The organism is Arthrobacter sp. UM1 (genome assembly GCF_020483305.1).
Classification (GTDB): domain Bacteria; phylum Actinomycetota; class Actinomycetes; order Actinomycetales; family Micrococcaceae; genus Falsarthrobacter.
Genome location: NZ_JACWAB010000001.1, coordinates 453,585 through 567,607 on the forward strand (window position 1 = coordinate 453,585; position 114,023 = coordinate 567,607).

A 114,023-nucleotide genomic window follows, 5' to 3' on the forward strand; every position below is an offset into this window, starting at 1 on the left:
GAGGTGACGTAGGGGCTCACTCGGAGACTCGACCGAGGTAGTCGCCGCTGCGGGTGTCCACCTTGACCTTGGTGTTCTGCTCCACGAAGAGCGGAACCTGGATGGTGTGGCCGGTCTCGAGGGTGGCCGGCTTGGTGCCCGCGGAGGAGCGGTCTCCCTGGAGGCCCGGCTCGGTGTAGGTGATCTCGAGGACCACCGACGGCGGGAGCTCGAGGTAGAGCGCCGAGCCCTCGTACATGGCGATCGTGGCCATCTGGCCCTCGAGCATGTAGTTCGCGGCGTCGCCGACCACAGCGCCCGGGATGGTGAGCTGGTCGTAGTCGCTCGTGTCCATGAACACGTAGTCCTCGCCGTCCTGGTACAGGTACTGGTAGTCCCGGCGGTCCACCGTGGCGGTCTCGACCTTGGCGCCTGCGTTGAACGTCTTGTCCACGACCTTGCCCGAGAGCACGTTGCGCAGCTTCGTGCGGACGAAGGCGCCGCCCTTGCCCGGCTTGACGTGCTGGAACTCGAGAACGCTCCAGAGGTTGCCCTCGAGCTTGAGAACGGTGCCGTTCTTGATGTCGTTGGTAGTCGCCACGAATCTCTCTCTTCAGTCTCGGTTGCGCGCCGCCCGCAGGCGGCGAAGTCTGGCCACGGCCTCTCGCGTCAGCGGGGCCTCCGCGTCCATTCTACGGCGTGCGGCCCGCTTCTCTGCGCTGCGGCGCTACTCCGCGATCTCCTGGTACGCCGCGAAGAGCACCGAGGCGTCCGGGACGTCGAGGACCGTCGGGGATCCGATGCCCGTGAGGACCACGAACCGCAGCATGCTCCCGCGGGACTTCTTGTCCCTCTTCATCCCCTCGAGCAGCGCCTGCCAGCGGTCCCCGCGGTACGTCGTCGGGAGCCCCACGAGCCGGAGGATCCTCAAGTGGCGCTCCGCGTCCTCCTCGGAGAGGCGGCCCATCGAGCGGGCGAGCTCCGAGGCGAAGGCCATGCCGACGGCGACGGCGGCGCCGTGGCGCCACTGGTACCGCTCCGCGAGCTCGATCGCGTGCGCCAGGGTGTGCCCGTAGTTGAGGAACTCGCGCTGCCCGGACTCCTTGAAGTCCCGGGAGACGATCTCCGCCTTGACGGCGATGGCACGCTGGACGAGCTCCTCGAGCACCGGGCTGGTCGGGTCGAGGGCCGCCTCCGGCTCGGCCTCGATGAGGTCGAGGATCTCCGGGTCCCGGATGAATCCGCACTTGATGACCTCGGCCATGCCGTTGACCAGCTCGTTCTTCGGCAGGGTGCCGAGCGCGTCGAGGTCGGCGAGGACCGCCGCCGGCGCGTAGAACGTGCCCACGAGGTTCTTGCCCTCGGCCGTGTTGATGGCGGTCTTGCCGCCCACCGCCGCGTCCACCATGCCGAGGAGGCTCGTGGGGAGGTGGACGACCCGGACGCCGCGCAGCCAGGTCGAGGCCACGAACCCGGCCACATCGGTCACCGCACCGCCTCCCACGGAGACGATCGCGTCGGTCCGGGTGAAGTCGTTCTGGCCCAGCACCTGCCAGCAGAAGCCGGCCACCTGGAGGTGCTTGGCCTCTTCGGCGTCGGGGATCTCGGCCGTGAAGGACTCGTACCCGTGGGCGGCGAGGTCCTCGCGGACGGCGTCGCCCGTGGAGCGCAGCGCCCGGGGGTGGATGACGAGAACCTTGGCCGCCCGCTCGCCGAGGTGCTCGGGGAGACTCCCGAGAAGGCCGCGGCCGACGACGACCGGGTACTCGTCAGTGCCGGCGCCGACCCGGATGCTCCACGGACCGCCCTTCGCCTGCTCGGCTCCCTGCACGTGGTGCTCGGACTGCTCTGCCATGCCTGTCTGCTCCGTCATCCCTGCCTGGTCTCCCTGCTCTGCTCGTCGGCCTTCGCTGCTGCGCTCCCCTGTGCGGGGCTCCCCTGTGCGGCGCTCCCCGGTTCGAGGCCGCTGTTCCCGAACAGGGCCCGGATCCGCTCGACGACCGCCTCGGGCCGCCGACTCGAGGCCCGCGTGACGTCCACGGTCACGGTGGCCAGGCGCTCGTAGGTCGACCGGCGACGATCGTACACTCTCTCCCACGCCTCGACCGGGTTCTCCGCGAGCAGCGGACGCCGGCGGTCCCGCGTGATGAAGGGGCGGACGGTCTCGGCGTCCGTCTCGAGGTAGACGACGAACTCGTCGGCGAGCAGCTGCTGCGTGCCTGCGTCCAGGACCGCTCCCCCGCCGAGGGAGACGACGACGCCGTCTCGGGAGAGCGCCTTCGCCACGATCCGGGCCTCGGCCTCGCGGAAGTAGTTCTCCCCGAGGGAGGCGAAGACCGCGGAGATCGGCCCGTTCTTGCGCTCGAACTCCTGATCCGTGTCCACCTCGGTGAGGCCGAGCGCGCTCGCAAGCCGCGACCCGATGGTGGACTTGCCGGCGGCCATGGGGCCGATGAGGACGATCCTCCGCGGGGCCGCGCCGGACTCGGGCTCCGGCTTCCCCCTCATCGGGTCTCGCGCGGAGCCGAGCGGAGCATCTCCGGAATCGACTCGAGGTAGGACTCGAGGTTGCGGCGCGTCTCCTCCACGCTGTCCCCGCCGAACTTCTCCAGGACCGCCTCGGCGAGCACCAGGGCCGTCATGGCCTCCGCCACGACGCCCGCGGCGGGCACCGCGCACACGTCGGAGCGCTGGTGGTGCGCGGTGGCGTCTTCGCCGGTGGACGTGTCCACGGTGCGCAGGGCCTTGGGGACCGTGGCGATGGGCTTCATCGCGGCCCGCACGCGCAGGACGTCGCCCGTGGACATGCCGCCCTCGACGCCGCCGGCCCTGTTGGCCGCGCGCGTGACGGGCTGGCCGGGCGCCGGGCGGACGATCTCGTCATGCGCCTCCGAGCCGGGACGGGCCGCTGTCTCGAAGCCGTCCCCCAGCTCGACGCCCTTGATCGCCTGGATGCCCATGAGGGCGCCGGCGAGCCGGGAGTCCAGGCGGCGGTCCCAGTGGACGTGCGAGCCGAGTCCCGGCGGAAGGCCGTAGGCCAGCACCTCGACGACGCCGCCGAGCGTCTCGCCGCTGCGGTGCGCCTCGTCCACGGCCTCGACCATGGCGCGGCTCGTCTCCTCGTCGAAGCAGCGCAGCGGGTCCGCGTCCAGGGCCTCGACGTCCGCGGCGCGCGGAAGGGGCGCCGAGTCGGGCACGGCGACGTCGCGGATCTGCACCGTATGGCTGACCAGGGTCACGCCGAGCTGCCGCAGCAGACCGGCCGCAACCGTCCCGAGGGCCACGCGCGTGGCCGTCTCCCGCGCGGAGGCGCGCTCGAGGATCGGCCGCGCCTCGTCGAAGCCGTACTTCTGCATGCCCGTGAAGTCCGCATGACCCGGCCGGGGACGCGTCAGCGGCGCGTTGCGGGCCTTGCCCTCGAGGACCTCCGCGTCCACGGGGTCCGCGCTCATGACCTGCTCCCACTTGGGCCACTCGGTGTTGGCCACCTCGACGGCGACCGGGCCGCCGAGCGTCCTGCCGTGCCGGACGCCGCCGATGAGGCGCACCTCGTCCTGCTCGAACTTCATCCGGGCGCCGCGGCCGTACCCGAGGCGGCGCCGGGCCAGCGCCGCCTGGACGTCCGCCCGCGTCACCTCGATTCCGGCGGGGAAGCCCTCGAGAATGCCCACGAGCGCCTCACCGTGCGACTCTCCTGCAGTCAGCCAACGAACCATGTGCCTACCCTCTCACGCGTGCGGCGGGGCCGGCGCCCCGCTCGAGTCCGACGACGGCCGCCATTGCATCGACGGTCTCCGGCCCGGGGCGCAGCCCCGTGAACAGCTCGACCTGCCGCACCGCCTGGTGCAGGAGCATCGAGAGCCCGTGGGCCACCGCCCCCTGCCACTGGGCCGCGAGGGCCGATGGCCAGGGATCGTAGGCCGCGTCGAGCAGCACCGGCCGGGCAGCCGCGGACGCCGCCCCCCACGACTCGGCCCAGGGATCGGCCGCCTGCGGGGGCAGGGCGCTCACCACGGCGCTCGGGGATCGGCCCGCGGTCCCGTCGAGGACCTCCGCCGCCTCGTCGAGCGGCACGGCGCGGAAGTCCAGGCCGAGCGCGGACGCCACGGCGCTCAGGGGATTCTCTCCCCGGTGCGCCTTCTCCGGGGTCCTCAGTGCGGCCACCGCTTCACGGGCGCCGAGCTCCGCGAAGGCCATGAGCGCCGCAGCCGCGGTGCCTCCGCCTCCGAGCACGAGTCCGGGCCCCGCAAGGCTCCGGCCGTCCGCCGTCTCGCGGAGAGAGCGGACGATGCCGTCCACGTCCGTGTTCTCCGCCTCGATCCCGTGCTCGGTGAAGACGAGCGTGTTCGCGGCGCCGAGGAGGCGGACCCGATCGCTCGGAGCGTGGGCGGCAGCGGCGGCATCCTGCTTGTGAGGCATCGTGACCGAGAGCCCGTTCAGCCCGGCGAAGCACCCGGAGGCGAGGGCCTCGGGAAGGGCCCCGGCCGGAAGGCGGACGCGATCGTATTCAGAGTCGCGGAGCCCGAGCTCCCGGTACGCACAGAGGTGGAGCTCCGGCGAGCGGGAGTGGGCGATCGGATCGCCGACCACAGCGGCGCGGACCGCCCCCGTCACTGGCAGACGTCCGGGTGCTCTTCGCAGTACTGCTGGTACTTCTTCTCGTTGACCTGGTGCTCCTCGTACGTCCGCGCGTAGAGGGTCTCGCCGGTTTTGATGTTGACGGTCACCCAGTAGTAGTAGTCGTTCTTGTCCGGGTGGACGGTCGCCGTGATCGCGGCCTTCTCCGGCGAGCCGATCGGCCCCACCGGGAGTCCCTTGTTCGCGTACGTGTTGTACGGGTTCTTCTTGTCCTTCTTCTGCTCCTCAGAGAGGTGCAGGGTGCGGGACTTGAGGCCGTACGTCACGGTGGCGTCCGAGTTGATGAAGCCGCCCGTGTCCTTGTTCGGACGGTCCACGCGGTTGTTGAGGGCGCCGGCGATGACCGAGTAGTTCTTCGGGTTGCCCTCCGCCTCGACGATCGAGGCCTTGGTCAGGATGAGGTACTGCTGGTCCGGGTCCGTGACGCCCTGCTGGGACAGCGTGGACTTCTGGCGGTCCACCATCTGCCGGATCATGTCCTCGGGCTTCGTGTTGACGTCGAACCGGTACTCGCCCGGGGCAAGGTAGCCCTCGAGCGTCTTGGCCTTGGAGCTCACGCCGTACTTGGACGGGTCCTTGACCGCGTCCTGGAACTGGGACAGGGAGATGCGGGTGCTCTCGGACAGGGTCTTGAGAACGTCGTCGATGCGAGAGTTGCCGGCCACCGGGACGTAGAAGACCTTGCTCAGGTCCTTCGCCACGAGGACGCGCACGGCCTCCTCGTTGCTCATCTTGGTCTTGAGCTCGTAGCGGCCGGGCTGGATCTGCGCGCCGTCGCTCAGCTGGGCGAAGGAGCGGGCGAAGCCTGTCTCGCTCGAGATGACGTCCTTGTCCTTGAGCTGGGCGAAGACCGCCGACTGCCCCGTTCCCGGCTTGACCTCGATGGACACGGGCGTCTCACCGGGACCCGGATAGGAGTCCGGCTCGTTCATGCCGAGGAGCTGCCTCAGCCCCACGGTGATGAGCGTGATGACGAGCGCGAACACGAGCAGGGCGCCCAGCAGGACGCTCAGCTGCTTGCGGGCACGGCGCTGGCGGGCCCTGCGGGCCGCGAGCTTGCGCTCTCTCAGCGTCAGTCCCCGCTCCTCGGCGCGTTCGGCAGCCGGCGTGGCGGCTGTGCTTCCGGAAGAGGAGGGCTCCTCCCGCTTTCGGGCGCGCCGTGGACCGGACGGCGGTGCGACCGGGTGGCTCATGCGCGCTCCTCCTCTCGGCTGGGCCCAGGCGTGTTCTGTCTCGCGGCGACCGGCTCTCCCGCTTCGCCTCGCTGGCGCAGGCCCGTGAGGGCGTGCTCGAGGATCGCGACGGCGGCCGCCTGGTCAATCATCTTACGTTGGTCCCGCGCGGAAATCCCGGCCTCCCGCAGCGCGTTCTGCGCTGTGACGGTGGTCAGGCGCTCGTCGATGAGGAGAACGTCACACTCTTGGCCGACCTCGGCCAGGCGAGCCGCCAGGTCCTCGGCGTACTCGACGGCGTCGTCCGTCGAGGGCGTGTGCTCCCCCTTGAGGTTGAGCGGGAGCCCCACGAAGACCCGACGCGCGCCCCGCTCCTCGGCGATGTTCGCGATGATCCGCTGGTCCCGCCGCTTCTTGGCGTCCCTCGAGAGGGTCATGACCGGATTCGCCATCAGTCCATCCGGGTCGCTCGCCGCGAGGCCGACGCGGGCCCTGCCCACGTCGACCCCGAGGCTCACACCGATCCGCTCCGCCACAGGCTCGCTCCGTGCGCGGGGCCTAGCGGCCCAGCTCCGAGACCACTGCCGCCAGCGCCTCGTCCGCCTTCGAGGCGTCCTGGCCGCCGCCCTGGGCCACGTCGTCCTTGCCTCCGCCGCCGCCGCCGAGCACCTTCGTGGCGGCCTTGACGAGCATGCCCGCCTTGGCGCCCAGGCCGCGCGCGGCCTCGTTGGACATCGCCACCACGACGGGACGGCCGTTCGCGACGCCGATGAGGACGACGACGCTCGCGTCTGCTCCGAGCTTGTCCCGCACGGCCGTGGCGAGCTGCTTCAGGTCGTCCGCGCTGTCCACGGCGCCCACGGAGGCCGCGACGACGCGCTTGCCGGCGACGTCCCTCGCCTCGGCCACGAGCTGCGGAACCCGCTGCTGCAGGGCCTCGGCACGGTAGCGGGCCAGCTCCTTCTCCGCGTTCTTGAGCTTCTCCAGCGTGGCCGTGATGCGGTCCTGGAGCTGGTTGGCGGGAGCCTTGAACTGCTCGGAGAGGGACTGGACGAGCGCGCGCTCCGCGGCCTGGTGCTTGAACGAGTCATAGCCGACGAAGGCCTCGACACGGCGGTTGCCCGAGCCGACGGACTGCTCGCCGAGCAGGGTGAGCGAGCCGATCTGCGAGGAGTTGGCCACGTGGGTTCCTCCGCAGAGCTCGCGGGACCAGGATCCGTCGATCTCCACCACGCGGACCATGTCCCCGTAGTTCTCTCCGAAGAGCGCCATGGCGCCGAGCGCCTTGGCCTCCTCGATCGGCATCTCCCGGGTCACGACCTCGTGGTGGCCGAGGATCGCCTGGTTGGCCACGTCCTCGATCTCGGACTTCGTCGCGGCGGAGAGCTGCTGGGACCACGCGAAGTCGAACCGGAGGTAGCCGGCCTTGTTGAAGGACCCTCGCTGCGTGGCCTCGTCCCCGAGCAGCTGGCGCAGCGCCGCGTGGACGATGTGGGTGGCGGAGTGGGCCTGCTCGCCCGCGCGGCGGCGGGCGACGTCGACCTGGGCGTTCGCGAGAGCACCGCGGGAGACCTCGCCCTCGCGGACGATCGCCTTGTGCACCGAGAGGCCCTTGACGGGGCGCTGGACGTCGACGACCTCGACGACGAACCCGTCGCCCGTGATGACGCCCGTGTCCGCCGCCTGGCCGCCGGCCTCCGCATAGAACGGGGTCTCCTCGAGGACGAGCTCGATCTCAGAGCCGGCCCCTGCAGAAGAGGCGTCCTGTCCGCCGGCGAGGATGCCCCGGACCGTCGACTCGGTGGCGAGCTCCGTGTAGCCGGTGAAGAAGGTCTCCCCCGCCTCGCGGAGGGCGTTGTAGGCCGAGACGTCCACGCCGCCGAGGCGCTTGGCCTGCGAGTCGGCCTTGGCGCGCTCGCGCTGCTCCTGCATGAGGGAGCGGAAGCCCGCCTCGTCGACCTCGACGCCGGCCTCCCCGGCCATCTCGAGCGTGAGGTCGATCGGGAAGCCGTAGGTGTCGTGGAGCGCGAACGCGTCCGCACCCGAGATCTTGCCGCCCGAGGACTTCGAGGCAGAGACGGCCTCGTCGAGGCGGGCGGTGCCGGAGGCGATCGTGCGGAGGAACGCCTTCTCCTCGGCGACGGCGACCCGTCGGATGCGCTCGTAGTCGCCGACGATCTGCGGGTAGGTGCCGCCCATCGCGTCACGGGAGACGTCGAACAGCTCGCCGACCACGGGGCGGTCCACGCCGAGCAGGCGCATCGCCCGGATCGCGCGGCGGAGCAGGCGGCGCAGCACGTAGCCGCGGCCCTCGTTGGACGGCGTCACGCCGTCGCCGATGAGCATGAGCGAGGAGCGGATGTGGTCGGAGACGACGCGCATGCGGACGTCGTCGGCATTGCGGGGGTCCGAGGGGTCCTCCGTGCCGGCGTACTCCTTGCCCGCGAGCTCGGCGGCTTTGTCGAGGACAGCGCGGACCTGGTCCGTCTCGTAGAAGTTCTCGACGCCCTGGAGGAGCATCGCGAGGCGCTCGACGCCGAGGCCGGTGTCGATGCTCTTGTTCGCGAGCTCGCCCCGGATCTCGAAGTCCTCCTTGCCGATGCCCTCGCCGCGCTCGTACTGCATGAAGACGAGGTTCCAGATCTCGATGTAGCGGTCGTCGTCCGCCGCGGGGCCGCCCTCCTTGCCGTAGGCGGGGCCGCGGTCGTAGAAGATCTCCGAGTCAGGGCCGGCCGGGCCGCCCGGCTGGCCCGCAGACCAGTAGTTGTCCTTCATGCCCATGCGCTGGATGCGCTCCGCCGGGAAGCCGACGGTCTTGGTCCAGATGTCGAAGGACTCGTCGTCCGTCTCGTAGATGGTCACCCAGAGGCGGTCGGGCTCCAGCCCGAAGCCGCCTTCGGCGACAGGAGTGGTGAGGAGCTCCCACGCGAACGGGATGGCCTGCTCCTTGAAGTAGTCCCCGAAGGAGAAGTTGCCGGCCATCTGGAAGAACGTGCCGTGGCGGGCGGTCTTGCCCACCTCGTCGATGTCCAGGGTGCGGATGCACTTCTGGATGCTCGTGGCGCGCTTGTAGGGAGCCTTCTGCTCGCCGAGGAAGTACGGGATGAAGGGCACCATGCCCGCGATCGTGAACATGATCGACGGGTCATTGGAGACCAGAGACGCGGACGGCACCACCGTGTGGCCCTTCTTCTCGAAGAAGTCCAGCCACCTCTGGGTGATTTCCTCTGTCTTCATGCGTCGGGGGTTCCCTTCCTCATCCACGGGCGCGCGCCTGCGCGCGGCCCTTGTACCGGGCACTCAATCTATCAATGAAGCCCTGTCCGAGGGCGTCAGAACGGCCGTGGCGGCCTGCCGTGCCCCGTGAGGAGCGCAGCAGACCGCCACGGTCGGTGAAGGCCGAGACTAGCGGGCGTAGTACTCGACGACGAGGTTCTCCTCGCACGTCACCGGAATCTCGCTGCGCTTCGGGCGGCGCGTGAGGCGGGCCTGAAGCTTCTCGAGGGTGACGTCCAGGTAGCCCGGGACGGCCGGGAGGACATCCCGGTGGGCGCCGGTGGCCGCGAGCTGGAACGGCTCGAACTTCTCGCTGCGCTCGTGGACGTGCACGAGCTGGCCCGGGGCCACGCGGAAGGACGGGCGGTCCACACGCTGGCCGTCCACCATGATGTGGCGGTGGACGACGAGCTGGCGGGCCTGGGCGATCGTCCGGGCGAAGCCGGCGCGGAGCACGAGGGCGTCGAGACGCATCTCGAGGAGCTCGATGAGGTTCTCACCGGTCAGGCCGGACGTGCGGCGGGCCTCCTCGAAGACGCGGGTCATCTGCGCCTCGCGGATGCCGTACTGGGCCCGGAGACGCTGCTTCTCGCGCAGACGGACCGCGTAGTCGCTGTCCTGCTTGCGACGCGAGCGGCCGTGCTGGCCGGGAGCGTACGGGCGGCGCTCCATGTAGCGCTCGGCCTTGGGGGTCAGGGCAATGCCCAGGGCGCGCGACTGGCGCACTTTGCGACGGGCACGGGTGTTGTTTGCCACGTTTTCCTCTTCTGGTTCACACGGTATGTCGGTTCGCTGGCCTCCGGGCAGCGCGCGCTGCAAGAGCGCCGCTGGGGAGAGCTTGGGCCTACCGCCGGCCCTGCACTGCAGTCCTGGCCTCGCACAGGGCATGCGGAAGCCACGACTTGCCAGTCGTCCTTCTAGTCTACGCCATCCGGGCGCTGGAGGCGGCGGATGCGCTCGAGCCGCGCGGCGACGTCCCGCTCCGCCCCCGTCTTGCCGGGGACGTAGTACTCCGCGGAGGCGATCGCGTCCGGAAGGTGCTGCTGCCGGGCCACCGAGGTCGGCTCGTCGTGCGGGTAGACGTACCCCTTCCCGTGGCCGAGCCCCTTGGCGCCCGGGTAGTGCGCGTCCCGCAGGTGGGGAGGCACGGGAGAGATGCGGCCGGAGCGGACGTCGGCCAGCGCCTTCTCCAGTCCCATGTAGGCCCGGTTGGACTTGGGCGCCGTCGCCAGGTGGACCACGGCCTGGGCCAGGGGGATGCGGCCCTCGGGCATGCCCAGCATCTGCACCGCCTGGGCCGCGCTCACCGCGACGCCGAGCGCCGTCGGGTCCGCCATGCCCACGTCCTCGCTCGCCGCGATGACCACCCGGCGGGCGATGAAGCGCGGGTCCTCCCCCGCCTCGATCATCCGGGCGAGGTAGTGCAGCGCCGCGTCCGGATCCGAGCCCCTCATCGACTTGATGAAGGCGCTGACCACGTCGTAGTGCTGGTCCCCGTCCTTGTCATAGCGGACCACGGACTTCTGGAGCGCCTGCTCGACGTCGTCGTCCGTGATCTCCTCGCGGTCATCCGCAGAGGCGACGTCGGCGGCGGCCTCAAGGGCTGTGAGGGCGCGCCGGGCGTCGTTCCCGCTGAGGCGCACGAGGTCCTCGAGGGCCTCCTCCCCCATGGCGAAGGCGCCGGCGAGGCCGCGCTCGTCGCGCAGCGCGCGCTGGACGAGGGCGCGGATGTCGTCCGGCGTGAGAGGAGAGAGCGTGAGGAGCAGGGACCGCGAGAGCAGCGGGGAGATGACGGAGAAGGACGGGTTCTCCGTCGTCGCGGCGACGAGCGTCACCCACCCGTTCTCCACGCCCGGCAGGAGGGCGTCCTGCTGCGCCTTGGTGAAGCGGTGGATCTCGTCGAGGAAGAGGACCGTGCGCTTTCCGCGCATGTCCCGCTCGGTGAGCGCCTCCTCCATGACCCGGCGCACGTCCTTGACGCCCGCCGTGATCGCGGAGAGCTCCACGAACCGGCGCCCCGGCGCCTTCGCGATGACGTGCGCCAGCGTGGTCTTGCCCGTCCCGGGCGGGCCGAAGAGGATGACGGAGGTCGAGCTCCGGGAGTCGCCTCCGTCCATGAGGCGGCGCAGGGCGGAGCCGGGCTTGAGCAGATCGGCCTGCCCCACCACCTCGTCCGCGGAGCGGGGCCGCATGCGCACGGCGAGAGGCGCCGGGGCTTTCGCCGCCGGCGCCTCGTCGCTGCCCGTGAAGAGGTCGCTCACGCGATGGTCTCCGCCGAGGCTCCTACGCCTCCGCCGTCGGCGTCGCCGCCGGCTTCGGGGCGTTCTCCCCGCTCTTGGACTGCTTGGCGTCCACGCCGGCCTCCTTGCGCTGCTGCGGCGTGATGGAGGCGGGGGCGCCCGTCAGCGGGTCGAACGCGCCCGCCTTGGGGAACGCGATGACGTCGCGGATGGACTCCGAGCCCACGAGGATGGACATGATGCGGTCCCAGCCGAAGGCGATGCCGCCGTGCGGCGGGGCGCCGTACTTGAAGCCCTCGAGGAGGAAGCCGAAGTTCCGCTGCGCGTCCTCCTCGCTGAGGCCCATGACCTCGAAGACCCGCTCCTGGACCTCGCGCTGGTGGATGCGGATCGAGCCGCCGCCGATCTCGCTGCCGTTGCAGACGATGTCGTAGGCCTGGGCCAGTGCGCTGCCCGGGTCCTCCTGGAAGGTGTCCAGGAGCTCGGGCTTCGGCGAGGTGAAGGCGTGGTGCAGCGCCGTCCAGGCGCCCGCGCCCACCGTGATGTCCCCTGCCGCCTCCGCGGCCGCGGAGGACTCGAACATCGGGAAGTCCACGACCCACACGAAGGCGAACTCGTCCGGCTTGATGAGGCCGGTGCGCCGGGCGATCTCGACGCGGGCGGCGCCGAGCAGCTCGCGGGCCTCGTCCGGGCGGCCCGCGGCGAAGAACACGCAGTCCCCCGGCTTGGCGCCCACGAACTCGGCCAGGCCCGACTTCTCCGCCTCGGAGAGGTTCTTGGCCACGGGTCCGGTCAGCTCGCCGTCCTCCTGGACCAGCACGTACGCGAGGCCCTTGGCGCCGCGCTGCTTGGCCCACTCCTGCCAGGCGTCCAGCGCCCGGCGGGCCTGGGACGCGCCGCCCGGCATGACGACGGCGCCCGTGTACTCGGCCTGGAAGACGCGGAACGTGGTGTCCTTGAAGTACTCGGTCATGGCGGTCAGCTCGAGTCCGAACCGCAGGTCCGGCTTGTCCGAGCCGTACTTCTCCATGGCCTCCGCGTACGTCATCCGCGGGAACGGCGTCTGGACCTCGACGCCGATGGTCCGCCACACGTTGGCGAGGATGCGCTCGGCGAGCGCCATGACGTCGTCCTGCTCCACGAAGCTCGCCTCGATGTCGAGCTGCGTGAACTCCGGCTGGCGGTCGGCGCGGAAGTCCTCGTCCCGGTAGCAGCGGGCGATCTGGTAGTACTTCTCGAACCCGCCCACCTGGAGCAGCTGCTTGAAGAGCTGAGGGCTCTGCGGCAGTCCGTACCAGTTGCCCGGGGACAGGCGGGAGGGCACGAGGAAGTCGCGCGCGCCGCCCGGCGTCGAGAGCGTGAGCGTGGGCGTCTCGATCTCGACATAGTCCTCGGCCTCGAGCACCTCGCGGGCCGCCCTGTTGACCTTGCTCCGGAGGCGGATGTTCCGGTTCATGCTGGGCCGGCGGAGGTCGAGGTAGCGGTGGCGCAGGCGCGCCTCCTCGCCGACCTCGACGTGCTCGTCCACCTGGAACGGCAGCGCCTCCGCGCGGTTGAGCACGACGACGGCGTCCGCGACGACCTCGATCTCTCCGGAGGGCAGCCCGGGGTTCTCGTTGCCCTCGGGGCGCTTCTCCACCGTGCCCGTCACCTGGAGCACGTACTCATTGCGCAGGTGGCCGAAATCGCTCTCGTCCCGGATCACCACCTGGGAGACGCCCGAGGCGTCGCGGAGGTCGATGAACGCGACCCCTCCGTGGTCGCGTCGGCGGGCAACCCATCCGGCGAGCGTGACCCGCTCGCCGATGTTCGCGGCAGTCAGAGTGCCGAGGTCGTGCGTGCGCAGCACAGGCGATTCCTTCCCCAGGACGGTAGCTATCTGTCAGACGAGTCTACGGGGTCGCGGACGCGCCTCCCCAGCCCGCGCCCCTCCGCCGGGGTGGAGCTGCGGCGCGCCCGACGAGTATCCTGCCAGGGAGAGCGAACCGCACCGCCCGCGCGCCGCCGGTGCGCGGTGCCCGGACACGGGGCGCTCCGTGAATCGACTTCATCCGAAGAGAGAGTTGTAGCGGTGGACCAGAAACCCGACGACACGACCCAGCCCACCTCGGACGCCGAGCAGGCGGCCGCATCCGAGCAGGGCGCCCCGGCCTCGGCCGAGGCTCCGGCTCCCGCCGAGGCCCCGACGCCCGCTGAGACGCCCACTCCTGCCGAGGCTCCCCAGGCTCCCGCCGCGGCGCCGAGCGAGAAGCCCGTGAAGATGGACGCCGTCGCCACCTCCCTGGAGGAGGCGCGGAGGTTCGGGCGCGTGGACGAGGAGGGTCACGTGTTCGTCCTCGTGGGCGAGAACGAGTACGCCGTCGGGCAGTATCCGGGCGGGGACGCGGACGAGGCGCTCCTCTACTTCGCCAAGAAGCACGACGACGTCGCCAACCAGGTCGCGCTGCTGGAGGCCCGCGTCGCAAGCGGCAACGTTCCCGGCAATCTGACGAAGACCCTGCAGCAGATCTCCCTCCAGGTGGCGGACCACCGGTTCGTCGGCGACCTCGAGGCCCTGGCCGCCCGGATCGAGTCGCTGCGGGAGAAGGCGGCCACGGCCCAGGAGGCCGCCAAGGCCCGCACTGCCGAGCAGTCGGCCGAGTCGCTCAAGGCCCGCGAGGCCGTCGTCGCCGAGGCGGAGCAGATCGCCGCCAAGGACCCGGCCAAGGTCCAGTGGAAGCAGTCCTCGGCCCGGATGGCCGAGCTCTTCGACGAGTGGCAGCGCCTGCAGAAGGCCGGCCCGCGCCAGTCCAAGTCCGTCGAGGACGGCCTCTGGAAGCGTTTCCGCGGCGCCCGCACCGCCTTCGAGAAGCACCGCCGCGCGCACTTCAGCCGCCTCGACGCCGACCACGCCGAGGCGAAGGCCGTCAAGGAGAAGCTCATCAAGCGCGCCGAGGAGCTCTCCACCTCCACGGACTGGGGCGTCACGGCCGGCAAGTACCGGGACCTCATGACCGAGTGGAAGGCCGCCAAGCGCGCTTCCCGCAAGGACGACGACGCCCTCTGGGCCCGCTTCCGCGCCGCGCAGGACGTCTTCTTCAACGCCCGCAAGGCGGTCAACGAGGAGATCGACGCGGAGTACCGCCAGAACCTCGCCGTCAAGGAGGAGATCCTCAAGCGCGCGCAGTCCATCCTGCCCGTCAAGGACGTCTCCGCCGCGAAGAAGCAGTTCGCGTCCATCCGCGACGAGTGGGAGGCCGCAGGCAAGGTCCCCCGCAAGGACATCGGCCGCATGGACGCCGGAATCCGCAAGATCGAGGACGCCATCCGCCAGGCCGAGCGCGAGGAGTGGGACCGCACCAACCCCGAGACGCAGGCGCGCAAGGACTCGGCGCTCAGCCAGCTCGACGACTCGCTGGCCAAGCTCGAGCGGGCCCTGGAGCGCGCCGAGGCCTCGGGAGACGCCAAGGCCATCGCCGCCGCCAAGGAGGAGCTGGAGACCAAGCGCAGCCTCGCGGAGATGTTCCGCAACGCCCAGCGCTGACCTCGGCCAAGGGCGGGGCGGCCTCGCTCCACAGGAGGACCACGGCGCCGGTCCTCAGAACGTTGTCCACGTTCTGGGGACCGGCGCCGTTCTGCTCCCCCGGATGGGGCTATAACTGCATCATGCGTTATGTGACTCTTCCCGACGGCCGGACTCTCACCACGGAGTTCACCGCGGCCGAGCGCTCGGCCATGGAGCGGGACGGCCTCATCCGCTCCGTGCTCCCGGACGTCTGGGTGGCCTGCGGAACCGAGGAGACCCCGGCTCTGCGGGCGCGGCTCGCCTCCTTCTGCATCCCGCCGCGACTGCGCCGGCGCGTGGTGGTGGGGTGGGCCTCCGCCGCATGGGTGTACGGGTGGGCGGCTCCCCCGGCGCGGCTCGAGGTTCTCATCGACCAGTCCAGCCGGACCACGAGCGCCCACCGCGCCGCTCCGCGGCTCCTCATCCACGAGGTGCGGGATCCGCTGGACCGGAGCGTGAACTTCGGGCCGGTCTTCGTGTCCGACGACGTCCGGACCATCCTCGACGTCGCGAGCCGGTGCGCACCGGACGAGGCCGAGGCGATCCTGAGAACCGCGTTCCGCTCGGTGCAGACCCGGAGACGGCTCGAAGCCTACCTGCGGCTCGAGCGCTCCGAGCGGGTCCAGCGCGGGGCGGCGCGAGTGCGCAAGCTCCTCCGGGAGGGCTGAGCGAGGCCGTCTGAGCGAGGCCGTCTGGGCGGGGCTGCGCCGGCTCAGTCCTGGCGTCGGTTGCCGGAGACGCGGTAGACGTCGTAGACGCCGTCGATCTTTCTCACGGCCGAGAGCACATGGTCCAGGTAGCGCGGGTCCGTCATCTCGAAGGAGAAGCGAGAGCGCGCCACACGGTCATGCGTGGTCTGGACGGAGGCAGCGAGGATGTTGACGCGGTGCTCGCTGAGGACCCGTGTGACGTCGGAGAGCAGGTTCTTCCGGTCCAGCGCCTCCACCTGGATGTCCACGAGGTAGACGCCCTTCTCCGCACCCGTCCAGGAGACGGGCACGATCCGATCCGACTGCCCCAGCAGGGCCTCCGCGTTGGTGCAGTCCCGCCGGTGCACGGAGACGCCGTGGCCTCGGGTGACGAACCCCAGGATCTCGTCCGGCGGAACGGGAGTGCAGCATTTGGCCAGCTTCACCCACAGGTCGGAGTCCCCCTGGACCTTGACCACGCCGTCCGAGGTGCGCCCGGCCTTCGGCGCGGAGATCGTGATGGGCTCCCGGACCTCCGCGACGGTCTCGCCGTAGTTGGCCTCGAGGTGCTGGATGACGGACTGGGTCGAGGTGGTCCCCTCCCCGATCGCCGCGTACAGGGACGCGATGTCCGCCAGTCCCTGCGACTCGGCGAAGGCCCGGAGGCGGTCCTGGGACAGGAGCTTCTGGACCGGCAGGTTCCGCTTGCGCATGGCCCGGGTGAGCGCGTCGCGGCCGGACTCGATGGCCTCCTCGCGCCGCTCCCGGCTGAACCAGTGGCGGATCTTGGACTTGGCCCGGCCCGAGGTGACGAACTCCAGCCAGTCCCGGCTCGGCCCGGCGCCCTCGGCCTTCGAGGTGATGATCTCCACCCAGTCGCCGTTCTGCAGCTGGCTCGAGAGGGGCACGAGCCGCCCGTTGACGCGGGCGCCGATGGTCCGGTGCCCCACGTCCGTGTGGACCGAGTAGGCGAAGTCCACGGGCGTGGAGCCCGCCGGCAGCGCCTGGATGTCCCCCTTCGGCGTGAAGACGTAGACCTCCGCCGCGTTCATCTCATACCGCAGGGACTCGAGGAACTCCCCCGCGTCCCGGGTCTCCTGCTGCCAGTCCATGATGGACCGCAGCCAGCGCATGTCCGTGGGCGTGTTCTCCGGCTGGGCGTGGGGCTGCTGCTTGTACTTCCAGTGGGCGGCGATGCCGTACTCGGCCCGCCGGTGCATCTCGTGCGTGCGGATCTGGAACTCCACGGGCCGGCCGCCGGGGCCGATCACCGTGGTGTGGAGCGACTGGTACAGGTTGAACTTGGGACTCGCGATGTAGTCCTTGAAGCGGCCGGGCATGGGCGACCAGTGGCTGTGGATGATGCCGAGGGTGGCGTAGCAGTCCCGGACGGAGTCGACGAGGATCCGGATGCCGGTGAGATCGTGGATCTCGTCGAACTCCTTCCCGCGGACGATCATCTTCTGGTACACGGAGTAGTAGTGCTTCGGGCGGCCCGTGATGGTGAACTTGATCCGCGCCGCCTGCAGATCCGCGCTGACCGCCTCACGGACGTGGGCGAGGTACTTCTCCCGCTCGGGAGTGCGCTGGCCGATGAGGCGGACGATCTCCTCATACCGCTTGGGGTAGAGCACCGCGAAGGAGAGGTCCTCGAGCTCCCACTTCACCGTGTTCATGCCGAGCCTGTGGGCGAGCGGCGCGAAGATCTCGAGGGTCTCCCGCGCCTTGCGCTGGGCTGACTCGGGCGAGACGTACCGCCAGGTCCGGGCGTTGTGGAGCCGGTCCGCGAGCTTGATGATGAGGACCCGGATGTCGCTGGACATCGCGATGACCATCTTTCGGACGGTCTCCGCCTGGGTGGCGTCCCCGTACTTGACCTTGTCCAGCTTGGTGACGCCGTCCACGAGCATGGCGACCTCGTCCGAGAAGTCCTTGCGGACCTGGTCGAGCGAGTAGTCCGTGTCCTCCACCGTGTCGTGGAGCAGCGCCGCCTGGAGCGTGGTCCCCGTGAACCCCATCTGGGCGAGGATCGAGGCGACGGCCACGGGATGGGTGATGTAGGGGTCCCCCGAGCGGCGCTTCTGGCCCTCGTGCTGTCGCTCGGCAACCCGATAGGCCTTCCGGACGGGCTCCAGGTCCGCGCGGGGGCTCGAGGCGCGGATCTGCCGGAGAAGCGGATCGAGGATCGGGGTGGCGCTCTGGGGAGCGCGCCCCGCCAGGCGGGCGAGCGGCGAGAGGACGGAAGCGCGGCGCTCCCGATGTGCCGAGTCGTCTCCGATGCTCATGCTGCCTCCTCCGCTCCGGCCCCGGCCTTCGGCTGCCGCAGCCGCCCGAGATGCACTCTGACCCGCCCCCGTCGGAACGGGAGCGGGTCAGAACAGTGTAACCGGGTCAGGCCGCGAGGCCGGCCTCAGCCGAGTCTCGCCGCCCTGTGCCAGCGGCCCGGGTCCGGGCCGGGTCAGCGGGCCGGTGCCGCCGCTGCCGCGTCGTCGTCGGCCATCGAGAGCGGATGCGCCCCGACGGAGTCCTCGGGCACGCCGTCGTCGATCCCCTTCTCCTTCTCGCGGAGCGCCGCGTAGAGCGGCGCCTGAACGAAGATCGTGGCGAGCGTTGCCACGATGATGCCCACGAAGAGCGAGAGCGAGAGGTCCTTGAGCGTGCCCGCGCCGAGCAGGAAGGCGCCGATGAAGAGGATGGCGCCCACGGGGAGCACGGCGACGACGGAGGTGTTGATCGAGCGGACCAGCGTCTGGTTGATGGCGAGGTTGACCGAGTCGGCGAATCTGCGCCGCCCCTTCCCGGCCTTGGTGTTCTCGCGGATCTTGTCGAAGACCACGACCGTGTCGTAGAGCGAGTAGCTGAGGATCGTGAGGAAGCCGATGACGGCGCTCGGCGTCACCTCGAAGCCCGTGGCCGCGTACACGCCGCCCGTGACGATGAGCACCACGAAGAGCCCGGCGATCGCCGCCAGCGACATCTTCCACGTGCGGAAGTAGACCGCCATGAGCAGCGCCACGAGCACCACGAAGAGGATGAAGCCCATGAGCGCCCGCTTGGAGACGTCCTGGCCCCACGTGGGTCCCACGAAGTTGCTCGTCACCTTGTCGTCCGAGACGCCGTAGGCCTTCATGAGGCCCTTCTTGACGTCGAGCGTCTGCGTGTCGGAGAGCTTCTCCGTCTGCACGCGGACGGTGCCCGGAGCCACCTTGGCCACCTCGGGCTGGGAGCCCGGGACGACGGCGCCGACGGCCTCCTCGCCCGGCTTCACGTCCGTGTGGGAGGCCTGCGAGACGGTGAACTCGGATCCGCCGCGGAAGTCGATGCCCATGTTGAACCCGCCCCGGAAGACGGGGATGAGCACGGAGAGGAGCACGATCACGGCGGTGATGCCGAACCACAGGCGCTTCCGGCCGACGAAGTCGTACGACTTCTCCCCGGAGTAGAGGGCGTTGCCCCAGTCAGCGAGCTTTTTCACGCGTCTCCCTCCTGGTCAGGGCGGTTGCTGCGGCTGCGCTCGGCGGCCCGGCGCTCCGCGATGGTCATCGGCCCCTCGTCCCGGGACTCGGTGCGCCGGGACCTGCGCGAACGGCGGTCCGGGCCCTCTCCGGGCTCCCGGAGGCGGCCGGCGCCCCGGTAGAGGGGAACGGCGCCGAGGGTCCGCGGGTCCAGCCCTGAGAGCGGGTGGCCCTCGCGGAAGAACCGCGTGCGGGAGAGGAGCTCCAGCATCGGATGCGTGAAGAGGAACACCACGATGAGGTCGGCGATGGCGGTCAGACCGAGCGTGAAGGCGAATCCGCGGACGTTGCCGACGGCCGCGATGAAGAGCACCACCGCGGCGAGCAGGTTGACCGCCTTCGAGGCGAGAATGGTCCGCTTGGCGCGAGACCAGCCGATCTCCACGGCCGAGCCCAGGGTTCTGCCGTCCCGCAGCTCGTCTCGGATGCGCTCGAAGTAGACGATGAACGAGTCCGCCGTGAGGCCGATGGCCACGATGATGCCCGCGACGCCGGCCAGGGAGAGGCGGTAGTTGGCGGTGACGCCGAGCAGGGCGATCGCCACATACGTCACGACTCCCGCCACGAGAAGCGAGCCGATGGTGACCAGGGCCAGCAGGCGGTACTGGAAGAACGAGTAGACCGCCACGAGCGCGAGTCCGATGAGGCCTGCGATGAGGCCCATCTTCAGCTGCTCCTGGCCGAGGGTCGCCGAGATCTGCTGCTCCGACTCGATGTTGAAGCTGATCGGCAGCGCGCCGTAGCGCAGCTGCTCGGCGAGGGCCTTGGCGCTCTCCTCGTTGAAGCTTCCCGTGATCTGGGGCTTGCCGTCCGAGATGACCGCCTGGGACATCGGCGCGGAGATGACCTTGCCGTCCAGCATGATGGCGAACTGGCCGCGCGGGCTCGGGTTGAGCTTCGTCAGGCGCTCCGTGACCTTCTTGAAGGTCTCCGTGCCCTTGGAGTTGAACTCGAGGTTCACGGCCCACTGTCCCGTGCTCACGCCGCCCTGGCCCTGGACCTGCGCGGCGTTCGCCGTGGCGATGTCCGTTCCGGGCACCTCGACCGGGCCGAGGATGTACTTGGCCGGCCGGCCGCCCGAGTACTCGCAGGCGACGGTCGGCTTCGAGGGATCAGACTGCTCCTGCTTCTCCCCCGGCGCCGGCGGCTTGGTGCAGTCCTTGGCCTCGTACGCCTTGCGGACGTCCTTCGTGATCCAGTTCGGGTCCGAGGCGTTCGCGGGCTTGCCCTTCGGCTCCTTGATCTTCGCGTCCGGGGTCGGCTTGGAGGCCTTGGCCGGCGCGCCGGTCTCGAGCACGGGGCGGAACTCCATGTCCGCGGACGCCTGGATGAGCTGGCGGGTCTTGGCGCTCGGCGTGTCGGGAAGGCTCACGACGACGTTGCGGCCGTTCTGCGTGGTGATCTCCGCCTCGGACACGCCCGCGCCGTCGACGCGCTGGCGGATGATGTCCACGGCCTGGTTGAGCTGGTCCTCGTTGACCGGCTTGTTGCCGGCCGTCTTCGGGGCCAGGATCATCTGGGTGCCGCCCTCGAGGTCGAGCGCGAGCTTCGGGGAGAACGCAGGGGTCCCCTTGCTGGAGATCAGGGCCATCGCGCCGAGCGAGGCCAGCAGCAGCACGATGAGCGTGGTCAGAGCGGCCCAGGGGCGACCGCCGCGATGACGGCGCGGCGCTCCCCGACGAGCCGCCGGACGCGACGAGGCCCGCTTCTCCCCGCGGAGGGAGCGGCCGGTGGGTGCGGTGCGGTGCTGGCTCAACGCCGACCCTCGAGCCCGTCCTCGCGACCCTCGGACGACGCCGTCCCGAACGTGTCGTCCTGGACTCCGCGGCCGTCGCGGCCGAGACGGTCCTCGTGAGCAGAGCGGCCCGGTTCTGCCGTCTGGGCTCCGTCGAGGAGGTTCTCCTTCCCGGCGGGGCGGCTGTCAGCTGCGGCGACCCCGGCGTCGGGTGCCTGGGGCGCCGGGTTGAGGGCGCCGAGGTGCATGGTGACGCGCGTTCCGGGGGCGATCTCCACGAGAGCGGTCTGGGCTGCCTCGTCCTTGGAGACGACCGTTCCGAAGAGCCCTGACGAGGACATCACACGGTCCCCCGCGCTCATCCGGCTGCGCCGCTCCGCCGCCTGCTGCTGGGCCTTCCTTCCCCGGAAGACGAGGAACAGCATGAAGACGAGCATGAGCGCCGGCAGAAGGAACGTCGTGGGGTTCACTCCGGCCTCGGCGGCCACGGGCAGATGGGTCACAGTGGTCACGGTGGTCCGTTTCTCTCGAGGGCACGGGACAGCGCACACGCAGAGTGCGGGCGCCGCGCGGGCATTCAGCCTTGGACTATACCGATTGAACCCGAACGTGTCATGAATGCGGCAGAGCGTCCGCAGGATCGTCCGCCCCGACTGCAGCTCCTCATGCTCTGCAGGGCCTCAGCCGGCGTCCTCGCCGGGCGAAGTCCGCCCGAGGTGCGCGTAGGCGGCGGGCGTGGCGACGCGGCCGCGCGGGGTGCGGCCGAGGAGGCCTTCGCGGACGAGGTAGGGCTCCGCGACGGTCTCCACGGTCTCGATCTCCTCGCCCACAGCGATGGCCAGCGTGGAGAGGCCCACGGGACCGCCGCCGAACTTGTCGATGAGGGACAGCAGCACGTTGCGGTCCAGACGGTCCAGTCCGCGCTCGTCCACCTCGTACATGGTCAGGGCCGTCGAGGCGTGCTCCTCCTCGATCGTGACCACGCCGTGCACCAGGGCCCAGTCCCGCACGCGGCGCAGGAGGCGGTTGGCGATGCGGGGAGTGCCGCGGGAGCGGCGGGCGATCTCCGCGAAGCCGGCGCTCGTCACCTGCAGGTCGATGAGCATGGCGGAGCGGCGCAGCACGAGCTCGAGCTCGTGGTCGGCGTAGAACTCGAGGTGTCCCGTGAATCCGAAGCGGTCTCGCAGCGGACCGGGCAGCAGCCCGGCGCGGGTCGTGGCGCCGACGAGGGTGAACTGGGGCAGCTCCAGCGGGATGGACGTGGCGCCGGCGCCCTTGCCGACGATGACGTCCACGCGGAAGTCCTCCATCGCCATGTACAGCATCTCCTCGGCCGGACGGGACATCCGGTGGATCTCGTCCAGGAAGAGCACCTCCCCGGGAACGAGCGAGGACAGGATGGCGGCGAGGTCTCCCGCATGCTGGATGGCCGGCCCGCTCGTGATGCGCAGCGGGGCCCCCATCTCCTGGGCCACGATCATGGCGAGCGTGGTCTTGCCGAGCCCGGGCGGCCCCGAGAGGAGCACGTGGTCCGCGGTGCGCTCCCGAAGCTGCGCCGCCTTGAGGACGAGGCCCAGCTGCTCGCGCACCCGCTCCTGACCGACGAAGTCGTCCAGGCTCTTGGGACGCAGCGCTCCCTCGAGCGCGCGCTCCTCCGGGTCCGCGGACGGCTGCATGAGATCGCGCTCGGTCATCGCGACCTCTGGATGCTGGCGAGCACTGCCTTGAGCACCTCGGACACGTTGGCCGAGGCCACCGCGTCCGGATCATCCGCCGCGAGGCGGTCCCACGCCTTGCCCGCGTCCTTCTCGCTCCAGCCGAGAGACTCGAGCGCCGCGAGCACCTGAGGACGGACCCCCGCCTCGGGCGCTCCCGATCCCCCGGGCAGCGGAGCCGTGCCGGGCACCGCGGGCATCTTGTCCTTGAGCTCGAGGAGCATGCGGGCCGCGGACTTCGGGCCGATACCCGGGACCGATTGCAGGGCCGCCTTGTCCTCGTTGGCCACCGCGGTGCGCAGGGCGTCCGCGTCATGCACGGAGAGGACGGCCAGGCCGAGCTTGGGTCCGACCCCCGTGACCGAGGTGATGATCTCGAAGGCCTCCTTGGAGTCCTTGTCCGCGAAGCCGTAGAGCGTCATCGAGTCCTCCCGCACCACCATGGAGGTGTGGAGGACGGTCTCAGAGCCGACGCGCAGGCCCGCGAGGGCCGGCGCGGGCGCATAGACCTCGAATCCGATCCCGCCGACGAGGACCACGGCGGTCTGCAGGGTCACGGAGGCGACCTCGCCCCGGAGAATGGCAATCACGGAAGGAATCACGCTCACTGGCTCGACGGCGGCGCGGGGTTCAGCGCCCGAATCCGATTAGAACATACTTTCGAAGAAACCGCGTCAGCTGCGGCGACCGAAGCTCCGCGCTCCCCCGCGGCGGCCCCGGCTCTCCGCCTCCGCCCACGCCCGCTGGGCCGGGGTCATCCCGGACTGAGAGGCCGGCGCCACGGTGGCGCGCGCGGCTCCGACCGTCTGCGCGCCCTCGGCCGCCGCGACCGAGCTGCGCCAGCCGGCGGCGATGGCGAGGGCGAGGGCGTCCGCGGCGTCGGCGGGCTTCGGGGCCGCCTCGAGGCCCAGGATCCGGACGACCATCGCCGCCACTGCGTCCTTGCCCGCCTGGCCGCTGCCGGTGACGGCGGCCTTGACCTCCGTCGGGGTGTAGAGGGCCACGGGAATGCGACGGCGAGCCGCGGCGACGATGACCGCCCCGGACGCCTGCGCCGTCCCCATCACGGTGCTCACGTTGTTGTGGCTGAACACGCGCTCGAGGGCGAAGACGTCCGGCCGGTGCCGGTCCATCCACTCCTCGACCGCATCGGCGATCTCCAAGAGCCGCGCGTCGAGCGGGACGGAGGCGTCCGTGCCCACCACGCCGACGTCCACCAGCTTCGCCCGGCGGTTCGCGGAGACGTCCACGACCCCGATGCCGCAGCGGGTCAGACCGGGGTCCACACCGAGAATGCGAACGGGCCGCGTCCCGGGAGACCCCTGGGCGCGGCCCGCGCTCTGCGCAGTCATCGAGACGGACGTCAGTCGTTCTCGAGCTCCGCCATGACCTCGGCGGAGATGTCGGCGTTCGAGTAGACGTTCTGGACGTCGTCGAGCTCTTCGATGGCGTCCGCAAGGCGCAGGAACTTTCGCGCGGCGTCCGCATCCAGCTCGACCTGCATCGAGGGGACGAACTCGACCTCGTCCGTCTCGTACTCGATGCCCGCCTCCTCGAGGCCGGCGACGACGGCGCGGAGGTCGCTCGGATCCGAGAGGACCTCGAAGCTGTCACCGGACTCCTTGACCTCCTCGGCGCCCGCGTCGAGGACCGCCATGAGGACGTCGTCCTCCGTCAGCTCCTTCTTGGGGAGGCTGACGAGGCCCTTGCGGGAGAACATGTAGGCCACGGAACCCGGGTCCGCGACGGTGCCGCCGTTGCGGGTGATGGCCACGCGGACCTCGGAGGCGGCGCGGTTCTTGTTGTCCGTGAGGCACTCGACGAGGAGGGCGGAGCCCTGCGGGCCGCGCGCCTCGTAGATGATCTCGGAGTAGTCCACGACCTCGCCGGTGAGGCCCGCGCCGCGCTTGATGGCGCGGTCGATGTTGTCGTTCGGAACCGAGGTCTTCTTGGCCTTCTGGACAGCGAGCTCGAGCGCCGGGTTGCCGGAGAGGTCGGCGCCGCCCGCGCGGGCCGCGACCTCGATGTTCTTGATGAGCTTCGCGAAGGCCTTGGCACGCTTGGCGTCGATGGCCGCCTTCTTGTGCTTGGTGGTGGCCCATTTGGAGTGTCCGGACATGCTCTGCTTATCTCCTCGCGACGATGGTCATGAACAGTTCGTGGATCCGCCGCTCGTCCGTCACCTCGGGATGGAAGCTCGTGGCCAGCAGATTCTCCGAACGCACTGCGACGATTCTACCGTCGGAGGCCAAATCCAGCGCCTCGGCGTCCGCATGGCGCTCCAGCTGGGGCGCGGGGACGCGCGCCAGGACCTCGACGCCCGGCCCCGCCTCGAGGACGAGCGGCGCGCGGATGAAGACCGCGTGCACCGGGTCCGGCTCGAGCCCCCGGAACGCGAGATCCGCCTCGAAGCTCTCGCGCTGGCGCCCGAACGCATTCCTCTTGACCGTCATGTCGAGGCCGCCGAAGGACTCCTGAGGCCGCCCGCGCGCGTCCAGGGCCGGGTCCTCGATCCGGTCCGCGAGCATGATGAGCCCGGCGCAGGACCCGTAGACGGGGAGCCCGTCCGCGATGAGCTCCCGGATGGGCTCGAGCAGGCCGAAGACGCGGGCGAGCTTCGCGATCGTCGTCGACTCCCCTCCCGGGAGGATGAGGCCGGATATCCCCTCGAGGTCCTGGGGTCGGCGGACGGGCCGCGGGTCGGCGCCCGCGGCCCGCGCGGAGGCGATGTGCTCGCGGAAGTCGCCCTGCACGGCGAGCACGCCGACGCGCGGGGTCTGGGACACGGTCACGGGGCCTCCTCAGGCGGATGAACTAAGATCCAAAGATATGATCCCCGTCAGCATCCTGGTCGGAAAAGCCGTACGTGTCGCCGCTCGACTTCGGGGCTCCGGATCGGCTTTCCCGGGTCTCGTCGTGGAGCGGATGGACCCCGGATTCATGGCCGCGATGCTCGCCCGGCTGCCGCGCGGGGTCATCGTGGTCTCCGGCACCAACGGGAAGACCACCACCACCAAGATGGTGGTCGAGCTGCTCCGCTCTCAGGGGCTGCGGGTCTTCACCAACCGCTCCGGGTCCAACTTCACGCGAGGCGTCGTCGCCTCCCTCGTGACGGAGGCGCGCCTGACGGGCCGCCTCGACGCGGACATCGCGGTGCTCGAGCTGGACGAGGCCCATGCGGTGCACTTCGTCCGCCAGGTTCAGCCGACCTACTCCCTTCTGCTCAACGTCCTCCGCGACCAGCTGGACCGCTTCGGGGAGATCGACACGACCGCGGGCTTCCTCGACACGATCGCCTCCCGCACCTCCGAGGCCGTGGTCCTCAACCGCGAGGACCCGCGCGTGGCCCGGATCGCGGAGCGCGGTGCGCTGAAGTCCGGGGCGGAGACCGTGTACTTCGGCCTCGCGCCCGAGCTGCGCCGCCTGTTCCCCTCGGACGACGAGATGCGGGCCTCCGGAGACGCCGTCGTCGAGGCGGAGGGACGCGCCGAGCACCCTGCCGACGCGCTCGCGGCGGACGTCCTGCTCACACGCGTCGAGGGGCACGAGGCAGACTTCGTGATGGACGGCCGCACCGTTCACGCCAGCCTGGCCCTCAAGGGGGTCTACAACGTCTTCAACGCGGCCGCCGCGATCGCGCTCGTGCGCCGGGTCGTGGGCGCGGAGCTCGACGAGCCGGCCCTCGTCTCGGCTCTCGAGGCGGTCACGCCCGCCTTCGGCCGCGGCGAGTCGCTCGTGGTCCGGGAACAGCCGCTGGAACTCGTGCTCGTCAAGAACCCCTCCGGCTTCCGCCTGGGCCTGCAGTCCTTCGAGCGCGGGGACTTCGCCACGATGATCGCGATCAACGACAACTACGCGGACGGCCGGGACATGTCCTGGCTCTGGGACGTGGACTTCGACATCCTCCGCGACGGCGGCGTGGACCGCGTCTCCGGCGTGCGGGCGGCGGACATGGCCCTGCGGCTCAAGTACGACGACGTCGCCGTGGGCGCCGTCGAGGAGGATCTCGAGAACTCGCTCGAGCGCTTCCTCGCGGAGCACCCGGACCGCCCCAAGCGCATCTTCTGCACGTACACGGCCATGCTCGCCCTGCGCAAGGCCCTCTCCCGCTACACGACCGTGGAGGACTACTCGTGACCCAGCCCGAGTTCGCCGTCGCCCAGCCCGAGCACGGAGAGCTGCGCATTCTCCAGCTGTACCCCACGGCGATGAACATCTACGGGGACTGGGGCAACACGCTCACCCTGGCCCGCCGCGCCGCCTGGCGCGGGTACCGGCCCGTCATCCTCGAGTACAACGGGGGCGGGGAGCTTCCGGAGGCGGACATCGTCGTCGGCGGCGGAGGGCAGGACTCCGGGCAGGAGGCCATCATCGAGGACTTCGCCCGGATCGGACCGGAGCTGGTCCGGAGGGCGGAGGACGGCGTGCCGATGCTCGTCATCTGCGGCATGTACCAGCTCTTCGGCCACGACTTCACCATCGTCTCGGGCCGGGTCCTCACCGGGCTCGGCATCCTCGACGTGCGCACCCGGGGCACGGAGACACGCCTCATCGGCAACATCGTCACGGACTCGGAGGAGTTCGGGACGATCCTCGGCTATGAGAACCACTCGGGCCAGACTGAGCTCGGTCCGGGGGCCCGGCCCCTCGGCACCGTGCGGGTGGGCGCCGGGAACAACGGCGAGGACGGGACGGAGGGCGCCCGCGCGCACAACGTCGTCGGCACTTACCTGCACGGCTCGCTGCTGCCCAAGAACCCGGCTGTCGCGGACTTCCTCCTCCGCACGGCCGCCGAACGGCGCTACGGAGAGTTCGCCGGGGCAGACCTCGACGACTCGGCCGAGGAGCGGGCACGCCGCAGCGCGGAGTCTCGGCCCCGCTGAGGCCCGAGCGCCGCAGCTCCTCAGCGGCCTCCCTGCTGCCCTGCCCCGGAGGGCACGGTCCACTCGACGGCGCCCTGCCTGTCCGCGCCCATGCTGTTGACGGTGCGGGCCGTCCGCTGCCTCGACTCCGAGGCCTGAGCGGCCGTGGCGCACCCCGGAACGGCGGACCCCGCGCCGACTGGACACCACCGGTAGGGGCCCTCCACGATTCGGCTCGGCGCCCAGCGCAGCGTCCGCACCGTCCACCGTCCGCCTTCGCGGGCGAACACGGCGTTGACCATGAGCCCCTCGTTGTTGACGGGATACCACGGCGAAAGCTCCGTCACGCTGTTTCCGAGGCCGTAGACGATCCAGCGCCCGTTGTGCTTCTCGATCGGCAGGACGGAGTGCGTGTGCTCCCCGTAGACCAGATCGAACTGGCCCGAGTCCGCCAGGGCGCGGCCGGTCTTCACCTGCTGGGCGTTGGGCTGCGAGGCGTACTCCTCCCCCGCGTGCATGTTGGCGATGACGATGTCGGCTCCGGCCTTCCGCGCAGCCTTCGCCTTGGCGATCATGGCCGCGGCATCGAGCATGTCGACCTGCCAGGGCTTCTCGGGAGTGAGTCCGTTGAGGCCGTACGTTCCGGTGACGACGGCCACGCGGGCCCCGTTGGCCGCCGTCATGATCGCGGGGACGGAGGCCTCCCTGGCCGAGAGGTTCGTGCCGGTGTGCCGGAGGCCGGCCCTGTCCAGGGCGCGGTAGGTTCGCTCGAGCCCTGCCGTGCCCTGGTCGATCGAGTGGTTGCTCGCCGCCGTGCAGGCGTCGTATCCGGCTTCCTTGGCCGCGCCGAGGATCTGCGGCGGGACGCTGAAGGCCGGGTACGCCGAGTAGGGTCCCTTCGGCTCGGCGACCGGCGTCTCCATCTGGCAGAGAGACAGGTCGGCCTGCTGGAGAAACGGCCTCTGCGCGGCGATGAGCGGGCCGAAGTCCATGCCGTCCTCCCCGCGGCCCGTCGCCGCGGCGTCCGCCCGGGCCTGCCTCCAGAGTCCCTCGTGGAGCAGGAAGTCGCCCGACATCGAGACGGACACGCACGGAGCGCCCCCGCAGGCCTTCTCCCCCGCGGCGGAGGCGCCGATCCGCTCCGGAGCGTCCTGCCCGCCGCCCTTCTCTCCGCCGGCTGACGGAGATGACGACGACGGCCGGGACGAGGGCGCGGCGCCGGACGGGGACGGACTCCCGCCGGGACCCGCGCAGCCGGACGCGAGCAGGGCGAGCAGCCCGGCCCCGCAGAGCATGAGGCGTTTCGGCCCCCGAGCGGGCCTGGACCGGTGAGCGGACATGGGAACCTCCGAGACTGGTTGTTCATCAGGCTAGACAACAATGTCCGGAAAACCGAGAGGGCGCTAGAGTCTGACCTATGAAAGAAGACCTTCTGAAACCCTCGTCTTTGCCCGGCGGACTGTCCGATCTGAGCGGACTGACCGTCTCCTCGATCGACGTCCTCCTGGGTCGGGCCACCGAGCTCGAGCGGAGAGCCTGGGCCGCGATCTCGGCGGACGACGCTGCGCCGACGTTCGAGAACGTCGTCGTCCCCCTCGAAGAGGCCCGGGCCGCCGCGGAGCGCGCGTACGCCGTGCTGGGGACGTTCGAGGGGTCGATGAGCACACCGGAGATCCAGGCGCTCGCAGAGGAGTGGGCGCCGAAGCTGGCGGAGCACCGCTCCGCCGCCGCCCGGAACCGCGGCCTCACCGCGCGGCTCGCCGCCGTCCCCGAGGACGGGCTCGACGCCGAGCAGCGGCACGTCCTCTCCGAGTGGAGGAAGGACGTCGAGGCGGCCGGCGCCTACGTCCCGGAGGAGCACCGCGAGGAGCTCGGCAGGATCGAGCAGGAGCTGGCCCGCTGCGAGGCCGAGTACGCGGGCACCGTCCTCAAGGCCGCCGAGGACGCCGCCTTCGTCACGCGGCGGGTTGAGGATCTCGCCGGGCTCTCGGCGACGGCCGTGGAGCGGGCCCGTGCCAACGCGGAGTCGGCCGGGCTGGAGGGCGCCTGGAGGCTGCCGCAGGACCTGTTCTGTGCGCCCGCGGCGATCTCGTCCATGACGGATCCGGACGCGCGAGCCGCGTACTACCTCAACTCGGTCAACCGGGGCCGCGGGCCGGTGCGGGACGCCGGCGCAGCGGACACGCCGGAGAACCTCGCGCTCGCGGCCCGCATGGCGGCGCTGCGGAGCCGGCGCGCCGCGCTCTTCGGCGCCTCGAGCCACGCCGAGCTGACGCTGCGGCAGTCCGTGGCCGGTTCGGTCGAGACGGCTCTCGGCATGCTGGAGCGCCTCGTGCCGAAGGCGCTCGCCAGCTTCGAGCGGGAGCTCGACGTCATGGCCGAGACGGCCGGCGTGGACCGGGAGGGCATCCGCCCCTCGGACGTGCCGTTCCTGCTCGCCCTCGTGGCGAGGGAGCGGTACAGCGTGGACGAGGAGGCGCTGCGACCGTACTTCGAGCTGGACCGGGTCCTCGAGGAGGGCGTCTTCCGGGCGGCTCGCGGGCTCTACGGGATCACCTTCACGGAGGAGAAGGGGCTTCCCGTCTACGAGGAGTCCGTCCGCGTCTGGTCCGTCCGGGACGAGGACGGCTCGCCGCTCGGCATGTTCCTCGGCGACTTCTTCGCCCGCCCCACGAAGCAGGGCGGGGCCTGGATGCACGACCTCGTCGGCGCCAACGGCATGACCGGCGAGCGCCCGGTGGTGCTCAACACGCTGAACCTGCAGCCGGCGGCCGCGGGCGAGCCCGTGCTCCTGTCCCTCGACAACGTGCGGACGCTCTTCCACGAGTTCGGCCACGCCCTGCACTCTCTGCTCACCCGGACGGCGTACCCGTCCGCGGCCGGGACCGCCGTGCCGCGCGACTTCGTGGAGTACCCCTCGCAGGTCAACGAGATGTGGATGTTCGAGCCGGGCGTCGTCGAGCACTACGCCGTCCACGTGGAGACGGGAGAGCCGCTCGCCCCGGACGCCGTCGAGGCGGTGCGGGCCTCGGCGCAGTGGGGCGAGGGCTTCCGCACGAGCGAGTACCTGGGCGCCGCCCTGCTGGACATGGCCTGGCACACCCGGACGGCGGCGGATCCGCAGATCGAGGGCGCCGAGGCCGCGCTGCGCTTCGAGGAGGAGGTCCTGGCCCGCTACGGCTTCGACCGCCTGCCCGTCAGCCCCCGCTACCGCACCGGCAACTTCAAGCACATCTTCGCCGGCGGCTATGCGGCGGGCTACTACTCCTACATCTACTCGGAGATGATGGACGCCGAGACGGTGGCCTGGTTCGAGGAACACGGCGGCCTTTCCCGGGAGAACGGCGAGCGCTTCCGCCGCCTGCTCCTGGAGACCGGCAACCGACAGGATCCCGCCCAGTCCTTCCGCGACTTCCTGGGCAGGGACCCGAGGATCGAGCCGCTTCTGCGCCGCCGCGGGCTCGAGGGCTGAGGCCCGGGGCGGGGACCTCTCCCCCGCCCCCGCGGGGAGACGACGACGGCGGCCGTCCCGGGCCTTCCCCGGTGACGGCCGCCGTGCCGTGGGCGCAGCCTCTCCCGCTGAGCGGGCTGGTGCGCCGCCTCTCCTACCAGCCGCGCTCGGCGAGGCGGTGGGGCTGTGGGATCTCGTCCACGTTGATGCCCACCATGGCCTCCCCGAGGCCGCGGGACGCCTCGGCGATGGCCGCAGGGTCGTCGAACATCGTGGTGGCCTTGACCACGGCCTTGGCGCGCTGCTCGGGGTTGCCGGACTTGAAGATGCCCGAGCCCACGAAGACGCCGTCCGCGCCGAGCTGCATCATCATCGCGGCGTCCGCCGGAGTGGCGATGCCGCCGGCCGTGAAGAGCACGACGGGCAGCTTGCCCGTCTGCGCCACCTCGCGGACGAGGTCGTACGGCGCCTGGAGCTCCTTGGCGGCGACGTAGAGCTCGTCCTCGGCCATCGAGGAGAGGCGGTTGATCTCAGCGCGGATCTTGCGCATGTGGGTGGTGGCGTTGGAGACGTCGCCCGTGCCGGCCTCGCCCTTGGAGCGGATCATCGCCGCGCCCTCGTTGATGCGGCGCAGAGCCTCTCCGAGGTTCGTGGCGCCGCAGACGAACGGCACCTCGAACGCCTGCTTGTCGATGTGGTTCGCGTAGTCCGCCGGCGAGAGCACCTCGGACTCGTCGATGTAGTCCACGCCGAGGGACTGGAGGACCTGGGCCTCGACGAAGTGGCCGATCCGCGCCTTGGCCATGACGGGGATGGAGACGGCCTCGATGATCGAGTCGATCATGTCCGGATCGCTCATCCGCGAGACGCCGCCCTGGGCGCGGATGTCCGCGGGAACCCGTTCAAGGGCCATGACGGCCACCGCGCCGGCGTCCTCGGCGATCTTGGCCTGCTCCACGGTGACGACGTCCATGATGACGCCGCCCTTCAGCATCTCGGCCATGCCGCGCTTGACGCGGTCCGTGCCGAGCTGGGGCGAAGACGGGGAGTTCTTGCGCTGGTCAGTGCTCATGTGCTCGTTCTCTTCTCTTGACGTGGGGTGGCTTGTTCAGTGTGCCGGTCGGGATGCGCTCGGCGAGCAGGCTCCCGAGGCGGGCGGGAAGACGGGTCAGAGCTCGGCCGGCTCTCCCCAGACCTCGGCGACCTTCTCCCGCACGTCTCCGAGGAGCTGCGGGAGGGCCTTGGTCTGCGCGATGATCGGGAGGAAGTTCGAGTCCCCTCCCCAGCGCGGGACGATGTGCTGGTGCAGGTGGGCCGCGACGCCGGCGCCCCCGACCTCGCCCTGGTTCATGCCGATGTTGAACCCGTGGCATCCGGAGGCGTTCTTCAGCGCGGCCATGCCCTGGCGGGTGAGCTCCGAGAACTCCGCGAGCTCCTCCTCCGTCAGATCCGTGTACATCGGGATGTGCCGGTAAGGGCACACGAGCAGGTGTCCCGGGTTGTACGGGAACAGGTTGAGGATGACGAAGCAGGTCTTCCCCCGGGCCACGATGAGGCTGTCCTCGTCCTCCTTCCCCGGGGCCTCGCAGAACGGGCACCCCTTGGACTCGAACTGCTTCTGGCCGCCCTTGACGTAGGCCATGCGATGAGGCGTCCAGAGCCGCTGGAAGGCGTCCGGCACGCCCGCGAGGGTGTTGTCCTCATCGAGCTGGTCTCGCGGCACCTCCGGGAAGGACGCCTCCGGGGTCTCCGCGCGCTGCCGGTGCTCCTGCGAGGCGGGCTCGTCCGCCGCCGCACGCTCGGTGCTCATGCGTTGTTCTCCCTTCGCTCGATGACGCCGACGATCCGCTCCACGGCCTCGTCAACCGGGATCCCGTTGTCCGTGCTCCCGTCACGGAAGCGGAAGGAGACCGCGCCGGCCTCCGCGTCCTCGCCGCCGGCGATGAGCGTGAACGGGACCTTGTCCTTGCTGGCATTGCGGATCTTCTTGGGGAAGCGGTCCGTGGACTCGTCCACGCTCACGCGGACTCCCCGGGCCCGGAGGCGGTCCGCGACGTCCCGCACGTACTCGTTGAACGCCTCGGCGACCGGGACGAGCCGCACCTGCTCCGGCGCGAGCCAGGCCGGGAAGGCACCCGCGTAATGCTCCGTGAGGACGCCGAGGAAGCGCTCGATCGAGCCGAACTTGGCGGCGTGGATCATGACCGGCTCCTGTCGGCTTCCGTCCGCCGCCTGGTACTCGAGCCCGAAGCGGGCCGGCTGGTTGAAGTCGTACTGGACGGTGGACATCTGCCAGGTGCGGCCGATCGCGTCCCGCGCCTGGACGGAGATCTTCGGACCGTAGTAGGCCGCTCCGCCCGGATCCGGCACGAGCTCGAGGTCCGTCTCCTGGGCGCACTGCTCGAGCACCGCGGTGGCCTCCTCCCACTGCTCGTCCGTGCCGATGAACTTGTCCGACTCGGGATCCCGCGTGGAGAGCTCCAGGAAGAAGTCGTCCATGCCGAAGTCCTTGAGCAGCCCCAGGATGAAGTCCAGGAGGTGCTTGACCTCGGCCGGCGCCTGCTCCTTGGTCACGTACGAGTGGGAGTCGTCCTGGGCGAAGCCGCGAACGCGGGTCAGGCCGTGCACCACGCCGGACTTCTCGTACCGGTAGACATGGCCGAACTCGAAGAGGCGCATCGGAAGCTCTCGGTAGGAGCGCCCGCGCCCCCTGAAGATGAGGTTGTGCATGGGGCAGTTCATCGCCTTGAGGCGGTACTCCTGCCCCGGCTTGGTGACGTTGCCCTCCTCGTCATACTCCTCGTCCACCTTGAGCGGCGGGAACATGGTGTCCGCGTAGTACGGCAGGTGTCCGGAGGTGTGGAACAGTCCGTCCTTCGAGATGTGCGGGGTCCCGACGTACTGGAAGCCCTCCTGGATGTGGCGCTCGCGGACGTAGTCCTCCATGACGCGCTTGATGATGCCGCCCTTGGGGTGGAAGACGGGCAGGCCCGAGCCCAGCTCGTCCGGGAAGGAGAACAGGTCGAGCTCGGCGCCGAGCTTGCGGTGGTCGCGGCGCTCGGCCTCGGCGAGGCGCTCCTGGTACGCCTTGAGGTCCTCCTTGGTGGGCCACGCCGTTCCGTAGATGCGCTGGAGCTGCTTGTTCGCCTCGTTGCCCCTCCAGTAGGCCGCCGCCGTGCGGGTCAGAGCGAAGGCGTTGGAGATGAGCTTGGTGTTGGGCAGGTGCGGTCCGCGGCAGAGGTCCCGCCACACGACCTCGCCGCTCTTGCGGTCCACGTTGTTGTAGAGCGTCATCTCCCCTGCGCCGACCTCGACGCTGGCGCCCTCGGCCGCGTCGGCGCCGGACCCCGGGCCTCCGGCGAGATCGATGAGCTCGAGCTTGTACGGCTCCTCCGCCATGGCCTCCCGGGCCTCGGAGGGCTCGACGACCTGGCGCTCGAACCGCTGGCTCTGGTTGACGATCTTGAGCATCATCTTCTCGAGGGCCTTGAGGTCCTCGGGGGTGAAGGGCTCCTCGACGTCGAAGTCGAAGTAGAAGCCGTCCTTGATGTACGGCCCGATGCCGAGCTTGGCGTCCGGGCGAAGCTGCTGCACCGCCTGCGCCATGACGTGGGCGGCGGAGTGGCGCAGGACGTTGAGGCCGTCCGGCGAGTCGACGGAGACGGGCTCGACCTCGTCCCCTGCGGAGAGCACGGCGGAGAGGTCCTTGAGCTCGCCGTTGACGCGCGCGACCACGACCTCCTTGCGGTCCGCGAACAGCTCCGCCGCCGTGGTCCCCTGGGTCACCGTGGCGCTCTGTCCCTCGACCAGTACCTCAATCTCTTCAGCTGCCACAGCTCTCTCCTTGCGCTCTCGTGGTGGACCTTCATCAGCACGGGGCATACGTCGACCCCGACCGGTCCGGTGGTCAGTCTATCGGGCTGGAGCCGCCCTGCGGCGAGACGCGGACGAGGGGCTCCGCGGGGCGAGAAGACGCTCCAGGCTTCCGTCCTGGGCCGCGAACGCCTTGGCCGCCTCGGCGAGGTCCCACGCCGCCGTGGCCTGGAGGCTGATCCCCCTCGGCCCGGTCCGCCGGGTCCGGCCCCGGATGAGGAGCTGGCGAGTGCCGAAGAGCAGGGGTCCTGCCTGCTCCTGTGCGTCCTCGAAGAAGGTCGTGTCGATGCAGCCTGTGCCGTCCTCCACCGAGATGAACACGACCCGCTTGCCGCTGTGCATCGGCGGCGTCTGCGTGGCAACGCGGATTCCTCCGACGATCACCTCGGCGCCGGAGCGCAGGCCGAGGAGATCCGAGGCCCGGGCCGCCCCGAGGTGCCGCATGAGGGCCTCATAGCTCGTCATGAGATGACCGCTCACGTCCACGCTGAGCAGGTCCAGCTCTGTGCGGATGCGCTCGGCAGGCGTCTGCTCCGCATGGACCCGCTCCAGCTGGTCCTGCTCGAGGTCCCCGAAGTCGAAGGCCTGCTGCCCCTCCAGAACCCGGCGCCGTGCCGCCTGCCCCGCGGCGGAGACCCCGGGCGCGTCCGCGATCGAGGAGAGATGCGCGACGACGTCCGCGCGGCTCCCGCTGCGGGACAGGGACTCGAAGGCCCCCACCGCCGCGAGGGTCACCATGCTGCGCCGGCTGAGACGGGCCCGGTCCCGCACCTCGCCCACGCTCCGGTAGGGAGCGTTCGCGACGATCCTGCGCAGCTCCGCCTGGGACACGCCCTTGATCTCCTTGAGCGCAAGCCGGATTCCGAGCCGGCCCGCCGCGGTGCGCTCCACGCGGTAGGAGGTATCCGAGGCGTTGACGTCCAGCGGGAGGATGGGCACTCCCATGCGCCTCGCCTCGGAGACGAGGAGGCGCTTGGGGTACATGCCCGGGTCGTGCTCCCAGATCCCCGCGAGAAAGGCCTCGGGGTGGTGCGCCTTGAGCCAGGCGCTCTGATACGTGGGCACGGCGAAGGCCGCCCCGTGGGCCTTGCAGAACCCGAAGCTCCCGAAGCCGTGGAGCGTCTCCCAGACGGAGTCCACGGCCTCAGGCGGGAAGCCGCGCTCCAGAGCCCTCTCGCGGAAGCGGCGCTCCACCTCCGGCTCCGCCTCCGGGTTTCCGAGCAGCCGCCTGTACACGTCCGCCTGGGCCAGGCCGCAGCCCGTCATCTCGTCGAAGATCCGGAGGACCTGCTCGTGGAAGACGGTCACGCCGTGGGTCTCCTTGAGCGCCTGGCGCAGCCTCGGGTGCGGATAGTTCTCCACGCTGAAGCCGTGGCGGTTCTCAAGGTAGGGCCTGACCATGTTGGTCTGCATGGGGCCGGGGCGGAAGAGGGAGATGTCGATGATGAGGTCGTTGAACTCCCGGGGCTCGAGCTTTCCGATGAGCTCCCGCTGCCCGGGCGACTCGATCTGGAAGCAGCCGAGGGTGTGCGTGGACTGGATCAGGCGGAACGTCTCCGGATCGTCCAGCGGGACCGCGTCGATGTCGATGCCGCCGTCCTCCGCGAGGTACCCGGCGTCCGGTGCATGCCGGCCGGCCTCGACGACGCTCTCCCGGTCCGGGTGCATCCGCCGGACTTCTGAGAGGGCATAGGCGATCGAGGACTGCATGCGCACGCCCAGGACGTCGAGCTTGATGAGGCCCATGTTGTCCATGTCGTGCTTGTCATACTGGCTCATCGGCAGTCCCAGCCCGCTTGCCTGCACGGGGGTGCGGTCCAGGAGCGAGAGGTCAGAGATGAGGACGCCGCAGGGGTGCATCGAGATGTGCCTCGGCAGACGGTCGATCCGGGCGCTCAGGTCCACAAGGAGGTCCAGCTGCTGGTTCTGCTCGATGCGGGCGGCCACCTCCCGGAGCTCCGGCTTGCTCGCGAGAGCGTCTCGCAGGCTGCTCGCCGAATACCTCCAGATGGATCCCGCGACCTCCCCCACGGTCTCCTCTTCCAGCCCCAGGGCCATGCCGGCGTCCCGCACCGCGCCCCTGGCCTGGTAGGCGTTCTGCATGCTCATGAGGCTGACCCGGTCCCTGCCGAAAGCGGCGAAGACGTCCTTGTAGATGCGGTGGCGCTCCGCGCTCTCCACGTCCAGGTCGATGTCCGGAAGGGTGGTCCGCTCCCTCGAGAGGAACCGCTCGAACACCAGGTCGTGCTGCAGGGGGTTCACACCGCTGATGCCGAGCACGTGGTTGACCATGCTCGAGGCGCCCGATCCGCGAGCGCTGACCCTCAGGCCCGACTCGCGGATCATCCGGGTCACTTCGGCGACGGTGAGGAAGTACCCCTCGAAGCCGAGGTCGCGGATGACGGAGAGCTCGTGGTCGAGCAGGTCCCGAACCCGTTCCTCGGTGATGGGGCGTCCCTCGAGGTCTCGGGGGCCTGCCGCCCGGTGGGCCTGCTCATGGCAGCGGCGGACGAGCTCGCGGGCCGGGTCTTCGGCCAGACCGAGCGCGGAGAGCTCCGGGATGCGGGGCTTCTTCCAGCCTGCGTCCGCCACCGGGTCGAAGCCGCTGGCCTCGGCGAGCTGGCGGGTCCGGCGCAGGAGGGCGGCCGCGCCCATGGCCCCTTCTCCTGCGGCGTGCATGATCTCGTGCGCCACCCGCTTCATCTCCGGACCGGATTTCAGCCACCCCTGCCCGTTGGGCTGGGGCGCGGGGACGTCGGCGAAGGCGGTGAGATGGCGGGCCGCGTCCACGATGTCCGCGGTCATGGCGCCGTCCGGCTCTGCGTACCGGACGGCATTGGTGAGGACGGTGGGCACGCCCTCCTCGCGGCAGAGGCGGTGCATGCGAACCGCCTGGGCGGTGCTGAGACGGCTGCCGGGCTGGGCGAACTGGGTGACGAGCTCGCCGACGACGGCGTCTCTCCCGAGGGCGGAGATCCAGGACCTCAGGGCTTTCCGGGCCTGTCCGAAGCGGTGCTGCTGGATGAGCCAGCCGACATTGGAGTCCGGGCCGAGCATGACGCTCACCTGGGGGCCGTGCGGAGTGAGGCCGAGGCCCGCCAGGTCTGGGACGGCGAGAACGGGCGGGCTCTTCACCCCCTGGGCGTGTGCTGCGGAGACGATGCGGCAGAGCGCGGCATAGGTGCCCGGCGGGGGCGCGGAGGCGGCGCGGCCCGTCCTGTTGCCGCCGGGAGGGCAGGCGTAGGGCCCGGGCTCGTCGAGGAACGCGGGCCGCCGGGAGCGTGTCATGACGGCGGCCCGGCCTCCCACGCTCACGGCGAGGTCCGCGCCGAGCACGGGGACGAGCCCCTCTCTGAGGCATGCCGCCATGTGCTTGACCGCCCCGTAGAGGCCGTCCCGGTCTGTGCAGCCGAGGTACTCGGAGCCCTGGCTCCGGGCCGCTGCGGCCAGCTCGTGGGGCCAGGAGACCCCGTAGTGGGCGCTGTAGGCGCTCGCCACCCTCAGGTGTTCGAACGGCACGGCCCTCACCTCCTTCACGGTCCTCTCCGCTGCGCGCTGCCGTCTGGCTGTCCCGGACCGGGCCGGCTAGACGTGCTGGCGCGCAGTGTGCGTGCTGATGCGCTGCCCTCCGGGGCGAAACGCCGCGGGGCGTGGAGAGCTCCGGTGCTCCGAGTGCACGCAGATCATCCGCCAGCGGCTTGTGCCGATCCGGTGGGAGACGTCGAACGTGGCGACCTCCGCACCGGGCGAGAGCCGGACCTGGAGCCGCCACAGCTCGTGGTCGATCACCCCGCCGCCGGGTCCTGCCTCTCCCGGCTCGGGGTGCTCCCACCAGCGCCGCCGCTCGAACCACCGCACGGGCTCGGCGACCACCTTGTAGACACGTCCCTGCCATGTGACGCGCAGCGGCATGCCGCTCGTGGTGACGTCCACCTGGATGCTCTGGGTCAAGAAGCCCATGGAACCCTCCTCGAAGAACTCTATTCGAACATATGTTCGATGACGAGTTCGACCCTAGGAAGAGGGGTGGACACTCTAAGGGCGCGCGCACCGGCTGGCGCACGCCTGCCTGCCCGGCCCCGATAAAATGGAGGCTCGCCGCCCCAGACCCCTACTCGGAGGCCACACGTCCATGCTCTCGAAAGGATCCGCGCTGGATCGCTACTTCCGCATCTCCGAGCGCGGCTCTTCGCCCGCAGCCGAGGTCCGCGGAGGACTCGCCACCTTCTTCGCCATGAGCTACATCGTGGTGCTCGCTCCGCTCATCCTCGGCACCGTGCCGGACGGCACGGGCCATGTGCTCGGCGTCCCTCAGGTCGCGGCGGTGACGGCGCTCGTGGCCGGCGTGATGACCGTCGTCATGGGCGTCTGGTCCAAGCACCCCTTCGCCCTCGCCTCGGGCCTGGGCGTCAACGCCTTCGTGGCTGTGACCATCGCCTCACACAAGAGCCTCTCCTGGCCGGACATCATGGGCATCGTGGTCCTGGCCGGACTCACGATGATGCTGCTCGTCCTCACGGGCTTCCGCACCGCCGTCTTCAACGCGGTTCCGGAGAGCCTCAAGACCGCCATCGTCGTCGGCATCGGCATGTTCATCGCGCTCATCGGCCTCGTGAACGCCGGGTTCGTGCGCCGCATCCCTGACAAGGCGGGGACCACCGTCCCCGTGGGGCTCGGGTTCGACGGGGTCCTCATCGGATGGCCCACCCTGACCTTCGTCTTCGGCCTGCTGCTGACCATCGCGCTCGTCGTGCGGCGGGTGAAGGGAGCCATCCTCATCGGCGTCGTCGCCACCACGGTCTTCGCCGTCGTCATCGAGGCGATCGCGCCCTCGGGCTCCTCGGTCAAGAACCCGGCGGGCTGGTCCCTCGTGGTTCCCGCGCTCCCCGAGCAGGTCTTCTCCGCCCCGGATCTCAGCCTCATCGGCAAGGTCAGCCTCTTCGGCTCCTTCCACGACATCGGCGTGGTCTCCGCGCTCCTGCTCAGCTTCTCGATCCTCCTCAGCATCTTCTTCGACGCGATGGGCACCATGGTGGGCGTCGCCTCCCAGGCGGGCCTCGTCAAGGAGGACGGCAGCATCGAGAACGTCAACCGCGTGCTGCTCGTGGACGCGGCAGCGGCCGTCGCGGGCGGCGGCGCCTCCGCCTCCTCGAACCAGATCTTCGTCGAGTCGGCGGCCGGCGTCGGCGAGGGGGCCCGGACCGGCCTCTCCTCCGTCGTCACGGGCGCCCTGTTCCTCGTGGCGATGTTCTTCACGCCGCTCGTCTCGATCGTCCCGTTCGAGGCGGTGGCGCCCGCCCTCGTCGTCGTCGGCTTCATGATGGTCTCCCAGGTCACTCGGATCGACTGGACGGACATGGGCCTCGCGATCCCCGCGTTCGTGACAATCACCCTCATGCCGTTCACGTACTCGATCGCGAACGGCCTCGGCACCGGATTCGTCACCTTCGTGTTCATCCGCGCCGTCCAGGGGCGCGGGCGCGAGGTGCACCCCATCATGTGGGCCGTGGCCACCGCGTTCGTCGTGTTCTTCGGCATCGGCCCGATCGAGCAGCTCATCGGCCTTCGCTGACGCCGCGCCGGGCGATGCCCGCCGCGCAGACTCCTCGCAGAGAAGCCTCAGGAGAGCCCCGCAGACCCGTTCTGCGGGGCTCTCCCGCGTCCCGGCCCCGCCCGGGCTCCTCAGCCGATCCACTAGGGTCGCCGTATGGACATGACCTTCACCCCCGTCCCCGAGTCCTACCGCCGCTTCGCCGAGACCGAGTGCCAGGACGCCCCCGTCTACGCCGCCTGGACCCGCGCCGTGGCCGGGAACGCCGAGCTCTGCGAGCGGATCGCCCGCCTCCCCGGCCCGAAGCGCCAGCCCAACCTCATCTTCGCCGCCGCGCGGATCCGCACCCCGGAGCGCCCGGACGGCTCCTTCGAGCTCGACTCCCTCTCCCCGGAGGCTCTCGTGCAGCGCCTGCTCGAGACCTGGGACGCGATCGAGCACACCCTCCTCACCCGCGCCAACCAGACCAACGAGCCCGCGCGCAGCTCCATCCACATGCCGCTCATGGCCGAGCTCGACCGTCCCATCGCGCTCATCGAGGTCGGCTGCTCCGCGGGTCTCACGACCATTCCCGACCGGTACAGCTACCGCTTCCGCACCGCCCGAGGGACGACGACGGCGGACCCCGCCGACGGCCCCTCCCCCGTGGTCCTCGACTGCGATGCCGACGACGACGCGCCGGAGCACCTCCCCGAGATCGTCTGGAGAGGCGGGATCGACCTCAACCCGCTCGACCTCGACCCCTCGACCCCGCGCGGGCGCGACGACCTCGCCTGGATGAAGGCGCTCGTCTGGCCCGGACACGAGCACCGGGCCCAGCGGCTCGAGAAGGCGGCCCGCCTCGCCACCGAGCAGAGGGCGCGGGGGCCCTGGACCACCGTGACCGGGGACCTTCTCGCCGAGCTGCCCCGGCTCGTGGAGCAGGCCGAGCGGGAGGCCCTGGGAGCCGCGATTGTGGTCATCCACACCGCGGTCATCGTCTACCTCCCGGATCCCGCGGAGTTCGAGGCGCTCATGGCCGGCCTCCGAGACCGGGTGGAGTGGCTGAGCTGCGAGGGCCCCTCCGTCCTGCCGGGCGTTGCCAGCCGGCTCGGCGAGCGGGCGCAGGCCGCTCTCGAGCCCGGCGCCTTCATCCTGGCCCGCAACGGGCACCCCGTGAAGCAGGCCCAGAGCTGGGGCTACTGGACGCGCCCCCTCCCCGGAGAGAGCTAGACGAGCGCAGGCTCCAGACGCGCGAAGGCCCCCGCCGGAATCGGCGGGGGCCTTCGTGTCAGCTCGGGCGGCGGCGAGTGCCGCAGCCTGAGGCCGGACTAGTTGCCCGTGAGCTTCTCGCGGAGAGCGGCAAGAGCCTCGTCCGAGGCGAGCGTGCCGGACTCAGAGGCCGGGGCCTCCGAGGAGTAGCTCGTGGTGCCCGGAACCTCGGCGCCAGCGGCGGCCTCAGCGTCCTCGGCGAGGTGCTGGGCGACCTGCTTCTTGTGAGCCTCCCAGCGGTTCTGGGCCTCAGCGTACTGAGCCTCCCAGTTGGCGCGCTGCTGCTCGTAGCCCTCAAGCCACTCGTTGGACTCCGGGTCGAAGCCCTCCGGGTACTTGTAGTTGCCCTCTTCGTCGTACTCCGCGGCCATGCCGTAGAGCGCCGGGTCGAACTCGGTGCCCTCCGGGTCCACGCCCTCGTTCGCCTGCTTGAGGGAGAGGGAGATGCGGCGGCGCTCGAGGTCGATGTCGATGACCTTGACGAAGAGCTCGTCACCGACGGAGACGACCTGCTCGGCCAGCTCGACGTGGCGGACAGCCAGCTCGGAGATGTGGACGAGGCCCTCGATGCCGTCCTCGACGCGGACGAACGCGCCGAACGGGACGAGCTTGGTGACCTTGCCCGGGACGACCTGGCCCAGAGCGTGCGTGCGGGCGAACGTCTGCCACGGGTCCTCCTGCGTCGCCTTCAGCGAGAGGGAGACGCGCTCGCGGTCCATGTCCACCTCGAGGACCTCGACCGTGACCTCCTGGCCGACCTCGACGACCTCGGACGGGTGGTCGATGTGCTTCCAGGAGAGCTCGGAGACGTGGACGAGGCCGTCGACGCCGCCGAGGTCCACGAACGCGCCGAAGTTGACGATCGAGGAGACGACGCCCGGACGGACCTGGCCCTTCTCGAGCTTGTTGAGGAAGCTGGAGCGGACCTCGGACTGGGTCTGCTCGAGCCAGGCGCGGCGGGACAGGACCACGTTGTTGCGGTTCTTGTCCAGCTCGATGATCTTGGCCTCGATGGTCTGGCCGATGTACGGAGCCAGATCGCGAACGCGGCGCATCTCGACGAGCGAGGCCGGGAGGAAGCCGCGGAGGCCGATGTCGAGGATGAGACCGCCCTTGACGACCTCGATGACGGTGCCCTCGACGACGCCGTCCTCTTCCTTGACCTTCTCGATGTCGCCCCAGGCGCGCTCGTACTGGGCGCGCTTCTTGGAGAGGATCAGACGGCCTTCCTTGTCCTCCTTGGTGAGGACGAGGGCCTCGACCTGGTCACCGACAGCGACGACCTCGCTGGGGTCCACGTCGTGCTTGATGGAGAGTTCGCGAGACGGAATAACGCCTTCCGTCTTGTAACCGATGTCGAGGAGAACCTCGTCACGGTCGACCTTGACGACGGTGCCTTCGACCAGGTCCCCATCGTTGAAGTATTTGATGGTGGCGTCAACGGCGGAGAGGAACTCCTCCTCGTTTCCGATGTCGTTGACTGCGACCTGCGGCGTCGTGCTAGAGGTGGTGGTCATGTAGTAGGGGCTCCGTTGTGGATAGTGTCTCGGTACCCGTCCCGGGCGAAATCAGCGCAGGCGCACGCCCGCGCCCCCGAGGGGGTATGTGGATGGATTGCGCACAAGAGTGCTTCTCCACGATAACGCCTCTCGCGCGGATATTCCAGCCTCCGGCCGCGGCGAGCCGCTCTCGCCGCGCCGGCCGTCCGGCCCGGGACACGGCCGCCTTCCGGACTGAGGCCCCGGCCTTCCTTCCGGCCCGAGGTCAGAGCCCGGCGGTCAGAACCCGATGAGGCACTGGACCGGCGAGGCGAACCGCAGCAGCCCGCAGAGGGCGCGGACCTCCTCCGCGCTGCCGCGGCAGAGCTCCACGTCCGCCATCTCCTGGACGCTCACGCGCCCGGCGAGCACCTGGGTGAGGGAGGCGACGTCGATGACGCACCCCTGCTCCCCCGCCGGATCCTCCACTCGGCTCAGCGAGCCCCGGCCGTCCCGGACGCGCAGCTCGTACGTCCCGGACACGAGGTCCAGCGGGTCCTCGACCGTGAGGCGGGCCTCGCCGTCGGACACGAAGGGGAGCTGGCCGAAGACGGCGGGGAGGTCGAGCAGGCGCCACCACACGAAGTCCGTGCGCCCTCGGACCTGGATGCTCCGGGGGTTCTCGAAGAAGGTGCGCGTGTAGACGCTGCGGTTGTCGTGGGTGATGCGGTCCACGAGGTCCATGGCCACGAAGTGCCGCCACATCTCCCGCTCCGCGAGCGGGGTGGCCCCGACGCACTCGAAGACCTCGAGGGTGTACGGGCGCGAGACGTTCTCCCAGCCGCCGTGGCGGTAGGTGGCGCAGCCGTCGATCTCCCCGTTCTCGTCGAGGTGCACCAGCGCGCGGCGCTTGCCCATCTCGCCCTCGAGGCCCTCGTGGTCCTCCCCCGTGAACCCGCCGATGACGTAGTCCTTCTGGAAGAGGGAGCCGTACGTGCGCTCGTGGAAGGCGCGGACGATCCGCGGGGCGACCTCCCGGACGCGGTCGATGGAGACGTAGCGGATCTCTCCCGTGCGCTCCCCGCGGATGCGGGCGCCCGCCGTCGTGATCTCGAACGACTCCCAGAAGCTGGTGGGCGCGAAGCCGAAGCGGCCGTAGATGGCCCCCTCGCTCACGGTGAGGCTCGAGACGGGGGCCGTCTCGGCCACGCGGCGCAGGTGCTCGCGCATGACGGTGCTGAGGATCCCCCGGCGGCGGTGGGTCGGGTTGACGGTGACGCCCGTGATCATGTCGCAGGGCACGGAGGCGCCGGGACGGGCCGCGAGGTTGAGCTCTCCGGTGAAGGACTCGAACGTGGCCACCGGGAAACGGGAGCCGAAGTCCGGGTCGTCGCCGAGCGAGTCGTCGTGGACCACGGTCCCCTCGGAGCCCTTGGCCACGAGCCTCCGCGCCAGGAAGGAGAGCTTGGCCTCCGTCGGCTCGGCCTCGTGGAAGCCCTGCCGCACCGCCCGGATCCAGTTGCGGGTCTCCGGGTCGGGGCGCTCGGCGCCCTCCTCCGAGACCATCGTGGGGCGCACGGTCTCCACCCTAAGCGGGCTGAGCCGGGCGTAGGGGGCCTCGGGCTGGTCGCTTGCGGTCACGGTTGCCTCCTCGGGGCAGAGAGCGGGGATCGGCGCGCCGGAGCGCGCGGGCGCGGTGCGGGGCCTCGGGGACTCCGCGCGGCGCTCTTGCGATCTTAGTGGGCGGCCTCGTTCCAGTCCCGGCCGAAGCCGACGTTGACGTCCAGCGGAACGGACAGGCTGGCCGCGGCGCCCATCTCCTCGCGCAGCAGGCTCTCCACGGCCTCGCGCTCGCCCGGGGCCACCTCGAGAACGAGCTCGTCATGCACCTGGAGCAGCATGCGGGAGGCGAGCCCCTCCGTCCGGAGCCGATCCTGGACCGAGAGCATGGCCTTCTTGATGATGTCCGCGGCCGTGCCCTGGATCGGCGAGTTGAGCGCGATGCGCTCGGCGTTCTCCCGCACCTGCCGCTGGTCCGAGCCCAGCTCTGGAAGGTAACGGCGCCGGCCGCTGATCGTGGACGTGAAGCCGTCCGCCTTGGCCTGGCGGACCACGCCCTGGAGGTAGTCCCGCACGCCGCCGAAGCGGTCGAAGTAGCTCTTCATGAGCCGGCGGGCCTCGTCCACCGAGATCTTCAGCTGCTTGGAGAGGCCGTAGGAGCTGAGGCCGTAGGCGAGGCCGTAGGACATCGCCTTGACCTTCGAGCGCATCTCCCCCGTCACCTCGTCCGGCTCGACGCCGAAGACCTGCGAGCCCACGAAGTTGTGCAGGTCCTCGCCCGAGTTGAAGGCGTCGATGAGCGCCTCGTCCTCGGAGAGGTGGGCCATGATGCGCATCTCGATCTGCGAGTAGTCCGCGGTCATGAGCCCCTCGAACTCGCCGTCCGCCACGAAGACGCTGCGCAGGAGCCTGCCCTCAGCCGTGCGGACGGGGATGTTCTGGAGGTTCGGGTTCGTCGAGGAGAGACGGCCGGTGGCCGCCGCGGTCTGCGCGTACGTGGTGTGCACGCGGGACTGTGCCGTCACGGACTCCTTGAGGAGCTTGACGAACTGTCCGAGCTTGGTGAACTCGCGGTACTGGAGCAGCCAGCCCATGAAGTCGAAGCCGCGCGTCCCCGGCTCGAGCTTGAGCATGAGATCGGCCAGCGCCTCGGCGTCCGTTGTGTACCCGGAGGCGATCTTGCGCGTCTTCGGCAGCCCCAGCGTCTCGAAGAGCACCGTCTGCAGCTGCTTCGGCGAGGAGAGGTTGACCGTCTCCCCCACGAGCTCGCCCGCCTTCTCCTTGGCCTCGGAGGCCTTGCCGCTGAACGTCCGCTCGAGCTCGTCGAGCCGCTGCAGGTCCACGGCGATGCCCGCGGTCTCCATGTCCAGCAGGACGCGGGAGAGCGGCACCTCGAGGCTCTCGAGGATCTCCGCCGCCCACGGGTGCTCGCCGAGGCGCTGGGAGACCTCGGCCGCCACGGGGTGCAGGAGCCACGCCATGAGGCTGAGCCGCTCGAGCGACTCCCCGATCCGGGCCTCGCGCTCCTCCGCGCTCTCCTTCTTGAGGGAGGCGGCCGTGGGCTTCTTCGGCTTGGACGGCAGCGTCTGGGACGTGAACTCCCCGGCGAGCTGCTCCGGCGCGTACCCCTTGGCCCCGGGCCGCAGGACGAACGCCTCGAGCGCCAGGTCGCGGGCGCCGTCCCCGAGCTCGAACCCGAGGTCCCGCAGCCGGTGGGTCATCCCCTTGACGTCTGAGGCCAGGACGTCCCCGGCGCGCTCGGAGAGGAACCGCGCGAGCGCCGTCGTCGTCGGCTCGTCGAGGTCCGAGAGGCGGGCCGAGCCGCGAGCCGCGTCCGAGGCGAGGAGGAGGACGTCTCCGGCGCGCACGTCCTCCTCGAGGACGACGGCGACGGCGGTGCCCTCGGAGCCGACGACGGCTGCGAGCGCATCGGGGCTCGTCACATCGGAGCGGTCCGGGGCCTCGAGCTCTTCCTCCGGCTCGGGCGCGGCCACGAGGTCCGCGCGGACCCGCTGGCGCAGCGTGCGGAACTCGAGCTCGTCGAAGAGCTCGTCCATGGCCTCGAGGTCCGGCTCGGCGCGCCGCATCTCGTCCACCGAGTACGGCAGGACGAGGTCTCGCTTCAGTCCGTTGAGGCGGTGGTTGCGGCGGACGTCGTCGAGGGCGGCGCGCAGGTTCTCGCCCACCTTGCCCTTGATCTCGTCCGCGTGCTCGATGACGCCCTGGACCGAGCCGTACTGGCCGATCCACTTGGCCGCCGTCTTCGGCCCCACCTTGGGCACTCCCGGGAGGTTGTCCGCGCTCTCCCCGACAAGCGCCGCGAGATCCCGGTAGCGGTCCGGCCCCACGCCGTACTTCTCCTCGATGTCCGCGGCCGTCATCGGCGGGATGTCCGAGATGCCCTTCTTCGGGTAGAGCACGTGCACCTTGTCCGTGATGAGCTGGAACGCGTCCCTGTCGCCGGAGACGACGACGACCTCCGCGCCCTCGGCCTCCCCCTGCGTGGCGACGGTCGCGATGATGTCGTCCGCCTCGAACCCCTCGACCGTGATCCACCGGATGTTGAGCGTCTCGAGCACCCGCTGGATGGCCTCCACCTGGCCCGCGAACTCCTCGGGCGTCTTCTCCCGCCCGCCCTTGTACTCGGCGTACTCCTCGCTGCGGAACGTCGGGCCGGAGAGGTCGAAGGCGACGGCGACGTGCGTCGGCTGGAGCTGCCGGACCATGGTGAGCAGCATGGACGTGAAGCCGTGCACGGCGTTCGTGTGCTGCCCCTCGGAGTTGACGAAGCTCTCCACCGGAAGCGCGTAGAAGGCCCGGAAGGCCATCGAGTGGCCGTCGATGACGAGGACCTTGGACGTGGGGGTCAGGGACTCGAATTGTTCAGCGGTGCTCACAAGTGCAAGCCTATGCCTATGACGAGCGAGCCTTCATCCTCACAGCGGTCCTCCTTCTTCCCGCCCGAGGCCGAGTACGCCGAGGAGCTCACCGACGAGCGCCGCGCCTTCCTCGAGTCCGCGGGCGTGCCGCCCGAACACCACGAGATGCTCAAGCACTGGGGCCTCGGCCCTCTCGGGGTCAAGATGGGGCTGCGGTTCGAGGAGATCTCACCGGAGCGCATGGTGGCCACGATGCCCGTGGACGGGAACCAGCAGGTGGCCGGCATCCTCCACGGCGGCGCGCACGTGGTCCTCGCGGAGACGCTCGGCTCCATGGCCGCTGCGCTCCACGCCTGGCCGCACGGCTACGCCGTCGGCGTGGACATCAACGCGACCCACCACCGCAGCGCGCGCTCCGGGCTCGTCCGCGGCACCGCCACGGCCGTGCAGCTCGGCCGGCGCCTGTGCTCCCACGAGGTGGTCATGACGGACGAGGACGGCCGCCGTCTCTCCACCGCCCGCATCACCAACATGGTCATTCCGTTCGAGCGGTGACGGGCTCGTGCCCGCGGGGCTGCGGCGCCCGCTAGTGGGACTTGCCGCCGAGCGCCGGGACGATGAGGTAGATGCCGAACAGCACGGCCGCTCCCACCACCGCGAAGCACGTCCACGCTGCCGCCCGCGGCAGGCCGGCTGACTCGCCGCGCTCCGAGCGCGCCGTCGCATCCGCGATGAACCGCACGCCGAGCCCGTAGAAGAGGACGAGGACGGAGGAGGCGAGGAACGTCGCCACCGCGACGTCGATGAACGCCTTGACCTTCTCGTTCATGCGCGATCAGCGTCCTTCCGGTTCGAGGCGTCCGCGGACGCCGGTGCGGCGGAGGACTGTCCCCCGCCCGCGAGGGCGGCCGAGCGCTCGGCCCGCCGCGCCTCCTTCTTCATGCGGCGCCGCTCCTTCTTCGAGGGGATGCGGACCGCCGCGCCGGCCTCCTCGACCTCCACCTGGGACTCGGCCCGGCTCTTGTCCTTGAGGGACCAGAGGAACATGCTCACGATGAGCGCGAGGCCCACCACCGCGTCCACGACGACGCCGAGGGTCCCGAGGTGCGCAAGCGCTGCGGCCAGGGCGCCGACGACGCCGGCCGCCGGCAGGGTGAACAGCCAGCCCACGATGATCTTTCCCACGAGCGACCACTTCACCGTGGCGCCCTTGCGGCCGAGGCCGGAGCCGATGACGGAGCCGGAGGCCACCTGCGTCGTCGAGAGCGCGAAGCCGAGGTGGGAAGAGGCGAGGATGGCGGACGCCGTCGCGCTCTCCGCGGCGAAGCCCTGCGCGGGCTTCACGGACGTGAGCCCCTCGCCGAGGGTGTGGATGATGCGCCAGCCGCCCGCGTAGGTGCCGAGGGCGATGGCCAGCGCACACGCCGCCACGACCCAGATGTGCGGCCCGGTGCCGCCCTGCTGGAGACCGCCCGAGACGAGGACGAGCGTGATGACGCCCATCGTCTTCTGCGCGTCGTTGGTGCCGTGGGCCAGCGCCACGAGGGAGGAGGAGAGGATCTGCCCGTACTTGAAGCCGCTGCGGCTCGGGGCCACCTTCTCCGTGTTCCGGGTGACCCAGTAGGCGAGCTTCGTCGAGGAGAAGGCGACGACGCCGGCGATGAGCGGCGCGAGCACAGCCGGCAGGACCACCTTGGCGAGGAACACGGGGCCGTTGACGGCGCCGAAGCCGGCTCCCACGACCGCGGCGCCGATGAGGCCGCCGAACAGGGCGTGCGAGGAGCTGGACGGCAGGCCCCGCAGCCACGTGAACATGTTCCACGCCACCGCGCCGATGAGGCCCGCGAAGATCATCTCCGGCGTGATGCTCACTCCCCCAGGCCCCTCCTTGATGAGGCCTCCCGAGATGGTCTTGGCCACCTCCGTGGAGAGGAACGCGCCCACCAGGTTGAGGACCGCCGCGAGGGTCACCGCCGCCTTCGGCTTGATGGCTCCCGTCGCGATCGGCGTGGCCATCGCGTTCGCCGTGTCATGGAAGCCGTTCGTGAAGTCGAAGAACAGCGCCAACGCGATGACGAGCACGACGATGAGTGAGATCTCCATTGAGAGTCCGTCCGTTGGTGGGCACAGTCAGCGGGCAAAATGTCCACGTCCATTCATACCACCGTGAACGGCGGGTGAACTCCTCGGAAACCCCGCGCGCTCCGCTCGCGCCCGAAGGCACGCCGGGTCTCGGGAGAGCCCGACGACGAGAGCGGCCCCGGACTCGCATGAGTCCGGGGCCGCTGCGGGAAGGGTGCCCAAGGTGGGACTCGAACCCACACACCTTTCGATACCGCATTTTGAGTGCGGCGCGTCTACCGATTCCGCCACTTGGGCGCGTCTGTCCAGTCTAGTCGATGGCCGGCCAGGACCGCATCGGGCGCGGCGTCCGGGACGGCAGGAGGCGGACGGGGTCCCCGATTCGACACGGGAGACGGCCGCGTCTTATAAACTGAACACTCTCCACGCGAACGGCCGCTCGCCACGCTTCGGCGTGTCCCGCGGGCCGCACGCCCGACCGCACCTGAGGAGCGCCATGGCAGAGCATGATCAGACCGACGCGTCGAACGAGTCCGCCCGCACGGTGCTTCCCGAGGGCGCCTCGGACATCCCGCCGGCTCCGGAACCCGAGCAGCGCAGGCGCGTCGTCGTCGCCGAGGATGAGACGCTCATCCGGCTCGACATCGTCGAGACGCTCGAGCACCAGGGCTTCGAGGTGGTGGCCGAGGCCACGAACGGCGAGGAAGCCGTTTCCCTCGCGCGCGAGCATCAGCCGGACCTCATGCTCATGGACGTGAAGATGCCTGTCATGGACGGGATCTCGGCGGCGGAGACCATCGTCAAGGAGAGGATCGCGCCCGTCGTGCTGCTCACCGCCTTCAGCCAGAAGGAGCTCGTAGAGCGGGCCCGTGAGGCCGGAGCCATGGCGTACGTGGTCAAGCCCTTCAGCGAGGCGGACCTCGTCCCGGCTATCGAGATCGCCCTCTCCCGCTATGACGAGCTCCGAGCGCTCGAATCCGAGGTCGCGGACCTCAAGGAGGCGTTCGAGACCCGCAAGCTCGTGGAGCGGGCCAAGTCCCTCCTCATGACCAAGGCCGGGGTGACCGAGCCTGAGGCGTTCCGCTGGATCCAGAAGACCTCCATGAACCGGCGCCTCTCCATGCGCGAGGTCGCGCAGACGATCATCGACCAGATGTGAGCCGCGGCGGCCGGATTGCCGCCTGACCGGCCGCTGTCTGGCCGAAGACGAGGAAGCGGGCCGAGTCCATCCGGACTCGGCCCGCGTCTCTGCGTCTCGGGGCAGAGGCTCGAGACAGGGTCTCGAGGCAGGGTCTCGGGGCGGGACCCCTCGCCTCAGCGGCTCGGCTCCTCCATGGGCCACGGGCCGAGCGGGTCCTTGATGACGTGGCCTTCGCCGTCGCGGAGCGGACCGTGGTCCGAGGCGTCCCCGACCTTGTGGACGCGCAGGGAGTTCGTGGATCCCGCCTTGCCCGGAGGCGAGCCCGCGGCGATGACCACGAAGTCCTCGCGGGAGGCGAGGCTGTCCCGCATGAGGTGCTCGTCCACCTGCTCCACCATGTCGTCCGTGTGGGTCACCATGTCCACGAGCACCGGGTTGATGCCCCAGAGCAGCGTCATGGTGTTGAGCGTGGACGTCACCGGCGTGTACGCGTAGACCGGCTGGCCGGGGCGCAGGCGGGAGATCCGGCGCGCCGAGTCGCCCGTCTGGGTGAACGCGCAGACGTACCGCACGTTGAGCTGGTCCGCGATCTCCACGGCCGCGCGGGTGATGGCGCCGCCGCGGGTTCGGGGCGTCGATCCGAGGGGACGGATGCGGTCCAGTCCGTGCTCCTCGGTCGAGGCGATGATGCGGGCCATCGTCTTGACCGTCTCGATCGGGTAGGCGCCCACGCTCGTCTCGCCCGAGAGCATGACGGCGTCCGCGCCGTCGAGCACCGCGTTGGCGCAGTCGGAGGCCTCGGCGCGCGTGGGACGCGGATTGTCGATCATCGACTCGAGCACCTGCGTGGCCACGATGACCGGCTTGGCCCAGCGGCGGGCCAGCTCGATGGCCCGCTTCTGCACGAGCGGCACGTCCTCGAGCGGCAGCTCCACGCCGAGATCGCCGCGAGCCACCATGATCGCGTCGAACGCGTCCACGATCTCCTCGAGGGCGTCCACGGCCTGGGGCTTCTCGATCTTGGCGATGGTGGGGATGCGGCGCCCCTCCTCGTCCATGATCTCGTGGACGCGGCGGATGTCCGCGGCGGAGCGGACGAAGGAGAGGGCCACCATGTCCACGCCCTGGCGGAGCGCCCAGCGGAGGTCCTCCTCGTCCTTCTCCGACAGCGCGGGGACGTTGACGGCGACGCCCGGCAGGTTGATGCCCTTGTTGTTGGAGACGCTGCCCGGCACCGTCACCTCGGTGACGACCTCCGTGTCGCTGACGCGGACGGCCCGGAGGGCCACCTTGCCGTCGTCGATGAGGAGCGTGTCCCCCACGTTGACGTCCTGCGGGAGCCCCTTGAACGTCGTCGAGCAGATCTCCCGCGTGCCGGGGACGTCCTCGGTGGTGATGGTGAAGACGTCGCCGGCCTCGAGGTGGTGCGGGCCGTCGATGAACCGGCCGAGCCGGATCTTGGGGCCCTGGAGGTCGGCGAAGATGCCCACCGGCCGGCGAAGCTCCTCCGAGGCGCGGCGGACGTTCTCATAGGTGTTCGCATGGACCGAGTAGTCGCCGTGGCTCATGTTCATGCGGGCCACGTTCACGCCCGCCTTGATCACGGCGAGCGTGTTCTCATAGCTGGAGATCGAGGGGCCGAACGTTGCGACGATCTTCGCGCGTCTCATGGATCACTTCGACTTTCTTGTCTCGTACGTGCGGCCCTCAGTAGGAGATGGCCGCGTCGGTCGGTGCGACTGGGGCTGGAAGCTGGGTGGGCTCGTCCATGAGCCACTGGTCGATCGCCGCGGCCGCAGAGCGTCCTTCGGCGATGGCCCACACGATGAGCGACTGTCCCCGTCCGGCGTCTCCGGCGGCGAAGACGCCCGGTGTGGACGTCATGTAGTACCCGTCACGAGCCACGTTGCTGCGCGAGTCAAAGTCCAGGCCGAGCTGCTCGTCCAGTCCGGACGGCTCGGGGCCTGTGAATCCGAGGGCGAGGAAGACCGCGTCAGCCGGGATGACCTTCTCGGTGCCCTCCTTGGGGCGACGGCCTCCGTCGGTGTACTCGGTCTCTGCGACCTTGAGCCCGGTGAGCCGTCCGTCCTCTCCCACGAACTCTACCGTAGAGGCCAGGTACGTCCGCTCGCCACCCTCTTCATGGGCGCTCGCCACCTCGAAGAGTGTGGGGTACATGGGCCAGGGCTGGTGAGCGGGGCGCTCGGCCGGCGGCTGCTTCCCGATGGCCAGCGTCGTCACGGAGGCGGCCTTCTGCCGGTGCGCCGTTCCGATGCAGTCCGCGCCCGTGTCGCCGCCGCCGAGGATGACCACGTGCTTGCCCTCCACGTCGATGGCCGGGGCCTCCGCGCGGCCGGCCACGTGGCGGTTGACGGGCACGAGGTAGTCCATGGCGAAGTGCACGCCCTCGAGCTCCCTCCCCGGGATGGGCAGGTCTCGCGGGCGGGTGGCGCCGGTGGCGACGAGGACCGCGTCGTTCGCCTGCCGCAGCTGGGTCCAGGAGATGTCCGTCCCCACCTCCACCGAGTGGCGGAACCGCGTCCCCTCCTCCCGCATCTGAGCGAGCCTCGCGTCCAGGATGTGCTTCTCGAGCTTGTAGTCCGGGATTCCGTAGCGCGCCAGACCGCCGAACTGGTCCTCCCGCTCGTAGACGACGACGGTGTGCCCCGCCCGCGTCAGCTGCTGGGCCGCGGCGAGCCCTGCCGGGCCGGAGCCGACGACGGCGACGCGCTTCATCGTGGAGCGCGCCGGGGGCTCCGGCACGAGCCCCACGCGGTCCGTGAGGTGGTCCGCCAGCTCGGCCTCGACCTGCTTGATGGTCACGGCCGGCTGGTTGATGCCGAGCACGCACGAGGTCTCGCACGGGGCCGGGCAGAGCCGTCCCGTCAGCTCCGGGAAGTTGTTCGTCGCGAGGAGGCGCTGGGCCCCCTCGTCCATGCGGTCCCGGTAGACGAGGTCGTTGAACTCGGGGATGAGGTTGCCGAGCGGACACCCCTGGTGGCAGAACGGCACGCCGCAGTCCATGCAGCGGCTCGCCTGCTCCCGGAGGACCGCCGGATCCTGCTTTTCGTACACGTCTTTGAAGTCCAGGATGCGCACGGGAACAGGCCGGCTGGGCCGGGGCCTGCGCTCGGTGTGCTTCATGAAACCGCGGGGATCAGCCATGGGCCACCTCCAGGATCTTGGACCACGTCTCGTGGCCGTCGGGGTCGATGCCCTGCGCCTCGGCCTCCTCGCGGAGCGAGCGGACGCGGGCGAAGTGGGCCGGGGTCACCTGGGTCAGGCGCTCCAGCGCCGCCGGCCAGTCGGCCAGCAGCTCGGCGGCTCTGGCGGAGCCGGTGACCCGACGGTGCTCTTCGACAAGAGCGCGGACGCGCTCGGGCTCCTGGACGGGGCCGAGCGTGAGCTCGCCGCCTGCGAGGGCCTGGGCGTTGAACGCCCGCTCGTCGGCATCGAGGAGGTACGCGACGCCCCCGGAGAAGCCCGCGCCGAAGTTCCGGCCCGTCGTGCCGAGGATGACAGCCTCTCCCCCGGTCATGTACTCGCAGGCGTGGTCCCCCACGCCCTCGACGACGGCGCTCGCACCCGAATTCCTCACGAGGAACCGCTCGCCGACCGTCCCGGACAGGAACATCTGCCCGCTCGTGGCCCCATATCCCACCACGTTGCCGGCGATGACGTTCTCCGCCGCTTCGAAGCCGGGTCCGGCATCGGGGCGGATGGCGATGCGGCCGCCCGAGAGGCCCTTGCCGGTGTAGTCGTTGGCGTCTCCGGTGAGGGAGATCTCCACCCCGGCCGGCAGGAACGCGCCGAGCGACTGGCCGGCCTGGCCGTTTAGCTCGAGACGGATGGTCCCCGCCTCCAGCTCGTCGACGCCGAAGGCCTTGGTCACCTCGTGGCCCAGCATCGTGCCGACGGCCCGGTCCGTGTTGACCACGGTCCGCTCGATGACCACGGGCTCTCTCCGCGAGAGGGCCGGCTCGGCCTCGCGGATGAGCTCGGCGTCGAGATGGCTCTCCAGGTCATGGTCCTGCGGCCGGCGGTTCCGCAGCGACTGGTCTGTGTCCACGTCCGGCACCGCGAGAATCCCCGAGAGGTCCAGCCCCTCCGTCTTGTAGTGGTCGATCGCCGGGCGGAGGTTGAGCGCCTCCGCATGGCCGATCGCCTCATCGAGCGAGCGGAAGCCGAGCGAGGCGAGGTGCTCCCGGACCTCCTCGGCGATGTACTCGAAGAACGTGACCACGTGCTCTGCCTTGCCCGAGTACCGGGCCCGCAGAACGGGGTTCTGGGTGGCCACGCCCACCGGGCACGTGTCCAGGTGGCAGACACGCATCATGACGCATCCGGAGACGACGAGCGGCGCCGTCGCGAACCCGAACTCCTCGGCGCCGAGGAGGGCCGCGATGATCACGTCTCGGCCCGTCTTCAGCTGGCCGTCCACCTGGACGACAACCCGGTCCCGGAGCCCGTTGAGCAACAGCGTCTGCTGCGTCTCGGCGAGGCCCAGCTCCCACGGGGCGCCAGCGTGCTTGAGGGAGTTCATGGGCGAGGCGCCTGTTCCGCCGTCGTGCCCCGAGACGAGCACGACGTCCGCCTTCGCCTTCGTCACGCCCGCCGCCACGGTGCCGATGCCGACCTCGGAGACGAGCTTGACGTGCACGCGCGCCGAGGGGTTGGCCCGCTTGCAGTCGTAGATGAGCTGGGCGAGGTCCTCGATCGAGTAGATGTCGTGGTGCGGCGGCGGCGAGATGAGTCCCACGCCCGGCGTCGAGTGACGGGTGCGGGCCACCCAGGGGTAGACCTTCTGCGCCATGAGCTGGCCGCCCTCGCCCGGCTTGGCGCCCTGGGCGAGCTTGATCTGGATGTCGTCCGCGTGGGTGAGGTACATGCTCGTCACGCCGAAGCGCCCCGAGGCCACCTGCTTGATGGCGCTGCGGCGCTCCGGGTCGAGCAGGCGCTCCACGTCCTCGCCGCCCTCGCCCGTGTTGGACTTGCCGCCGAGGCGGTTCATGGCGATCGCGAGCGTCTCGTGCGCCTCCTGGGAGATCGAGCCGTAGCTCATGGCACCCGTGCTGAAGCGCTTGACGATCGAGCTGACCGGCTCGACCTCCTCGAGCGGCACCGGCTCCCGGTCCGGGTCGAACCCGATGAGCCCGCGGAGCGTCTTCAGCTCCGCGGACTGCTCGTCCACGGCCCGCGTGTACGTCTGGAAGACGTCGTACTTCCTCTCCCGCGTGGAGTGCTGCAGGCGGAAGATGTTCTCCGGGCTGAAGAGGTGCGGCGGCCCCTCGCGGCGCCACTGGTACTCGCCGCCCACCTCGAGCGCGCGGTGCGGCTGCTCGATGCCGTCGAGCGGATACGCCCGGGCGTGCCGCTCCGCCGTCTCCCGGGCGATGACGTCCAGCCCGATGCCGGAGAGCTGCGAGACCGTGCCGTGGAAGAACTCGTCCACGAGCGGCTGGCCGAGGCCCAGCGCCTCGAACGTCTGGGCGCCCGTGTACGAGGCCACCGTGGAGATGCCCATCTTGGACATGATCTTGAGGACGCCCTTGCCCAGGGCGTAGATGAGGTTGCGGACGGCCTCCTCCGCGCTGACTCCCTGGACGTCTCTCGCCCGGACGAGCTCCTCGGCCGACTCCATCGCGAGGTACGGGTTGACCGCCGAGGCGCCGTAGCCGATGAGCAGGGCGCAGTGGTGCACCTCGCGGACGTCTCCGGCCTCCACGAGCAGGGACGTCTTGGTCCGGTTGGCGCTCTTGAGCAGGTGGTGGTGCACGGAGGAGCAGAGCAGCAGGCTCGGGATCGGGGCCCACTGTGCGTTCGAGTCGCGGTCCGAGAGGATGATGTGCTCCACCCCGCGGTTGATCGCCGCGCTGACCTTCTCGTTGATCTCGCGCAGACGCGCGCGCAGCTCGGCCTCCCCGCCCGCCGGACGGTAGAGCCCGCGGACGGTCAGGGCCCGCTTCGAGCCGTCCTCGTGCGTCTGCGCCGCGACCTTGGCCAGCTGGTCGTTGTCGATGATCGGGAAGTCCAGCCGGATGTGCCGGGCGCTCACGCGATCCCGGGAGAGCAGGTTGCCGTCCGGGCCCACGGAGGTGCCGAGGCTCGTCACGAGCTCCTCGCGGATCGAGTCCAGCGGCGGATTGGTCACCTGGGCGAAGGACTGGACGAAGTAGTCGAAGAGCAGCCGCGGCCGCTTCGCGAGCACGGCGATGGGAGTGTCCGTGCCCATGGCGCCGAGCGGCTCGGCGCCCTTGGCGGCCATCGGGCCCACGAGCAGCCGCAGCTCCTCCTGCGTGTATCCGAAGGTCTGCTGGCGCTTGAGCACGGACTCGCGCGTGGGCATGACGTGCTCGCGCTCCGGGAGGTCCGCCAGGGCCACGGTGTTCCGCGAGGCCCACTCGGCCCACGGCTGCGCGCTCGCGGCGGCGTCCTTGACCTCGGAGTCGGGAACGATGCGCCCCTCCTCCGTGTCCACGAGGAACATCATCCCGGGCTTGACGCGGCCCTTCTCCACCACGCGCTCGGGCTCCACGGCGACGACGCCGACCTCCGAGGCGAGCACGACGAGGCCGTCCTCGGTCACCCAGTAACGGGCCGGGCGCAGGCCGTTGCGGTCGAGGACCGCCCCCACGAGCCGCCCGTCCGTGAACGAGATGGCCGCGGGCCCGTCCCACGGCTCCATGAGCATGGAGTGGTACTCGTAGAACGCCTTGCGGTCCTCGGGCATCGTGGCGTGGTTCTCCCACGCCTCGGGGACCATCATCATGACGGCCTCGGTGATGGGCCGTCCGGCGAGGGTCAGCAGCTCAGCCACCTCGTCGAACGAGGCCGAGTCCGAGGCCCCCGGCGTGCAGATGGGATACAGCTCCTCCGGCACCTCCCCGAGGAGCGGAGAGGACATCATGGCCTGACGGGCCCGCATCCAGTTGCGGTTCCCCTTGATCGTGTTGATCTCCCCGTTGTGGGCGATCTGGCGGAACGGCTGCGCCAGCGGCCAGCTCGGGAAGGTGTTGGTGGAGAAGCGCGAGTGCACGACGGCGAGCCGCGTGGCGAACCGCTCGTCCGTCAGATCCGGATAGAAGTCCCCCAGCTGAGCAGTGGTGAGCATCCCCTTGTAGACGATCGTGTCCGGGGAGAAGGAGGGGAAGTACACACCGAGGCGGTTCTGCGCCCGCTTGCGCACCCGGAACGCCTTGGCCTTGAGCGACTGGCCCGGTGCGGCCTCGGGGCTCCCGCCCCCGGACGCGAGGGGACCCCCGGAACCGGCGGCAAGCGCTGGGTCTGCCACGAAGACCTGCGCCATGCGCGGCATCGCCGAACGGGCCATGGCGCCCACGATCTCCTCGCGACGGGGGACGTCACGCCAGCCGAGCACCGAGAGGCCCTCGGCCTCCGCCAGCTCCTCGAAGCCCTGCCTGGCCGCCGCCTCGTCCGCGTCAGACTGAGGGAGGAAGGCGATGCCCACGGCATACGACCCGCAGGGAGGCAGGGAGAAGTCCGTGACGGCCTCGAAGAACGAGTGCGGGATCTGGGTGAGGATGCCGGCACCGTCGCCCGTGCCCTCGTCCGCGCCGACCGCGCCGCGATGCTCGAGGGCACGGAGGGCGGAGAGGGCGTGGCGGACGATCTCGTGGCTCGCCTCCCGATTCAGGGTGGCGATGACCGCGAGTCCGCAGGCGTCCTTCTCCTGCGCCGGGTCGTAGAGGCCCTGGGCCTTCGGAAATGCTGAGAACGCCTCGAAGGGATTCTTCATCTCTGCATCCTTCCCCCGAAGGACGCGCTGCGGCCCCCGGAAACGGTAAGCACGAGGGCAACGCCGACCTCATTGCGCCGAGGACGCTCCTCGGCAGGCTCGCGGGTGTGGGCCCGCTCACCAGGGCACCAGGCTACCAACGGGTCACATCGCGACACCGCTGCGTCCGCGATGTGGGCATGCCGTGATGTGCACAGCCGCCGTGCGGAAATCGAGCCTGGCCTTCGGGAATCAGACCTTGTCAATCAGACCTTGTCGTCGAGCACGATCCCCCGTGAGCGCGCCCGCTCGAAACGGGAGAAGGGAGACCCGGCCTCGAGTGAGGTCCGCTCCTCCTCGAGCGCCTCCTCGCGCGCCTCCGGGGAGTGGGAGCCGTGCGAGGCAGCGGACGCGAGCCGTCCGGCATCCCGCCGCTCGCGGCGCGTCCTCCGGACGGTGACGAGGAAGCCGACCAGCCCGATGAGGAAGATGAGCACGGCGGCCCACGAGTTGATGCGATCGTCGATGCCGAGGACGGTCAGGTGCACGGCCGGGTCGATCCGGATGTGCTCCACGAGGTACCGGCCAAAGGAGTAGACCATGACGTACAGCCAGAACGCGCTGCCGTGCCGGAAGCGCAGCCTCCGGTCCAGGAGGACGATGAAGAGGGCGCCGGCGAGGTTCCACAGCATCTCGTAGAGGAACGTCGGGTGGAAGAGCGTGTCGGCGGGCAGGCCTGCCGGGAAGTTGGGGCTGGCCGGATCGATCCTGAGGCCCCACGGCAGGGTGGTCGGGCCGCCGAAGAGCTCCTGGTTGAACCAGTTCCCCCACCGGCCCATCGCCTGGGCGACGAGGAGGCCGGGGGCCGCGGCGTCCGCGAACGCGCTCATCTTCAGCCCCGACCGCCGGCAACCGATCCACGCCCCCACCGCGCCCAGGGTGATGGCGCCCATGATCGCCAGGCCGCCCTCCCAGATCTTGAAGACGTCGCTGAGGTCCTTGCCGGGGCCGAAGTAGTCGGGCCAGTGCGAGACGACGTGATAGGCCCGTCCCCCGATGATGCCGAACGGGACGCACCACATCCCGAGGTCGTACACCACCTCGGGGTTCACTCCGCGGGCCCGCAGGCGCCGGGCCGTGATCCAGAGCGCCAGGACGATCCCGACGATGATGCAGAGCGCGTAGAAGTGGATGCGCAGCGGGCCGACGTTGAAGCCGTTGACGCCGGGCGAGGGAATCGCGGCGAGGAGCATGTCGCGAGGTTCTCCTAAGAGTCGTTCCGAGTCTCGGAGGCGGGCGCGCGCCGCGTCCCCTCCGCGAGGTCTGCGGCGAGGGCGCCCACGGCCTCGGGTCCGCCGTCGCGCAGGGCGGCGACCAGCGCCGTGCCCACGATGACGCCGTCCGCGTAGGCGCCGATCTCGGCGACGTGGCCGGCGTTGGACACGCCGAGGCCCACGCAGACCCGCTCCGCACCGGCCTCTCGGGCGCGCTCCACGACGCGCTCCGCGGCGTCCGAGACGTCCTCCCGGGCGCCGGTGACGCCCATGATCGAGACCGCGTAGACGAAGCCGCGCGTGGCAGCCACCGTGGACTTCATCCGCTCCGGAGTCGAGGACGGCGCAACGAGGAACACGCGCTCGAGGCCGTGGCGGTCGCTCGCCTCCATCCACTCCTCTGCCTCGTCCGGGATGAGGTCCGGGGTGATGAGCCCGGCTCCGCCCGCCTCGGCCAGGGCCTTGGCGAACGCGTCCACGCCGAACTGGACCACGGGGTTCCAGTACGTCATGACGAGCACGGCGGCGTCGGTCTGCTCGCGGATCCCCCGGACCACGTCGAAGACGCTCTTGACGCGGAACCCGCCCTTGAGGGCCGCCGTCGTCGCCGCCTGGATGACCGGGCCGTCCATGACCGGGTCGGAGTACGGGATCCCGATCTCGATGATGTCGGCGCCGCCGCGGGCGAGTTCGACGCCCGCCCGGATCCCGGTCTCCACGTCGGGGAAACCGGCCGGGAGGTAGCCGACGAGGGCCGAGCGCCCGTCCGCCTTCGCCGCGTCGATCCGCGACGCGGCCGTCACCTGCTGTGGGCTCATGCCTCTTCCCCGTCCTTCATCTGGGCGATCTCGCCCTGCTCGTCCAAGATGCCGAAGTACTGCCCGGCGGTGTGCACGTCCTTGTCCCCGCGGCCCGAGAGGCTCACGACGACGATGCGCGACTCGGGATCCGGCTCCTCCGCGAGGCGGTGTCCGACCTTGATGGCGCCGGCCAGCGCGTGGGCGGACTCGATGGCCGGGATGATGCCCTCGGTCTTGCAGAGGAGGGAGAAGGCCTCCATCGCCTCCGCGTCGGTGATCGGCTCATAGACGACCCGGCCGATCGAGGCGAGGTAGGAGTGCTCCGGGCCGACGCCCGGGTAGTCCAGACCCGCGGAGATCGAGTGGGACTCGACGGTCTGGCCGTCCTCGTCCTGCATGAGGAAGGAGCGCGCCCCGTGGAGGACACCGGGACGGCCGAGGGTGATGGTGGCGGCGTGGCGTCCGGTCTCCACACCGTCGCCGCCGGCCTCCTGGCCGTAGAGCTTCACCGACTCGTCGTCGAGGAAGCCGTGGAAGATGCCGATCGCGTTGGAGCCTCCTCCGACGCACGCGCAGACCGCGTCCGGCAGGCGGCCTGTGAGGTCGAGGATCTGCTCGCGGGTCTCCTCCCCGATGACCTCGTGGAAGTAGCGGACCATCGCGGGGAACGGGTGCGCGCCCGCGGCCGTGCCGAGGACGTAGTGCGTAGTGTCCACGTTGGCCACCCAGTCCCGCAGCGCCTCGTTGATGGCGTCCTTGAGCGTGCGCGAGCCGATCTCGACGGGGACCACCTTGGCTCCGAGGAGCTGCATGCGCGCCACGTTGAGGGCCTGGCGCTCTGTGTCCTCGGCCCCCATGTAGACGACGCACTCGAGGCCCATGAGCGCTGCAGCGGTGGCCGTCGCCACGCCGTGCTGGCCCGCGCCCGTCTCAGCGATGACGCGGCTCTTGCCCATCCGCTTGGCGAGGAGGACCTGGCCGATGACGTTGTTGATCTTGTGCGATCCGGTGTGGTTGAGATCCTCGCGCTTGAGAAACACCCGCACGCCGCCCGCGTGCTGGGCGAACCGGGGCGCCTCGGTTAGCATCGAGGGGCGCCCCGAATACTCGCGGTTCAGCCGGTGGAGCTCCTCGACGAACTCAGAGTCCTCCTTGGCCTCCTCGAACGTCTGAGTCAGCTCCTCGAGCGCGGCGATGAGCGACTCCGGCATCCAGCGGCCGCCGAACTCGCCGAAATAGGGGCCGGGCGCCTGCCGCAGCGAGCCGCTGGGAACGGTCTGAGCTTCTTCCATGGTGCGCTCCTTGATGGGCGGTGTTCACGCTGCTCTCCGTTCTCCGGGAACGGGGCGGCGTCAGGGATGAGAGACGGAGACCCGGCGGAACTCCCGGACGGTCTCCTCGGGCTGGGCGTGCTTGACGAGCGCCTCTCCCACGAGCACGGCATTGGCGCCCTGGGCCCCGAAGGCCTCGACGTCATGCAGGCCCGACACGCCGGACTCGGCCACCTTGACGACCGATTCCGGGAGGCCGCTGGCCAGACGCTCGTAGACGGAGAGGTCCACCTCGAGGGTCTTGAGGTTGCGGACGTTGACGCCCACGATCTCGGCGCCGAGCTCCGCTGCCCGCTCGACCTCCGCCTCGGTGTGGGCCTCGACGAGAGCCCTCATGCCGAGGCTGCGAGCCAGCTGGTGGAAGTCCCTCAGCTGCACCTCGTCCAACGCGGCCACGATGAGCAGGACGAGGTCCGCCCCGTGTGCGCGCGCCTCGAGGAACTGGTACTCGTCCACCATGAAGTCCTTGCGCAGGACGGGGAGGTCCACCGCGGCCCGCACGGCGTCCAGGTCGTCGAGCGACCCGCCGAAGCGGCGCTCCTCCGTGAGGACCGAGACCACGTTGGCTCCGCCTCGCTCGTAGGCCGCGGCGAGCTCGGCCGGTGCCGGGATGTCCGCGAGAGCCCCCTTGGACGGGGACTTCCGCTTGACCTCGGCGATGACGTGCATGAGGTCCGGGCCGTCAGCGCGGAGGGCCGCGAGGGCGTCGCGCGCCGGCGGCTGGTCAGCGATCCGCTGCTCCAGCTGGGCGGCAGAGACCGACGAACGGCGCCGCGCGAGGTCCTCGCGGACGCCGTCGACGATCGAGTCGAGAACGCTCATGCCGGGGAGGCGGCTCAGTGGCCGCTGTGGGTGAGCTTGTGGCCGTTGACGCCGTAGCCCGCCTTCTTCATGACGATGCCGACGACGACGCCGAGGCCCATGACCGCGATGCCGATCCAGAAGAGCATCGCGTTCGCAAGGCAGAAGGCCACGGATGCGATGCCCGCGCCGATCATCATGATGAAGACGAGGGTCCACGCCGCCGGGCTGTTGCCGTGTCCGACGGGCTCAGCATGGATGTTCTGGCTCATGGTGTCCTTTCGAGTGGCGTCCTCGACGCTCAAGAGTCTTCTCCTCCAATTGTGCCACTCACGCGGGCCTCCGGGTGACAGCAGGGACCAGTCCCCCGACGTTTCGCGCCGCGGGAGCGGCTAGGCCGTGGGATCGTCGCCCCGGGTGAGATCGTCCCAGTCGTCGATCGACTGGGCCTGCCTGGACCCCGCCGCCCGGCTTCCGCGCTGAACGGCCTCTCGCCTGTCCTCGGCACTGCCGCCCTGGCCGCCGCGCTCTCTCACGCGACCCGAGGACGAGCCGGGCTCCGGCTCCACGGAGTCCCCCGTGGCCGAGCCAGCGGTCTGGTCCTGGGGCGCCGCCTGGTACTTGGCCGTCACGGTCCACCGGCGGCTCATGACGAGCACGGCCAGCGCGAGCAGGGCCCCGAGAGCCGCCGTCGCCCCTGCGACCGCGGGCCAGGCGGTGACCTGTGCCGTCGCCCCGGACGTCTCGCCGGAGAGGCCGATGCGCTCCGCGATCTTCGTCGAGGCGGCCGCCGTCGGATCCCCGATGACGACGAACGCCAGGGCGGAGGCGATGCCGAGCGAGACGGCCACGAGAGCGAGCGAGACCGTCCTCGCGATCCGCCCCGCAACGGCCGAGGCCACCGAGGCGGCCATGGCGACGACGGCGAGGGCCGTGATCGGCCGCGAGGCGTCCGTCCCGGCGACCGTCAGCGCCTTCTGCGTCACGCCCGTGTCCGGGAGGCGCACATTGACCCAGGTCTGCGTGGCCATGAGGAGCACCGCCGCGGCGACGGCCGTCAGCAGGAGGATGCTGCGCCCTTTGGTCATTCCCGTTCTCCCTTCACGGCCTCGAGCTCTCTGGAGGTGAAGCAGGTGCGAGTGCCCGTGTGGCACGCTGCTCCCACCTGGTCCACCTCGACGAGGAGCGCGTCGCCGTCGCAGTCGATCGAGACGCTCTTGACCCACTGGACGTGGCCGGAGGTGTCCCCCTTGCGCCAGTACTCCTGGCGGGAGCGGGAGAAGAACGTCACGCGGCTCGTGGTCAGGGTGCGGCGCAGGGCCTCCTCGTCCATCCATCCGAGCATGAGGACCTCCCGCGTGTCGAACTGCTGGACGACGGCGGCGACCAGGCCCTGCTCGTCCCGCTTGAGGCGCGCCGCGATCGCCGGGTCCAGGGGCTCCTGCTCCTCTGGGGTCACGTGCCGCTCCCGGCCCGCCGGACCGCGAACCCCGCCTCGTGGAGGGCCTGCTTGACGTCCGCGACCATGCCGTCGGGTCCGAAGTGGAAGACGCTCGCCGCGAGCACGGCGTCGGCTCCCGCCTGGACAGCGGCCGGGAAGTGAGACGGCTCGCCTGCACCGCCCGAGGCGATGATCGGGACGGAGACCGCTGCGCGGAACGCGGCGATCATCTCGGTGTCGAATCCGCTCCGGGTTCCGTCCGCGTCGATGGAGTTGAGGAGGATCTCCCCCACCCCGCGCCGCTCGGCCTCGACGGCCCATTCGACCGCGCAGCGGCCCGTCCCCTCGCGTCCGCCCTTGACGGTGACCTCGAAGCCGGACGGCGTGTCCGCGCTGCGGCGGACGTCGAGCGAGAGGGTGAGCACCTGCGAGCCGAACCGGCGCGAGATCTCGTCGATGAGCTCTGGCCGGCGCACCGCGGCGGTGTTCACAGACGCCTTGTCTGCACCCGCCCGGAGCAGGCGGTCCACGTCCTCGGCAGAGCGGACTCCTCCGCCGACGGTCAGGGGGATGAAGACCTCCCCGGCCGCGCGGTGGACCACCTCGTACATCGTGTCCCGTTCCTCCGTGGAGGCCGTCACGTCCAGGAAGGTCACCTCGTCGATGCCGAGGCGGCCGTAGCGCTCCGCGAGCTCCACGGGATCCCCCGCGTCCCGGAGGTTCTCGAAGTTGACGCCCTTGACCACGCGGCCGGCGGCGACGTCGAGGCAGGCGATGACCCGGACGGCCACGCCGGACCGGGGCGGGCTCTGAGCTGCTGTCTTCTGCGTCATGTCAGTGCTTCTGCTTCATGTCAGTGCGTCCGGTGCCCGGTCAGATGCGGCACGCGTGGATGGGCGTGACGAGGATGGCCCGTGCGCCCGCGGCGTAGAGGGCGTCCATGATCTGGTTGGTGTCCTTGCGCAGCACCATGGAGCGGACAGCGGACCAGTTGCGGTCCTGGAGCGGCGAGACCGTGGGCGACTCCAGCCCCGGGGTGAGCTTCGTGGCGGCCTCGAGGCTGTCGTTGTGGACGTCGTAGTCCAGCATGACGTACTGCTGGGCCACGAGGACGCCCTGCAGGCGGCGCAGCATGACGCCCACCTGCTCGGAGTCAGCGGTCTCGGGCCGGGCGATGACGATCGCCTCCGAGTCCAGAATCGACTCTCCGAACACGCACATTCCGGCGGCGCGCAGCGTGTTGCCCGTCTCGACGACGTCCGCGATCGCATCGGCCACGCCGAGCTTGATCGAGGACTCGACGGCGCCGTCGAGCCGGACGATGCTCGCAGAGATGCCCTGCTCATCGAGGTGCCGGCGCAGGATGTGCTCGTAGCTCGTGGCGATCCGCGCTCCCTCCAGCTCGTCCGCCGAGCTGAAGCGGCCTTCCGGCGCGGCGAAGCGGAAGGAGGAGCGGCCGAAGCCGAGCGGCATGACCTCCTCCGCGCGGACCTCCGCGTCCTTGAAGAGGTCGCGCCCGGTGATCCCGAGGTCCAGGATGCCCTGGCCCACGTACACGGCGATGTCCCGCGGGCGCAGGAAGAAGAACTCGACGTCGTTCTCCGGGTCGTGGAGCACGAGCTCCCGGCGGTCCCGGTTCTGGCGGTACCCCGCCTCGCGGAGCATGGACGAGGCCTTCTCGGAGAGGGCCCCCTTGTTCGGAACGGCTACTCGCAGCATGGGTGTCGACTCGCTCTCGGGCTCAGAGGTACGCGTACACGTCATCGAGGGTCTTGCCCTTCGCGATGACCATGCACTGCAGGTGGTACAGCAGCTGGGAGGCCTCTTCGAGGAAGGCCTCCTCGGACTCGTGCTCGGCGGCCATCCACGTCTCGGCGGCCTCCTCGACGAGCTTCTTGCCGATGAAGTGGACGCCGGCGTCCAGCTCGCGAACGGTTCCCGACCCCTCGGGCCGCTCAGCGGCCTTCCTGCTGAGCTCCTGGAACAGGGACTCGAATGTCTTCTTGCCCATCGCGCTCCTAGGCCAGCTTCTTCAGGGCGACGGCGGTCTCAAGGGCGGCGGCCATGGCCTCGTATCCCTTGTCCTCCCGGCTGTCCTCGAGCCCTGCCCGGTCCAGGGCCTGCTGCTCGTTGTCCACGGTGAGCACGCCGAACCCGACGGGCTTGCCGGCGTCGAGGGCCACGCGGGTGAGGCCGTCCGTGGCGGCGTTGCAGACGTACTCGAAGTGAGGCGTGCCTCCGCGGATCACGACGCCGAGCGCGACGACGGCGTCGTACCGGCGCAGCAGCGCGGAGGCGAGGACGGGCAGCTCGAAGGCGCCGGGGGCCCGGTAGAGGTCGGCGCTCAGGCCCGCGTCCTCGGCGCCCCGCCGAGCGCCGGCGATGAGGCCGTCCATGACCTGCGCATGCCAGGTGCCCGCCAGGATCGCCACCTTGACGCCCAGGGCGTCCTCGGAGAGTTCGGTCAGGTCTGCTGCGGGCGCGCCGTGCGATGCCATGCAGGGCTCCTTTGCGGTGTTCGTCGGGTGTGAGCGGGCTTCGGCCCGGTTTCGAGCTTAGAGGTTCGGCAGGTCGTGCCGCATGCGCTCGGCCTTCGTGCGAAGGTAGCGCTCATTCTCCGGACGCGCCCCCACGAAGCACGGACGAGTCCCCGCCACGCGGATTCCCAGCTGAGAGAGCTGCTCGGTCTTGTCCGGATTGTTGGTGATGAGCGTGATGTCCGTCAGGCCCAGGGCGTGCAGGATGGCCGCGGTGTTCGCGTAGTCCCGGGCGTCCGCGGGGAAGCCCAGCCGCACATTGGCGTCCAGGGTGTCCATGCCCTCGTCCTGCAGGGCGTAGGCGCGGAGCTTCTCGAAGAGGCCGATCCCCCGCCCCTCGTGTCCGCGGACGTAGACCACGGTGCCGCCGAACTCGCGGATCATGCCGAGGGAGGCTGCGAGCTGCTCGCCGCAGTCGCACCGGTGAGAGCCGAACACGTCCCCCGTGAGGCACTCGGAGTGCACGCGGACGAGCGGCGGTGCGGGCTCGACCCCTTCAGGAGCGGGAGCGGTGACCGTCATGTGCTCGGTGCCGTCCTCCTGCCGCCAGCCGATCGCCTCGAACACGCCGAACCGCGTCGGCAGCGCGACCGTCTCGGTGCGCGTCACCCGCGGCAGGCCGGGATGCTCGGCGGGGCGAGGCGCGGCGAGCCGCTCCGCGGGCTCGGTCCGCTCGCGATAGCGGACCAGGTCCTCGATCGAGATGAGCGGCAGGCCGTGGAGATCGGCGAACTCCCGCAGCTGCGGCAGGCGCATCATCCGGCCCTCGTCGTCGTTCAGCTCGGCGATGACCGCCACCGGCTCGCGGCCCGCGAGCCGGGCGAGGTCGATCGACGCCTCCGTGTGGCCGCGCCGCGTGAAGACGCCTCCCTCCGAGCCGCGCAGGGGGAACATGTGGCCGGGACGGGAGAGCGCCGTCGCCGTCGACCCGGGATGCGCGAGCGCTCGCGCGGTGAGCGCGCGGTCATGGCCGCTGATCCCCGTGCTGACGCCCTCGGCGGCGTCGCACGAGACCGTGTAGGCCGTGCCCTTCTTGTCCTCGTTGCGCTCCACCATCGGCGGCAGCCCGAGCAGGTCCGCGCGCTCGGCGGGCATGGGCACGCAGAGAACCCCGGACGTGTACCGGATCATGAAGCCCATGGTCGCCTCGGTGACGGCGTCCGCGGCCACGATGATGTCGCCCTCGTTCTCGCGGTCCAGGTCGTCGACGACGACGACCATCTCGCCCCTGCGCATCGCCTCGACGGCGTCCTCCACGGAGTCGAGGAGGATGTCGTCGTTCAGCGGCTCGTCGGTCACGTCACTCTCGTTCTGTCGTGGTGCGGGGGCCCCGCTCCGGGGCATCGGCTCCGGCACGGGCGAAGGCAAGGAGGCGCTCGGCGTACTTCGCCAGAACGTCAACCTCTAGGTTAACTGCGTTTCCCGCCTCGAGTGCACCGAGGCCCGTCTCCTCGAGCGTGGCAGGGATGAGCCCCACCTCGAACCAGGGCTCGGGATCGCCCGGATCGGAGACGCCGGTCACGGTCAGGGAGACCCCGTCCACCGCGATCGACCCCTTCGTGGCCAGGTACGGGGCGAGCCGCGGGGGAAGGCTGAAGCGCAGGAGGTCCCAGCGGCCTTCGCGCGTCCTGGAGACCAGGGCCCCCACGCCGTCCACATGGCCCTGGACAACGTGCCCGTCGAGGTGGCCGCCCGGCGCGACGCACCGCTCGAGGTTGACGAGGTCACCGGGCTGGCGCTCCCCCGTGGTGGTGAGCCGGAGCGTCTCCCCGATGGCGACGGCGCTGAAGCGCCCGCCCTCGACGGACGTGGCCGTGAGGCACACGCCGTTGACGGCGACAGACCCGCCGAGGGGCAGCCCCTCGACGGACCCCGGGGCCTCCACGGTGATGGCAGCGGTGTCCGAGAGCGGGTCGGGGACGACGCTCACGACGCGTCCCCGCTCAGTCACGATTCCGGTGAACATGGGTCTTCCTCACTTCTCATGCGCGGTGGGGTCTTGGGCGGGCGGGGCTGGGCTGGCGGGTCCGCCTCGGTCCGGGCTGTCCAGCGTCTGCGAGCGGAGCAGAACGTCCGGGCCGATGCGCTCGACGCTCTCGAGGACCATCCGGTCCGCGTCTGACAGGCTCGCCGCGGCTGTACGGGCTGAAGCTGCGCGCCCGCCCGGAATGAGCATCGGGGCCAGGTAGTGCCAGGTCTCGTCGACCAGGCCGGCATCGAGAAACGCACCCAGCAGCTGCGGGCCGCCTTCGAGCATCACATGCTCCGCTCCCTCTGCGGCCAGCACGCGGAGGGCTTCGCGCGGGTCTCTCGTCCGCACGTGGCGGAAGCGCCCGTCCTCTCCGCGGATCGCCGCGCCGGCGGGTACCTCGCGGAGGCCGACGGCGACGCGCAGGGGCTGCCGCACCGCGTCGTCGCCGTCGTCCTCCCTGGCGGTCAGCCTCGGGTTGTCCGCGAGGACCGTGCCCGTGCCCACCAGGATCGCGTCCACACGTCTGCGCAGCGACTGGGCGTGACGGCGCGACTCCTCGGAGGTGATCCACTGGCTCGAGCCGTCCGCGGCCGCCATCGCGTAGTCGAGGGAGGTGGCGAGCTTGGCCGTCACGAAGGGCCGGCCTTCCGACATGCGCAGGCTCCATCTGCGGTTGAGGCGCTCCGACTCGGCCTCGAGCAGCCCTGCGGTCACCTCGAGTCCTGCGTGCCGGAGCGCTTCCGCCCCGCCGCGGGCCTGAGGGGTGCGGTCTGGTGCGGCATACACAAGCGAGCCGAGGCCTGCTTCGACGACGGCCTCGCTGCAGGGGCCCGTCCTGCCGGTGTGGTTGCACGGCTCCAGGGTGACCAGCATCCGCGCGCCGCGGAGATCCTCTCCCCTGCGGGCTGCGTCCGCGATGGCGGTGGGCTCGGCGTGGGGCGTTCCTGCGCCGTGATGCCAGCCCTCGCCGAGGATGCGCCCGTGGGGATCTGCGATGACAGCACCCACACGCGGGTTGGCCCCGGCTGGGCCGCGCGCCGCCAGCTCGAGGGCCCGCCTCATGAGCCGCTCGTCCTCTGGGAGGAAGGTCACGCCAGTCCGCCGCGAGCCGCATTCGCTGCGGAGCGCAGCTCCTTCACAGCCGAGTCGGGGTCGTCCGCTCCGTAGACGGCGCTTCCGGCCACGAAGCTCGTGGCCCCCGCCTCGGCGAGGCGGGCGATGGTCTCCGCGCTGACGCCACCGTCCACCTGGACGGCGATCCCCCGGCCCTCAGCCGCGCGAGCGGCCTCCCGGATCTTGGGGATGACCGACTCGATGAGGGGCTGCCCCCCGAACCCGGGCTCCACCGTCATGACGAGCAGCATGTCCAGCTCGTCGAGGACAGGCAGGAACGGGCGCAGGTCCGTGGTGGGCTTCAGAGCCATGGCGGACCTCGCGCCGGCCTTCCTCAGCTCGCGGGCGAGCCTGAGCGGCGCCTTGGCGGCCTCGGCGTGGAACGTGACGGAGTGTGCGCCTGCTTCTGCGTAGCGGGGCGCCCATGTGTCCGCGTCCTCGATCATGAGGTGGACGTCCAGCGGCAGCGGACTGACAGCGGCCAGCCGCTCTACGACCGGAAGTCCGAGCGTGAGGTTGGGGACGAAATGCTGGTCCATGACGTCCACGTGCACCGCGTCCGCCGACTGGATCCGCGCAAGCTCCTCCGCGAGCCGGGTGAAGTCCGCCGAGAGGATGCTGGGATGGATCGTGCTCTTCAGCACTTCACTGCTCTGCGTCATGCGCGGTCTCCTTGGTCAGCAGGGACATGAACATGGCGTCCGTTCCGTGGCGGTGCGGCCACAGCTGGGCGTCCAGTCCGTCTTCGACGCCGTCGAAGAGCGGCTTCAGGGCCACCCGCTCGAGCGCTTCCCGCGCAGAGAGGCGCCGCAGCGTCATCCCCTGCTCGCGGTACGAGCCGAGGACATCGTCCACCACTGCCCGCGTCTCCGCCGGGTGAGGCGAACAGGTCACGTAGGCCACCACGCCTCCGGGCTTGACGGCGGCGAGCGCGGACTCGAGGATCTCGCGCTGCAGCGGCCCGAGCTCGGCGATGTCGTGGGGAGAGCGCCGCCAGCGCGACTCAGGGCGGCGGCGGAGGGCCCCGAGGCCCGAGCAGGGCACGTCGACGAGCACACGGTCATACTCGTTCGGGAGGATCCCGCCGATCTCCCGCGCGTCTCCCACGCGAATCCGCCAGACGCCCGGGTCCACAGGGCCGAGGGCCCGCTCCACGAGGTCCGCTCTGTGCTCCTGGGGCTCGTTCGCGTCAAGATAGCCTCCCGTGGCCTCCGCGAGGGCGGCCAGCAGGGCGGCCTTGCCTCCGGGGCCAGCGCAGGCGTCCAGCCAGGTCTCCGGCTCCCCCGCGCCCTCGGGAGAGCTGGAGACAGGCGCCGCGGCCAGAGCCCGCGCCACCAGCTGAGACCCCGCGTCCTGGACTCGGACGACTCCCTCGGCAACGCTCCGGAGACGGCCGACGTCCCCGTGGGACATGAGGGCGCTGGACTCAACCAGATCCCCGGGCTCGGCGCCGGCGTCCAGGGCTTCGTCCAGCGTTCCGAGCCCGGGCAGCGCCACGAGGCTGACTGCGGGGGCCGCGTTGTCCGCCTCGAGCAGGGCCGGGAGCTCGTCCGGCTGGCAGCCGTGCACGGAGAGCGACTGCCGAAGGGCCCTCACGATCCACTCCGGGTGGGCGAACTCGACGCCGAGCGCGGCCGCCTCGCTCGGCGCCTTCGCCTCAAGCAGCGTCAGCCAGTCCTCTCGGCTCGTCTCGCTCACCCGGCGCAGAACGGCGTTGGCGAAGCCGGACGGGCCGGCTCCGATCTGCTCCCGCACGAGCGCCACCGTCTCCGAGAGGGCGGCGTGGTGCGGAACGCGCATGTTGAGAAGCTGATGGGCGCCGAGCCGCAGCGCGTTGACGATCGAGGGGTCCACATCCTCAAGGGGACGGTCAATGCACTCCGCCAGGATCTGGTCATAGGTGCCAGACCACCTCAGGGAGCCGTAGGTGAGCTCAGTGGCGAGGCCGGCGCTGCGCCGGTCCAGCCGGTTCCTGCGAATCCGCGAGGGGAGCACGAGGTTCGCATACGCGTCATCCCTGCTCACCGCCTCGAGCACTTCGAAGGCGGTCAGCCTGGCCGGGTCCGCAGTCCGCCGACGGGCCGAGGGCGCCTGCGCTGAGAAGTGCCGCTCGCCTCCCCGGTTGCGAGTGCGTCCCTTGTCATTCCGGCGCACGTTCTCCTGGCTCATGACGTCAACCTCACGTTTTCCCCGCGTCCCGCCTGCACTCCTCGCAGCCAGTCCTTCGCGGACATCTCTTTCTTTCCAGCCGGCTGGACGCGTTCGACGACGAGGGCGCCGTCGCTGAATGCGATGGCGATCCCTCGCTCATGGGCCGTGACCGACCCCGGCGGGACAGCGGCGCCTCCGCCCGAGGGTGCGCCGCGCTCAACGCCGCAGACCTTCGCGATCTTGAACTTCTCGCCGTTGAGCCGCATCCACGGCCCGGGGGCCGGCGTGGTGCCGCGTGCACGGGAGAAGGCCTCGGCCGCGGACGTCCCAGGGTCAAGCAGTCCGTCCTGCGCCGTGAGCTTCGGCGCGTACTCGGACGCTGGCTCCTCGTCCTGCTCCTCCCCTGAGTCCGCGAGGGACCGGTCCTCCGACAGCGAGAGCAGGAAGCGGACGGCGAGAGCGCTTCCCTCTGCGGTGAGCCGCTCCAGCAGCTCTCCCGCGCTCTCGGCGGGGCCCACGGGAGTCTCCCAGGTGCCGAGCACAGGTCCGGTGTCCAGGCCTTCGTCGATCCGGAAGAGGGTGACGCCCGTCTTCTCCCGCTCGCGGATCAGCGCCCACTGGACAGGAGCGGCGCCCCGGAGATCTGGCAGCAGGGAGTAGTGGAGGTTGTACCAGCCGAGCGGAAGGGCTCCGAGAGCGTCCCTCCGAAGCATGGCCCCGTACGCGACGACGAGCGAGGCATCCGCTTCCAGGGACCGGACCTGCTCGAGAACGTCAGCCGTCAGCCGATTGGCCTTGATCACGGGGAGGCCGAGCGACTCTGCGGTCTGGGCCACCGGAGAAGGGGTCAGCACCCGTTTGCGTCCCACCGGGGCGTCCTCGCGCGTCAGCACGCCGACGAGGACAGCGGTGTCTTCATGCCCCTCGAGGGCAGATGAGACCTGGCGCAGGGACTCGGCGGCGTTGGCCGGAGTGCCCGCGAAGAGAATCCGGAGCGGAGTGCGGCTCATTTCCCAGCTCCCTTCACTCCGAAAGCGGATCCCTGAGCGGCCAGGCCGGACCCGAAGGCGCTGGACGTCTGACGGGACCGCGATTCCGCAAGGCCCCGCCCTGCAGCCGAGTAGGCGGATGAGCGGAGTCTCCTCATGGCCTCCCTCTTCGCCTCGCCGCGGAGCCGGTCCACGAACAGGCGGCCCTCGAGGTGATCCGTCTCGTGCTGGAAGATGGTGCTCAGCAGGCCGTCCGCGACGATGTCCACGGCCGAGCCGTCCGACTGCACACCGGTGAGGCGGACCCGCTCTGCGCGTTCGACGACTCCTGAGATGTCGGGAACGGAGAGGCACCCTTCGCGGACCTCGTCTGCCCGGGTCTCTGAACCGAGCGTCTCGATCTGAGGGTTGATGCAGTGCCCGCGGTGCCCGGCATGGTCGTCATAGGTGAAGACCCGCAGACCCACCCCGATCTGTGGGGCCGCGAGTCCCACGCCGCTGACGGCGTCCATCGTCTCGAACATGTCTGCGAGCAGGCTCTCAAGACGCTCGCTGCCGGCCGGCACGGGCTCGGCGGCGGCGCGGAGGACGGGATCTCCCACAAGACGGATGGGCAGGACAGTCACGGTGTGCGGAACTCTCTGACTCTTCGACGGGCGTGTTTCTGGTGGCCTCGGCCGTCCACCTCTGGACTGTCAGTCTACGGCGGGGACGGTCAGAGACCTCACGGGCGGAGGCAGCTCGAGGAGCGGCTCGCCGAGCTCGGCCACGCGCCTGGCGGTCTCCCACGAACGGCGCAGCGCGACGAACTGATGCCAGTGCTGCGGCAGGTGCTCCGGGCGGGCGCGCCAGGGCCGCACCTCCGTCTCCCCGACGGCGACACCCATGAGAACCGTGGCCTCGGGATACGACCAGGGTTCCCAGGTGCCCGCTTCCGCGTCCACCACCTGCTCCTCGGCCTTGAGGCCTGCAACCAGCTGCATGACGACCTTGGGGTCCACGGGCTTGACCCGCCCCGCCCGGTCTGTGCCTTTGGTCTTGTAGTCCACGAGGCAGACATGGCCTCCGATGCGGGCCACGAGATCCAGGGTTCCCGCGTAGCCCACGGTCTCGTTCCACACGGTCACCTCTGCGGCCAGCGGCTCCACCCCGAACTCCTCGAACCAGCGCTCGAACTGCTCCGCGTACCGCTCTTCTCCGTGCTCGCGGAGGCGTTCCCTCGCCTCCTCGGCGCTGTGGGAGCGCCCCATGGCTCGCAGAGCCGCCTGCTCGCAGTACTCGTGCACTCGGTCTCCGCGCTCCGACGCCGCGTCCCGGTAGCGCTCGGCGGCGCCCGCAGCCTGGCTCACCAGACGGCGAAGCTCCGCAGGCCGTCCGAGAGCGGCATCAAGGCGGGGATTGTCCGCCAGATCTTTGGCCGCCATGTAGCCGTGCCACCCGCCCAGGTCCATCGGCTGCTGAGAGATGACCGTGGTGATCGAGGGCACGCGGGGCTCCGACGCGACAGAGCGGGCATACATCCGGCCGAAGTCCGTGGCCGTGGCGAGGCGGGGTGTGGTCATGTCCTCAAGCTTGGCACATGGCCCGGACACTCTAAGGCGACGCAGCAGACGCCGCCGCAACACGCGAGAGCCTTCAGATTTTGTCTTTGAGGAAGGAAGCGGATAGAGTTCTTACTCGTTGCACAGAGCACGGAAGGCTGAAAAGCCGGACCGTGAACACGTGCCATGCGGATGTAGCTCAGCTGGCTAGAGCACCACCTTGCCAAGGTGGATGTCGCGGGTTCGAATCCCGTCATCCGCTCGCTGGACCTCTCCGGACCACGCTTCGGCGTGATCATGGTGGGGTGGCCGAGAGGCGAGGCAGCGGCCTGCAAAGCCGTATACGCGGGTTCGAATCCCGTCCCCACCTCCAGGTCTGGCTCTCGAAGCAGCTGTTCTCTCAGCAGGACGGCGTTTGGAGGTTCTGATCTCAGTCTGATAGACTAGACAGGTTGCAAAACGCACTGAACAAAGTGTGTTGAGCGCGATTGGCGCAGCGGTAGCGCGCTTCCCTGACACGGAAGAGGTCACTGGTTCGATCCCAGTATCGCGCACTGAAAAGCGGCACGGTTTCGTGTCAATTTTCATGCGGATGTAGCTCAGCTGGCTAGAGCACCACCTTGCCAAGGTGGATGTCGCGGGTTCGAATCCCGTCATCCGCTCCATTCAACAGAATCAGGCTCCGCGGGGCGTCGCCGGTGAGAGTGAGCCTCCGCAGACGAATGTTGATCTGTGGATCAGCCTGATGAAGACCTTGTAAAAGGGGCCCCTTATAAGGGTCCCTTTTTTCGTGCCTCTTTTCTCATGATGCGCGGCAGCCCAGCGGACGGCGGGGTCCCCGAGCAGGACCCCGCCGTCCGCGGGCCGCCGTCCGCGGCCGCCGAACGCGACTCGGCGGCGCCTACCCCTCGGCTCCGCCGGCGCGGGCCATGGCGGTCAGCCGCGAGATCGCACGGTAGTACTTCTTGAGGTATCCGCCCTTGAGCATGCGCTCGGTGAACAGCCGGTCGAAGGGCACGCCCGAGGAGAGCACCGGAACGTCCAGGTCGTAGAGCCGGTCGGCGAGGACCACGAGGCGCAGCGCCGTGGCGTCGCTCTCGATCGTCGTCACGTTCCGCCAGACGACGCCGTTGACGCCCTCGATGAGCTGGCGGTACCGGCTCGGATGGACCTGGTTGAGATGCGCCAGGAGGGCGTCGAAGTCGTCGAGCGCCACCACCGTGCCGAAGTCCTCGCGCAGATGCGCCTCGGGATCGTCGAGGAGCGCGTCGTCGATGGGCGTCGGAGGCGTCGGGAGGCCGCGGTGCCGGTAGTCCTCGCCGTCGATCCTCAGCACCTCGAACTGGCTGGCGAGCGCCTGGATCTCGCGCTTGAAGTCCTCGGCCGCGAACCGCCCCTCCCCGAGCGAGCCCGGGAGGGTGTTGCTCGTCGCGGCGAGCTTCACACCGGCGTCAGAGAGCTCCCGCATGAGGCGGGACATGAGGACGGTGTCCCCCGGGTCGTCGAGCTCGAACTCGTCGATGCAGACCAGGGAGTACTGGGACAGGGCCTCCACCGCCTTGCGGAAGGACAGGGCCCCGACGAGGTTCGTGTACTCGACGAACGTGCCGAACGCCGCCTTGCCCTCAACCGCGTGGAAGAGCGAAGCGAGCAGGTGGGTCTTCCCGACGCCGAAGCCGCCGTCGAGATAGATTCCGGTGGGGCCCTTCGGAGCCTTCTTGCCGAACATCCGCCCGAAGAAGCCGCCGTCCGAGGGCCTGCCTCCGACCTCGGCCGCGAAGCGCCGCAGCCGCTCGACCGCCTCGGCCTGCGAGGGCTGGCTCGGATCGGGAATATAGGTGTCGAAAGACACGTTCTGGAAGCGAGGAGAGGGCGCGAGCCCCGCGAGCAGCTCGTCAGTGGTCACCTTCGGGAAACGGTCGACGAGGTGCACGAACTCATGAGGCTGAGGAGCCATCGGGGTCCTAACGGTTGGGGGACTGCTGCGGCGTGAGCGCGCCGGGGCTCTGTGTCCCGGCGCCCGTACCAGGGTACGGCACCGCCCAGCCTTGCCTTACTATCGGGCGGCAGGCCCGCGCCCTAGAATAAAGGCACTTGAGCCTCACGTATTCGCGCAAGAGAGAAGGACTCAGCATCATGGCACTTCCCGTCGACGACTCCCCCCGCTTCGCGGAGTACGCGCACCCTGAGCGCCTCGTCTCCGCCGAATGGCTCCTCAAGCACCGGAACGATCCGGGACTCGTGCTCCTCGAGTCGGACGAGGACATCCTCCTCTACGAGACGGGCCACATCCCGGGTGCGGTCAAGATCGACTGGCACACGGAGCTCACCGATCCGGTGACGCGAGACATCGTGAACGGCCGGCAGTTCGCCGAGGTCATGTCCGCCAAGGGCGTCTCCCGGGACAGCACCGTGGTCATCTACGGCGACAAGTCCAACTGGTGGGCCGCGTACGCCCTCTGGGTGTTCGAGCTGTTCGGCCACAAGGACGTCCGCCTCCTCGACGGCGGCCGCGACCTCTGGGCGGCCGAGGGCCGCGAGCTCACTCGCGAGAAGCCGCAGCCGTCCCCCGCCGACTACCCCGTCGTCGAGCGCGACGACTCCGTGATCCGCGCCTTCCTCCCCGACGTGCGGGACGCGATCGGATCGCGCCCGCTCATCGACGTCCGCTCCCCGCAGGAGTACACGGGCGAGCGCACGCACATGCCGAACTACCCGGAGGAGGGCGCTCTGCGCGGCGGCCACATCCCGACGGCGGCCTCCGTCCCGTGGTCCAAGGCGGCCAACGAGGACTCGACCTTCAAGGGCCGCGCCGAGCTCGAGGAGATCTACATGAAGGGCGCCGGACTCGAGCCGGGCTCCCCCGTCACCGCGTACTGCCGCATCGGCGAGCGCTCCAGCCACACGTACTTCGTGCTCAAGCACCTCCTCGGCTTCGAGGACGTCCGGAACTACGACGGCTCGTGGACCGAGTGGGGCAACGCCATCCGCGTCCCGATCGCCCGCGGCGAGAACCCCGGCGCAGCAGCCTGACAGCCGTCCGAGAGGAATCCCACCCCGTGACCACCCAGATCCCCAGCGCCCTGCAGGAGATCATCGAGGACTTCCAGGGCATCTCCGAGGCCGAGCGCCTCGAGCTGCTCCTGGAGTTCTCGGAGAGCCTGCCCGAGCTGCCCGAGCGCTTCGCGGAGCACCCGGAGCTGCTCGAGCAGGTCGTCGAGTGCCAGTCCCCGCTCTTCCTCACGGTGGAGCGCGAGGACTCCGGCGCCGTCGCCCTCTACTTCTCCGCGCCCCCCGAGGCGCCGACGACGCGAGGCTTCGCCTCGGTCCTCCACGAGGGGCTCAACGGGCTCACGGAAGAGGAGATCCTCGCCGTGCCGGACGACATGCCGCACCAGCTCGGGCTCGAGCGGGCCATCACCCCGCTGCGTCTGCGAGGCATGACGGCCATGCTCGGCCGGATCAAGCGCGGCGTGCGCGAGCTCGGCTAGCCCGCCCGGTAGGACATCGGGGACCGCCGCGCTTCCAGCGTCCGGCGCAGCCAGCGGCTCACGGCCTTGTTCCAGCGGTCCGGGTCCACGTTGAACTCCTTGGTGTGCCGTGCGACCGTGAAGCGCTCCAGCGTGACCATCTCCGCGTTGGCGTCCGCCAGCGCGGCGGACGGGCCGTAGGGGACGAACTCGTCGTCGGCCGAGTGGAGGATGAGGGTCGGCGTCCGCAGCTGGTCCGCACGCTCCACCCAGTTCATCGCCTTGAGGTTGAGCGGTGCGGCGAGACCCGTGATGCGCCGGCCGGCCCGGTTGGTGAGCAGCCACTGGGCGAGCCGTCCCACGTGCGGCGGAATGCGGTGGATCTGGGCGTGATGGGCGAGGACGTCCACCCAGTTGATGACGGGCCCGTCCAGGATGAGCGCCCGGATGTCCCCTGCGTTGACCGAGCGGTCGTTCGTCTGGAGGGCGATGGCGCCGCCCATCGAGAAGCCGACGAGGACGATGCCCGAAGCCCCCTGGGCCTTGGCGTGCAGGATGGCCGCGTCCACGTCATGCCACTCCGTGCCGCCGAGGGCGTAGCGTCCGTCGGGCGCCGCAGGCGCCTCGCCGTCGTTCCTGTAGGAGATGACGAGGCACGAGATGCCGAGGGCGTGGAGCGCAGGGACCGCGCGGAGGCATTCCGCGCGGCTCGCGCCGCGTCCGTGGATGAGAACGGCGGCAAGCCTCTCCTCTGTCTCCGACCCGGCCGGGAACCACCAGGCCGGAGCGGCGCCGCCCTCCACGGGGACCGTGTGGTGCTCGAGGGGCAGTCCGAGGCTCTCCGGATCCACAGACTGCACCCCGGTCCAGGAGCCGTTCGGCGCCTGCGAGATGTCGCCGGCGTCCACGGAGAGCAGCTCGCGGGTCACGGTCCCCTCGCCCGGCTCGTGCTCGGTGATCTCGCCGATGCGGGCGAACCCCTGGCCGCCGTCGAACCACAGACCGTAGCGGCCGGGGACCACCGTGTCGTCCGTCGCGCCGAGGACGATCTCCTTCCGCCCGCTGCCCGCGTCGATGACGGCGAGGATCTCGGTGTCCGGGATCCTCATGCGCGCCGGCACGATCACCTGGCGGGCGAAGTACGCCCCGAGCGACGCAGCCGAGCCCGCCACGAGGGAGGAGACCCCGGCCCCCGCCGCAAGGCCGATGGCCGCGTACTTCACGCTCTCGCCGGCCGGCCGCGCGTCGGCTCGGCGGCGCGAGGACCCGGTCAGGCGGGCGAGGAGAGGGCGGGACGGGGTGAGGTCGTCGAGATTCGGCATGCCACCATTGTGGCCCAGCGGGCCGGGACGGTTAAGCCGGCCGCCGATCCGCTTGCGCCCCGCCGCGCCTCTCGAGGAGGCTGAAGCCATGGAACACGAGCCAGTGCACGACGACGAATGGCGGCGCCGCCTCACCCCCGAGGAGTACCGGGTGCTCCGCGAGGCGGGGACGGAGGCGCCGTTCACCGGCGAGTACTGGGACTCGCACGCGGAGGGCGTCTACGCGTGCCGCGCCTGCGGCCAGGAGCTCTTCCGGTCCCAGCAGAAGTTCGACTCCCACTGCGGCTGGCCGAGCTTCTTCGCGCCGCTCGCCGAAGACCGGGTGGAGTACCTCAAGGACTCGACGCTCGGCATGGAGCGCGTGGAAGTGCGGTGCTCGGCCTGCCACTCGCACATGGGTCACGTCTTCGCGGGCGAGGGGTACGACACGCCCACTGACCTGCGCTACTGCATCAACTCGATCAGCGTGAGGCTCGAGGAGACGCCGGAGGGCTGACGGAAGCACCCGCCCGGCGTCTTCACTCCGGGGCGGCCCCGGCCTCCCGCCGCCGAGCAACGCAATTCGCGGTGCTCGGCGCTCACCCCGGGCCAGGAAAATGTGATCCTGCTTACGCTCGTCGGCATGACGACTTCACTCGACCTCCAGCACCTGCCCTCGCCCGCAGACCTCCCGCGGCCCGACGAGCTGAAGGCCCACCCCGCCTGGACGGCGGCGAAGGCGGCCTGCACCGCGATCGCCCCGCACCAGCGCAAGGACGGCTCCCTCGTCGAGGACGCGCCGCGCGACGAGATCGCCGGGCATGCCGAGCGCCTCGCCGCAGCCCTCGAGGACCTCGCCGAGCTCCTCCCCCACGACGCGGACTCGCTGCGCCTCGCCGCCGGAGACGTCCGAGCCTGGGCCGCCGACGGGTTCGGCATTCCGGACTTCCTCGACTCTCTCGTGGCGTTCGCCCCCGCGTCCCAGCGCGTGGACGGGCTCGTCCACGCCGTCGTCTTCCCCATGTACACGCAGAACGGCTCCACGGACCGCCGCTTCGAGGCCGTCCTCTTCCAGGTCATGTGGCCGGAGTTCATCGGCGAGCTGGAGGCGAGCGAGTTCTCCAACCCCCTCTTCCTCCCGATCCGCTTCATCGACTTCACGGCGGGCTACGACACCAACTCGGCCGTCCTCTTCCCCGAGTCGGTGGCCACGTCCTCCACCCCGGAGTTCACATGGGGCGCCATCTTCCAGGACCGCGAGGCGGCCCGGTACCGCCGCGTGGTGCGCAAGGCGGCGGAGATCACCGCGCTGCGCCTCCCCGAGGAGGCGGAGGCGATGCTCGAGGACCAGAAGCTCGCCGAGGAGGCGTTCATCCTCTGGGACCTCATCCACGACCGCACGCACATGCGCGGCGAGCTGCCGTTCGACCCGTTCATGATCAAGCAGCGCATGCCCTACTTCCTCTACGGCCTCGAGGAGCTGCGGTGCGACCTCACGGCGTTCCGGGAGTGCGTGCGCCTCGCGAACGACCCGAAGCAGAGCGAGACGGTCCGCCACCGCGCCCGCCTGGTCCAGTACGCGGTGGTGTTCGACCGCGTCTTCCGCTTCGCGGTGACGGGCTCGCGGGTGCGCAACTACGACGGCCTCGGCGGCCAGCTCCTCTTCGCCTGGCTCCACCAGCGTCGCGTGCTCAACTGGCGGGATGGCACGCTCGACATCGACTGGTCGGAGCTGCCGGCGGCCGTCAACGCCCTCGGAGAGGAGATCGAGGTCCTCTACTGGCGGTCCATCGACCGCCCGAAGGTCAGCCACTGGCTCGCCGCGTACGAGCTCGTCTCCGGCACCCTCACGCCTCACCCCGCCTCCGTGTGGGCGAAGGGCCCGGACGCGCTGCCGACCACGGGCAAGCTCGGCCTCGTCACGGACGAGCTGCTCGACGACGAGTTCCCCCTCTCGATGTTCTACGAGGCGCTGGAGAAGAAGATGCGCGAGACGGTCGCCTCCACCGCGGGCATCGTCGGGACGGATGCATAGACTCGCCCCATGACTGCTCTTCACGATCCAGACCAGCGCGGATTCGCCTCCGACAACTACTCGGGGGTGTGCCCCGAGGTCCTCGCGGCCATCGCCGAGGCCAACGGCGGCCACCAGTCCGCCTACGGCGCGGACCGGTACACCGAGCGGCTGGCGGAGGTGGTCCGGGCGAACTTCGGCGAGCAGGCCGAGGCATACCCGGTCTTCAACGGAACGGGCGCCAACGTCGTCGGCCTCTCCTCCGTGGTGCCCCGCTGGGGCGCGGTCATCTGTGCCTCCACCGCGCACATCAATGTGGACGAGTGCGGCGCGCCGGAGCGGGTGGGCGGCTTCAAGCTCCTCCCCGTCCCCGCGCCGGGCGGCAAGCTCACGCCCGAGCTCATCGACGTCGAGGCGTGGGGGTTCGACGACGTGCACCGCGCCAGGCCCTCCGCCGTCTCCATCACGCAGTCCACGGAGCTCGGGACGCTCTACAGCGTCGAGGAGATCCGGGCGATCGCGGAGCACGTCCACGGCCTCGGGATGGCCCTGCACCTCGACGGCGCGCGGCTCGGCAACGCCGCCGCGGCCCTGGGCGTGAGCCTGCGGGAGCTGACCGTGGACGCCGGCGTGGACGTCCTCTCCCTCGGGGCCACGAAGAACGGCGCGCTCTTCGGCGAAGCCGTCGTGGTCCTCAACCCGGAGCGGGCGCAAGGCGTCGACTACATCCGCAAGGCGCAGATGCAGCTCGCCTCGAAGATGCGGTTCGTCTCCGCCCAGCTCATCGCGCTCTACGAGGGGGACGTGTGGCGGCGCAACGCCGAGCACGCCAACGCGATGGCGCGCCGTCTCGCGGCCGCGCTCGACGGCGTCGAGGGCGTCACGCTGAGCAACCGGGTCGAGGCCAACGCCGTCTTCGCGATCCTCGACCCTGCGGTGGCGGACCGGGTGCGGGCCCGGTTCCCCTTCTACGACTGGGACGCCGCCCGGCACGAGGTCCGCTGGATGGCCGGGTTCGACACCTCGGAGGAGGACGTGGACGGGTTCGCGGACCTCGTCCGCGAGGAGTTGGAGGCCGCGCGGCGCGCCTAGCCCGGGCGCCCGCGGCCCGAACGTACCCTGGAGGAGTGCCGATCAACGCCGCGCATCCCGGGCCACGTCGAGAGGGGACGCCCCCTCTCCTCGTCAGCGTGCCCCGGGAGACCGCCAGCGCCGTGCCGGCGGCCTTCCGCGCCGCCGTCTCGGAGCTCGCCGGCGTCCCGCATCGCCGGGGCCTGCGGATCTCCGAGGTCCCCGCTCCCAAGTCGGCTGCCCCGTTCGCGGTCGCGCTCGGAGCCGAGGCGCGGGCCGAGCAGCACGGGACCTCCGCGGCCGGCCGGTTCATGCTCCTCCACGACCCGTCCGCGCCGGAGGACTGGGACGGCGACTTCCGCGTGGTGACGTACGTCCGCGCGGACCTCGAGGAGGACATGGGCAACGACCCCCTCATGTCCTCCGTGGCCTGGGACTGGCTCACCGAGTCCCTCGACTCCGCCGGTGCCGCGGCCCACCGCCTCGGCGGCCACGCCACGCGCGTCCACAAGGAGTCCTTCGGCACGCTCGACGGCGGCTCGGCCGTCATGGACATCGAGCTGCGCGCCTCGTGGACGCCGCGCGGCTCCATCGCTTCACACCTCTCCGCCTGGCAGTCCGTCCTCTCGGCGTTCGCGGGCTTCCCGCCGGAGAACGACGACGCAGCACCCCTGCCGGGACTGAGGTACACATGACCCGACGCACCCAGCAGAGGCCCGCCGAGAGCGCGGCCTCCGCCGAGCTGCCCCTGCTCGACCGCCCGGCCGAGGGCACGCCTCCCGTCGTCGACACGCCGGCCGGACTCGAGGAGGCGGTGCGCCGCCTGGCCGCCGGACGCGGCCCCATCGCGGTCGACGCAGAGCGGGCCTCCGGCATCCGCTACGGCCAGCGCGCCTTCCTCGCCCAGTTCAAGCGGGCGGGCTCCGGGATCCTGCTCGTCGACACGGAGTCGCTCGTGACGGCCGGCGCGGACTTCGGGCCGCTCGCCCGCGTCCTCTCCGGCCCCGAGTGGATCCTCCACTCGGCCATGCAGGATCTGCCCTGCCTCGACGAGCTCGGGCTCGCTCCCGCGGCCGTCTTCGACACGGAGCTCGCCGCCCGGCTCTCCGGCTACGAGCGCTTCGGGCTGGGCTCCGTCGTGGAGCGGACGCTCGAGGTGCGCCTGGCGAAGGAGCACTCGAACTCCGACTGGTCCAAGCGGCCTCTCCCCCAGGCCTGGCTCACGTACGCGGCGCTCGACGTCGAGGTCCTCCCCGACGTCCGCGAGGCGCTCATCGGAGAGCTCGCGCTCCAGGGCAAGCTCGAGTGGGCCTACCAGGAGTTCGCGCACCTGCTGGCCCAGGGGCTCCCGGAGCCGAGGAAGGACCCGTGGCGCCGCACGTCCGGCCTCTCCTCGCTCAAGTCGCGCCGGCTCCTCTCCATGGCCAAGTCCCTCTGGGAGGCCCGCGAGGCGCTCGCGCAGAGCAAGGACGTCTCCCCCGGCCATCTCTTCCCGGACAGCGCCCTCGTCGCCGCGGTCAAGGCCCAGCCGAGGACGGTCCCCCAGCTCCTCGAGGCGCACGGATTCCACGGCCGCTTCGCCCGCAAGGAGGCGCCGCGGTGGCTCGAGGCGCTCCGGGCGGGAGCAGACAGCACGCCGTATCCCGACCTGCGCGGCCCCTCGACGGGCAAGCTGCCCGCGCCTCGCACCTGGGAGTCGCGGAACCCGGAGGCCTTCGCCCGCTTCACCGAGTCCCGCCCGGACATCCAGGACCTCGCGGAGCAGCTGAGCCTGCCCGTGGAGAACCTGCTCCAGCCGGCCGTCCACCGCGAGCTCTGCTGGACGGCGTCCGCGGACATGGAGACCGAGGACGTCGCCTCCGCGCTCGCCGCTCTGGGCGCCCGACCGTGGCAGATCGGGCTCACGGCGGATCCGCTGGCCCAGGCGTTCGCCCGGGCGACCTCTACCGGGCGGTAGCGTAGGCTGAACCGGCGTAGTCTGGATCACAGTTCAACACGGTCTCTCGCCCAGGAGGAGCACATGGCATCCCGTTTCGACGCACTGGCAGCCAAGGTCCCGAACGAGGTGGTCACCCGGGCCTCCGCGCACGACGTCGAGACCCCCGCGGGCCCCATTGCGCTCGTGACCCTCGACAACGGCGATGCGAAGGGGCGCCCCACGACGCTCGGGCCCTCCTCGCTCCTCGAGCTCCGCGCCTGCCTGGAGAACCTGGCGCGCCGCGCCCAGGACGGTGAGATCGCCGGCGTCGCCTTCACGGGAGCCAAGGGGACCTTCCTCGCCGGAGCCGACCTCAGCACGGTCACCCAGCTCGAGACGGAGGAGGACGGCCGGGCGATGGCCGCCCTCGGCCACGAGGTCTACCAGATCATCCACGAGCTGCCGGTCCCCACGTTCGCCTTCGTCAACGGCACCGCGATGGGCGGAGGCCTCGAGCTCGCCCTCGCCTGCGACTACCGCACGGTCTCCGACGCCGCGAAGGGCATCTCCCTCCCCGAGGCCTTCCTCGGGCTCATCCCGGGATGGTCCGGCATCTACCTGCTGCCGCGGCTCATCGGTCCCGAGGCCGCCGTCGAGGTGATCGTCAAGAACCCCCTCAACAACAACCGCTCCCTGAGCGGACACGAGGCGTCCGAGCTCGGCATCGCGGACGCCCTCGTCCAGGGCGAGGACTTCGTCCCCCGCTCCCTCGAGTGGGCGGCGCGCGTGGTCTCCGGCCAGGAGCAGGTTCTCCGGCCCAACGCGGTGGACCCGGCGGAGGAGACCGTGGCCCAGCGCTGGGAGAAGGCCGCAGACGCCGCTGCGGCGTTCGTCCAGGGCAAGACGGGACAAGCCGCGCCGGCGCCCCTCGCCGTCGTCGACGTCTTCCGCCGGGGCCGCACGCTGACGCGCGAGGAGTCCCGCGAGATCGAGATCGAGACGCTCGCGGAGCTCATGCAGTCTCCCCAGTTCCGTGCGACCGTCTACGCGTTCCTGGAGCTCGTGACCAAGCGGGGCAAGCGGCCCGCGGGCGCGCCGGATCCCTCCATCGCCCGTCCGGTCTCCAAGGTCGGCGTCGTCGGCGCGGGGCTCATGGCGGGGCAGCTGGCGCTCGTCTTCGCCCGCCGGCTCCAGGTGCCCGTCCCCATGACGGACGTGGACGAGGAGCGCGTGCGCAAGGGCGTCGCGGCCGTCCACGCGGAGATCGAGAAGCTCGCCGCGAAGGGCCGGATCGGCGAGGCTGAGGCGCGCCGGCTGACCGGGCTCGTCACGGGCACCACGGACCGCTCGGAGTACGCGGACGCCGACTTCCTCATCGAGGCGGTCTTCGAGGAGCTCTCCGTCAAGAAGCAGGTCTTCGCGGAGTTCGAGGAGATCGTGCGCGAGGACTGCATTCTCGCCACGAACACCTCCTCCCTCTCCGTCGCGGCGATGGCGGAGGGGCTGAAGCACCCGGACCGCGTCATCGGGTTCCACTTCTTCAACCCCGTGGCGGTCATGCCGCTGCTCGAGATCGCAAAGACGGACTCGACCTCCGAGGACGTGCTCTCCACGGCCTTCGTGCTCGCCAAGGGCCTCGGCAAGACCGCGGTGCTCGTGCACGACGCCGCGGCCTTCGTGGTCAACCGCATCCTGCTCCGCCTCCTCGGCGAGGTGGCCCGGGCGTGGGACAACGGCACCGACGCCGAGACCGCGGACCGCGCCCTCGACCCGATGGGCCTGCCGATGACCCCGTTCACGCTCCTCGCGATGGTGGGGATCCCGGTGGCGCAGCACGTGTCCGAGTCGCTCCACACGGCCTTCGGGGACCGCTTCTGGGTCTCGCCCAACCAGCAGCGGCTCATCGACGCGGGCGTCAAGCGCATCTGGGAGAAGGACGAGAACGGGCGGCCTCACATTCCCGAGTCCACCCTCCGCCTGCTCGAGTTCGGCGACTCCCCCGTCTCCGGCGACGAGCTTCTGCGGACGGTGCAGGACGCTCTCGCGGAGGAGATCGGGCTCATGCTCGACGAGGGCGTGGTCGCCAGCGCCCGGGACATCGACCTCTGCATGATCCTCGGAGCCGGCTGGCCCTTCCATCTCGGCGGCATCACGCCGTACCTTGACCGCGTCGGCGCCTCCGAGCGCGTGCGCGGCCGGGAGTTCGGCGCGATCGCCGGGGAGTAGGGCCGAGCGCAGGTCCTAGCCGGATCCCTACGGCTTGACCCGCAGGGGCTGGCCGGCGATGAGCAGCGCCGCCATGGCCACCGCGAACGCCACGAGGAGCGAGGCCATGGTCCCCACGATGAACCGCTCCGCCGCGGCGGGCGTCTTCTTCAGCTCGCTGAAGCGGCCCAGGCCCTTGATGGCGACGACGATCGCGACGACCTCCGGGTAGCCCGCCAGCAGGCCTCCGGTGACGGCGATGCGCTCCAGCACGCCGATCATGAGGCCTCCCCGCATGATGGCCTCGTTCGGCTTCTCCTCGCCGGCCTCGAGGAGGACCACGCGCTTCTCCCGCGGCCTGGGCCGGTGCTCGCCGATCCAGAGGAACAGTCCCGTCACGGCCCAGCCGCCCGCCGCGCTCACGGCGAGGGCTGCCAGAGCCAGCCACCAGGGCATCATCGGCGTGCCTCCTTCTCCGTCTCGTCCGCGGGGGCCGGTCCGCTCCCCTGGTCCGCCGTCGTTGCGGCGCCCGTCGAGGCGTCCGCCTGTTTGAGGAGCGAGGCGACGGCGCGGCCGGCGCGCTCCAGCTCTTCGGCGTGAGCGGCCCGGACGAGCTGTGAGAGGGCCTGCGGGGTGCGGCCCATGGCCTCGGCGGCCTCTTTCTGCGTCCGAGCCGCCTGCACCGCCTCCACGGCCTCCCACTGCTTCTGCGTCCGTCCGGCGAGCAGTCGGGCCCACGTCCAGGTCAGGGCGTCTGCGTCCTCCCACTCCTCGCAGCCGTCCGGCCCCCGCACCGCCACCGGCGCCGACGGCCGCCGCTTGGCCTCCTCGACGGCTGACCGAGCGGCGATGAAGGCATCCCCCCTGGCCTCCCGCGTGGACGCGGGCAGGGGGTGCTCGACGCCGCCGATGCCCACGCCGGCCGAGAAGCCACCGAGCCTCAGCACCCGCTCGAGGACCTCGACCGTCTGAGCGGCGTCCGCGAGGAGGCCCTGCACCTCATCCCCTGCCGTGCGCTCGAAGGCGAGCGAGGCGGAGACGGGCGCGAGGGCCTCGAGGAGGGCGGGGACCGCGTCCGGGCGGCTGCGGCTGTCCCGCTGGTCGATGGTCACGGCGAACATGCCTCCAGTAGAGCACATCACTGCCGGGGCTATCAAGGTTTACATCTTGATTTATGACTATCAAGCTCTGGAGCTTAATTTCACGGAATCAAGGACACCCGGCCGATCCGCTGCTCAGAACAGCGCGACCTTCTCCGGGGCCGGGAAGAGCGCGTCGATCTCGGCGAGCTCGTCCGCCGTCGGGCTCCACACGGCCGCCTCCGCGTTGGCGCGGACCTGCTCTGGCCGGGTGGCGCCCGCGATGACGCTGCCCACCGGCCCCTGGGCGAGCAGCCAGGAGAAGGCGAGCTGCACCATGGTGATGTCCCGCTCCCGCGCGAAGCGCTCCAGGGCGGCCAGCGCCTCGAAGTCCGTCTCCTCGAGCAGGTGGGGGCGGTTGTGGGACAGCCGCGAGCCCTCGGGAGCCGTGCCCTGCCCGTACTTGCCCGTGAGCAGGCCGTGGGCGAGCGGGAAGTACGGCAGGACCCCGAGGCCGAGCGCCTCCCCGGCGGGGATGACCTCGAGCTCGGCGCGGCGGTCGATGAGGTTGTAGTGGTTCTGTGCACTGACGAACCGCTCCCGGCCGAGCGCCCGCGCGGCGTACTCCGCCTGGGCGATCTGCCAGCCCGCGCGGTTGGAGTGGCCGATGTACCGGACCTTGCCCTGCTCCACCAGGTCGGAGAGGGCTGCGAGGGTCTCCTCGATCGGCGTGAGCGGGTCGGGCGTATGGAACTGGTACAGGTCGATGTGGTCGGTCCCGAGGCGGGAGAGCGAGGCCTCGACGGCCTGCATGATGTAGCGCCGCGAGCCGCGCGCCCCGAAGTCCGGACCGTTGGCGCCCTGCATGTCCATGCCGAACTTGGTCGCGAGGACCGCCTCGTCTCGGCGCTTCCCGAGCGCGCGGCCGAGCATCCGCTCGCTGAGCCCCGGCTCCGCGCCGTAGATGTCCGCCACGTCGAAGAGGGTGATCCCGGCGTCGAGGGCCGCGTGCACCACGGCGTCCGCTCCGGCCTGGCTTTCCGTGGCGGTCTTGGGCCGTCCGAGGTTGTTGCATCCGAGTCCGATCTCGGAGACGGCGAGGCCCGAGGCCCCGAGGCGGTTGATTCTCATGCGAGTGCTCTCCTTCGCTGTCTCGGCCTCCTGGGCCGCCGGCTGGACGGTGAGGACCGGGTCAGTCCCCGTAGCGCGAGAAGGCCGGGCCCTTGTCCGGGTGGCGGCGGATGAACCGCTCCGAGCCGCGGGGCGCCACGGCCAGGGTCATCTTGGTGGGGTCGAACTCCCGGAGGGCGATGAGCGCGCCCTTGAGGGCGCGCTTCGCGTCCGGGACGCGGACCACGTGGTTGAGGCGGAAGGCGCCCCGCTCCGTCTCCACGATCTCGCCGAGGCCGCGCCAGGCGAAGTAGCGCGTCAGGGCCTCCCTGGTCTTCCGCTCGAAATAGCTGTCCCGCTCGGTCCCCTCACGGGTCTTGAGCTTGTACTGGACGATGAGCGTCTCGCACTCCTCCGGAGCGAGCTCGCGGAATCCGTCCGCCTCGCACTGCTCCCGGAAGGCGGCGAAGAGGCGCTCCGCCTCCTCGACGGCGACGACGTCCGCGGACTCCGTCGTCGACTCGTGGCCGAGGGAGCCGCGGTTGACGACGACCTGGGCGTTGCCCTCCTCGTCCGCCTCGATCCAGGCCTCGCGGAAGAGCGGCTCGGGCGTGGCGTCCATCTTGTACAGGCGGGCGATCGTCATGGGGTCTCCAGTCTCTCTGAGCGGGACCACCAGGAGCTGACGGTCGCCGAAGGGTTGTCGAAGGGCGGCGTGTTCCCGAGCATCGCCGAGCTGACCGCCTCGGCCGAGGCCTCCATGGCCTCGACGAGCGACGCGGGATAGCCGAACTGCCGCTGGTGCTCGAGGAACTCGTCCTCGTCGTCCACGAACACGCCGCGGGTGTGGGAGGCGACGACGTCGAGGTCCATGTCGAAGCTCTCCACCTCGAAGCCCCGGCTCCGCACGCCCGGCTGCGCCGTGGGCGCGGAGAACTCGTGGGCACGGAGCATGGCGGAGACGTCCACGTACGTGTGCCAGTCGGGGCCGTCTGCGCTGTCCCGGGGATGGAACGTCGCGATCCACGGGCTGCCGTGCGGCACAAGGCAGAGAGCCGGCCGCCCGGCGAAGAATCCGAGACCCGGCCGGGCCACGAAGGCGCCCGCGGGCTGGCGGACCCAGTGTCCGTGCTCGTCCGCCCCGGCGTAGCGCCCGGGCACCGTGTAGTGGGCGAGGCCGTTGTACTTCCAGGCCCGCACGATCACGGGCTCCCCGAACTCTGCCGCGGCGAGCGCCGAGACGTCATGCCTCAGCGCCTCCCGCTCCGCGGGACGGGGTCCGGGGCCGTGGGCAGAGACCCTCACAGGCGAGGAAGGCTTCCGGTGTTGTCCGAGACCCCGGCGGAGGCCCCGGCCCCGCGAGCGAAGGGGACCTTGGTGCCCAGCACCTGCGCGACGATGTCCGCCGTGATGCTGCGCGCGTCGAGCCCCACCCGGGACAGGACCTGCGAGCGGGTCCCGTGGGCGAGGAACTCCGCGGGGAGCCCCACCTCGGAGAGAGCCGTGTCCACGCCCGCAGCCCGCATCTCCTGGCGGATGCGCGAGCCCACGCCGCCGGCCCGGACCCCGTCCTCGAGGGAGACGACGATCCGGTGCTCCCCCGCGAGGCGGATGACGGACTCCGGAACCGGCAGCACCCAGCGGGGGTCGACGACGGTGGCGGTGATGCCGTGCGCGTTGAGCCGCTCGGCCACGTCCAGGGCGATCTCGCTCATGGCGCCGACGCTCACGAGGAGCACGTCCCGGCGGGCGTTGTGCTCGTCCACCTGCTCCTCTCCGACGCGAGCCAGGACGTCGACGCCGTCGGACAGGCGCTCGATCGCCTCGACCGGCTGGCCCACCTCTCCCTTGGAGAAGCGGACCACGCTCGGCGCGTCCTCGATCGCCACGGCCTCGCGCAGCTCCTCCCTCAGCCGTTCTGCATCGCGAGGTGCGGCGAGGTGAAGGCCCGGCACCACCTGGAGGACGGCCATGTCCCACATGCCGTGGTGGCTGGGGCCGTCCGGTCCGGTCACTCCGGCGCGGTCCAGGACGACGGTGACGCCCGCCTTGTGCAGGGCGACGTCCATGAGCAGCTGGTCGAAGGCCCGGTTGAGGAAGGTGGCGTAGACGGCGACGACGGGGTGCAGCCCGGCGAAGGCCATGCCCGCTGCGCTCGTGAGCGCGTGCTGCTCCGCGATGCCGACGTCGAACACCCGGTCGGGATGCCGCGCCGCCATGGTGTGCAGGCCCACGGGAATGAGCATCGCGCCCGTGATGCCCACGATGTCCTCGCGCTCGTCCGCGATGTCCGCGATCTCCTCGGAGAAGACCGAGGTCCAGGACTGGCTCTTGGCCGCGGACACGGGGACGCCCGACTCGGGGTCGATGACGCCGACCGCGTGGAACTGGTCCGCCTCGTGGGCGCGGGCCGGCGCATAGCCGTGCCCCTTCTCCGTCATGGCGTGGACGATGACCGGCCCGCCGAAGTCCCGGGCCTGGCGCAGCGCCCGCTCCAGCGAGGCGAGGTCGTGCCCGTCCACGGGACCGATGTACTTCATGCCCAGGTCCTCGAAGAGCCCCTGCGGCGCCCAGAAGTCCTTGGCCCCCTTCTTGGCGGCGTGCAGGCCCTTGTAGAAGGTCTTCCCCGCACCGCCCGAGGCCTGGAGCCGCCGCTTGAAGTAGCCGAGCGCCTGCTCGTACTGCGAGGCGGTCCGCACCGAGTCGATCGCCGGCCGGAAGGAGGCGAGGTACTTGGCCACCCCGCCGATGGTCGGCGCATAGGAGCGGCCGTTGTCGTTGACGACGATCACCACGCGGCGGTTCTTGTCCTCCGCGATGTTGTTGATGGCCTCCCACGCCATGCCGCCCGTCAGCGCGCCGTCTCCCACGACGGCGACGACGCAGCGGTCCTTCTCCCCCTTGAGGGCGAACGCCCGGGAGATGCCGTCCGCCCACGAGAGGGAGCTCGAGGCGTGGGACGACTCCACCACGTCGTGCTCGGACTCGCCCCGGTCCGGATAGCCGGAGAGGCCGCCCTCCTGGCGCAGCGTGGAGAAGTCCTTCCGGCCGGTCAGCAGCTTGTGGACGTAGGACTGGTGGCCTGTGTCGAACACCACCGGATCACGCGGCGACTCGAAGACCCGGTGCACGGCCATGGTCAGCTCGACGACGCCGAGGTTGGGCCCGAGGTGTCCTCCCGTCTGGGAGACGTTGGTGATGAGGAACGCCCGGATCTCGTCCGCCAGGTCCGCCATCTCCTGCGGCGAGAGCCTGTCCAGGTCAGCCGGCTCGCGAATGGACTCCAGGATCGTCATGCGTACTCCGCTCCCTCCCCCGCGCCCCGGGGCGAGGCGCGCATGGTCAACAGTCTAAACCTGGCGGCGCGGGCGGCGAGGAGGCTGCACGGAGGCAGCCGCCGGGCGCGGACGCCGCGCGGCGGAACGCCGAAGACCCGGCCTCCGGGAGTCGGAGAGCCGGGTCTTCGGTGCAGCCGCTACTTGGAGGCGAGGCTCCGGAGCACGTACTGCAGGATGCCGCCGTTGCGGTAGTAGTCGGCCTCGCCGGGTGTGTCGATGCGGACCACCGCGTCGAACTCCTTGGACGAGCCGTCCTCCTTGGCCGCCGTGACCTTGACGGTCTTCGGCGTGGTGCCCTCGTTCAGCTCGGTCACGCCCGTCACGGAGAAGGTCTCCGTGCCGTCGAGGCCCAGCGTCTCGGCGGACTCGCCCTCCGGGAACTGAAGCGGGAGCACGCCCATGCCGATGAGGTTGGAGCGGTGGATGCGCTCGTAGGACTCGGCGATGACGGCGCGGACGCCGAGGAGCGCCGTGCCCTTCGCAGCCCAGTCGCGGGACGAGCCCGAGCCGTACTCCTTGCCCGCGAGGACGACGAGCGGGGTGCCCTGCTCGGCGTAGTTCACGGACGCGTCGTAGATGGTCGACTCCGGGCCGCCCTCCTGGGTGAAGTCCCGGGTGAACCCGCCCTCGACGCCGTCGAGGAGCTGGTTGCGCAGGCGGATGTTGGCGAACGTGCCGCGGATCATGACCTCGTGGTTGCCGCGGCGGGAGCCGTAGGAGTTGAAGTCCTTCCGGTCCACGCCGTGCTCGATGAGGTACTTGCCCGCCGGGGAGTCCGACTTGAAGGAGCCGGCCGGCGAGATGTGGTCCGTGGTGACCGAGTCGCCGAGCTTGGCGAGGACGCGCGCGCCCTCGATGTCGGTGACCGCGTCCGGCTGCGCCTTCATGCCCTCGAAGTACGGGGGCTTGCGGACGTACGTGGAGTCCTCGGCCCACGCGAAGGTGTCGCCCTTCGGCGTCGGCAGGGACTGCCAGCGCTCGTCGCCCTCGAAGACCGTGGCGTAGGAGTCCTCGAACATGCCCTTGTCGATCGAGCTGTCGATGATCTTCTGCACCTCGGCCGGGTCCGGCCAGATGTCCTTGAGGTAGACGTCGTTGCCGTCCTGGTCCTTGCCGAGGGCGTCGTTCTCGAAGTCGAAGTCCATCGAGCCGGCGAGCGCGTAGGCGATGACCAGCGGCGGGGACGCGAGGTAGTTCATCTTCACGTCCGGGTTGATGCGGCCCTCGAAGTTGCGGTTTCCGGAGAGGACCGCCGTCACCGAGAGGTCGTTGTCCTGGATGGCCTTCGAGACCTCGGGCTCGAGCGGGCCCGAGTTGCCGATGCACGTGGCGCAGCCGTAGCCGACGACGTAGAAGCCGATCTTCTCGAGCTCGTCCATGAGGCCGGACTTCTCGTAGTAGTCCGTGACCACCTTGGAGCCCGGGGCGATCGAGGTCTTGACCCACGGCTTCGAGGTGAGGCCCTTGGCCACCGCGTTGCGCGCGAGCACGGCCGCGGCGAGCATGACCGACGGGTTCGAGGTGTTCGTGCAGGACGTGATGGACGCGATCGAGACCGCGCCGTGGTCCAGCTCGAACTCGCGGCCGTCCTCCATGGAGACGCTGACCGGCTTGCTCGGACGGCCGGCGGCGCCCTGGGCGGCGCTCACGGTCGTGCGCGGCTCCTGGCCCTCCGGCTGCTCGTCGCCCGGGCTCGTGGCCGGTGCGTCCGAGGCGGGGAAGGACTCCGCGTCCGGCTGCTGCACGTCCACGTCCACGTAGTTGTGGAGGTCCTTGCGGAACTGGGCCTTGGCGTCCGTGAGCTCGATGCGGTCCTGCGGACGCTTCGGGCCGGCGATGGACGGCACGACGGTCGAGAGGTCGAGCTCCATGTACTCGGAGAAGACCGGCTCGTTCGCCGCGTCGTGCCAGAGGCCCTGCTCCTTGGTGTAGGCCTCGACGAGCGCGACCTGCTCGTCGGAGCGGCCCGTCAGGCGCAGGTAGTCGAGCGTCACGTCGTCGATCGGGAAGATCGCCGCCGTCGAGCCGAACTCGGGGCTCATGTTGCCGATGGTGGCGCGGTTCGCAAGCGGGACCTGGCCGACGCCGTCGCCGTAGAACTCGACGAACTTGCCGACCACGCCGTGCTTGCGCAGCATCTCCGTGATGGTGAGCACGACGTCGGTGGCCGTGGCGCCCGCCGGGATCTGGCCGGTCAGCTTGAAGCCGACGACGCGCGGGATGAGCATCGAGACGGGCTGGCCGAGCATGGCAGCCTCGGCCTCGATGCCGCCGACGCCCCAGCCGAGCACGCCGAGGCCGTTGACCATCGTGGTGTGGGAGTCGGTGCCGACGCAGGTGTCCGGGTAGGCGCGCTTGACGCCGTCGACCTCGCGGGTCATGACGACGCGAGCCAGGTGCTCGATGTTCACCTGGTGGACGATGCCCATGCCCGGGGGCACGACCTTGAAGTCGTCGAAGGCCGTCTGGCCCCAGCGCAGGAACTGGTAGCGCTCGCCGTTGCGCTCGTACTCGATCTCCATGTTGCGCTCGAGCGCGCCGGAGTTGCCGAAGGCGTCGATCTGGACGGAGTGGTCGATGACCATCTCGGCCGGCGCGAGCGGGTTCACGCGCTTCGGGTCGCCGCCGAGGTCCTTGACGGCCTCGCGCATCGTGGCGAGGTCGACGACACAGGGAACGCCCGTGAAGTCCTGCATGATCACGCGGGCCGGGGTGAACTGGATCTCGGTGTTCGGCTCAGCCTCCGGATCCCACGAGGCCAGGGCCTTGACGTGGTCCGCGGTGATGTTGGCGCCGTCCTCGGTGCGCAGAAGGTTCTCGAGGAGAACCTTGAGGCTGAACGGGAGCTTCTGCGCTCCCTCGACCGCCTTGAGTCGGAAAATCTCATACTCGGAGCCGGAGACCTCGAGGGTTCCCTTGGCACCGAAACTGTCAACTGTCGTCATGTGCGTTGACTCCTCTCGCCATTCGCCATCTTCGTCCCGCACTGCGCCGTCGAACCAGTAAGGCGATCCTAAACATCCGACGGCGTCCGCCTGGGAGGCACTCTCCCCGGCGAGAAGCGCCGGCCCGCGCGACGCGGGCCGTTGCCCTCATCCTAACCCTCGGACTCCCGCTGGAAGAGAGCTGCCGTCTCCACGTGGTGCGTGTCCGGATAGATGTCGAACAGCTCGCGCCGGACCAGGTCATAGCCCTCGTCCGCGAGCAGGCGCGCGTCCCGGGCGAACGACGCCGCGTCGCAGCTGATGTACACGACGCGTGCGGCGCCGGTGGCGGCGATGGCGCGGACGGCGCTCGCCCCCGCCCCGGCCCGGGAGGGATCGAGCACGAGCGCGTCGAGCCGCTCTCCGTGCAGGGCGTCCTCGACTTTGGAGGCCCGAACCCGCACGCCGACTCCCTCCTCCGTCCTGTCGCCGGGGGTGTTGGCCGCTGCGTCCGCGCTCGTCACGGGATAGGCCTCCACCGAGAGCAGCGAGCCGCACAGCCCGCCCCGGGCGGACACCGTCTCGAGGACGGCGCCCGTGAAGAGCCCCGCCCCGGCGTAGAGGTCCGCGATCCGCTCGCCCGGCCGGGGGTCGAGCAGCTCCATCGCCGCGTCGGCGAGGGCCTGAGGGGCCCCTTCGTGGATCTGCCAGAAGCCGTCCCCCGTCACACGGTAGGAGCGGCGGACTCCCCCGTGGACCACGTCCTGGCGCAGCTCCGCCCGTCCGATGAGCGGGGTCAGCTCGCCCGTCGTCGGGCTCCAGGCCGCCACGGAGACGCCCTGCGGCTCCGCAGCGTCCGCAGCGCCGCTCTGGCCCCGAGACGCCTGGTGCTCCCGGACCGCGGCGGCCGCCGCCTCCGCGAGCTCCGTCCAGCGCTGTGGGGACAAGCGGCGGTGTCCCGCAGGCCGAGCGCCCCGGCGGCCCTGCCCGCGCTGCGGACGGCGCGCGGCGCGCTCGACGAGCAGGACGAGGACCTGGTCCGAGCCGGCCGCGAGCTCGACCCGCTCGAGTCCGGTGAAGTCGGTGCGGAAGAGTCCCGGGATGCGCAGCGCGTCCACCGCGAGCGGCATGTCCTCGAGCGAGAGCACCTCGCGCGTGCCGCTCGGATGCATGCCGAGCCGGCCGTCCCGCCCGACGGCGAGGGCGATCCGCGTGCGCCAGCCCTCCGATCCGCTGGGGACGGGCACCTCGCGGGCCTCCTTCGGCAGGAGGCCCGCTTGGGCGAGCCCCTCCTCCCGGAAGCGGCCGAGCCGCACGAGCGCGTCGTTGGCCGCCGTCGCCTTGATCCTGCGCTGCTCGGCCGGTGCGGCGTGCCCGAGCTCCGCGCCGCCGACGGCGATGCCGCCCGGCGCCTCGAGCGGGTCCGCCACGGGCCACGGGTGCTTCCGCCGAGCCGGGGAGGGCTCGAGCACCTCGACGACGCGGGCCCGGACGAAGCTCTCCTTCGGCTGCGCCCGGGTGATGCGGGCCCGGACCCGCTCCCCCTCCAGCGCGCCGGAGACGAAGACGACCTTCTCCCCCGGGCCCCGGCGAGCCACGTGGGCCCCGCCGTTCGCGGGCGCCCCGACGTCCAGGTCGAGCACGTCCCCCACGCGCTCCCCGGCTGCCGGCTCCTCAGCGCGCCCGCCCGCGGGGTCCTGCGTCCCGGCGCTCATGCGCGCGGGCGGGACATGAGCCAGCCGATCCACAGCGCCAGCGCGAAGGCGGGCACTCCGAGGACGGCGTTGAGGACGCCGAGCTCGGCGACACTGCCCGAGAAGTAGAGCGGGGCCTTGACCGCGAGCCGCACCGCGAAGAGGACCGCGAGGGGAATCGTCGCCGCGCTGTACTGCCGCAGCCGGGCCGGCTCGCTCCGCCATCCGGTGCCCTCGCCTCGGAGGAAGCCGAAGAGCAGTCCCGCCGCGGGCCAGCGGACGGCGACGGAGACGAGCATGAGCACGAGGTACACGGCGTTGATGATGAGCCCGGGCAGGAAGAAGTCCTGGGCCCTTCCGGAGCGGGCGGCGAACACCGCGCAGATCCCGACGCCGACGAGGCCGGAGAGCGCCTGGGCCAGCGGCTGGCGCTGCAGCAGCCGCGCCGCGGTGAACACGGCGCCCACGGCCAGGGCCGAGAGGACCGCAGGCATGAGCGAGCCGCCCAGGGTGAAGACGAGCGTGAAGACCAGCCCCGGGATGAGGGTCTCCGCGACGCCCCTCCAGCCGCCGACGCTCGCGAGCGGAGAGAGCTGCCCGCCGCTGCCCCGAGCGGAGAAGCGCGCAAGGCGGTCGTCCAGCGAGGGCCCCTGATCAGGCGTCATGCCTGCTGCAGGTTACCGGGGACGGTGAGGGGCAGAAGCTCCTTGGGCGGCATCGCCTCATCGCCCCGGACCACGATGACAGACCGGAAGATCTCCAGGAGCGCGGCCGCCTCGCCCTCGTCTGTCGCGGCCGGTCCGCCGAGCACGCCGCGCACGAACCAGCGCGGCCCGTCCACCCCGAGGAAGCGGGCGGAGCGGTAGCCCATCGAGCCGTCCTGGCTCTGGATGGGGAGCTTCACGAACAGCTCGTCTCCGAAGTCGCCGTCGATGGTCTCCGAGGAGCCGCCCTGGGAGGCCACGGACTCCTTGATCTGGCCGCGGATCTCCTCCCAGAGCCCGGAGGTCTTCGGGGCCGCGAACGCCTGGATCTGCAGGCTCGAGGCGCCGATGTCCACGGTCGCGGCCACGATGGCCTCCGTCGCCTGGTCCACATCCAGCCGGATGTGCGTGCCCTCGGGCGCCTCGATGACGATGCCGCCGAGGTCCACAGCGTCCTCCGCGGGAGACTTCTCCGAGGCGTCGAAGGGGCCGTTCTCGCGGCTGTGCTCACGCTTCACGGGGGCGGCCGTCTCAGCGGGAGCCTGCTCGGACGCGGCCGAGGTCTTCGGCGCGTCCTCGCGAGCCTCCTTCTCCGCAGGCAGGTCCTCCGCGGTGGTCGCTTCCTTCTTCTTGCGGGAGCCGAACAGTGCCATGGCTATCCTTTCCGCCCCTCTCCGGGGCCGGCCGTGTCTGCTGCCGGGGTGTCCCCCGCGCCGTCGAATCCGCCGGTGGAGCCGAAGCCCCGAGCGCCGCGCACGGACTCGGGGAGCGACTCGGCCCGCGCGAACCGGGCGTGGAGGACCGGCTGCACGAGAAGCTGGGCGATCCGGTCACCGCGGCGGACGGTGATCGGCGTCGAGGGGTCCAGGTTGACGAGGTTGACCTTGATCTCGCCCCGATAGCCCGCGTCCACCGTGCCGGGCGCGTTGACGATCGAGAGTCCGCTCCGGTGTGCGAGGCCGGAGCGGGGGTGGACCAGCCCCACGGTCCCGTGCGGCAAGGCGAGGGAGACGCCCGTCCCCACGAGGGCGCGCTGTCCCGGCTCGAGCACCACGTCCTCGGCGGAGCAGAGGTCTGCGCCCGCGTCCGAGGGCTGGGCGTAGGAGGGAAGCGGGAGGTCCGGGTCGAGCATCACGACGCCCACCTCGAGGTCATACCGGGGCGCAGCGCCCTCTTCGATGTCAGCCACGGACACAAGCCTATCGTTCACGCGCAGCAGCCGCGCCGCGGGCGAACGGTGCAGCGGCGGGGCCTCCGCGCTCCAGGGGCTCCCAGGAGGAACCGGCACAATGGAGGGCATGCGCGATGACACCGACTCGACCGTCCTCTTCTCCGAGCGCCTCTCCCCTGCATGGTGGATCTGGCTGGTGGCCGCCGGGTTCTCAGCCGCCTGGGTCCTCGTGTTCCAGCCGGTCTCCGCCGTCATCGGCGTGATCGTGGCGCTCATCGTGTTCGGCGCCCTCGCCGTCGTGCTCACCACGACGACGCCGGCTGTCTCGGTCACCCGCCGCCGCGTCCGCGCCGGCCGCGCGAGCATCGAGCCGTGGCTCCTGGCCAGCCCCGAGGCCCTGCGCGGCGAAGACGCCCGCCGCGCCCGCGGGGTGGAGTTCAACGCGCTCTCCTACCAGTGCATCCGCGGCTGGATCCAGCCGATGGTGCGCGTCGAGGTCGCCGACCCCGAGGACTCCACGCCGTACTGGCTCATCTCGACCCGTCGCCCCGAGGAGCTCGCCGAGGCGCTGCGGAAGGCCGGCGCCCAGAGCCGCCCGGACGCGGAGCGGCCGAAGGGCGAGCAGGCGGCGGCGAGCCCGGAGCGTCTGTGAGCGAAGGCGGCCGCTGAAGGAGAGGAATCCCCGCAGCCGAGAAGCGAGAGAGGGGCCCCGCGCGTCTGCGCGGGGCCCCTCTCTCAGTCCGGGAACGCGTCTCAGGCGAAGGCGCAGTCCTTGCAGACCATGCCGGCGCCCGACGCCTCGGAGAGCTGCGAGCGGTGCCGCACGAGGAAGCACTCCGTGCAGGTGAACTCGTCGTTCTGCGGCGGGAGCACCTTCACCATGAGCTCCTCGCCGGAGAGGTCGGCGCCCGGGAGCTCGAACCCCTCGGCCGCCTCCGTCTCGTCCTCGTCGACGACGGACGACTGGCCCTCTGAGCGACGGGCCTTGAGCTCCTCGATGGAGTCTTCGCTGATGTCGTCGTCGTTCTTGCGGGGAGCGTCGTAGTCAGTTGCCATGTGGTGCTGTCACAGCCTTTGCGTCGTGTCCGTCGGGGTGGTCGGCGTTCCGCATCGCCGCGTGAACGTCGCAGAGATTCTGACTGAAATGGCGGAGAATTTCCACCCCGCGCGCAGATCGGGCCGCCTGTTCGCCGAGAGCGTGCCCGCGCGGGCGCCTCGGGAGACCCGTCTGCCGCGGGATCGCGCGTCATGGCAGAGAATTCCCGGGAAAGCGTGGCACAGTGGACAGTGGCGACGCCGCCGAGCGTTCGCGCTCGGCCGCGCCTCGCCCGCGCCCCTCGATCCACTTCAAGGAGAGCCCATGAACAGCCTGCGATTCGTCTCCCTCAGCGAAGACGGGACGCACCTCATCGTCTCGAACGACGCCGGCGAGCGCTTCGCCGTGGCCGTCACAGACGAGCTGAGAGGCGCCATGTCGCGCCGCCGGGCTCCCCGCACGCCCTCCGCCCCGGTGAAGCTCAGCCCCCGGGACATCCAGGCGCGCATCCGCCACGGCGCCACGAGCGAGGAGGTGGCGGCGGAGACCGGGCTGCCGATCGACCGCATCGAGTCCTACGCCGCCCCCGTCCGGGCTGAGCGGGACCACGCCGCCGGACTGGCCCGCGGCACCGAGGTGGCGGACCGCACGCTCACACGGGATGCGGTCCGGGCCGTCTTCGGCGAGCAGCCGGTGACGCTCGAGGACATGGTGGTGCACCGCGCCTCGCTGAGCGGCATCGACGCGGACTCCCTCGACTGGGACGCGTGGAAGCGCGCTGACGGCCAGTGGGACGTCTGCCTCGAGTTCAGTGTCGAGGACTCCTCCGTCCTCGAGGGGACCGAGCTCGGGTCCGTCGAGCCCGAGGCCCGCTGGGTCTACAACCCGCTGCGCAAGACGATGCACAACGTGAACCGGTGGGCTCAGTTCCTCTCGGAGCTCGAGCCGCTCGAGTCGGCTCCCTCGGGCCGCCGCCTCAAGGCCGTCGAGCCCTCGGACGAGGACATGGCCGCCTCCGGCCCCGTCCATGAGGACGTTCCGGAGGAGCCGGACAGCAGCGAGCTCCTCGACATGCTCAACCAGCGGCGCGGCACCCGGCTCGGCGCGGACACCGACTCGGACGACCGCCTCGCGCTCATGATCTCGGACAGCCAGCGCGCTGCCGCCGCCCGACGGGACGAGTCGGCGTCGGACGGCGCCGAGCAGGAGAGCGAGCGCACGGGCTCGCACGCAGGAAGCGCAGCACGCCCGAACACCTCCGCCGAGGACGCCGAGGCGCCCGAGGACGAGATGGCCTCGCGCCGCAAGCCCAAGAAGTCCCTCCGGGACCGCCGCTCCCGCGTGCCCAGCTGGGACCAGATCTACTTCGGCACCAAGCCGGACAACGAGCGCTGATCCGCTGAGGGCCCTGCGCACGGCCTGACGCGCCGTGCCGAGGGCTACCGGCGGCGCCGGGACGCGCCGCCGCCCGAGGGGAGCACGAAGAGCGGAATCGCGAGCTCCTCCGGGGTGAGCGAGCCGTGCTGGCCGACCATCTCGAAGGCCTTGGCGCCCACCCGGCGTCCGTCGAAGTAGGCCACCGGTGCCGTGGCGGCCACGATGACGTCGCCGATCCTCGCCGAGTTGCGCTCGGCGACCGCGCCGAACCAGCCTGCGGCGACGGCGTCGTCCTTCTCCATGACCACGGCGCTGCGGTCCGTATACGTCCTCCACGCCTCCAGGGCCGCGCGGCGCTCGTCCTCCCCCGCGTCCTCGCGCCAGTAGAGGTGCACCATGCGCGGCTCCCCGGCTGTGAAGGCGAACGCCTCCGTCAGCTCCGGGTGCTCCGCGTAGTCGAACCGCTTCGGCTCGGACACGTCGAGCATGCCGTGGTCCGCCGTGACGAGCACGAGCGTGTCCTCCGGGGCCTGGGCCACCAGGCGCTTGAGCGCGAAGTCCACGTCCTCAAGCGCCCGCGCGTACTCGGCCGAGTCCATGCCGTGCTCGTGCCCGGCCTTGTCCAGCTCGTTCCAGTAGGCGTAGACCACCGCGTGGGAATGCCGGGAGAGGGCCTCCACGGCGCGGGTCACGCGCTCGTCCTGGGAGTTGGCTCCGACGAACTGGCCCCCGCGAAGACCGGCGCGGGTGAGCCCGGAGTCCCCGAACCGCTTCTGCGAGACGGTCACCGCGGGAATGCCGGCCGCGTCGAGCCGCTCGAACACCGTGGGCACCGGCTGCCACTCCTCGGGCACCAGCTCGGGGTCCCACTTGCCCAGATGGTTCACCACGCGAGGCCCCCGAGGATGGTCCGGGGCCAGCAGGTCGTAGCCGAGAATGCCGTGCTGCCCGGGCGGCTGGCCCGTGCCGAACGAGGTGAGGGCGGTCGCCGTCGTCGAGGGGAAGGTCGTGGAGAGCCGCCGCCTCTGCTCGGCAGAGGAGGTGAGGAAGGGCGCGTGCGCCTTCCAGCGCTTGAGGACGGTCATGCCCATGCCGTCGACGAGGGCGACGACGACGCGCCGCGAGGCGGGCAGACCGAGGCGGTTCTCGGCGCTCTCCAGGCCGGCCGCGGCGGCGGCCGACTCCAGCACGTCCCAGAGACGGGGCCCCTCGGGCGGTTCGGGAAGTCCGGGGACCGCGCTCATCGGCTCCGCCCCGCGTCCAGCTCCCGCATCCGGGCTCGGCGCAGCGCCCGGACGAACCGGCGCGCCTGTTCCACCGCGCCGGCGCCGTCGGCCGCCTCGTTGACGCGGAGCATGACGTCCTCGCTCGTCAGAGTGCCCACGCTGCCGTGGTCCAGGTCGCAGCTCGGGTCCGGGCAGCCGGCGGGCTGGACGTCGACCCGGAGGCCGCCGGTCCAGCCGATGGTCACCGAGATCTCGTGCATCCTGTCTCCTCGGCGGAAGGCCGCCGGGTCACCGTGGGCGTAGCCGACCACGAGCCCCGTCAGTCGGGAAACGGGCACGGACTCGCCGGTCAGCTGGGCGATCGGGTGGCGGCCGGTCTCGTCCTGGTCCTCGTCGTCGATGTGGACGATCTGCATGGTTCGCTCCCCCAGGACGAGCACGGTGACGTGGCGGTGCACGTCTGCCCGGTCGATGTGGGTCTCCTGGTGGACGAGGAACTCGGTGGCCTCCTCGCCGTCGAGCCCGTCGTCGACGACATCGAGGACGAGGGCCGGGTAGAAGCCCGCACGCTCCACCGCGCGCTCGAGCCGAGCGCGGGCCTCGGAGCCGCGGGATGCGCCTCGCGGTGAGGGGAAACGGTCTGAAATCGGCATGGTCACCAGTCTTCCAGGTCGCGCGCCTCAGGTCAGGCGTCCCAGAGCGCCCGGCGCGCGGAGTCCCTCCGCCGCTGCGGGTTCGCGGCCCACACGCGGGCCTCGAGGACGGTCAGGCCTTCGGAGTGCACCAGGACGGGGTTGATCTCCAGACGGGCCATCTCGGGGTGGCGGTCCTTGAGGTGGGCCACCCTGGCCACGAGGTCCTCGAGAGCCTCCAGGTCCGAGCGGCCCAGCCGCGGGTCCCTCGAGAGCTTGGCGGCGGCGCGGGGCCGGCGGACCAGGTCGTGCACGTCCACGCCCGTCATCGGCGTCGCGGCGTACGCCCAGTCGTCGAGGAGCTCCGCGGAGTCACCCGCGAGCGCGAAGCTGACCACGGGCCCGAGGAGCGGGTCCTCGACCGCGCGGAGTAGGCAGGCCTGGCCAGGATCGGCCATCGGCTGGATCTCGAGCGTGGCCTCGGCCTCGTCGGGGAGGAAGCGGCGCAGGACCGTGCGGGTCTGGCCGATCGCCAGCCGCAGGGACTCGTCCGACTGGATGTTGAGGACCACGCTGCCGAGGTCGAGGCGGTGGCGCAGGTCTTCGTCGAGCGGCTTGAGCGCCACCGGGTATCCGATCTCGGCCGCCGTGGCGAGCGCTTCGGCCGTGGTGTCGAACGGGTGGGCGGTGAGCGGGCGGATGCCGTAGGCCTCGAGGACCTCGGCCGTCTCCGCGGCGGTCAGCTGGACGAGGTCCCCGTTCTGCTGGCGCGCGAGCGCGGAGGCGAGGGCCCTCTCCGCCCTCTCCGGGCTCGTCCCCTCCGGGTCCACGAACTCGCCGCGATCCGAGGACCGCCACATGCCGTAGTCCGCGGCGAGGGCGAGCACGCGCACAGCGGACGCGGGCGAGGCGTAGCTCGGGAGCCCGTGCTGGACCGGCAGGAGGTCCGCGTCGGGCGCATCGGGCGCCTCCTCCACCGCAGGCGGCGGGGTGACGTCGACGACGCCCTCGGTCCGGATGCTCGGATCGACGATTCCCGCGAAGGAGACGACGACGGGCGTCTTGGCCTCCGCTCCCGCGTCGTGGACGGCCTGGGCCAGCTGTGCGGTCTCGATGCCGACGACGGGCAGCAGCGCGACGATGACGGCGTCCACGTCCGCCATGGCCTCGACGAGCCTGCGCCGCAGCTCGGGCAGGACGCGGGACTGGCCCCGGCTGAAGCTGACGTCCGTGATCTGCTCGGCCACCTCGAGGCCGACGACCCCGGCGGAGTCCGCGACGACGCGCGCGAGCGGGTGCGAGTTGGTGAGCACGGCGACGCGGCGCCCTCGCGGCACGGGCTGGGTGGCGAGGAAGGACATGACGCGCACGAGCTCCTCGTTGCTGCGCACGCGGATGACGCCGGACTGCCGCAGCATCGCGTCGAACGCGCGCGAGGGGGCCTGGGTCTGCCCGAAGGAGTGTCCGTCGGGGAGGCGGAAGCCCATGACGTGGCTCTTGGCGACCACCACGGGCTTCGTCTGAGAGAGGCGGCGGGAGATGCGCGCGAACTTGCGGGGGTTGCCGATGGACTCGAGGAAGAGGCCCACGGCCCGCGAGCGGTGGTCGGACTCGAAGTGCTGCATCGCGTCGTTGCCGGAGAGGTCCGCCCGGTGGCCCGCCGAGAAGAAGGCGGACATGCCGACGTTGCGGTGGCCCATCTCCGCGAAGAGCATCACGCCGATCGCGGCGGACTGCGCGAAGAGGGCGACCGGCCCCTCCTTGGGCAGGCTCTCGGCGACGGAGGCGTTGAGCGGGTGCTCGGGGTCCGTGTTGATGACGCCGAGGCTGGCCGGGCCCACGATCCTCATGCCGTAGGAGCGGGCCGTCGCGACGATCGAGCGGATGGTGCTGCGGTGGGCGGCGTCGTCCCCCAGCGCCGAGTCGGTGAGGATGACGGCCGACTTCACGCCCTTGACCGCACACTGCTCCACGACGGACTTGAGGGACGAGCGGGGCACCGCGATGACGGCGAGGTCGACGTCGTCGGGGATCTCCCCCACGGCTGCGTACGTCAGGCGACCGCCGACCTCGAGGGTCTCCGGGTTGACCGCGTAGACGGGGCCCGAGAACCCGGACTCGAGGATGCCCTCGAGGACGCGCTGCCCGATGCTCCCCCACTTGCGGCTCGCGCCGATGACGGCGACGGAGGAGGGCGTGAGGATGTCCGCCACGGACATGGACTCGGCGCGCTGCTCGCGGGAGGCCATGACCTCGAGGGAGCGGGCGGTGGAGGCCACGTCGAACTCGAGGGCGATGACGCCGTCGTCGAACTTCCGGGAGACCTCGTAGCCGGCCTCGATGAAGACGGTCATCATCTTCCGGTTCTCCGGGAGGATCTCCGCCACGAAGCGCTTCACGCCCCGCTCGCGGGCGGCCGCCGCGAGGTGCTCCAGGAGGATGGAGCCGAGGCCCTTGCCCTGGAAGGAGTCGGCGATGTTGAAGGCGACCTCGGCGGAGCTCTCGTCGTGCGGCAGGCGGTCGTAGCGGCCGATGCCCACGATCCTCTCGCCCCGGGTGAGGACGAACGCGACCCGGTCCGTGTAGTCCACCTGGGTGAAGCGGGCGAGCTCCTTGGAGGAGAGCTTGGCCTTGTAGGTGAAGAACCGGAGGTAGATCGAGTTCGCCGACTGGCCCTGGTGGAACTGCTGGAGGAGGTCGGAGTCCGCGGGGGTGATGGGGCGCAGGTGCGCCGTGCTCCCGTCCCTGAGGACGACGTCGGCCTCCCAGTGGGCCGGATAATCCGCTCGAGCTGGACGTTTCGCCATAGGATAACTCTAGTGCGCCTCCCGACGGGGCGCCCGATTTTCTTCTGCAGCACGACCCGAGGTTGAGCATGCCCAGCGCACCCGAATCCGCCATCGACGACGCGCCCTTGAGCGGCACGGTGGTCGACGTCGACGTCGCCCAGGAGATGGAGACGAGCTTCCTCGAGTACGCCTACTCGGTGATCTACTCGCGCGCCCTGCCGGACGCGAGGGACGGGCTCAAGCCGGTTCAGCGGCGCATCCTCTACATGATGAGCGACATGGGCCTGCGCCCGGACCGCGGGCACGTCAAGAGCGCCCGCGTGGTCGGCGAGGTCATGGGCAAGCTCCACCCGCACGGGGACGGCGCGATCTACGACGCGATGGTCCGCATGGCCCAGTCCTTCTCCCTGCGGCTTCCGCTCATCGACGGCCACGGCAACTTCGGCTCGCTCGACGACGGCCCGGCCGCCGCCCGCTACACCGAGGCCCGCCTCGCGCCGAGCGCCCTGACCCTCACGTCCAGCCTCGACGAGGACGTGGTGGACTTCGAGCCGAACTACGACGGCCAGCTCCAGCAGCCCACCGTCCTTCCCGCGGCGTATCCGAACCTGCTCGTCAACGGCGCCTCGGGCATCGCCGTCGGCATGGCCACGAACATGGCGCCGCACAACCTCGTCGAGGTCGTCGCGGCCGCCCGCCACCTCCTCGAGGACCCGGAGGCCTCGCTCGAGGACCTCATGAAGCACGTCCCGGGCCCGGACCTCCCCTCCGGCGGCATCATCGTGGGGCTCGACGGCGTCAAGGACGCCTACCGGACCGGCCGCGGCTCCTTCAAGACCCGCGCCAAGGTGGACATCGAGCAGCTCGGCCCCCGCAAGACGGGCCTCGTGGTCACCGAGCTGCCGTACGGCGTGGGCCCCGAGAAGGTCATCGAGAAGATCAAGGACGCCGTCACGGGCAAGAAGCTCGTGGGCATCTCGAACGTCATCGACCTCTCGGACCGCAAGCACGGCATGCGGCTCGTCATCGAGCTGAAGAACGGCTTCAACCCGAACGCGGTCCTGGCGCAGCTGTACAAGCTCACGCCGATGGAGGACTCGTTCGGCATCAACAACGTCTGCCTCGTCGAGGGCCAGCCGCAGACCCTCGGCCTCGTGGACCTCCTGCGCGTCTACGTGGACCACCGCCTCTCCGTGGTCCGCCGGCGCACGTCCTTCCGCCTCGGCAGGAAGAAGGACCGGCTCCACCTCGTCGAGGGCCTGCTGCTCGCGCTCGTCGACATCGACGAGGTCATCGAGATCATCCGCTCCTCGGACCAGGCCGCCGAGGCGAAGCGCCGGCTCGTCCAGGTGTTCGACCTCAGCGAGGTCCAGGCGGAGTACATCCTCGAGCTGCGGCTGCGCCAGCTCACCAAGTTCTCCCGGATCGAGCTCGAGCGCGAGCGGGACGAGCTCACGGCCGCGATCGCCGAGCTCGAGGCCATCCTCGCCTCGGACGCCCGGCTCCGCGAGGTGGTCTCCGAGGAGCTGCAGGCCCTCGCCGAGGAACACGGCACGCCGCGCCGCACCGTGCTCAAGAAGAAGGCCGACGACGCTCCCCTCAAGGGCACGAGCATGCCCATCGCCGAGGGCTCGGCCAAGAAGGCGCCGCTCAGCCTCAAGATCGCCGACGACCCGTGCCTGGCCGTTCTCACCGCCACGGGTCTGATCGGCCGCACGCTCACCCGGGACCCGCTGCCCGAGGGCGCGTCCCGCTCGAAGCACGACGTCCTCGCCTCCGTCGTCCCCACGACGGCCCGGGCGGAGATCGCCGTCGTCACGAGCCGCGGCCGGATGCTCCGGCTTCCCGTCCTCGACATGCCCGCCTTCACGGAGGGCTCCCGCGGCGCGCCGACGTTCGCGAGCGGAGGCAAGGCGGCGGACTACGCCGCGCTCGAGAAGGGCGAGAGCGTTGTGGCCCTCGTCCCCCTCGACTCGGTCCTCGCGATCGGCACGCGCCGCGGCGTGGTCAAGCGCCTGAACCCGGAGTACCCGCTCAACTCGGACGAGTGGGAGGCCATCGCGCTCAAGGGGGACGACACCGTGGTGGCCGCGCTTCCCGCCCCGAACGAGTCCGACGTCGCCTTCCTCACGCGCAGGGGCCAGATGCTCCGCTTCCCGGCCTCCGCGGTCCGGCCGCAGGGGCGGACGGCCGCGGGCATGGCCGGCGTCAAGCTCGCGGAGGGCGACGAGGTCATCACCTTCGGCCGGATCGACCCGGGCGTCCCGTCCGTGGTCGTCACGCTCTCCCAGCCGGACGACGCCCTTCCAGGCCTCGCCCAGCCCACCGTCAAGATCTCGGATGCCGAGGAGTTCCCCGTCAAGGGGCGTGCGACGGCGGGCGTCCGCGCCCACCGCTTCCTCAAGGGCGAGGACGGCCTGCAGCTCGGCCGGATCGGCGCGGCTCCGGCGCTCGCCAGCTCCAAGGCCGGCGTCCACCGCGTCCTTCCCGGCGACTTCGGACGCCGGGACGGCTCCGGCATCCCGGTCCAGAGCGCCGTCGACGTCCTCGGCGGCACCCTGGCGCTCCCCGCCGCGCCTCCGGCAGAGACCCCTGCAGAGGCGTCCTCGGACTAGCCCAGGCGGACGGTGTCCGCCTCGAGCCCCGGGTCGAGGACTGCGAGGTCCTCGTGCACGACGGCGACGACGCTCGTCTGCGCGAGCACCCGCCGGAGGTCCCGCACCAGCGAGGCCGCGCTCTCCTGGTCCAGGTGGGCGGTCGGCTCGTCGAGGATGACCGCGTCCGCTCCGCGAGCGAGCCCGCGGGCGATCGAGATCCTCTGGCGCTCTCCCCCGGAGACCTGCGATCCTCCTGGCCCCACGGAGTGGTCGAGCGGCATGTCCGGGAGTCCCACGAGGTCGAGCAGAGCGCGGACCTCGCCGTCGTCGGTGCCTTCGCGGCCCAGCCGGATGTTGGAGGCGACCGTTGAGTCGAACAGATAGGCGTCTTGAGGGCACCAGGCGACGCGGCCGAGGCCTTCGGCCGGCGCCCACGCGCCGGTCGCCGTGTCCCTGACGAGCACGTCGCCCCCGCTCGGGCGGTGGAAGCCGGCGAGGACGTCGGCGTACGTCGACTTCCCGCTTCCGCTCGGGCCGGTGACGAGGAGCCAGCGTCCCGGCTCGGCTCGCGCCGTCACGGGCGGCAGGCTGAACCCGGAGGGGTAGCCGGCCGTGAGCTCCTCGGAGCCCAGCCCGCGAAGGGACTGCTCCCGGGACCGCAGCCGGGCCAGCCCCTCGTCCCGGTCGCTGCGGACAACCGCCTCGAGGCCCTGCGCGGCCGCGCGCCACGAGCGGGCCTGGGGGACGGCGTCGAGGAGCGCGATGAGCGGGTCGATGAGCGCCACGTGGACGAGGGCGAGCGCCGCGGCCAGCTCCAGCGGCACGCCGCCCGGAGCGCCGGGGGCCGACGCCCAGAGCGAGACCGCGGCGGCGAGCGACTGCCCCGCCACGACGATGAGCGCGCCGATCCCCCGGGCCCGCTCCGCACGGACGAGATGCGCGCCGAGCGAGCGGTCCTCCTCCGAGAAGCGCTCCAGCACGGACTCGGCGCTGTGCAGGCCCCGGACGTCCGGGGCGGCCCGGTAGAGGACGGACAGCCGTTGCATGAGCCAGCCGTCGTGAGCCGCCACGGCGCTCGTGGAGGCGCGGTCCGCCCGGAGGGTCGCCCAGGGCGCCAGCACGCCTGAGACGAGCAGGGCCAGCACCGTCACCCACGCCTGGGCCGGGGCGATGGCGAGGACCGCGATGAGCGCCCCTACCGCCACGCAGGCTGCGGACGCGAGAGGGACCAGGGCGCGGGGCGCCGCGTCCCGGAGGCGGTCCACGCCGGTGACGATCGCCGCTGCGCCGCGATCCGTGCGCGAGAGGTCCCGCCACCGGCTCGGGCTGGAGGCGAGCGCGCTCCAGACCGCGAGCCGCACGGCCGCGGCGTGCTCCAGCATCCCCCGATGCGTCTGGAGGCGCTCGCCGTAGCGCGCTGCCGCCCGGAAGAGGCCGAAGGCCCGCACCCCGACGATCGCCACGGACAGGTACATGATGGCCGGCCCCTGGGACGCCCGGACGATGAGCCAGCCGGAGAGCGCCGTGAGCGCCGCGGCGCACCCGGCCGAGACGAGGGCGAGCAGCAGTCCGAGCACCACATGGCCGTTCCTCCACGGCTGCGCGACCTGAGTCTCCGACCGCCGATCGTGGCCGCTCCGCTCTGGCGACTGTTCCGCCGCCTGCTCCGGCGTCTTCTCCGGCGCCTTGTCCGGCGCCGGCTCAGACCGGACATCCCCAGAGGGCTTTCGGCCGGAGAACGGCCGGCCGCCCCATGGCCCCTCGCCGGCTGCCTCTGCGGGGTCGGGGGAACTCCAGCCCACGGCGGCGCCCGCGTGCTCGGCCGGGCCTCCCTGTGCCGGCACGGATGCAGGCCCTCGCCAGTGGATCCGCTGGTCTGCCTGCTCGGCCAGCTCCGCCTCGTGGGTCACGACGACCACGCGCCGCCGGCGCGCCTCAGCCGCCATGAGCGCCCGCACGGCCGCCGCCGCATCGGGATCGAGTTGGGACGTGGGCTCGTCGAGCAGCAGCGCATGCCCGGTGCCCCGCGCGGCGAGCACCGCGCGGGCCACGCCGAGGCGCCGCTGCTCCCCCGGCGAGAGGTCCTCGGTGCGGTCATGGGCGCGGTCCGCGAGACCGAGTGCCGCGAGTACAGGCCCGGGGTCCTCGACCGGCGCGTGCAGGAGAAGCTCGTCCACCGGGCTCGGCTCGGTGAAGCGCGGGGTCTGTCTCAGGGACACCGCCCCGCTCGCGCGCACGTCGCCTCGGATCTGCACGGATCCGGCGTCGAAGGCTGCCGCCGGGCCGAGGCCGCTTCCGTGCGCGGCGGTCTCGATGAGCTCGAGCAGGGAGGACTTGCCTCGCCCGCTCGGCCCTGTCACGGCGGTGAGGCCGGGAGCGGACGGAATGCGCAGGTCCTCGCACCGTCCCAGGCTCCGTTCGCCGCGGAGCAGCTCGCCGTCCACGGCGGCGAAGTCGCTGCCCGCTCCCGCTTGGGGCAGGAAGGCCGCCGAAGACCCGCCAAGCACGGCGTCCGCCCGGCGGAGCGCGAGCTGGCCGTCCTCCGCCGCGTGGTAGGCCTGTCCGACCTCCCGCAGCGGGGAGAAGCACTCCGGCGCGATGACGAGAGCCACGAGCCCCGCGTAGAGGGTCATCTCCCCTCCGAGAAGCCGGAGCCCGATGACCACGGCCACGAGCGCCACGGACATCGTCGCGATGAGCTCGAGCGCCAGCGAGGAGAGGAAGGCCACCCGCAGGCTCTGCATGACGGCGTCCGTGTATCGCCGGGAGACCTCCGCAAGGCCCCGACGCTGCCGGTCCTGCTGGCCGAGCGCCACGAGCACGGCCAGGCCCCGGGCGAGCTCGACGACGACGTCCGTCAGCCTCCTCACCGCCTCCGCCAGCCGGCGGGTCCGCCCGCTCGTGTAGCGGCCGATGAGGATCATGAACACCGGCACGAGCGGCAGCGTGAGCGCGATGACGAGCGCCGAGGGCCAGTCCGCCACGCCGACGCGCACGAGCAGCACCGGCGGAACCACCGCGGAGCTGACCGCCGCCGGAACGAACTGCGCGAAGTAGGGGGTGATGTCCCGCATGCCCTGCCCCGCGAGGCTCACGTCCGAGATATCCCCGTCTTCAGAGGGTCGGGTCAGGCGGGCGGCGAGAAGACGGGCCCGCCTGTCGGCCGCAACGTGGGACGCCGCGGCGGACGCCGCCGCATTCGCGGCCCACGCACCGCCGCCGCGCAGGAGGCCGCCGAGCAGGGCCAGGGCGAGGACGAGCGGCCAGCTGCGCTGTTCTCCGCTCAGGCCGATGCCGCGGGCGAGGGCCTCCGCGAGCGCGATGATGCCGAGGGCACGGGCGAAGGCCGCCCCGGCCAGTGCCGCCGCCGTTCGGCAGGACACGGGCAGGGACGGCCTTCTCGATGCGGGTGAAGCCACGCCTCAGCGGCTCGCCGCGTGGGATCCGGTCAGGATCTGGGCCGGGAAGTCGTGCGGCTCCGGCAGGTGGTCCACCGTCATCCGCTTCCGGAAGACCCAGTACGTCCAAGCCTGATAGAGCAGAACCACGGGAACCCCGAACGCCGCGACGATGCTCATGACGCCCAGCGTGTACGGGCTCGAGGCCGCGTTCTGCACGGTGAGGTTGAACTGCTCGCTGATCATGGACGGCAGCACCACGGGGTACGCCGAGACGAAGATCGACGAGACACCCGCCACGAGGAACGCGCCGAGGCTGAGGAACGTCTTCCCCTCCTGCTGCTTGCGCGCCATCAGCCAGGCGAACACGAGCGCCGCGGCTGCGACGACGACGAGCACGAGACCGATCCAGTCCGTGTTCCGCACTCCGAGGATGATCGCCCAGAGCGCTGCCGGGGCGAGGAGCGGGATCATGCCCTTCGTGAGCAGCGCCCGCGAGCGGACGCGGATCTCTCCGTCCGTCTTGAGCGAGAGGAACGCGAGAGCCTGCGCCACGGCGAAGCCGATGACGGCCAGGGCTCCGAGGAGGCCGAAGAGGACGACGCCGAGCACCGGGCCGTCAGCGCGGTCTCCGTTGGCGTTGATCGGCAGCCCCGTCGTCGAGATGGCGAGCATGGCGCCCACGCCGCCGGCGGCGACGAGCGAGCCGAGGAACAGCGCCCAGTCCCAGAAGGAGATCCAGCGCTCGCTGACCATCTTGCCGCGGTACTCGAAGGCGCACGCACGGAAGATGAGGGCCACGAGGACGAGGACCAGCGGCAGGTACAGGCCGGAGAACAGAGCGGCGTACCACTTGGGGAACGCGGCGAAGGTGGCTCCGCCGGCGGTGAGCAGCCAGACCTCGTTGCCGTCCCACACGGGGCCGATCGTGTTGATCATGAGCCGGCGCTCCTTCTCACTCCGCGCAAGCGTCTTGAGGAGGATGCCGACGCCGAGGTCGAAGCCCTCGAGGAAGAGGTAGCCGATCCACAGGACGGCGATCAGGATGAACCAGACAGTATCCAACATGGCGGCTCCTAGTAGGCGAAGGAGAGCACGTCGCGGCGCGCCCCCTCGTCGTCGGACTCGTCCTTGTTCTCCGAGAGGAGCTCCGGCATGGCGCTCGGGACGCCTCCCCGGACGAACTTGACGAGCAGGCGGACCTCGATGACGGCGAGCACGCCGTACACGAGGGTGAGGACGATGAGCGAGATGAGCAGCTCGGCCGCGGAGACGCCCGGCGAGACGGCGGCCGCGGTGTACATGAACACCGGATCCACGCCGGTGGCATCCGGGTTGGGGGCCACGACGAACGGCTGGCGGCCCATCTCGGTGAAGATCCAGCCGGCGGAGTTCGCGCCGAACGGGGCCAGGATGGAGAGCACCGCGAGGCGCATGAGCCAGACGCTCTCCGGCACGGTTCCCTTGCGCAGGATGAACCAGGCGATGAACGCCGCCAGGGCTGCGAGTCCGCCGAGGGTGATCATGAGGCGGAAGCCCCAGTACGTGACGTACATGACCGGCACGTAGTCGATCTTCTGACCCGCGCGGTCGCCGTAGACCGGACCGTCCGGCACGTGCGTGCCGTACTTCTTCTCATACTCCGGGACCAGGGTGTTGACGCCCTTGACGTTCGTCTTGGTGTCCCCGTTCGCGAGGAAGCTGAGCAGCCCCGGAACCTCGATGACGGCCTCGACGTTGCTGCAGCTCTGTCCGTGGCCGATCGGGTTGACCGAGAGGACGGAGAAGCTCGTGCCGTCATGACAGGCGGCTTCGGCCGCTGCCATCTTCATGGGCTGCTGGTGGAACATCAGCTTGGCCTGGAGGTCTCCCGTCACGGCCACCCCGGCGAAGGAGATCATGGCGATGACCGCTCCGATGCGGGCGGACTTCAGCCAGACGCGGTGGTCCGTCTTGTCCCGTCCGGAGGCGAGGTGCTCTCCCACGACGACCTTGCCGTCCGCGCCCACCGAGTCGATCCCGTCACGACGACGGCGCCACAGGTGGTACCAGGCGATGCCGAGCAGGAAGGAGCCGGCCACGGAGAGCCCGCCCGTGATGGTGTGGGCGAAGGCGAGGACCGCGGTGTTGTTGGTGAGCACCGCCATGACGTCCGTCATGACAGGGCGGCCGTCCACGACGGTGACGCCCACGGGGTGCTGCATCCAGGAGTTGGCCACGATGATGAAGTAGGCGGAGAGCCATGTGGCGATGGAGGCGGCCCAGATCGTGGCGAGGTGGATCTTCTTGGACAGGCGGTCCCAGCCGAAGATCCAGAGGCCCAGGAACGTGGACTCCACGAAGAAGGCCAGCAGGGCCTCCATGGCGAGCGGGGCGCCGAAGACGTCTCCGACGAAGCGGCTGTACTCGCTCCAGGCCATGCCGAACTGGAACTCCTGGACGAGGCCGGTGACCACGCCGACGATGAAGTTGATGAGGAAGAGCTTTCCCCAGAACTTGGTCATGCGCTTGTACTCCGGCTTGCCGGTGCGCACCCACACGGTCTGCAGGACCGCAGTGGTGACGCCGAGGCCGAGAGTCAAGGGCACCATGAGGAAGTGGTAGACGGTGGTGATGCCGAACTGCCACCTGGCAATTTCGAGTGCTTCCACGA

General features: G+C 70.8%; 94 protein-coding genes and 5 tRNA genes (1 of these 99 only partly in view). 24 read left to right on the forward strand and 75 right to left on the reverse strand.

Annotation, left to right across the window (positions count from 1 at the left end):
• The 12 genes from nusB to aspS form a co-directional block, all read right to left on the reverse strand.
• Nucleotides 1-20: the 5' end (the start) of a transcription antitermination factor NusB gene (gene nusB / locus H9I38_RS02110; RefSeq protein WP_226336966.1), read on the reverse strand. Its footprint begins 418 nt before the window's first position; only the first 20 of its 438 coding nucleotides appear in the window; its start codon is at nucleotides 18-20; its stop codon lies off the left edge, out of view.
• On the reverse strand, nucleotides 17-580 hold the full coding sequence (gene efp, locus H9I38_RS02115) for an elongation factor P (protein ID WP_226336967.1): 564 nt from the start codon (nucleotides 578-580) through the stop codon (nucleotides 17-19). The genes nusB and efp overlap by 4 nt, the downstream gene beginning before the upstream one ends.
• A 126-nt stretch (nucleotides 581-706) precedes the next feature.
• A complete protein-coding gene (gene aroB / locus H9I38_RS02120) occupies nucleotides 707-1,852 on the reverse strand; it encodes a 3-dehydroquinate synthase (RefSeq protein ID WP_226336968.1) in 1,146 nt (381 codons plus the stop codon).
• A complete protein-coding gene (locus tag H9I38_RS02125; protein WP_226336969.1) occupies nucleotides 1,849-2,487 on the reverse strand; it encodes a shikimate kinase in 639 nt (212 codons plus the stop codon). Before H9I38_RS02125 ends, aroB begins: the two co-directional genes overlap by 4 nt.
• Nucleotides 2,484-3,695 carry a chorismate synthase gene (gene aroC, locus H9I38_RS02130; protein WP_226336970.1) on the reverse strand — a complete coding sequence of 404 codons (1,212 nt, stop codon included), beginning with the start codon at nucleotides 3,693-3,695 and terminating at the stop codon, nucleotides 2,484-2,486. Before aroC ends, H9I38_RS02125 begins: the two co-directional genes overlap by 4 nt.
• Nucleotides 3,696-3,699: 4 nt before the next feature.
• A complete protein-coding gene (locus H9I38_RS02135) occupies nucleotides 3,700-4,593 on the reverse strand; it encodes a shikimate dehydrogenase family protein (protein WP_226336971.1) in 894 nt (297 codons plus the stop codon).
• Nucleotides 4,590-5,810: an endolytic transglycosylase MltG gene (gene mltG, locus H9I38_RS02140; protein ID WP_226336972.1), complete on the reverse strand. Its 1,221-nt coding sequence runs from the start codon at nucleotides 5,808-5,810 to the stop codon at nucleotides 4,590-4,592. The genes H9I38_RS02135 and mltG overlap by 4 nt, the downstream gene beginning before the upstream one ends.
• Complete coding sequence (gene ruvX / locus H9I38_RS02145) at nucleotides 5,807-6,325, reverse strand: Holliday junction resolvase RuvX (protein ID WP_226336973.1); 519 nt, start codon at nucleotides 6,323-6,325, stop codon at nucleotides 5,807-5,809. The genes mltG and ruvX overlap by 4 nt, the downstream gene beginning before the upstream one ends.
• Nucleotides 6,326-6,347: 22 nt before the next feature.
• Nucleotides 6,348-9,026, reverse strand: coding sequence for an alanine--tRNA ligase (gene alaS, locus H9I38_RS02150; RefSeq protein ID WP_226336974.1), 2,679 nt, complete (start codon nucleotides 9,024-9,026; stop codon nucleotides 6,348-6,350).
• Nucleotides 9,027-9,194: 168 nt separating this feature from the next.
• Nucleotides 9,195-9,821 carry a 30S ribosomal protein S4 gene (rpsD, locus tag H9I38_RS02155; RefSeq protein ID WP_226336975.1) on the reverse strand — a complete coding sequence of 209 codons (627 nt, stop codon included), beginning with the start codon at nucleotides 9,819-9,821 and terminating at the stop codon, nucleotides 9,195-9,197.
• Between the two features lie 161 nt (nucleotides 9,822-9,982).
• Nucleotides 9,983-11,257, reverse strand: a complete 1,275-nt coding sequence (locus tag H9I38_RS02160; protein WP_413463508.1) for a replication-associated recombination protein A — start codon at nucleotides 11,255-11,257, stop codon at nucleotides 9,983-9,985.
• Between the two features lie 91 nt (nucleotides 11,258-11,348).
• The gene (gene aspS, locus H9I38_RS02165) at nucleotides 11,349-13,154 is read right to left on the reverse strand and encodes an aspartate--tRNA ligase (protein ID WP_226336977.1); all 1,806 of its coding nucleotides are present in this window, start codon (nucleotides 13,152-13,154) and stop codon (nucleotides 11,349-11,351) included.
• A gap of 222 nt (nucleotides 13,155-13,376) precedes the next feature.
• On the opposite strand from aspS, the gene H9I38_RS02170 reads away from it, so the two are divergent.
• Nucleotides 13,377-14,828, forward strand: a complete 1,452-nt coding sequence (locus tag H9I38_RS02170) for a DUF349 domain-containing protein (RefSeq protein WP_226336978.1) — start codon at nucleotides 13,377-13,379, stop codon at nucleotides 14,826-14,828.
• Between the two features lie 131 nt (nucleotides 14,829-14,959).
• Entirely contained in the window at nucleotides 14,960-15,517 is a 558-nt protein-coding gene (locus H9I38_RS02175; RefSeq protein ID WP_226336979.1) for a hypothetical protein, read from the forward strand.
• A gap of 44 nt (nucleotides 15,518-15,561) precedes the next feature.
• Here H9I38_RS02175 and H9I38_RS02180 read toward each other — a convergent pair whose 3' ends face one another.
• The 9 genes from H9I38_RS02180 to pdxT form a co-directional block, all read right to left on the reverse strand.
• Nucleotides 15,562-17,823 carry a RelA/SpoT family protein gene (locus tag H9I38_RS02180; protein ID WP_226336980.1) on the reverse strand — a complete coding sequence of 754 codons (2,262 nt, stop codon included), beginning with the start codon at nucleotides 17,821-17,823 and terminating at the stop codon, nucleotides 15,562-15,564.
• A gap of 173 nt (nucleotides 17,824-17,996) precedes the next feature.
• Nucleotides 17,997-19,013 carry a protein translocase subunit SecF gene (secF, locus tag H9I38_RS02185; RefSeq protein WP_226336981.1) on the reverse strand — a complete coding sequence of 339 codons (1,017 nt, stop codon included), beginning with the start codon at nucleotides 19,011-19,013 and terminating at the stop codon, nucleotides 17,997-17,999.
• Nucleotides 19,010-20,644 carry a protein translocase subunit SecD gene (gene secD / locus H9I38_RS02190; RefSeq protein ID WP_226337342.1) on the reverse strand — a complete coding sequence of 545 codons (1,635 nt, stop codon included), beginning with the start codon at nucleotides 20,642-20,644 and terminating at the stop codon, nucleotides 19,010-19,012. The genes secF and secD overlap by 4 nt, the downstream gene beginning before the upstream one ends.
• 161 nt (nucleotides 20,645-20,805) lie before the next feature.
• Complete coding sequence (locus H9I38_RS02195) at nucleotides 20,806-21,300, reverse strand: preprotein translocase subunit YajC (RefSeq protein WP_226336982.1); 495 nt, start codon at nucleotides 21,298-21,300, stop codon at nucleotides 20,806-20,808.
• 168 nt (nucleotides 21,301-21,468) lie between these two features.
• Nucleotides 21,469-22,482, reverse strand: coding sequence for a Holliday junction branch migration DNA helicase RuvB (ruvB, locus tag H9I38_RS02200; RefSeq protein WP_226336983.1), 1,014 nt, complete (start codon nucleotides 22,480-22,482; stop codon nucleotides 21,469-21,471).
• Nucleotides 22,479-23,093, reverse strand: a complete 615-nt coding sequence (ruvA, locus tag H9I38_RS02205; RefSeq protein WP_226336984.1) for a Holliday junction branch migration protein RuvA — start codon at nucleotides 23,091-23,093, stop codon at nucleotides 22,479-22,481. Before ruvA ends, ruvB begins: the two co-directional genes overlap by 4 nt.
• 84 nt (nucleotides 23,094-23,177) lie before the next feature.
• Nucleotides 23,178-23,855, reverse strand: coding sequence for a crossover junction endodeoxyribonuclease RuvC (gene ruvC / locus H9I38_RS02210; RefSeq protein WP_226336985.1), 678 nt, complete (start codon nucleotides 23,853-23,855; stop codon nucleotides 23,178-23,180).
• An 11-nt stretch (nucleotides 23,856-23,866) separates the two neighbouring features.
• Entirely contained in the window at nucleotides 23,867-24,622 is a 756-nt protein-coding gene (locus tag H9I38_RS02215) for a YebC/PmpR family DNA-binding transcriptional regulator (RefSeq protein ID WP_226336986.1), read from the reverse strand.
• A 7-nt stretch (nucleotides 24,623-24,629) separates the two neighbouring features.
• Nucleotides 24,630-25,295: a pyridoxal 5'-phosphate synthase glutaminase subunit PdxT gene (gene pdxT, locus H9I38_RS02220; protein WP_226336987.1), complete on the reverse strand. Its 666-nt coding sequence runs from the start codon at nucleotides 25,293-25,295 to the stop codon at nucleotides 24,630-24,632.
• 37 nt (nucleotides 25,296-25,332) lie between these two features.
• On the opposite strand from pdxT, the gene H9I38_RS02225 reads away from it, so the two are divergent.
• Together H9I38_RS02225 and H9I38_RS02230 are read left to right on the forward strand one after the other, a co-directional pair.
• A complete protein-coding gene (locus tag H9I38_RS02225) occupies nucleotides 25,333-26,640 on the forward strand; it encodes a Mur ligase family protein (protein WP_226336988.1) in 1,308 nt (435 codons plus the stop codon).
• Entirely contained in the window at nucleotides 26,637-27,386 is a 750-nt protein-coding gene (locus H9I38_RS02230; protein ID WP_226336989.1) for a type 1 glutamine amidotransferase, read from the forward strand. Before H9I38_RS02225 ends, H9I38_RS02230 begins: the two co-directional genes overlap by 4 nt.
• A 20-nt stretch (nucleotides 27,387-27,406) precedes the next feature.
• Here the strand turns inward: H9I38_RS02230 and H9I38_RS02235 are convergent, their stop codons facing one another.
• On the reverse strand, nucleotides 27,407-28,705 hold the full coding sequence (locus tag H9I38_RS02235) for a CapA family protein (RefSeq protein ID WP_226336990.1): 1,299 nt from the start codon (nucleotides 28,703-28,705) through the stop codon (nucleotides 27,407-27,409).
• A gap of 77 nt (nucleotides 28,706-28,782) precedes the next feature.
• Between H9I38_RS02235 and H9I38_RS02240 the strand changes: the two genes are divergently transcribed.
• Entirely contained in the window at nucleotides 28,783-30,837 is a 2,055-nt protein-coding gene (locus H9I38_RS02240) for a M3 family metallopeptidase (protein WP_226336991.1), read from the forward strand.
• 133 nt (nucleotides 30,838-30,970) lie between these two features.
• On the opposite strand, the gene pdxS is transcribed toward H9I38_RS02240, so the two are convergent.
• From pdxS to H9I38_RS02265, 5 genes are all read right to left on the reverse strand, one after another.
• A complete protein-coding gene (gene pdxS / locus H9I38_RS02245; protein ID WP_226336992.1) occupies nucleotides 30,971-31,888 on the reverse strand; it encodes a pyridoxal 5'-phosphate synthase lyase subunit PdxS in 918 nt (305 codons plus the stop codon).
• A 96-nt stretch (nucleotides 31,889-31,984) separates the two neighbouring features.
• Complete coding sequence (locus tag H9I38_RS02250) at nucleotides 31,985-32,626, reverse strand: HIT family protein (RefSeq protein ID WP_226336993.1); 642 nt, start codon at nucleotides 32,624-32,626, stop codon at nucleotides 31,985-31,987.
• Nucleotides 32,623-34,698, reverse strand: a complete 2,076-nt coding sequence (thrS, locus tag H9I38_RS02255) for a threonine--tRNA ligase (protein ID WP_413463502.1) — start codon at nucleotides 34,696-34,698, stop codon at nucleotides 32,623-32,625. The genes H9I38_RS02250 and thrS overlap by 4 nt, the downstream gene beginning before the upstream one ends.
• Nucleotides 34,699-34,728: 30 nt before the next feature.
• The gene (locus tag H9I38_RS02260) at nucleotides 34,729-38,208 is read right to left on the reverse strand and encodes a DNA polymerase III subunit alpha (RefSeq protein ID WP_226336995.1); all 3,480 of its coding nucleotides are present in this window, start codon (nucleotides 38,206-38,208) and stop codon (nucleotides 34,729-34,731) included.
• Between the two features lie 66 nt (nucleotides 38,209-38,274).
• On the reverse strand, nucleotides 38,275-38,649 hold the full coding sequence (locus H9I38_RS02265; RefSeq protein ID WP_226336996.1) for a DUF6504 family protein: 375 nt from the start codon (nucleotides 38,647-38,649) through the stop codon (nucleotides 38,275-38,277).
• Between the two features lie 172 nt (nucleotides 38,650-38,821).
• On the opposite strand from H9I38_RS02265, the gene H9I38_RS02270 reads away from it, so the two are divergent.
• Nucleotides 38,822-40,261 (forward strand): NCS2 family permease, encoded by a 1,440-nt coding sequence (locus H9I38_RS02270; protein ID WP_226336997.1) that lies wholly within the window; start codon nucleotides 38,822-38,824, stop codon nucleotides 40,259-40,261.
• A gap of 141 nt (nucleotides 40,262-40,402) precedes the next feature.
• Nucleotides 40,403-41,452, forward strand: coding sequence for a DUF2332 domain-containing protein (locus H9I38_RS02275; protein ID WP_226336998.1), 1,050 nt, complete (start codon nucleotides 40,403-40,405; stop codon nucleotides 41,450-41,452).
• A 98-nt stretch (nucleotides 41,453-41,550) separates the two neighbouring features.
• On the opposite strand, the gene rpsA is transcribed toward H9I38_RS02275, so the two are convergent.
• The 3 genes from rpsA to polA form a co-directional block, all read right to left on the reverse strand.
• Entirely contained in the window at nucleotides 41,551-43,008 is a 1,458-nt protein-coding gene (rpsA, locus tag H9I38_RS02280) for a 30S ribosomal protein S1 (protein WP_226336999.1), read from the reverse strand.
• A gap of 261 nt (nucleotides 43,009-43,269) precedes the next feature.
• On the reverse strand, nucleotides 43,270-44,610 hold the full coding sequence (locus H9I38_RS02285) for a GNAT family N-acetyltransferase (protein WP_226337000.1): 1,341 nt from the start codon (nucleotides 44,608-44,610) through the stop codon (nucleotides 43,270-43,272).
• 95 nt (nucleotides 44,611-44,705) lie between these two features.
• Complete coding sequence (gene polA, locus H9I38_RS02290; RefSeq protein ID WP_226337001.1) at nucleotides 44,706-47,426, reverse strand: DNA polymerase I; 2,721 nt, start codon at nucleotides 47,424-47,426, stop codon at nucleotides 44,706-44,708.
• An 18-nt stretch (nucleotides 47,427-47,444) separates the two neighbouring features.
• On the opposite strand from polA, the gene H9I38_RS02295 reads away from it, so the two are divergent.
• Nucleotides 47,445-47,963 carry a PaaI family thioesterase gene (locus H9I38_RS02295; protein ID WP_226337002.1) on the forward strand — a complete coding sequence of 173 codons (519 nt, stop codon included), beginning with the start codon at nucleotides 47,445-47,447 and terminating at the stop codon, nucleotides 47,961-47,963.
• 31 nt (nucleotides 47,964-47,994) lie between these two features.
• Here the strand turns inward: H9I38_RS02295 and H9I38_RS02300 are convergent, their stop codons facing one another.
• The 3 genes from H9I38_RS02300 to H9I38_RS02310 all read right to left on the reverse strand — a co-directional run bounded on the left by H9I38_RS02300 (nucleotide 47,995) and on the right by H9I38_RS02310 (nucleotide 49,787).
• The gene (locus H9I38_RS02300) at nucleotides 47,995-48,237 is read right to left on the reverse strand and encodes a hypothetical protein (RefSeq protein ID WP_226337003.1); all 243 of its coding nucleotides are present in this window, start codon (nucleotides 48,235-48,237) and stop codon (nucleotides 47,995-47,997) included.
• Nucleotides 48,234-49,511, reverse strand: coding sequence for an inorganic phosphate transporter (locus H9I38_RS02305; protein ID WP_226337004.1), 1,278 nt, complete (start codon nucleotides 49,509-49,511; stop codon nucleotides 48,234-48,236). The genes H9I38_RS02300 and H9I38_RS02305 overlap by 4 nt, the downstream gene beginning before the upstream one ends.
• A 194-nt stretch (nucleotides 49,512-49,705) precedes the next feature.
• Nucleotides 49,706-49,787, reverse strand: a tRNA-Leu gene (locus tag H9I38_RS02310).
• 199 nt (nucleotides 49,788-49,986) lie between these two features.
• Between H9I38_RS02310 and H9I38_RS02315 the strand changes: the two genes are divergently transcribed.
• The gene (locus H9I38_RS02315; protein ID WP_226337005.1) at nucleotides 49,987-50,649 is read left to right on the forward strand and encodes an ANTAR domain-containing response regulator; all 663 of its coding nucleotides are present in this window, start codon (nucleotides 49,987-49,989) and stop codon (nucleotides 50,647-50,649) included.
• A gap of 155 nt (nucleotides 50,650-50,804) precedes the next feature.
• Here H9I38_RS02315 and pyk read toward each other — a convergent pair whose 3' ends face one another.
• From pyk to H9I38_RS02425, 22 genes are all read right to left on the reverse strand, one after another.
• A complete protein-coding gene (pyk, locus tag H9I38_RS02320; protein ID WP_226337006.1) occupies nucleotides 50,805-52,301 on the reverse strand; it encodes a pyruvate kinase in 1,497 nt (498 codons plus the stop codon).
• A gap of 37 nt (nucleotides 52,302-52,338) precedes the next feature.
• The gene (locus H9I38_RS02325) at nucleotides 52,339-53,796 is read right to left on the reverse strand and encodes a glutamate synthase subunit beta (protein WP_226337007.1); all 1,458 of its coding nucleotides are present in this window, start codon (nucleotides 53,794-53,796) and stop codon (nucleotides 52,339-52,341) included.
• Nucleotides 53,789-58,387: a glutamate synthase large subunit gene (gltB, locus tag H9I38_RS02330; protein ID WP_226337008.1), complete on the reverse strand. Its 4,599-nt coding sequence runs from the start codon at nucleotides 58,385-58,387 to the stop codon at nucleotides 53,789-53,791. Before gltB ends, H9I38_RS02325 begins: the two co-directional genes overlap by 8 nt.
• 245 nt (nucleotides 58,388-58,632) lie before the next feature.
• Nucleotides 58,633-59,619, reverse strand: a complete 987-nt coding sequence (gene lgt, locus H9I38_RS02335; RefSeq protein ID WP_226337009.1) for a prolipoprotein diacylglyceryl transferase — start codon at nucleotides 59,617-59,619, stop codon at nucleotides 58,633-58,635.
• 14 nt (nucleotides 59,620-59,633) lie between these two features.
• Entirely contained in the window at nucleotides 59,634-60,458 is an 825-nt protein-coding gene (gene trpA, locus H9I38_RS02340) for a tryptophan synthase subunit alpha (protein WP_226337010.1), read from the reverse strand.
• A complete protein-coding gene (trpB, locus tag H9I38_RS02345; protein ID WP_226337011.1) occupies nucleotides 60,455-61,732 on the reverse strand; it encodes a tryptophan synthase subunit beta in 1,278 nt (425 codons plus the stop codon). The genes trpA and trpB overlap by 4 nt, the downstream gene beginning before the upstream one ends.
• Nucleotides 61,733-61,792: 60 nt before the next feature.
• Nucleotides 61,793-62,593: an indole-3-glycerol phosphate synthase TrpC gene (trpC, locus tag H9I38_RS02350; RefSeq protein WP_226337012.1), complete on the reverse strand. Its 801-nt coding sequence runs from the start codon at nucleotides 62,591-62,593 to the stop codon at nucleotides 61,793-61,795.
• Between the two features lie 14 nt (nucleotides 62,594-62,607).
• Nucleotides 62,608-62,844, reverse strand: coding sequence for an HGxxPAAW family protein (locus tag H9I38_RS02355; protein ID WP_226337013.1), 237 nt, complete (start codon nucleotides 62,842-62,844; stop codon nucleotides 62,608-62,610).
• A gap of 120 nt (nucleotides 62,845-62,964) precedes the next feature.
• Complete coding sequence (locus H9I38_RS02360; RefSeq protein ID WP_226337014.1) at nucleotides 62,965-63,660, reverse strand: Trp biosynthesis-associated membrane protein; 696 nt, start codon at nucleotides 63,658-63,660, stop codon at nucleotides 62,965-62,967.
• Nucleotides 63,657-64,031, reverse strand: coding sequence for a phosphoribosyl-AMP cyclohydrolase (gene hisI / locus H9I38_RS02365; RefSeq protein ID WP_226337015.1), 375 nt, complete (start codon nucleotides 64,029-64,031; stop codon nucleotides 63,657-63,659). The genes H9I38_RS02360 and hisI overlap by 4 nt, the downstream gene beginning before the upstream one ends.
• Nucleotides 64,028-64,846 (reverse strand): imidazole glycerol phosphate synthase subunit HisF, encoded by an 819-nt coding sequence (gene hisF / locus H9I38_RS02370; RefSeq protein WP_226337016.1) that lies wholly within the window; start codon nucleotides 64,844-64,846, stop codon nucleotides 64,028-64,030. The genes hisI and hisF overlap by 4 nt, the downstream gene beginning before the upstream one ends.
• Before the next feature lie 40 nt (nucleotides 64,847-64,886).
• The gene (gene hisG, locus H9I38_RS02375) at nucleotides 64,887-65,732 is read right to left on the reverse strand and encodes an ATP phosphoribosyltransferase (protein ID WP_226337017.1); all 846 of its coding nucleotides are present in this window, start codon (nucleotides 65,730-65,732) and stop codon (nucleotides 64,887-64,889) included.
• A 22-nt stretch (nucleotides 65,733-65,754) separates the two neighbouring features.
• The gene (locus H9I38_RS02380) at nucleotides 65,755-66,024 is read right to left on the reverse strand and encodes a phosphoribosyl-ATP diphosphatase (RefSeq protein ID WP_226337018.1); all 270 of its coding nucleotides are present in this window, start codon (nucleotides 66,022-66,024) and stop codon (nucleotides 65,755-65,757) included.
• 7 nt (nucleotides 66,025-66,031) lie between these two features.
• Complete coding sequence (ribH, locus tag H9I38_RS02385) at nucleotides 66,032-66,511, reverse strand: 6,7-dimethyl-8-ribityllumazine synthase (protein ID WP_226337019.1); 480 nt, start codon at nucleotides 66,509-66,511, stop codon at nucleotides 66,032-66,034.
• A gap of 57 nt (nucleotides 66,512-66,568) precedes the next feature.
• Nucleotides 66,569-67,849: a 3,4-dihydroxy-2-butanone-4-phosphate synthase gene (gene ribB / locus H9I38_RS02390; protein ID WP_226337020.1), complete on the reverse strand. Its 1,281-nt coding sequence runs from the start codon at nucleotides 67,847-67,849 to the stop codon at nucleotides 66,569-66,571.
• Between the two features lies 1 nt (nucleotide 67,850).
• A complete protein-coding gene (locus H9I38_RS02395) occupies nucleotides 67,851-68,516 on the reverse strand; it encodes a riboflavin synthase (RefSeq protein WP_226337021.1) in 666 nt (221 codons plus the stop codon).
• A 9-nt stretch (nucleotides 68,517-68,525) separates the two neighbouring features.
• Nucleotides 68,526-69,614, reverse strand: coding sequence for a bifunctional diaminohydroxyphosphoribosylaminopyrimidine deaminase/5-amino-6-(5-phosphoribosylamino)uracil reductase RibD (gene ribD, locus H9I38_RS02400; RefSeq protein ID WP_226337022.1), 1,089 nt, complete (start codon nucleotides 69,612-69,614; stop codon nucleotides 68,526-68,528).
• A complete protein-coding gene (gene rpe, locus H9I38_RS02405) occupies nucleotides 69,611-70,297 on the reverse strand; it encodes a ribulose-phosphate 3-epimerase (RefSeq protein WP_226337023.1) in 687 nt (228 codons plus the stop codon). The genes ribD and rpe overlap by 4 nt, the downstream gene beginning before the upstream one ends.
• On the reverse strand, nucleotides 70,281-71,804 hold the full coding sequence (locus tag H9I38_RS02410) for an RsmB/NOP family class I SAM-dependent RNA methyltransferase (protein ID WP_226337024.1): 1,524 nt from the start codon (nucleotides 71,802-71,804) through the stop codon (nucleotides 70,281-70,283). Before H9I38_RS02410 ends, rpe begins: the two co-directional genes overlap by 17 nt.
• On the reverse strand, nucleotides 71,801-72,796 hold the full coding sequence (locus tag H9I38_RS02415; protein WP_226337025.1) for a methionyl-tRNA formyltransferase: 996 nt from the start codon (nucleotides 72,794-72,796) through the stop codon (nucleotides 71,801-71,803). Before H9I38_RS02415 ends, H9I38_RS02410 begins: the two co-directional genes overlap by 4 nt.
• Nucleotides 72,793-73,401: a peptide deformylase gene (gene def / locus H9I38_RS02420; RefSeq protein WP_226337026.1), complete on the reverse strand. Its 609-nt coding sequence runs from the start codon at nucleotides 73,399-73,401 to the stop codon at nucleotides 72,793-72,795. Before def ends, H9I38_RS02415 begins: the two co-directional genes overlap by 4 nt.
• A gap of 69 nt (nucleotides 73,402-73,470) precedes the next feature.
• Nucleotides 73,471-74,337 carry a PD-(D/E)XK nuclease family protein gene (locus H9I38_RS02425; RefSeq protein ID WP_226337027.1) on the reverse strand — a complete coding sequence of 289 codons (867 nt, stop codon included), beginning with the start codon at nucleotides 74,335-74,337 and terminating at the stop codon, nucleotides 73,471-73,473.
• A 167-nt stretch (nucleotides 74,338-74,504) separates the two neighbouring features.
• Here H9I38_RS02425 and H9I38_RS02430 point away from each other — a divergent pair.
• From H9I38_RS02430 to H9I38_RS02445, 4 genes are all read left to right on the forward strand, one after another.
• Nucleotides 74,505-74,578: transfer RNA gene (locus H9I38_RS02430), tRNA-Gly, on the forward strand.
• Between the two features lie 37 nt (nucleotides 74,579-74,615).
• Nucleotides 74,616-74,689 (forward strand) — tRNA-Cys (locus tag H9I38_RS02435).
• A 109-nt stretch (nucleotides 74,690-74,798) separates the two neighbouring features.
• A tRNA-Val gene (locus H9I38_RS02440) sits at nucleotides 74,799-74,870 on the forward strand.
• Between the two features lie 34 nt (nucleotides 74,871-74,904).
• Nucleotides 74,905-74,981, forward strand: a tRNA-Gly gene (locus tag H9I38_RS02445).
• A gap of 236 nt (nucleotides 74,982-75,217) precedes the next feature.
• On the opposite strand, the gene zapE is transcribed toward H9I38_RS02445, so the two are convergent.
• The gene (gene zapE, locus H9I38_RS02450) at nucleotides 75,218-76,273 is read right to left on the reverse strand and encodes a cell division protein ZapE (RefSeq protein ID WP_226337028.1); all 1,056 of its coding nucleotides are present in this window, start codon (nucleotides 76,271-76,273) and stop codon (nucleotides 75,218-75,220) included.
• 179 nt (nucleotides 76,274-76,452) lie between these two features.
• On the opposite strand from zapE, the gene H9I38_RS02455 reads away from it, so the two are divergent.
• Both H9I38_RS02455 and H9I38_RS02460 read left to right on the forward strand, forming a co-directional pair.
• The gene (locus H9I38_RS02455; RefSeq protein WP_226337029.1) at nucleotides 76,453-77,349 is read left to right on the forward strand and encodes a sulfurtransferase; all 897 of its coding nucleotides are present in this window, start codon (nucleotides 76,453-76,455) and stop codon (nucleotides 77,347-77,349) included.
• A gap of 26 nt (nucleotides 77,350-77,375) precedes the next feature.
• Nucleotides 77,376-77,807 (forward strand): SufE family protein, encoded by a 432-nt coding sequence (locus H9I38_RS02460; RefSeq protein WP_226337030.1) that lies wholly within the window; start codon nucleotides 77,376-77,378, stop codon nucleotides 77,805-77,807.
• Here H9I38_RS02460 and H9I38_RS02465 read toward each other — a convergent pair.
• On the reverse strand, nucleotides 77,804-79,108 hold the full coding sequence (locus H9I38_RS02465) for an alpha/beta hydrolase family protein (RefSeq protein ID WP_226337031.1): 1,305 nt from the start codon (nucleotides 79,106-79,108) through the stop codon (nucleotides 77,804-77,806). The genes H9I38_RS02460 and H9I38_RS02465 overlap by 4 nt on opposite strands.
• Nucleotides 79,109-79,196: 88 nt before the next feature.
• Between H9I38_RS02465 and msrB the strand changes: the two genes are divergently transcribed.
• From msrB to H9I38_RS02495, 6 genes are all read left to right on the forward strand, one after another.
• Nucleotides 79,197-79,604, forward strand: coding sequence for a peptide-methionine (R)-S-oxide reductase MsrB (gene msrB / locus H9I38_RS02470; protein WP_226337032.1), 408 nt, complete (start codon nucleotides 79,197-79,199; stop codon nucleotides 79,602-79,604).
• Nucleotides 79,605-79,730: 126 nt separating this feature from the next.
• Entirely contained in the window at nucleotides 79,731-81,122 is a 1,392-nt protein-coding gene (locus H9I38_RS02475) for a DUF6421 family protein (protein ID WP_226337033.1), read from the forward strand.
• 9 nt (nucleotides 81,123-81,131) lie between these two features.
• Nucleotides 81,132-82,193 carry a threonine aldolase family protein gene (locus H9I38_RS02480; protein WP_226337034.1) on the forward strand — a complete coding sequence of 354 codons (1,062 nt, stop codon included), beginning with the start codon at nucleotides 81,132-81,134 and terminating at the stop codon, nucleotides 82,191-82,193.
• 98 nt (nucleotides 82,194-82,291) lie between these two features.
• The gene (locus H9I38_RS02485) at nucleotides 82,292-82,867 is read left to right on the forward strand and encodes a DUF3000 domain-containing protein (protein ID WP_226337035.1); all 576 of its coding nucleotides are present in this window, start codon (nucleotides 82,292-82,294) and stop codon (nucleotides 82,865-82,867) included.
• Complete coding sequence (locus H9I38_RS02490; RefSeq protein WP_226337036.1) at nucleotides 82,864-84,129, forward strand: HRDC domain-containing protein; 1,266 nt, start codon at nucleotides 82,864-82,866, stop codon at nucleotides 84,127-84,129. Before H9I38_RS02485 ends, H9I38_RS02490 begins: the two co-directional genes overlap by 4 nt.
• Nucleotides 84,130-84,192: 63 nt before the next feature.
• Nucleotides 84,193-86,316 (forward strand): 3-hydroxyacyl-CoA dehydrogenase NAD-binding domain-containing protein, encoded by a 2,124-nt coding sequence (locus H9I38_RS02495; protein ID WP_226337037.1) that lies wholly within the window; start codon nucleotides 84,193-84,195, stop codon nucleotides 86,314-86,316.
• A gap of 27 nt (nucleotides 86,317-86,343) precedes the next feature.
• Here the strand turns inward: H9I38_RS02495 and H9I38_RS02500 are convergent, their stop codons facing one another.
• The 11 genes from H9I38_RS02500 to dut all read right to left on the reverse strand — a co-directional run bounded on the left by H9I38_RS02500 (nucleotide 86,344) and on the right by dut (nucleotide 98,333).
• A complete protein-coding gene (locus H9I38_RS02500; RefSeq protein ID WP_226337038.1) occupies nucleotides 86,344-86,754 on the reverse strand; it encodes a hypothetical protein in 411 nt (136 codons plus the stop codon).
• Nucleotides 86,751-87,416: a SatD family protein gene (locus tag H9I38_RS02505; protein WP_226337039.1), complete on the reverse strand. Its 666-nt coding sequence runs from the start codon at nucleotides 87,414-87,416 to the stop codon at nucleotides 86,751-86,753. The genes H9I38_RS02500 and H9I38_RS02505 overlap by 4 nt, the downstream gene beginning before the upstream one ends.
• A gap of 114 nt (nucleotides 87,417-87,530) precedes the next feature.
• Nucleotides 87,531-88,505, reverse strand: a complete 975-nt coding sequence (locus H9I38_RS02510; RefSeq protein ID WP_226337040.1) for an aldo/keto reductase — start codon at nucleotides 88,503-88,505, stop codon at nucleotides 87,531-87,533.
• Nucleotides 88,506-88,566: 61 nt separating this feature from the next.
• Nucleotides 88,567-89,130: a hypothetical protein gene (locus H9I38_RS02515; RefSeq protein WP_226337041.1), complete on the reverse strand. Its 564-nt coding sequence runs from the start codon at nucleotides 89,128-89,130 to the stop codon at nucleotides 88,567-88,569.
• Nucleotides 89,127-89,789, reverse strand: a complete 663-nt coding sequence (locus tag H9I38_RS02520; protein ID WP_226337042.1) for a DUF402 domain-containing protein — start codon at nucleotides 89,787-89,789, stop codon at nucleotides 89,127-89,129. Before H9I38_RS02520 ends, H9I38_RS02515 begins: the two co-directional genes overlap by 4 nt.
• Complete coding sequence (dxs, locus tag H9I38_RS02525; RefSeq protein WP_226337043.1) at nucleotides 89,786-91,780, reverse strand: 1-deoxy-D-xylulose-5-phosphate synthase; 1,995 nt, start codon at nucleotides 91,778-91,780, stop codon at nucleotides 89,786-89,788. The genes H9I38_RS02520 and dxs overlap by 4 nt, the downstream gene beginning before the upstream one ends.
• Before the next feature lie 179 nt (nucleotides 91,781-91,959).
• Nucleotides 91,960-94,767 carry an aconitate hydratase gene (locus H9I38_RS02530; RefSeq protein WP_226337044.1) on the reverse strand — a complete coding sequence of 936 codons (2,808 nt, stop codon included), beginning with the start codon at nucleotides 94,765-94,767 and terminating at the stop codon, nucleotides 91,960-91,962.
• Between the two features lie 152 nt (nucleotides 94,768-94,919).
• Complete coding sequence (locus H9I38_RS02535; protein WP_226337045.1) at nucleotides 94,920-96,461, reverse strand: class I SAM-dependent RNA methyltransferase; 1,542 nt, start codon at nucleotides 96,459-96,461, stop codon at nucleotides 94,920-94,922.
• Complete coding sequence (locus tag H9I38_RS02540; protein ID WP_226337046.1) at nucleotides 96,458-97,105, reverse strand: DUF3159 domain-containing protein; 648 nt, start codon at nucleotides 97,103-97,105, stop codon at nucleotides 96,458-96,460. Before H9I38_RS02540 ends, H9I38_RS02535 begins: the two co-directional genes overlap by 4 nt.
• The gene (locus tag H9I38_RS02545; RefSeq protein WP_226337047.1) at nucleotides 97,102-97,797 is read right to left on the reverse strand and encodes a DUF3710 domain-containing protein; all 696 of its coding nucleotides are present in this window, start codon (nucleotides 97,795-97,797) and stop codon (nucleotides 97,102-97,104) included. The genes H9I38_RS02540 and H9I38_RS02545 overlap by 4 nt, the downstream gene beginning before the upstream one ends.
• A gap of 2 nt (nucleotides 97,798-97,799) precedes the next feature.
• Nucleotides 97,800-98,333 (reverse strand): dUTP diphosphatase, encoded by a 534-nt coding sequence (gene dut / locus H9I38_RS02550; RefSeq protein WP_226337048.1) that lies wholly within the window; start codon nucleotides 98,331-98,333, stop codon nucleotides 97,800-97,802.
• Nucleotides 98,334-98,442: 109 nt separating this feature from the next.
• On the opposite strand from dut, the gene H9I38_RS02555 reads away from it, so the two are divergent.
• Nucleotides 98,443-98,967, forward strand: coding sequence for a DUF3093 domain-containing protein (locus H9I38_RS02555; RefSeq protein ID WP_226337049.1), 525 nt, complete (start codon nucleotides 98,443-98,445; stop codon nucleotides 98,965-98,967).
• A 101-nt stretch (nucleotides 98,968-99,068) separates the two neighbouring features.
• Here the strand turns inward: H9I38_RS02555 and H9I38_RS02560 are convergent, their stop codons facing one another.
• Entirely contained in the window at nucleotides 99,069-99,371 is a 303-nt protein-coding gene (locus H9I38_RS02560; protein WP_226337050.1) for a DUF4193 domain-containing protein, read from the reverse strand.
• A 304-nt stretch (nucleotides 99,372-99,675) separates the two neighbouring features.
• Here H9I38_RS02560 and sepH point away from each other — a divergent pair, with 304 nt between their 5' ends.
• On the forward strand, nucleotides 99,676-100,746 hold the full coding sequence (sepH, locus tag H9I38_RS02565) for a septation protein SepH (RefSeq protein ID WP_226337051.1): 1,071 nt from the start codon (nucleotides 99,676-99,678) through the stop codon (nucleotides 100,744-100,746).
• A gap of 44 nt (nucleotides 100,747-100,790) precedes the next feature.
• On the opposite strand, the gene H9I38_RS02570 is transcribed toward sepH, so the two are convergent.
• Genes H9I38_RS02570 through H9I38_RS02580 form a run of 3 tightly spaced genes read right to left on the reverse strand, consistent with a single transcriptional unit; the run spans nucleotide 100,791 to nucleotide 105,393 of the window.
• Entirely contained in the window at nucleotides 100,791-101,972 is a 1,182-nt protein-coding gene (locus tag H9I38_RS02570) for an alkaline phosphatase family protein (protein WP_226337052.1), read from the reverse strand.
• Entirely contained in the window at nucleotides 101,969-102,607 is a 639-nt protein-coding gene (locus H9I38_RS02575) for a DUF5998 family protein (RefSeq protein ID WP_226337053.1), read from the reverse strand. Before H9I38_RS02575 ends, H9I38_RS02570 begins: the two co-directional genes overlap by 4 nt.
• A 32-nt stretch (nucleotides 102,608-102,639) precedes the next feature.
• Nucleotides 102,640-105,393, reverse strand: a complete 2,754-nt coding sequence (locus H9I38_RS02580) for a bifunctional GNAT family N-acetyltransferase/acetate--CoA ligase family protein (protein ID WP_226337054.1) — start codon at nucleotides 105,391-105,393, stop codon at nucleotides 102,640-102,642.
• A 68-nt stretch (nucleotides 105,394-105,461) separates the two neighbouring features.
• Between H9I38_RS02580 and H9I38_RS02585 the strand changes: the two genes are divergently transcribed.
• The gene (locus H9I38_RS02585) at nucleotides 105,462-107,990 is read left to right on the forward strand and encodes a DNA topoisomerase (ATP-hydrolyzing) subunit A (RefSeq protein WP_226337055.1); all 2,529 of its coding nucleotides are present in this window, start codon (nucleotides 105,462-105,464) and stop codon (nucleotides 107,988-107,990) included.
• On the opposite strand, the gene cydC is transcribed toward H9I38_RS02585, so the two are convergent.
• From cydC to H9I38_RS02600, 3 genes are read right to left on the reverse strand one after another with little or no spacing between them, the layout of a single operon-like run.
• A complete protein-coding gene (cydC, locus tag H9I38_RS02590; RefSeq protein ID WP_226337056.1) occupies nucleotides 107,987-111,355 on the reverse strand; it encodes a thiol reductant ABC exporter subunit CydC in 3,369 nt (1,122 codons plus the stop codon). The two genes, H9I38_RS02585 and cydC, sit on opposite strands and share 4 nt — an antisense overlap.
• Nucleotides 111,356-111,394: 39 nt before the next feature.
• Nucleotides 111,395-112,438: a cytochrome d ubiquinol oxidase subunit II gene (gene cydB / locus H9I38_RS02595; RefSeq protein ID WP_226337057.1), complete on the reverse strand. Its 1,044-nt coding sequence runs from the start codon at nucleotides 112,436-112,438 to the stop codon at nucleotides 111,395-111,397.
• 8 nt (nucleotides 112,439-112,446) lie between these two features.
• Complete coding sequence (locus tag H9I38_RS02600) at nucleotides 112,447-114,021, reverse strand: cytochrome ubiquinol oxidase subunit I (protein ID WP_226337058.1); 1,575 nt, start codon at nucleotides 114,019-114,021, stop codon at nucleotides 112,447-112,449.
• Nucleotides 114,022-114,023: the final 2 nt, after the last annotated feature.

Excerpts from the sequence above, each read along its gene's own strand:
- lgt (WP_226337009.1), bottom strand. The coding sequence starts at position 59,619 with ATGCTCCTCGCCGCGATTCCCTCGCCCGGCGTCAACGGCTTCAACGTC.
- H9I38_RS02455 (WP_226337029.1), top strand. The coding sequence starts at position 76,453 with ATGGCACTTCCCGTCGACGACTCCCCCCGCTTCGCGGAGTACGCGCAC.
- aroB (WP_226336968.1), bottom strand. The coding sequence starts at position 1,852 with ATGACGGAGCAGACAGGCATGGCAGAGCAGTCCGAGCACCACGTGCAG.
- H9I38_RS02505 (WP_226337039.1), bottom strand. The coding sequence starts at position 87,416 with ATGTTCGCCGTGACCATCGACCAGCGGGACAGCCGCAGCCGCCCGGAC.
- trpC (WP_226337012.1), bottom strand. The coding sequence starts at position 62,593 with ATGAGCGTTCTCGACTCGATCGTCGACGGCGTCCGCGAGGACCTCGCG.
- ruvC (WP_226336985.1), bottom strand. The coding sequence starts at position 23,855 with ATGACTGCGCAGAGCGCGGGCCGCGCCCAGGGGTCTCCCGGGACGCGG.
- msrB (WP_226337032.1), top strand. The coding sequence starts at position 79,197 with ATGGAACACGAGCCAGTGCACGACGACGAATGGCGGCGCCGCCTCACC.
- ruvB (WP_226336983.1), bottom strand. The coding sequence starts at position 22,482 with ATGACCGAGCGCGATCTCATGCAGCCGTCCGCGGACCCGGAGGAGCGC.
- H9I38_RS02555 (WP_226337049.1), top strand. The coding sequence starts at position 98,443 with ATGCGCGATGACACCGACTCGACCGTCCTCTTCTCCGAGCGCCTCTCC.
- H9I38_RS02180 (WP_226336980.1), bottom strand. The coding sequence starts at position 17,823 with ATGAGCATCGGAGACGACTCGGCACATCGGGAGCGCCGCGCTTCCGTC.
- H9I38_RS02570 (WP_226337052.1), bottom strand. The coding sequence starts at position 101,972 with ATGAGCGCGGTCCCCGGACTTCCCGAACCGCCCGAGGGGCCCCGTCTC.
- H9I38_RS02465 (WP_226337031.1), bottom strand. The coding sequence starts at position 79,108 with ATGCCGAATCTCGACGACCTCACCCCGTCCCGCCCTCTCCTCGCCCGC.
- H9I38_RS02530 (WP_226337044.1), bottom strand. The coding sequence starts at position 94,767 with ATGACGACAGTTGACAGTTTCGGTGCCAAGGGAACCCTCGAGGTCTCC.
- H9I38_RS02560 (WP_226337050.1), bottom strand. The coding sequence starts at position 99,371 with ATGGCAACTGACTACGACGCTCCCCGCAAGAACGACGACGACATCAGC.
- mltG (WP_226336972.1), bottom strand. The coding sequence starts at position 5,810 with ATGAGCCACCCGGTCGCACCGCCGTCCGGTCCACGGCGCGCCCGAAAG.
- H9I38_RS02275 (WP_226336998.1), top strand. The coding sequence starts at position 40,403 with ATGACCTTCACCCCCGTCCCCGAGTCCTACCGCCGCTTCGCCGAGACC.
- H9I38_RS02415 (WP_226337025.1), bottom strand. The coding sequence starts at position 72,796 with ATGAGCCGCACTCCGCTCCGGATTCTCTTCGCGGGCACTCCGGCCAAC.
- thrS (WP_413463502.1), bottom strand. The coding sequence starts at position 34,698 with ATGCCCCGTGCTGATGAAGGTCCACCACGAGAGCGCAAGGAGAGAGCT.
- alaS (WP_226336974.1), bottom strand. The coding sequence starts at position 9,026 with ATGAAGACAGAGGAAATCACCCAGAGGTGGCTGGACTTCTTCGAGAAG.
- H9I38_RS02160 (WP_413463508.1), bottom strand. The coding sequence starts at position 11,257 with ATGCGGCCCCGCTCCGCGGACGAGGTGGTGGGGCAGGCCGATCTGCTC.
- sepH (WP_226337051.1), top strand. The coding sequence starts at position 99,676 with ATGAACAGCCTGCGATTCGTCTCCCTCAGCGAAGACGGGACGCACCTC.
- H9I38_RS02480 (WP_226337034.1), top strand. The coding sequence starts at position 81,132 with ATGACTGCTCTTCACGATCCAGACCAGCGCGGATTCGCCTCCGACAAC.
- H9I38_RS02265 (WP_226336996.1), bottom strand. The coding sequence starts at position 38,649 with ATGGGCTTCTTGACCCAGAGCATCCAGGTGGACGTCACCACGAGCGGC.
- H9I38_RS02545 (WP_226337047.1), bottom strand. The coding sequence starts at position 97,797 with ATGGCACTGTTCGGCTCCCGCAAGAAGAAGGAAGCGACCACCGCGGAG.
- hisF (WP_226337016.1), bottom strand. The coding sequence starts at position 64,846 with ATGACGCAGAAGACAGCAGCTCAGAGCCCGCCCCGGTCCGGCGTGGCC.
- H9I38_RS02305 (WP_226337004.1), bottom strand. The coding sequence starts at position 49,511 with ATGGAGATCTCACTCATCGTCGTGCTCGTCATCGCGTTGGCGCTGTTC.
- trpA (WP_226337010.1), bottom strand. The coding sequence starts at position 60,458 with ATGAGCCCACAGCAGGTGACGGCCGCGTCGCGGATCGACGCGGCGAAG.
- H9I38_RS02235 (WP_226336990.1), bottom strand. The coding sequence starts at position 28,705 with ATGTCCGCTCACCGGTCCAGGCCCGCTCGGGGGCCGAAACGCCTCATG.
- cydB (WP_226337057.1), bottom strand. The coding sequence starts at position 112,438 with ATGTTGGATACTGTCTGGTTCATCCTGATCGCCGTCCTGTGGATCGGC.
- H9I38_RS02585 (WP_226337055.1), top strand. The coding sequence starts at position 105,462 with ATGCCCAGCGCACCCGAATCCGCCATCGACGACGCGCCCTTGAGCGGC.
- H9I38_RS02395 (WP_226337021.1), bottom strand. The coding sequence starts at position 68,516 with ATGTTCACCGGAATCGTGACTGAGCGGGGACGCGTCGTGAGCGTCGTC.
- secD (WP_226337342.1), bottom strand. The coding sequence starts at position 20,644 with ATGGCCCTGATCTCCAGCAAGGGGACCCCTGCGTTCTCCCCGAAGCTC.
- H9I38_RS02575 (WP_226337053.1), bottom strand. The coding sequence starts at position 102,607 with ATGCCGATTTCAGACCGTTTCCCCTCACCGCGAGGCGCATCCCGCGGC.
- H9I38_RS02355 (WP_226337013.1), bottom strand. The coding sequence starts at position 62,844 with ATGAGCCAGAACATCCATGCTGAGCCCGTCGGACACGGCAACAGCCCG.
- H9I38_RS02425 (WP_226337027.1), bottom strand. The coding sequence starts at position 74,337 with ATGACCACACCCCGCCTCGCCACGGCCACGGACTTCGGCCGGATGTAT.
- H9I38_RS02535 (WP_226337045.1), bottom strand. The coding sequence starts at position 96,461 with ATGAGCGCCGGGACGCAGGACCCCGCGGGCGGGCGCGCTGAGGAGCCG.
- aroC (WP_226336970.1), bottom strand. The coding sequence starts at position 3,695 with ATGGTTCGTTGGCTGACTGCAGGAGAGTCGCACGGTGAGGCGCTCGTG.
- H9I38_RS02475 (WP_226337033.1), top strand. The coding sequence starts at position 79,731 with ATGACGACTTCACTCGACCTCCAGCACCTGCCCTCGCCCGCAGACCTC.
- H9I38_RS02515 (WP_226337041.1), bottom strand. The coding sequence starts at position 89,130 with ATGACGATCGCCCGCCTGTACAAGATGGACGCCACGCCCGAGCCGCTC.
- pyk (WP_226337006.1), bottom strand. The coding sequence starts at position 52,301 with ATGAGACGCGCGAAGATCGTCGCAACGTTCGGCCCCTCGATCTCCAGC.
- H9I38_RS02325 (WP_226337007.1), bottom strand. The coding sequence starts at position 53,796 with ATGGCTGATCCCCGCGGTTTCATGAAGCACACCGAGCGCAGGCCCCGG.
- H9I38_RS02410 (WP_226337024.1), bottom strand. The coding sequence starts at position 71,804 with ATGAGCCAGGAGAACGTGCGCCGGAATGACAAGGGACGCACTCGCAAC.
- H9I38_RS02315 (WP_226337005.1), top strand. The coding sequence starts at position 49,987 with ATGGCAGAGCATGATCAGACCGACGCGTCGAACGAGTCCGCCCGCACG.
- H9I38_RS02540 (WP_226337046.1), bottom strand. The coding sequence starts at position 97,105 with ATGACGCCTGATCAGGGGCCCTCGCTGGACGACCGCCTTGCGCGCTTC.
- gltB (WP_226337008.1), bottom strand. The coding sequence starts at position 58,387 with ATGAAGAATCCCTTCGAGGCGTTCTCAGCATTTCCGAAGGCCCAGGGC.
- H9I38_RS02580 (WP_226337054.1), bottom strand. The coding sequence starts at position 105,393 with ATGGCGAAACGTCCAGCTCGAGCGGATTATCCGGCCCACTGGGAGGCC.
- H9I38_RS02215 (WP_226336986.1), bottom strand. The coding sequence starts at position 24,622 with ATGTCCGGACACTCCAAATGGGCCACCACCAAGCACAAGAAGGCGGCC.
- H9I38_RS02500 (WP_226337038.1), bottom strand. The coding sequence starts at position 86,754 with ATGATGCCCTGGTGGCTGGCTCTGGCAGCCCTCGCCGTGAGCGCGGCG.
- H9I38_RS02495 (WP_226337037.1), top strand. The coding sequence starts at position 84,193 with ATGGCATCCCGTTTCGACGCACTGGCAGCCAAGGTCCCGAACGAGGTG.
- H9I38_RS02510 (WP_226337040.1), bottom strand. The coding sequence starts at position 88,505 with ATGAGAATCAACCGCCTCGGGGCCTCGGGCCTCGCCGTCTCCGAGATC.
- rpe (WP_226337023.1), bottom strand. The coding sequence starts at position 70,297 with ATGACGCAGAGCAGTGAAGTGCTGAAGAGCACGATCCATCCCAGCATC.
- rpsA (WP_226336999.1), bottom strand. The coding sequence starts at position 43,008 with ATGACCACCACCTCTAGCACGACGCCGCAGGTCGCAGTCAACGACATC.
- pdxS (WP_226336992.1), bottom strand. The coding sequence starts at position 31,888 with ATGAGCACTGACCAGCGCAAGAACTCCCCGTCTTCGCCCCAGCTCGGC.
- hisG (WP_226337017.1), bottom strand. The coding sequence starts at position 65,732 with ATGCTGCGAGTAGCCGTTCCGAACAAGGGGGCCCTCTCCGAGAAGGCC.
- H9I38_RS02250 (WP_226336993.1), bottom strand. The coding sequence starts at position 32,626 with ATGAGCACCGAGCGTGCGGCGGCGGACGAGCCCGCCTCGCAGGAGCAC.
- H9I38_RS02240 (WP_226336991.1), top strand. The coding sequence starts at position 28,783 with ATGAAAGAAGACCTTCTGAAACCCTCGTCTTTGCCCGGCGGACTGTCC.
- H9I38_RS02125 (WP_226336969.1), bottom strand. The coding sequence starts at position 2,487 with ATGAGGGGGAAGCCGGAGCCCGAGTCCGGCGCGGCCCCGCGGAGGATC.
- trpB (WP_226337011.1), bottom strand. The coding sequence starts at position 61,732 with ATGGAAGAAGCTCAGACCGTTCCCAGCGGCTCGCTGCGGCAGGCGCCC.
- H9I38_RS02295 (WP_226337002.1), top strand. The coding sequence starts at position 47,445 with ATGACGAGCGAGCCTTCATCCTCACAGCGGTCCTCCTTCTTCCCGCCC.
- zapE (WP_226337028.1), bottom strand. The coding sequence starts at position 76,273 with ATGGCTCCTCAGCCTCATGAGTTCGTGCACCTCGTCGACCGTTTCCCG.
- dxs (WP_226337043.1), bottom strand. The coding sequence starts at position 91,780 with ATGACGATCCTGGAGTCCATTCGCGAGCCGGCTGACCTGGACAGGCTC.
- H9I38_RS02225 (WP_226336988.1), top strand. The coding sequence starts at position 25,333 with ATGATCCCCGTCAGCATCCTGGTCGGAAAAGCCGTACGTGTCGCCGCT.
- H9I38_RS02300 (WP_226337003.1), bottom strand. The coding sequence starts at position 48,237 with ATGAACGAGAAGGTCAAGGCGTTCATCGACGTCGCGGTGGCGACGTTC.
- ribH (WP_226337019.1), bottom strand. The coding sequence starts at position 66,511 with ATGGCATCGCACGGCGCGCCCGCAGCAGACCTGACCGAACTCTCCGAG.
- H9I38_RS02270 (WP_226336997.1), top strand. The coding sequence starts at position 38,822 with ATGCTCTCGAAAGGATCCGCGCTGGATCGCTACTTCCGCATCTCCGAG.
- H9I38_RS02490 (WP_226337036.1), top strand. The coding sequence starts at position 82,864 with ATGACCCGACGCACCCAGCAGAGGCCCGCCGAGAGCGCGGCCTCCGCC.
- H9I38_RS02380 (WP_226337018.1), bottom strand. The coding sequence starts at position 66,024 with ATGGGCAAGAAGACATTCGAGTCCCTGTTCCAGGAGCTCAGCAGGAAG.
- H9I38_RS02360 (WP_226337014.1), bottom strand. The coding sequence starts at position 63,660 with ATGACCAAAGGGCGCAGCATCCTCCTGCTGACGGCCGTCGCCGCGGCG.